The sequence below is a fragment of the Spirosoma knui genome (genome assembly GCF_054780635.1).
This window is the reverse complement of sequence record NZ_BAAGVY010000005.1, coordinates 229,480-344,822: the sequence shown is the minus strand read 5'-3', so window position 1 is coordinate 344,822 and position 115,343 is coordinate 229,480. Positions and strand designations below refer to the sequence as shown.

Here is a 115,343-nt window from a genome sequence, read left to right as displayed (position 1 = left end):
ATGTCGGGGAAGCCCAACTGAAGCCGAAACATAACCGACAAACTAATGCCAATAACCGACCAGATAATACCAGAGATCAGGTATTGCTTAGCAATAGTCTTGTGATCTTCCGAAAAAATGTATTTGCGCCAAAAACTTTGCGGCTCATGATGCTCATGCTCAGCGTCATGAGCTATGGTTGCCGTGTTAGCTGCTGCAATCGCCATAGTTTTGGTTTGTTGTAAGTTTATTAATTAGCGGATGGTAGCTTTCGCCACGGACACCCCTCCTTGTTGATTTAACGCTGTTGCACTATCAGCTGGAGCAGCGGTTTCTTCTACTGGAAGATACTTGGCTGCTTTGGCTTTTAAATTGGCAGGAATACGAGCAGCTAATTCAGGTGTTGAAGACAATAAAGGCTTCTGCTCTTTACACCATGCTTGCCAGGACGCTTCATCTTCAACAATTAAACGGATACGCATTGAGAAGTGTCCACGACCACAAACCTCTGTACAGGCAATTTCGTACCCAAAGTCCTGATTCCCCGTTAAGTTGCGCATCTCATCAGTTGTTTTATCAGCAACGAACCAGAAGCGTGTAGGCATACCAGGGACGGCATCCATCTTCACCCGTAAGTGTGGTATAAATACACTGTGTAATACATCACGAGCGCGGATTTTCAACAATACAGGCTTATTTACAGGAATATGTAATTCCGTTGTAGATGTGAAATCATCAAACGAAGCTTCGTCTGTATAATCGATACCTGTATCATTGCTATTATCAATCAACTTGTAATTGTAAGCGCCCAGTTTATTGTTATCTACACCAGGATAACGAACGATCCAGTTGAACTGCTTACCGACAATCTCAAATACCTGAGCATCTGCCGGAGCTTCAGACATAATATCCCGCCATGCACGCCAGCCGGTAAATACCAGCAAAGCCATAACAATGGCTGGAATCACCGTCCAGATCAACTCTAACTTGTGATTTTCTGGATAATACGATGCTTTTCTGCCTTCTTTATACTGATAGCGCCAAGCGAAGATGAACAACAACGCATTGGTGACGAAAAAAGCAGCCACGATGATTGCCATTGATAACCAGAACAAGAAATCTGTCCGACGGCCGTGTGGGGAGGAAGCTTCAGGCAAGAAATAATGAGAAGCATGCAGGTAAGACCAAACCGCTCCAACCACCCCTAAGATAAAGAACACCATAAATAACGCGCCATTGATGCGGTTACTTATCCCTATTCGATCTTCATCACCTACTGTACCACTTGCGTTCTTTATAACAGCGGCCATTCTTGAGACGACTAGAATCGCCAGTCCCAAAAATATTACCGATAACAGAGCGACTATATAAACCATGTTGTAATCGGATTATTAATTAAATGTCGTGGTGCAATGTCTCTTCTAACATTGGATGATTCTTTGCAATCAGATTCGCTTTTGATAATTGAGCCGAAATCGACCACATGAACCCACAGGCAAATATCAGAATCATGCCAAACTCAATCGGACCGAAGCCAGCATGTTCACCAACGGTGCCTGGCATGATATTAACGTAGAAGTCAAAGTAGTGGCCGATGATAATTCCCCAGGCAGCTAGCTTCAGGAATATGTACGTGCGCTTCGCATCTCTTGTCATCAGAACAAGGAATGGAAAGACAAAGTTTAGGAAAATGTTAATGAAAAATGGCGCTTTATAGATACCACCATATCCGCTAAAACGCTCTCTGTAGTAGATGGTTTCTTCGGGTAAGTTGGCGTAATAAATCAGCATGAATTGAGCAAACCATACGTAGGTCCAGAAGATACTGAAGGCGAACATAAATTTGCCTAGGTCGTGCAGATGGCTCTCATTAACAACCTGTAAGTAACCCCGTTCTTTTAACGTAACAACGGTAAGTGTTATAATCGCCAGACCTGTTACGTGCCAGCTCGCTAACGTATACCAACCAAACATCGTACTGAACCAGTGCGTGTCAATAGACATTACAAAGTCCCAGGCCGACGTAGAAGACGTAACAGCGAAAACAACCAAGAAAGCGGTCCCAAACTTTATACTTTTTTCGTAATACTCCGTTCCTCCGTGTAAATCTTCTTGTAAAGAGAAGTTACGCAGCATACGCCATAGTACATACCATAACGTAAAATATAATACTACCCGGATCAAGTAAAACGGAGTATTCAGGAATCCCTGCTTCCCAGCAATAATAGGATCATAATCTACACTTGTCTTATCATATAAGCCAGGATTCGTCCAATGGAACAAATCATGCCCTGCGAGGAAGAACACAGCAAGGACTACGACACCCATATAAGGCAGATATGCAGGCATTGCTTCGGGAATACGTTTGAATGCTGACGACCAGCCTGCCTGAGCCAAATAGTTATAGGAGATAAAGAACATTCCTATAACTGATGCTCCTGTGAAGTAGATGGCATTTAACCAAATGTTCGCCCATAACCGGTTTGTCCATTTATAAGCGTGGTGGCCGCCATCATGCCCTTCACTAGCACCTACACCATGGACAACCTCATGAGTTTCGTGACTGCCAACCCCCGACGCCAACAGAAATGCGCCGATAGCCACCAGCGCAACTCCGGCTCCAATGCCGATAATTAGTCGACGTTTAGATTCCGAAGTAAATTCAAATTGCTCGTCTAAGGACGGAATTGCGTGAGCCGATGCCATTCTTGTTTATTTATCAAATACAGAATTTACCAAATTTCTTGAACCAAGACACCTCACACTACTATATGTGAAGGCTAAGCTTATAAAACGTTACCCTTGTTGCAGCTTGTGAACGTATTGTACGATTTTCCAGCGCTCTTCCGGCGTCATCTGTGAACCATGAGGCCACATACGACCTTTGCCATGTGTGATTACGTGAAAAATATGACCGTCGTTCATCGACTTATAGGCATCGGCAGAATAACTAGGAACCCCCTTGTATTCTTTGCCAACTAACCCATCGCCTTTGCCACCTTCACCATGACAGTGTATGCAGTACCGGCTATACAGCAGTTTGCCTTCTTCTAAAGACTTATCTGTTTGAGGAATTGGGTTGGTCAATACACGTTCAGCCAATCCAATGCTATCCTTAGGAATGTTGTAGATCATCAGATCAGTACTAGCACTATCGCCTGTTCCAAACGTTGTATGATAGTTTGGACGAGCCACCGTACCACGAGCCGGAGCTCGCATGTTTAAACCTTCCGGATTAATCGAGTTCGCTCTTATTTGCTTATAAGGCTCATAAGGAACCGGATCGTACATCTGTGGCGCAAATTCTGTCCCTGTATCATTGTGGTCATCCTGGCATGAGGTCCCCATGACAATAATACCAACGATAGCCAGCAGAGCGACGCCTGTATGTTTAGTTATCATTTTCATCTCGCGCGTTAGAACTGCTTTACGTTTACTTCGGCAGCTCCCGAATTTTTCAAGATTTGTTCAATATCGCCTTCTGCTAACGTATTCTTGCTCATGTCGATAGCCATAGCAAACTTGTTATCAGTTGTGCGCAAGTCAAACATCAACGGCTTCACAGTTGGCCCAAGGCCATTTGAAATTAAAAACGTACCGACCATGCCCAAGGCACTTATTAGTACGGTTAATTCAAAAAAGATTGGCACGTAAATGACCGGCGAGTATGAATCCTTCCCGCCTACAATCATAGGCCAGTCTATGCCTTCAGTATAAGCAGTCAAAAGACCGGCTAGAGTTGTTCCGGTTAAGCCAAATAAGAAAGCGGCAATACCTAAACGAGTGCGGGGATGACCAAGCGCTACATCCAGACCGTGAATTGGAAATGGGCAATATACTTCATGAATCCGAACGCCGGCTCCTTTTACGTCTTTAACGGCTTTCAACACTACGTCGTCATCGTCATAGATGCCAACCAGGAATTTGCCATTACCATTTACATCTGACATATTCAGTAATTATTGGTTGAGGTGTTAGTTTGCAGCCTACAGATGAGAGATCTATAGACTGCAAACCTCTTGTTCTTTATTCAGCGTCTTTGTTAAAGGTCGGGTTAGTAACGCGTTCACCTTTAGCTACGCCCGATACAGAGACTGGTAGTTTTTCTGACGACGACTTGATAATTGCTTTTACTTCAGCCATGTTCACTACTGGTAAAAACTTCGAGAACAGCAGGAACAAGGTAAAGAATAAACCGAACGAGAAAATGTAATCACTGATGTCAAATAAAGTTGGGTGGAACATTGCCCAGCTAGATGGCAAGTAGTCACGATGCAGCGACGTAACGATAATTACAAAGCGCTCAAACCACATACCAATATTCACGACTACAGAAAGCGTAAATGTCCAAACGACGCTCCGGCGAATAGCACGCGACCAGAATAGCTGCGGAGAGATTACGTTACAAGTCATCATGGCCCAGTAAGCCCACCAATATGGACCAGTTGCCCGGTTGATAAACGCGTAACTCTCAAATTCAACACCCGAATACCAAGCGATAAAGAACTCAGTTAGATAAGCTACCCCTACAATAGAGCCTGTAAGCGTAATAACTTTGTTCATCGACTCAATGTGCTCAACTGTAATGTAATCTTCGAGTTTGAAAACGACCCGAATAATCAGCATCAGGTTTTGCACCATGGCAAAGCCAGAGAAGATAGCACCCGCCACGAAGTAAGGAGGGAAAATAGTAGTATGCCAGCCCGGAATAACCGACGTAGCAAAGTCCATACTTACAATAGTGTGTACGGATAGTACCAGCGGAGTAGATAGACCAGCCAGAATCAAGCTTATATACTCATAACGAGCCCAAGTCTTAGCCGAACCGTTCCAGCCTAGTGAGAACGCGCCATAGATGTAACGAGATACTTTGCTACGAGCCCGGTCACGAATAGTAGCCAAGTCAGGTAGTAAACCCATGTACCAGAACACCAGCGATACAGTGAAGTACGTACTGATGGCAAATACGTCCCAAACGAGTGGAGACTTGAAGTTAACCCAAAGCGACCCCCATGTATTTGGCAGCGGCAACGCCCAATATGCTAACCAGGGGCGGCCCATGTGCATCAAGATGAAGCTGGCTGCGCAAATGACGGCGAAAATCGTCATAGCTTCAGCAGCCCGGTTAACCGCTGTCCGCCACTTTTGACGGAACAACAAAAGGATGGCCGAGATGAGGGTACCAGCGTGACCGATACCTACCCACCAAACGAAGTTGGTGATGTCCCACGCCCAGCCGACAGTTTTATTTAAGCCCCACACGCCCAAGCCTTCCCACCAGGTCCAGAACACGCAGGCGGTTCCGTAGAGTAGCACAACCACCGAGATAGTGAAAGCAATCGTCCACTCTCGCGTGGGTCGGCCTTCAACCTGTCTGCTGATATCCTCTGTCACGTCGGCATAGGTCTTGCCACCGGTGACGAGGGGAGTTCTTACGGCTGATGTTACATGCGACATATCCTTACTAAATTTTATTTTCTTTTTGCGATAAACGATTTACGAACTGTGGTACTACGTTGTTTTTTGGTACCGTAACTAAACTGCACAAGCAGCTCTATCGCAAACCATCATTTATGTTATACTTGCGATTCCTGACGTGTTTTCTGCTGTGGTTCTTCGTCTTTGTTCCGAATCTTGGTCAGATACGAAATCTGAGGACGCACATTGATCTCTTCCAACACATGGAATGCCCGACCTTTTATTTCCGTCTCCATAACTTTAGAAACAGTGCTTTCAGGATTGTTTAAGTCGCCAAAAATGATAGCATTTGTTGGGCAGGCCTGTGCGCAGGCAGTTTGAATTTCGTCAGGCATTGGCCGACGACGTTCTTTCTTCGCTGTAAGCTTACCTTCCTGAATCCGCTGAACACAGAATGAGCATTTTTCAATAACCCCCCGTGAACGTACCGTTACGTCTGGGTTCAACACCATTTTACCAAGATCGTTGTTAAAATGATAGTCGAAGTTATCGTTATCGAAATACTTGAACCAGTTGAAACGACGTACTTTATAGGGGCAGTTGTTCGCGCAGTAACGCGTTCCAATGCACCGGTTGTAGGTCATTTGGTTCAGTCCTTCAGTGCTGTGCGTGGTCGCCAATACCGGACACACAGTTTCGCAAGGTGCATTGCTGCAATGCTGGCAAAGCATTGGCTGGAACGTTACTTCCGGATTAGCCGAAGCAACCTCCAGTTCTTTCACATCCTCCGGATCAGCATCACTGCTATAATAACGGTCAATCCGGATCCAGTGCATCTCACGACGCATGATCACTTCATCACGTCCAACAACCTGAATGTTATTTTCTGATTGACAACCGATCACGCAGGCATTACAACCGATACATGAGTTCAGGTCAATGACCATCCCCCACGAGTGGTTAGGCTTACCGTAGCCATGCCAGAGCGTAATGTTGGTGGAAGCAGTTGGGCCCTCAGACGTTTCAACTTTAGGCGTATACCGACCCGCCATTGGGTTCTTCTGATAATCGGCAAGTTTTGCTTCCTGCAAAACCGCGCGACGTCCCATAACGGTCTCGTGTGTTTGCGTCTGTGCAATTTCACGAGTACCGCTTGCCTTTTCAACTTTAGCGTTAACTGCAGCAAAAGATACGTAGCCGTTTACCAACGTAGCGAACGGGAACGCATTTTTACCAACACCATTTGCTGATTTACCTGCTTTCTCACGGCCATAACCAACGGCTACTGAAACCGTATTATCAGCTTGACCCGGTTGAACTAGAACTGGCAATTCTATTGACTTACCGCCAACCGATACAGTAACAAGATCGTTTTGGGCTAAACCTAAATCATTTGCTGTTTTCTGAGAAAGAGCAGCATAGTTGTCCCAGCAAGCTTTGGAAACCGGATCAGGCATTTCCTGTAACCAGGGATTATTTGCCATGGAGCCAACCCCAATACTTACCTTCTCATACAGAGCCAACTCCATACCCGATGTCGGTTTGTACCGTTGGGTAATGCCGCTTGCTGCCTGTGCTACGTTGCCTGTAAATGCGGCACCAGCTCCTGCAGCAGCTTGGCCCTTATTCGGTTCAAACACACCATCGTGCAAACATTTGATCCAGAAAGCATCAAACGAGTTAAACCCAGACGCTAGAGGATAATAAGTAGTCCGCCAGAAGTTCTTCAGGTAGTTCTGATAGTCGTTCGGTTTTCCAGCCCACGTTAGCAAACTCGATTGAAACTGGCGAGTTTTGAAAATATGCGTAATGGCAGGTTGCATCAGGCTGTAAAAGCCTTGCTTTGGCTCAGCATCATTCCAGCATTCCAGGAAGTGAGGAGCAGGCGTAATGTATTTTGCCAGGGAAGCCGTTTCATCGGCACGCTCCGCAAACGAGACAGAAAGAGCAATCTTTGGTAAAGCCTCTGCTAACTCTGCCCCCCGGGGATGATCATAAACAGGGTTTGCAGCAAAAAACAGAACTGCACCTACACGACCTGATTTCGCTTCATCGATAAAGGCATTCATCTGCTGATCATTGCCCTGACGATAGTTGACCGGTGTGTTTATATCGATCGTTGTTCCGTAGCTACCCAGTAAATTGTTCAGCGCGTTTACAACGATCTGAATATTTGGGTCATTTGAACCTGATACAACCAGCGCCCGACCACGCGAACGAGCCAGATCAGTAGCCGCTTTATCAAGATACTGTACATCAACGGAAGCCGAGCCAGCAGGAGCACTACCTAATTTCTGCGCCACTTTGTTGTAAAGCGCCAGTGCAACCAGTCCTTCCTGAGATGGCTTATATGTCCCCCGATAATCTGCATTGGCACCAGTCATCGACATGTTTGTCTCAAACTGATAGTGCCGCGACATCGTTTTTTTACCGCCACCAACAGCACCGATCTTACGACCTGATGCATAAGGCTTAGCGTATTCCAAAGGAGCAACCCACGTACCGAGGAAGTCAGCACCGAGACTAACAACTGTCTGCGCTTTGCTGAAATCATACGAGGGAACTACTGCTTTACCAAACGACGCCTGGTTTGCCTGCGTAATACCAAATACCGAGTTAGCATCGTACATGATGTGACGTGCCGTCGGATATTTCGTAACAAAGTCAGCTATAACTGCTTTAGTAGCCGGGCTAAGAATAGTAGATGTTACAATCCGAATCGCTCCGTTACGTGATGCTACTGTATTTAATTGGTTTACAATTTCGCGGTCAGCGGTAGACCAGTCAATGGCGGTTTCCCCACGACGTGGACCGTTCAACTTGTCTATATCATATAAGGAAAGAACAGAAGCCTGAACACGGGCGGTTGTGCCTCCTTTAGAAACGCTTGACAGCGGGTTACCTTCAATTTTAATTGGTCGACCTTCGCGGGTTTCAACTAAGATGGCAGCGTAGTCACCGCCGTCTATATAAGTTGATGCGTAATAATCAGAAATTGTCGGGAATGTAAACTCCGGCTTATTGAGATACGGGACAGCTTTGCGGACCGGAGTTTCACAGGCAGCAAGTGATACAGCTGCCATACCAAAGCCCATTACTTTTAAAAAATCACGGCGTTGGGTATTCGAACCGCCCAGCAGACCATCTAGGCCATCCGACGATTCGCTCGAATCAGGATTAGCAAACTCACTCTCGGCGTTCTTTACGAACGTCGCGTCATTGCGCAGCTCCTCAACCCCTTTCCAATACCGTTTAGTTGTATTTTCCATGCGTGTTGTATGCGGTATGATACCCTATTGGTTAAGCCGACCTAACGAGGCCTGGTGGATTAATAGTGACACTTTGAACACTCTAAACCGCCGATATTGGCCACTTTAAGCGGCTCTTTGCTCTCTTTCCGATGAAGAGCTACGAGCTTGTCGTAGTAAGCGTTGTCTTTGGTATTAACCTCTGTTTTGCGGTGGCAATCAATACACCAGCCCATAGTTAATGATGAACGGTGTTCCACTACCTCCATCTTCTCAATCTCGCCATGGCACGTCTGGCACTGTACGTTACCGACATTTACGTGCTGAGCGTGGTTGAAATACGCAAAGTCAGGAAGGTTGTGTACCCGTACCCATTCGATGGGCCGGTTTTGCTCAATCGCTGCGTATATTTTCTGAATTTCGGGCGATTCTTTCTTAATCACTCCGTGGCAATTCATACAAATGTTAGCGGCTGGAATCGTAGCTGATTTTCCTTTATTAACACCAGTGTGGCAGTAATTACAATCGATCTTGTATTGACCAGCATGCAACTTGTGGGAATAAGCAATAGGCTGTTTAGGAGCATACCCTTGCTGAATACCGACGCTGTATAAGCCATCAAAAGACTCTTTTACCACTACAAAGAGGAAAAGCCAGATAACTATCGAACGTAGTGTAGAATTCCCAAATGCAGCAGACAAACCCTCTCTGAGCCGTTGTCCAAATGGAGCCGCGGTTTGGGTGCCATCTGTTGCCGTTACTGGGGTTACCGCACGAGACAGGATGGTCACGATAACCAGCAGAACACCTAGTACCAACAGCATCACTACTAAAAGAGCGACTAGTACAAAAGTGAATAATTCAGATGGTCCGGAAATTGACGAACCAGATCCATTCTGATCGCCACCGGCACCTCCACCGCCCCGCGCTTGCTGAGACCCTTCACCACCTACAGTAGCTTGAGCCGGTGCACTTGCCTGTTCAACATAAGCCAGAATTCCATCGATGTCAGCATCCGTTAGGTTCGGGAAGCTTGACATCTGAATTTTGTTGAATTTGTTGAAAACTTGGACAGCGTATGGGTCGCCACTGGCAATAACAGCCGATGAGTTGCGAATCCATTTGTGCAACCATTCTTTACCTGGAGTCCGGGACATGATTCCTTTCAAACCAGGGCCTACTACAACCTCTTCTGTCACAGCATGACACTGTGCACAGTTGTTGGTGAATAAGACTTTTCCTTTTTCGGCATCACCACCGCCGGACGGAGCTGGCGTAGCAGCGGCCGGTCCACCGTTAGCAGCCGCAACCGAGTCCTGCGCCTTCACCTGAGCGCTGTTTACAAACAACGTCAGAGATAGTGCTACGGCCCCGCAAAGCTTGGATAAGCTACTCATTTTATGAACTATATTTATTGAGTTAATCAACATAATTACCACTGACTTTTCACTGGCCCACAAAAGTACGACACGATTGCTGGATAGGCAAAAATTGCTGTTTAGTTATTTTTTACTCTCATTTTTATTTATATCGTTTCTAAGTAAGCACGCAAAAAGCGGTCATAATTGCCCTGACAACGATTTGTTTAGAACTATGTTCAACAAAAAGAGCCAACCTTAAAAGCTGGCTAGCTCTCAAGGTTGGCTCTTAAATTATTTTGAAGAGGTTCCGAGCGGATTCGAACCGCTGTACGAGGTTTTGCAGACCTCTGCCTAGCCACTCGGCCACGGAACCTTACGTTTATTTACCAAATCCTATTAAGAATGAATTTGGGAGTGCAAACCTACGCTTTTATCCGGTAAGAGGAAAGCATAGCCCTAAAAAAAAGTCCTCACTACCCGAAAACAGTGAGGACTTTTCAAAATCAACAAACCTGGTAGCTTAGTTGCGGCCTTCCATTTGCTCTTTCAACGCAGCAAGTGCATCGAGGTCGCCTAAAGTAGCACCACGCTCTGGCTGGCTGGCAGTCGGAGTTGCTTTAGGTGCTTTAGGCGCTTTAGCTTCTTTGGCAGGCTCGTTCTTCTCTTGCCAGGTTTTCGTATGCGAAAGCATAATACGCTTCTCTTCTTTCGAGAACTCAGTTACTTTGAAGTCCAACGTTTCACCGGCTTCAGCAAACGTACCATCTTCTTTAGCTAAGTTTTTCAGCGAAGAGAAACCTTCGATACCGTATGGCAACTCAAGCGTGGCCATCTTATCGTTCTTGCTGAGGATCGTGCAACGGTGCACAGTGCCTACTGCAAATACGCCTTCGAACGTATCCCACGGATTTTCTTCCAGTTGCTTATGGCCAAGAGCAAGGCGACGGTTGTCAACGTCTAACTCCAGAACAACTACTTCAAGCTCTTCACCAACTTTGATGAAGTCCGAAGGATGTTTTACTTTCTTGGTCCACGACAGATCCGATACGTGCACTAATCCATCAATGCCTTCTTCCAGTTCCAGGAAGAGACCAAAGTTGGTCAGGTTACGAACCGTACCTTTGTGTTTAGTACCAATAGCGTACTTTGTACGTAGTTCTGGACGAGTCCAGGGGTCTTCAGCCAGTTGTTTGATACCAAGCGACATCTTCCGGTCGTTCCGGTCGAGCGTCAGCACTTGAGCTTCTACTTCGTCGCCTACTTTCAGGAACTCCTGTGGGTTACGCAAGTGCTGCGACCACGACATCTCAGAAACGTGGATCAGTCCTTCTACACCTGGCATGATTTCAAGGAAAGCACCGTAATCAGCTACATTTACGATTTTACCTTTCACTTTCGAACCAACCTGAACATCTTCCGCCAGTGCATCCCATGGGTGGGCCTGCAGCTGTTTCATACCTAACGAAATCCGCTTTTTGTCTTCGTCGAAGTCAAGTACCACTACGTTGACCTTCTGATCAAGATGCAATACTTCTGACGGATGGTTGATACGGCCCCACGAAATATCCGTGATGTGCAGCAGACCATCGACACCACCTAGATCGATGAATACACCGAAATTGGTCATATTCTTGATCACGCCTTCCAATACCTGACCTTTTTCGAGGTTGTTCAGGATTTGAGCACGTTGTGCTTCGAGGTCTTTCTCGATCAGGACTTTGTGCGAAACGACTACGTTATCGTTTGCATAGTTGATCTTAACAACCTTAACTTCCATTTTCTTGCCAACGAAAATATCGAAGTCGCGAATCGGCTTAACGTCGATTTGCGAACCTGGCAAGAACGCTTCAATGCTGAAAATATCGACAATCAGACCACCTTTCGTCCGGCGCTTCACGAAACCATCAATCACGAGGTCTTCGTCCAGAGCCTTCTGAATTTTCTGCCAAGCCGTAATTACTTTCGCTTTTTTGCGCGAAAGCACAAGCTGACCATTCGGGTCTTCCTGGTTTTCTACGTAAACTTCAATTTCATCACCCATCTTCAGGTCCGGCATATCCCGGAATTCAGAAGCTGGAACCAACCCGTCCGACTTGAACCCAATGTTTAGCAACACCTCACGGTCTGTAATGCCAACCACGGTTCCCATCACCACTTCTTTCTCCTTAACCTCCGACAGGGTGTTGTCGTAGAGTTCCAACATCCGGTTGCGTTCTGCATCCGAATAGCCACTTCCGAATCCTTTGTTGTCTGCCCGGTCCCAATCAAATGCCGGCAGTTCGCGTTGCTGCGTTTTGCTCATAAAAAACGATTTCCTGACCCACTCGGTACATCAGCCCGTGGGTCAATGGCGGGCTGACTTTTGGTTTATAAAGTTGTCCTCAAAAAAGGACTGCAAAGATAGCAATTGCTTTCAGAAAAAAGTTTCGAATCAAACAAAACTGTTTGAAAAAGAGGAGAAAAGAGAAGAGGGGACGAAAAGAAGACCGGGCAGCTTTACAACTATCCGGTCTTCTTTTCGTCCCCTCTTCTCTTTCTATTACTTCTTTACTGAAACGCTTTTTCTTTCTTACTTAAAAAAGGCATCCAGCTCTGCTCCAGCGATCCGGAGAACTCGCGCAAGAAAACCAGAAAAGTAGGTTTGAATGGTTTCTGCCGCAGCTTGAGGTTTGCCTCTTCCGGTGTGTAGTCACCTTTTCTTGAATTGCAGCGCTTACAGGCTGTTGCCAGATTGTCCCAGCTTGTTTTACCTCCTCTTGATTTTGGTAAAACGTGATCGAGGGTAAGGTCCTCGGTTGTTCCGCAGTACTGGCAGCGGTGGCCGTCGCGCTTGAAGATATTCTGCCGGGTCAGCATAACGCCTTTGTAGGGCAGACTTACGTATCGATGAAGCCGAATAACCGACGGCATCGGAAACTCGGCTGAAACGGTTCGGAGCGTGAACTGCTCGGATTCGGCAACGAGTTCGGCTTTGTCTAAATAAACCAGCAAAAATGCTTTGGGAACGGAGCAGATGCTGAGTGCACTGTAATCTTGATTTAAGACTAATACTTTCCTGCCCATATCGCGTTTAGATGCCTCTGTACGGTAGCAAGTTACAGAGTTATCCACATATCGACAAGTAATGTGGAAAATTTAGTAGCGTTCTCGTTGCATATCCCGTTTCACCTCACGCTCCTTGATACTGTCACGCTTATCATAAAGTTTTTTACCTTTTGCCAATGCTATTTCAAGCTTAGCAAAACCCCGGTCGCTGGTGAAGAGCCGAATGGGTACGATTGTCAAACCCTGATCCTTTAACCGCTCGGTAAGGCGTTTAATCTCACGCTTGGTCAACAGCAGTTTACGATCACGTAAAGGCTCGTGATTATAATGAGTCCCCTCTGTGTAGAGAGAAATGTTCATTTGCCGAATAAACAATTCATTTCCTAACAGAAGGCAGTACGCATCCTGTAGATTGACTTTGCCTTGCCGAATGGATTTTATTTCCGTTCCGGTAAGAATAATACCCGCTGTGTACTTGTCTAAAAATGAGTATTCAAACGAAGCCCGGCGGTTACGGATATCAACTTGTTTAGTGATGGAAGCAGAAGCCATAGAAATAGGTCAACAAGGCTACAAATGTAGCTAAGTAAGACCAACAACATTTGAAATCACGTAGTGGTTTACCAGGCTGTTGGAAAGAACAGCTTTGTAGTAGGATGAGGACGCCCGGCGGGCCAGTGTTTTCGTTCAAAGAACGGTATCGAAGTCACAGCCTCAAGACTCGGTACAGCACCAGCCCAACCAGACGATATTGAGCGTATTATCGGGAAAGGCAACTTGAACTAGTTACTTGATCCGAGGCAAATAAAACACGTAATTATATAACTATCAAAGAAATTAACTATTAAAACCTTTTTTTATCCATATCTATACGTATTGCAGGAATACGTATCTCAAATTATCAATAGGTAAATAGTTACATGTAGTAGATTACGGTAAAACAACACGGGGTGCAGAACAAACTCTTGTTCTGCACCCCGTATCGATGAAAAAGACTTTATATCTGCTTACTTCTTAGCTGGCGTCTGCTTAGCCTGATATTCTTTATTCAATCCATCCAGTATCGCTTTCGTTTGATCGGCCGCTGGGTTGGCGAATAAGATACCTCCTCCTTTTGTGTAGCCAAGTACAAACTCATACTTGTTTTGCGCGTTAATCTTTTTCAGATAGTCATAAATCTGATCGTACAACTCTCTGTTTTTAGACTGCTCTTCATTGGCCAGATTTTGAGCGGCCCGCTCCCGATAAGCCAGAATGTCCTGCTGTTCTTTTTGCAGAGAGGCCTCAGTAGCGCGCCCCTGTTCCTGGGTCATTGTTGCAGCCCGCTGCTGAAAGAAGGCTACTTTATTTTGAAGATTACGTCCTTTAGCCGCTAAATCGTTTTCTAATTGAAAGCGCTTGCTTTCGAGGACTTTTTGGGTGTCTTTAAAATACTCGTATTTCGTTAACAGCGAATCAACATTCACGTATACTATTGACTTACCTTTTGCCTCAACAGGAGCGACTGGTGCGGCTTCGGGTTGGCGATCTTTGAAGTGTAAATAGTACAGGACAGCTACGGCAATCGTCAGGATGACGTTCAGAATCAACGAGGCATTCTTCACGGGAAATGAATTAGTTAGTTACAAATTTATCCTACAAATGTAGGAGATTTAAGATTCAGGATGTACGATTTACGAGTTGATTTCCGGTAGCTTGTCGAACAAAGTAGCCAGATACACCAGCCAATCCTCCAACTAAGCCACCCAGAATAGCGGTCACCAATGCAGGGAGTACCGTTGTATTGGTTTGAAACAGCAGTTGGCTGATACGTCCTACGTACGCGCCATCTGTCTGCCATTGGATGATAAGAGCATAGATGAGCCAAACTAGCGCAATTCCGACAAAGCCAGCTAAGAACGACTTAGTGGCCGTGTTGCTACGCCAGAAACAAACCAGGAATGCAACCAGAGCCAGGCTCCACCAGGGCAGAAAAAGCTGGGCCACCAAACTTAAAAGAGCAATTAGAATTAATTGAATCATGGGGTCATTAGTTGATAGTTACCCGCCGTTTGATACGTGGGTGTTTGTCCTGAGCCGATTGCAAATAAAGCAGTTCGTTTAGCTGACCTGTCCGCCACGTATCGATCATATTCATGTAATAAGGGCTGCCCGGATTACCTGACTGACCGCCCGGATAAACACCGTAGGCCTTAAGCTGTGGCCCAACGGCGACTACCATCCGCCATGAGGGGCCGTTACGTTCGCTGGTCGCGTTTACGATGCCATTGCCGCCACCAATCTGCACATTTACTGCGCTCAACGCATCCAGACGGGCTAAATGACTGATTTTTGTAGCTTTATGTTGTCCCCAATGCCAGGTCGGACCAATCGCGCCGTGCTGTTTACTGAGTGTATCAACGGCTGCCTGAAAGCTTTGCGTTGTGATCTGAGTGATGGTTTCCCGAGCGGGCGTTTTGACGTTATCAAACCAAGGCGCGTTGGGTTCTTTCTGAGCGAGCTGGAGCGTCCGGTCGAAGCTGGGATAACGCATCGTAATGGTGTCATTGCTCCCGAACTCATCGCCCCAGAGTGCATCCATAAGCTGACGAGACCATTCGGCAAACACGGTTGGCCCCACCTCCATTACGTCGTTGTTATACTGCCAGGATTTGATAACCGCTAACGCCTTGCGCTGCTCAGCCGTCAATTTCTGTTCCTCCACGTACGGCAGGAAAACCGGCAATACGTTTGCGGCACGCAGGTTATAATTATCATTCTGAAGTTGACGAAGACTATCGGGCGTTACTTGCTGCATAACGCTCAGACGTTGATTAATTCGAGTCCCGCGCTCCGAAGGGGCAAATTGCCAGTTTATATAGTACGGATACGTTAGGTCGGTAGACGATTGATTGGCCGAGCTGACAAAGCCCCGCGCCGGATTTTTTACGTGTGGGTTCTGGTCCATAGGAATCCAGCCATGCCAGTCGTGAGCCGGATCGGTACCATCGAGAAGGTATTTGCCCTGCTCTTTCCACTTAAGCGGAAAACGTCCGTTTGGTGTGATCGCAATGTCTTTCGCTACGTCGGCAAACACAAAATTCTGCGCCGGAGCAGCGTAATAACTCAACGCGTTCCGGTAGTCATCGTAGTTCTTCGCTCGATCGAGTAAATAATACGTCAAAAAATCATTGGATTCCTCGTGGGCGATCCAGCGGGCGGCATACCCAACCGGAACGTTTTTGGCAAACGGCTTCTCTCCTACTGTGTACATAACCGGACCATGATGCGTATACAGCACCGTATCCACTACGTCGGGCTTTCCTTTTACTTTAATCACCTCGATTCTGCGCTTAACGGGTTTCCACTGGCCGCCGTGCCAGTATTCCCGTCGGGAAGCATCTTTGAATTTGATCTGATAAAAGTCGAGCACGTCAGCACCGACGTTTGTAACACCCCAGGCGACTTGCTTATTAAAACCAATGATGACGCCCGGAGCACCCGGCATGGAAGCTCCATATACGTTCAAGGTCGGGGTAACCAACTGAATTTGGTACCAGATCGACGGCAGGTTCAACGCCAGGTGCGGGTCGTTGGCCAGGATGGGATAGCCAGTTGCTGACTTTTGGGCCCCGACAGCCCAGTTATTACTTCCAATCGTTGGGTCATGCTCAGGCCAGCGCATGGCTAGTGGAGCCGAGTTCGGGAGCGCATTTTTAGGGGTCGTTGGCACTGGCACCGGTTTGAAGTCCCACTTTGTGCCCGCTGGAACAATTGGATCTTCCTGAGAAGGATAATCGGGAAACAGATCGTTCGTTACCACGGCTCCGTACTTCTTTAGTACATTGCTCATATTCAAGTCATCGGCTCCTAACGCCAGTACGCCCGACATGTATTTTAAAAAATACGCACACTTGATCGGTTGCCAGGGTTCTGGTGCGTACCCAAGAAGTTTGTATTCCAGAGGGAACTGGGCGGGTTTCAACTGCTTGATGTAGGCGTTGATTCCAGCAGTATACGCTTCAATCGACTCCCGGGAACGCGGATCGGCCAGCATTGCTTTTACGGCCTTTTCGGCGCCGAACCCCATTCCTAATCGTCGATTATACCGATCTAACTCTAAAGCTCGATCACCGACAATTTCAGCGACACGACCAGCCGCAGCATGCGTCTGAAACTCCATTTGCCACAACCGGTCCCAAGCGGTAAGATAACCTTGGGCAAAATATGCATCATGGTCGTTCTGGGCGAATACGTGCGGAATAGCCAGATCATCGAATACGACCGTTACCGGTGCTTTGGTACCGTTTAGCTTAATCGCTTCGTCGGTATTTGAGTTGATTGTTTCCGCATTTTGCCAGAATCCAGCAAAAGGGCTAAGTAGAGGGCCGAAGGCGGGAACGCTTCCCCAGGGGCGATTTAATGCCCAAATAAGCGCTATGGAAATGATTGAAAAAAGAACAGCTTTTATGTATTGCATGAACGGTTAAACTACCAAAGATAATCCAGCCACAAGTTTACTATTGCACCCTACAAATAAAAAGTATTCCTTTCCTAATTAGGTTATTTCTTTTTTATATTTGTCTACAGCGAATGTCAGAAGCCAGGTTAGCTCCCGCCGTTCGAAATGCATTAAGCCTATGTATGCGGAACTGACAGATCTGGAATTAACGCTGCGCCTGGCGCAAAACGATAAAACAGCGTTTGAGACTCTGTTTTATCGGCATTATCGGTATTTGTATACCATAGCCAGCCAATATCTGAAAGATCCCGTATTAGCAAAAGAGGCTTTACAGGATGTTTTCCTGAAGCTATGGAACCAGCGAACTTATCTGGACTCCTCACAACCCATAAAAGTATACCTGGCAACCGTTATGCGTCGCCATGTTCTTAACCGTATTCGTAACGATCGCCAGATCATTCTTCGCCATATTGAACATCAGCACGGCGTAACGCTTATTGATACAAATGCGGACGAACAGCTCGTTTTTGACGACTATAATACAGTTGTTCGGCAGGGTCTGGACAAACTACCAGCCCAACGGCAATTGGTGTTTATTCTTCGCTCGGTCGATGGCCTGACTAACGAAGAAGTGGCTTCTAAATTAGAAATCCCCATCCATACCGCCAAAGCTCATTATCAACAGGCCTGTCTTTTTTTGCGCGACTACCTTCGGCAGCATACTGGTGTTGAAATGCTGTCCTTCTTGGCAATCACGTTCGCTAATCTATTGCAGCCTATCCTCCTCTTCGAATAATTCGGTATACTACATTCTGTACTGCCTTTACCTATGACCGAACAATTACTGCAGCGCTATTTTACGAATCAAGTATCGGCTGACGAAGCCCGGTATGTATTAGATTGGTTTGCCACACACGCTGGTAAAACGTATTTGACGCGTCGGCTTACAACTCAATTGAACGACGTCGATTGGCACGTACCGTCGGCCGGTAACGTACCCGATGCGGATCAGCTATTCAACCGGATTCGCCAGCAAACAGAAGCGCCTAAGCAATTGCCTATTTTCACTCAGAAGCGCAGCTGGTTTGATCAGCCAATACGCTGGGTTACCATGCTGGTTGACGCTACCCGAGTTCACTAATACCTGTTACGTTGCTGCACGACGTGAAGATGCTTTTCAGCAATCCTGATTTAGAGCGCAATCGAATTGCTACCAAGCTCATCACTACGTATCAGCATTGCGAAAAGATAATTGACTAACTACGCTTCAAAACACTACGTATCGTTTTATACCTGACTGATCTAAAGTAAGATGATTGTCAGTTATGGCTCCAGAACAGGAGCCGCGAATTTTGCTTACCTTTCACCCATGCGAGCTTTTTCTATTCTGACCGGATTCCTCTTCCTTGCCCTGGTCAGCTGTACCCATCCCTCCTCCCGATTTGAACGATTACCAGCTAGTCAAACCGGAATTGCCTTTGCGAACGAAATCACCGAGAGCGACACGCTGAACGTAATGGATTTTGAATATCTCTACAACGGTGGGGGCGTCGGCGTCGGGGACTTCAATGGAGACGGCCAAAGCGATTTGTTTTTCGCGGGTAATCAGGTATCGAGCCGGTTATACCTGAATAAGGGAAAGTTCAAATTTGAAGACGTAACGGAATCGGCAAACGTAGCTACGCGCAGTTGGTGCACAGGCGTAGCGGTTGCCGATATTAATCAGGACGGTCGACAGGATATTTACGTCTCCACGATTCACCCCAAGCGTGATAAGTCGGTTCCTAATCTGCTCTTCCTCAATCAGGGAAATGATGCCAATGGTGTTCCGAAATTTAAAGAGGTGGCCTATACCGCTGGACTGGCCGATTCGAGTTATACGACCCAGGCTACATTCTTGGATTACGATCGCGACGGCGATCTGGACGTTTTCCTGTTAACAAATGCCCTGGAGTCCTTCAATCGCAATAACGTAATCGGCCCCAGGAACGACGGCTCCGCTCGAAGTGTGGATAAGCTGTACCGAAACGACGGCCTCTCAGCCGACAACATTCCCCACTACACAGATGTGTCGAAGCAAGCCGGGTTGATTCACGAAGGATGGGGGCTGGGTGTGCTTGTTAATGATATTAACCAGGATGGCTGGTCAGACATTTATGTAGCCAATGATTTCCAATCGAACGATGTCTGGCTGATCAACAATCACGACGGAACGTTCACCAACCGGATAAACGAAGCCCTCAAGCATCAGAGTCACAACAGCATGGGCGTTGATATAGCGGATATCAACAACGACGGCTTGAATGACATGATGGTGGTAGACATGCTGCCCGACGACAATCTGCGCCAGAAAACCATGTTCTCCAACGTGCCCTACGACCGCTTTCAGTTGGGCCGTCGGCTGGGTTATCAACAGCAGTACATCCGCAATGTGCTTCAGCTCAACCGGGGCTTCCGTCCGCAAACGCTACGTTCAGCAAGGAGCGTTACGTCCCCCGACGCGCCAAATGATGTGCCTTTGTTCAGTGATATCGCTTATCTGACCGGAACTGCGGCTACCGACTGGAGCTGGAGCGCTCTTTTTGCTGACCTTGACAACGATGGCCTCCGCGATTTGCTGATTACGAATGGGTACCGCAAAGATATCACCGACCTTGATTTCACCACGTACAATCGCGAGGCTAACGTCTTCGGATCGGATGCAGATCGGCGCGCCGGTTTATTGAAGCGCATTAACGATTTAGAACCTGTTTATAAACCGAATTTTCTGTTTCATAACGACGACAGTCTTCGCTTCTCGAACGTAGCCGACAGTTGGGGGCTGGCAGATCCTTCGTTTACGAACGGAACGGCTTATGCGGACTTCGACAATGATGGTGATCTGGATCTGGTCATGAACAACATCAACGATCCAGCTTTCATTTACCAGAACCACACGATTGATGCCGATACCGAATCGCCCCGGCCCCATTACCTAAATCTGAAGCTCATTGGCAAACAAGGGAACCTGGAAGGCTTAGGCGCGCAAATAGTCCTCTGGACCGGTCAGAACATGCATTATGCCGAATACACCCGGCAGCGTGGTTACCAATCGACGATGGAAGCTGGCGTGCACTTCGGGCTGGGCAGCGCGGCTAAAATTGATTCGCTGAAAATTCGCTGGCCGAGTGGAGTTGGTCAGGTGCTTCGTAACATTCTCGCCGATCAAACGCTAACGTTAAATGAACGTCAGGCGACTGTTCAGCCAAACCTGTTTATGCAGCGCCAGCAACCGGCCAGCACCTTACTCACCGACGTATCATCTTTAGCTGGCTTGGCTTTTCAGCATCAGGAAGATGACTTTGTCGACTATAAAGCGCAGCAAACTTTACTGTTTCATAAGCATTCTCAGATTGGTCCGGGAATGGCAGTGGGCGATGTCGATAACAATGGTTTTGATGATATATATGTCGCGGGTTCGGCAAACAAAGGCGGAACATTCTTTCTACAGCGTCCGAACGGTACGTTCCAGCGGAAAGATCGGCTTGCCAAACGTGCCGAGGAAACGGGCGTGCTTCTGCTCGACGTTGATCAGGACAATGACCTTGATCTATACGCCGTGCATGGAAGTACTGAGTTTGGCAAGAATCCGGCTCTTTATCAGGACAGTCTTTATCTAAACGATGGCAAAGGCAATTTCAAGGTTGCACCGGGCGCATTACCCCGTACCGAAGCCAGTGGCTCGTGCGTGATTGCCGCCGACTTCGACCAGGACGGCGATCTGGATTTGTTTGTAGGCGGCCGGGTTGTACCTCAGCGCTATCCCGAACCGGCCCGAAGTTATTTGCTACGTAACGACAGCCGCCAGGGCCAGGCTCGCTTCACCGACGTTACCGATCAGCTGGCACCCGGTTTAAGCCAGGCAGGTTTGGTCTGTGCTGCGCTCTGGACGGATGTTGACAACGATAATTGGCCCGATCTCATGCTGGCCGGGGAATTTATGCCGATTACGGTTTTCAAAAATCAGAAAGGTCGTCGGCTTTCGCGGCTGGCCATGCCCTCTCTGGCGAATACCGTCGGTTTTTGGAACAGTCTTACCGCCGGAGATTTCGACAACGACGGTGATATGGATTACATCGCCGGTAACCTCGGACACAATAATCGGTTTCAGGCTTCTCCGGATCACCCGGTATCCGTGTACGCGGCCGATTATGATAAAAACGGAACGCTGGACCCCATCCTGAGTTTTTACAATGGTAATAAGGAGTACCCCGTTCATCCGCGTGATGTGTTAACCGATCAGATACCGTCGTTCAAGAAAAATATGACGTCCTATGCTGCCTATGGGAAACTCACGCTGGATGAATTGCTTTCGGAGGATCAACGAAAGGAAGCGATCACAAAACGAGTAACCTATGTATCGTCGGCGTATATTGAGAACCGCACAGGTACGTTTGTCATCCATGAACTTCCGTTAGAAGCGCAGTATTCACCCGTGTTCGGAACAGTGGCTACTGACGTTAACCAGGATGGCAACCTGGATATACTGCTAACCGGAAATGATCACGCTACCGAGGTCTTATCGGGCTGGCAGGACGCTGGCTTAGGCCTGTGTTTGCTGGGCGATGGCAAAGGGAATTTCAAACCCTTACCCCCTGAGCAATCTGGTTTTGTGGTGGATGGCGATGCCAAAGCGTTTACGTCGGTTCTGATGGCCAACGGGCGCATTTGTTACGTAGCAGCGCAGAATAACGGTCCACTCAAAGCCTTTGGAATCACTAACGACCGATTCATTTATAAGCGCATTAGCGGACCCGAATCAGGTGGTGACAAGAAGCGCCAATCCAAGGTCGGATGGGGCGGTGGCTATCTTTCCCAGTCATCGCGGTTTATAGCGGTTACCCCTTAACTACCAAAAGAAATTGTACTTTTGAGCCGACCGTTCGTTCATCTGCATGCGCTTCATTGGGCTTTTTGTCTGCATGATAACCAGTGTTCTTGTCTCGCCAACTCCGCCCCAATTTGATTTACAGGGTCACCGAGGGTGCCGGGGCCTTATGCCCGAAAATACGATTCCGGCGTTTCTGAAAGCGCTGGATCTAGGGGTTATAACGCTCGAACTAGACGTAGTTATCAGTAAAGATCGGCAGGTGGTGGTATCGCACGAACCGTATTTCAACGCTGCATTCAGCCAGAAACCTAATGGTCATCCTGTCAGCAAGAAAGAGCAGAAAAATCTCGTGCTCTACCAAATGGATTATGCCGACATACGCCAATACGATGTAGGCTCGGCCGGAAATCCGGCGTATCCTGAACAGCAAAAGTTAAAGACGTTCAAGCCCTTGCTTAGCGAAGTAATTGAGCAGGCAGAAGCGTATCGAAACGCGAAGAACTTGCCCATCTTCTCGTATAATATTGAAATTAAAAGCGAACCGTCGGAGTATAACAAAAGCCAGCCGGAACCAGCCCTTTTCTGCGACCTTGTGCAGGCCGTTATCGGCAAACGTCTACCACCCGAACGGGTTGTAATTCAAAGCTTCGATTTTGCCATGCTCAGGCATTGGAAGCAACGGACGGAACGTATCGACGGACCGGCAGATAAATATCCTCCTGTCCGGCTTTCTGCTTTAGTAGAAAATCTGCGCAGCCCCGAGAAGAATTTAGAAGAACTTGGCTTTACACCCGATATATACAGTCCACACTACCGCCTGCTTAGTCAGGGTAGGATTCGTAAACTGCATGAACGGGGAGTTAAAGTCATCCCGTGGACAGTAAACGGGCGTGCGGATATGAACCGGCTAAAAAATTGGGGCGTTGACGGCCTTATTACCGACTACCCCGACCGGGCACGTGGTTTGTAAACCAAGCCATACTTTTGTAAGTTTCTATGACTAACCGACGTTGGCAGGCCGGTTACCAATTATGTTGACAAGACTATGACCTTTTTAAACACTACACTTAAATGGCTTCTGCAACGGCGCTTGCCGCGCATTGAAACCATGATGACTCAACCCGGTGTAGTGCAACAAAAGGTGTTTAATCAACTGATTCGGGCGGGCCGCCGTACTGAGTGGGGTTGGAAATATGATTACAAATCCATTCGCAGCGTACAGGATTTTCAGCGTCAGGTTCCTATTTCCAGCTACGAAGACCTGTACCCGTATATCGAACGGGTTATGAAAGGCGAGAGCAAAGTGTTGTGGCCGTCGCCGGTACGCTGGTTTGCTAAATCGTCGGGTACCACCAACGCCCGCAGCAAATTCATTCCCGTTACGCCCGAGTCGCTGGACGAAAGTCATTTTAAGGGCGGCAAGGACATGATGGCCCTGTATATAGCCAACAACCCGGACAGTCGAACGTTTGAGGGCAAAGGTCTATCCATAGGGGGTAGTCTACACCAGAATCCGTTCGGCTCGAACAGTGCTACGGGGGATGTCTCGGCCGTAGTCATGAAAAACTTACCCAGTTGGGCTCAATTTATACGTACTCCATCCATTGAGGTTGCCTTGATGGATGAGTGGGAATCCAAGTTGGACCGGATGGCCGAAATAACTGCCCAGGAGAACGTAACGAGCATCCTGGGAACACCGACCTGGGGGCTAGTGCTCATCGACAAAATTCTGGCAAAAACTGGTAAGACAAATATCCTGGAGGTATGGCCGAATTTTGAGCTGCTGGTACACGGAGCCGTTAATTTCCAACCTTATCGCGATCTGTTTCAGCAACAGGTATTTCCCTCGAAAACGGTTCGATACCAAGAAGTTTACAACGCATCCGAAGGTTTCTTCGCCATTCAGGATGATCTGAATCGCGTTGGTGAAATGCTGCTGATGCTTGACTATGGCATCTTCTACGAGTTTGTGCCTATCCACGAAGCGGATCAGCCTTTCCCGAAAGCGTTGACGATTGAAGAGGTTGAAGTCGATAAGAACTACGCGCTTATTGTCTCAACCAACGGAGGACTCTGGCGGTACCGGGTCGGTGATACGGTACGGTTTACGTCACTTTACCCCCACCGCCTGAAAGTTAGCGGCCGCACGAAACATTATATTAACGCCTTTGGCGAGGAGGTTATAGTGGAGAATGCGGAGGCCGCTATCACACGGGCCTGCGAACTGACGGGCGCCATCATCACCGACTATACAGCGGGTCCTATTTACATGGGCAACGGTACCAACGGCTGCCATGAGTGGGTGATCGAGTTTGCTCAGAACCCCGAGAACCAGCAGCGGTTCAACCAGATCCTCGACGAAACACTCCGCCAGGTCAATTCCGATTACGATGCCAAACGCTATAACGATATGGTGTTAAAGCGTCCCCGTGTGCATGTGGTGCCGCGTGGTACGTTCTACGCCTGGATGAAGCAGCGGGGCAAACTGGGCGGGCAGCACAAAGTACCCCGCCTGGCCAACACGCGCGAGTATCTGGACGATATTCTTGGGCGAGTGCTTGAGCTTTAACTCCGGGATTAGCGATTGGATTCTGACAACCAGTGAAACTGCCGTTCGGCAAGCTGGAAGTGCCGCTTCTGCCGTTTTAGCGCAATCGAAATTGTATCATTTCGGATCAGCCCCCGCAAGAGTAAATGGTTAGTGTCAGGCATGGTATAGTTCAGCGTGAACAGTGAACTCGTATCCGAACTAAACCTTTTAAACGCAATGGTATTTTTGACTGAATCCAGCGCATACGAGAAATACCCCCGACGATAGCGTTGCCGCAGCAGCGTATCCGCCGTCAGAATACTACCCGATGTGTTCTGTTCGAAGATCACGTCTTTCCAGCGGAGGCTATCAGCTACGTTTCCCTGAAAGCGTTCGACCTCAAAATAGCCAGTAGTTAACCTGCCCTTAGCCCCAGAATCTGTATACCTCGTCATGTTGTAGTACATACCCCAGAAAGGAAGAACCAAAAACAGCACGACAAACGCCATTTTTAGACCAGTCTGCGTCATTCGTAACCGCCGGTTTTGTATAGTTATTCGGAGCGCCGGTTGAGTCGGCTTGTTTAGAACAAAAAAGTTTATCAGCCGCTGGGCATCTCCCAACAGCAGGAAGTTACTCATCATAAACAGATGAATCGAAAACAGCTTTACCGGAATGTCGTAGCACAGATTCATCATCATCACATTCAGGAAAACGCCCGCTGCCACAAACGCTCCTAGTGTGCTCGTTCGCCGGAATAGCAGCAAGACGCCCGCCAGCACTTCGATAGCGCCCGAGAAAAACTGGTATGGAGTCGAATACCCGATAAAAAACCAGGAGAAACGCATGGGTAATAAATCCCCTAGCGGAGTAGCCAAAGCACTTAACGACGGAAAGATCATTTGCTGCCCGAACAGTTTGATAATGCCGTAACGTAGTGCAACCATAGCTACGTAATACCGTACCCCGACCAGCAGCCAATAGTATCCAACATCGTAGTTCTTGCGCTTGTCCAGAACCGTCCAGATTACGGATCCAACCACAGCCAGTAGCGTGAACAAACATAACTGCGCGTACCCATAGGACGTATCGCCACTACCGTTGAGCGGCACCAGTACGTCTTTGACATGAAACAGGTATGCATTTCCCAGGTTAACCAGCCAGTTTTCAGCTTGTGAAAACAACTCAGCTACTACGTTTAACAAGGGCAGATCGCCTAGCCAGCTCCAGGGCGACATATACAGCAGCAGGTAGATGCATGAGAACCGAAATAGTACCTTACGCCACCAGGGCCAAGGGTCAGCTAAATGAACTGTTGCACTGCTTTCGGTAGTCAAAGACGAAGTCATAAAGGAAAAAGATTCAGGAAGGACTTCGTCAAATATAAGTAAAACAACTATGCACGTATTAGCTTCTTTTCCTTCAAAAACGAATAGGTCATTACGTCCTTATCGGGATTAAGCACGATTTGTTTTACTACTTCACACACGAACAGTTCATGATCACCAGCGTCGGTGCTGTGCAGAACGCGACATTGCACGTAACCAACGGCTTCGGTTAAATACGAGCATCCCCGATCATCGAGCGCATGGGGTAGGTTCTTAAATTTATCCGTTGTTCGGCCCGATTGCCGCCCAAGTTTCCGGATCAAGCGAGTTTGGTCTGTGCTCAGGAGATTAATGTTCAGGATACCGCTTTCCCGCACCAGTTCAATTGTGTAATCAACTTTATACAGCGCTACGGCGATCACCTTACCACCCATAGCCGTTTGCACGATCCACGTAACGATGTTTGCATTCCTGCGGTCACCAGCTACCGTTGTAACACTTTGTACGTCATAGTCTTTGTAGGACAACAGTCGTTTGGGCATATCGCTAAATCGGTTGGTGATTCATGTACACAGGTATGCTAGAAAGGGTTAGTTTTGTAGCGAACAAAGCGTGAAAAGCATTTGTTGAAATTTAGTAAAGGTCAACCTTACAGCGCCATTACCAGCGGCCGGATACGGCACAGATAACCAGCTACCGACAATGAAATCGTTCGATATACCCGAGTATTACCGGAGCAGCCTGATCACCCCGTTGAAGGAGTTTCGGCGGAAACGCGACAAACTCAAGCGTGATTTTACGCCGACCCTGCTCGACTTTGGTCCGATTCGGTTTCTGATTGCCCGTCACTTCGGCTTTTGCTATGGGGTCGAAAACGCCGTAGAGATTGCCTACAAAGCCATCGCCGAGAATCCGGATAAGCGCATTTTTCTGCTCAGCGAAATGATTCATAACCCCGATGTGAATGCCGACTTGCAGGATCGTGGGGTGCAGTTCATTATGGATACGAGCGGAAAGCAGCTGACGCCCTGGTCGGCGCTGACGGCCGATGATGTTGTTATTATTCCTGCGTTCGGTACAACGCTCGAAACCCAGCAACAGTTAGCCTCCGTTGGGCTCGATGTTGAAAAGTACGACACGACCTGTCCTTTTGTGGAGAAGGTCTGGAATAAGGCCGGGCAGATCGGTAAGAAGGATTATACCGTTATTGTGCATGGTAAACCAAGTCACGAAGAAACGCGGGCTACATTTTCGCACAGTAAAGAAGCCGCCCCAACGGTCGTTGTTAAAGACTTAAACCAGGCTCAGCAACTGGCCAAATACATTACCCGCGAACTACCGGCCGAACAATTCTATCGGGATTTTGCGGGTCAGTTCTCGGAAGGGTTTGACCCAACTCGTCACCTGGAACGTATTGGTGTGGTCAACCAAACGACGATGCTGGCCTCCGACACGCAGGGCATTGCCGACTACCTGAAAAAGGTGATGATGAATACGTATAATCTGACATCCGATCAGGTTGAAGCCCGATTTGCCAACACACGCGATACACTTTGCTACGCTACGAACGACAATCAGGATGCTACGTATGCTTTGCTAACGTACCCCGCTGATTTTGCCATCGTAGCGGGCGGGTACAACTCGTCCAATACGTCGCATATCGTTGAACTCTGCGAGGAAAAGCTTCCTACGTATTTCATTGAATCGGAGCAGAAGATCCTTTCTAAGTCATTAATCCGTCACTACAACGGGCATACCAAGCAAGAGGTTGTTACGGAGAACTTTATCCCTCAACACGACGAAGCCAATCCGGTTACGGTTTTGTTAACCTGTGGCGCTTCGTGCCCGGATGCGGTTGTCGAAGGGATTCTGCTCAAACTGGTTAGCTTCTTCCCCGACGCCAAGTCGGCTGGGGAAGCTTTGCAAACCTATATGAACTGACGTTACGGTACTTTGACTACGACTTCTTTACTTTCGTTGTGGAGTCGATCCAAAGCAGTTATTACGTAAGTATACTTCTTTTTAAGATCGGCCGTCTTGTCGACAAACCGCGTTGTTTCTTCGCCCATGCACCGGGCGATAATGCATCGGGGGTCTTCTAAGCGCATACGTGGGCGTCGGCCTTCAAATCGGTAGATAACGTATTGATTCGCGCCATCGCCATCCTGAGCTTCGGCTGGTTGATGCCAGAACAACTCGATACCTTCGGGCGTCATAGCAGCTTTTACATCGCGGGGCGGTAGAGGTGGAATACTATCCAGCCAGGGCATTGTTGGTACCAACGCTGTATGCCGATAGAAGTTTGTTTGCAAAGAATCCCGAATGCCAAGTGGATTGTCTCTCAAGCTTTTGGCGCTGAAGAACACACTGCCTGCTACGGTTGGCTGCTGGCGGTTATACCGCATCTGATCCGGAAATTCCGTAGCCCTCCACCAGCCCGGATCGCGTTCGGAACCCCGTCCCACCCGATAAGCGCCCTGTCCAATGTAAAGGTGACAGTTTCCAGCGTTACGGGTCCACCACTCCACCAGGGTTTTGTAGGGCACCCGCCCAAATGCAGAGCTGAAATATACCTGTGGAACAATGTAATCGATCAATCCTTCTCGCACCCACTTGCGCGTATCAGCATACTGGTCGTAGTAAGACTGACCGCCGTTTGTTGGAGAGCCGTCGGGATCGCTGCTTTGATTTTTCCAGATGCCAAACGGGCTTACCCCAAATTTCACCCAGGGTTTATTAGCCCGTATGGAGTCCCGAAGTTCAACGATTAGCTTGTTGACATTGTCGCGTCGCCAGTCATTCTTCTTCATGCCATTGTAATTGGCCTGGTACGCTCCGTCGTCATTCAACGTTTGGCCAGCAACTACGTAGGGATAAAAATAATCGTCAAAATGAATGCCGTCTACATCGTATTCGCGAACCACATTCGCCACAATACCGGCAATGTAGGAACGTACTGCGGGTAGGCCTAAGTTAAAGAGTTTACGCCCCCCGTAGCTCAGTATCCACTCCGGCTTGCGGTAGATAATATTCGTGGGGGCCAGGCTGGCGTTTTTACTAAACATGGCCCGGTCCAGGTTGAACCAGGCGTGAAATTCCATACCGCGCTGGTGGGCCTGTTCAATCATAAACTCCAGGGGGTCATAAAACGGCGCAGGAGGCAGGCCTTGCTGCCCCGTTAGCCATTCTGACCAAGGCTCCGAACTTTTCGCATAGAACGCATCAGCCGCTGAACGAACCTGCACAACCACGGCATTTAACCCCATTTGCTGTTGTTGATCAAACATCGCTACGATCTCGCGCTGCTGATCGGCAACGGGCAGGCCTTTTTTAGTTGGCCAGTCGATGTTATCCACTGTGGCAATCCAGACCGCCCGGAATTCACGTTTTGGGGGCGGGGGAGTCAGGTCGACTACCTCCTCAAACTCAACCGTGTCTTCAGGCGCAACAACTACCGCCGTTGTTGGTTTGGAAGTCGTCGTCTTCGGCGCAGGAGGCTTAGCGGCCACCGGCTTTTGCGGAACGGGTCGGGCCGGAAGTGGTTTCTTCGTAGCAACTGGTTTAGACTGGCGACAACTACCCCACACTATAAAACTCAGAAACAGACAAACGTAAACAAGCGAGCGCATGGGCAATAGGTTAATCGTCAAAATTAACGATAGTTCGCGGACCTACGTCGTTTGGGGCGTTTTTTGCTGTTTACTGACGGTACGACAGGCATCGCTACAATATAGGACGTTCTCCCAATCACGCTCCCACTTTTTGCGCCAGCTAAAGGGCCGATTACACACCGGGCAAATTTTTGTAGGCAAATCGGACTTCTTACGCATTTTCATCGGCAAAATATGTTATTAACTTATACAATCTGTTTGACCGTTATGAAGCAACCCGAACCAATCCGCCTGACGAACCTGGATATTGACCGTATTGTTGAAATGGCCTGGGAAGATCGAACTCCCTTCGACGCGATTACGGCCCAGTTTGGCTTGTCAGAGCAGCAGGTGATTACGCTGATGCGTCGCGAGATGAAACCCTCCTCCTGGCGCTTATGGCGGGCCCGCGTGCAGGGCCGATCCACAAAACATCTTGGTCTTTCGCAGACAGATACGCTTCGATTCAAAGCAGATCGGCAACGGGCAATCACGCACAATAAGGTATCCAAACGATAACTCCCCAATTTGGCGACCCAATGATTTCGCTTAATTTTGTGCCGCTAAAGTCTCGAAAAGGCTATACTTCTTCTGTTTTTTGCAAAAAACCAATATAGTTTAAGACGATTTTAACGTATAGATAGTAGCTTTGCGCAGTTCTGCAACAAAGTTTCAAAAAGATCACCTCGTTTATGAACCACAAATTAGATCATATAGATCGCAACGTATTGGAAATTCTTCAGGCCAATGCGAAAATCACTAACGCTCAACTTTCTAAAGAAATTGGTCTTTCTCCGGCTCCAACTCTGGAACGCGTTAAGAAGCTGGAAACATCGGGCATCATTCAAAGCTATCACGCTCAGCTTAACCGCGAAAAGGTAGGTTTGGGCGTAACGACCTTCGTGACAGTAACCCTAGTTAGCCACAAAAAAGATACAACCATGTTGTTTGTGGATAAGGTGAATAAAATACCTGAAATCATTGAGTGCCACCACATTACAGGCTCGGGCGATTTCATGTTAAAAGTTATCTCAAAAAATATCGCGTCCTATCAGGCGTTAATGCTTGACGTAATCAATGAGATTGAAGAAGTAGCCAGTACGCAAACCAGCGTTATCATGTCGACGTTCAAGGAAAGCAAAGTGCTGCCTATCCCTTGATTGGTCAGCACTGAAAAAGGAGGAGAATAATGAGCTTTCATTATTCTCCTCCTTTTTTTAGTATAAATAATTCATTACTCTCTACGTTTCCGACGCTCGTCCCTTCTTGACTTCTTCGCGTCTTCCAGCGCTTTTTTGGCTTCCTTGTATTGATTCGATTTGCGCTCGGCTTTGTCCATTACCTCCTTGAAATACGTCTGCGCTAAATCGTAATTCTTTTCTTCCGTAGCAATCTTGGCCAAACCTAATACCGACGACCAGTAATAGCCAGCGTTCATAGCATTGGTCTGCTTCGCAAAATCAATAGATTGCTGGTAGTACTTCTTGGCTTCGGGTAGGTTCCTGTAGAACAGATGATTGACGTAAGCCAGAATATAGGCTGCGGTTCGTCCGCTCACCCCTTCATAGCCTGACTGGGTACGCGACACCTTTTCCAGAATATCTTTAGAAATACGTTCCGCTTCGTTCAGCCGCCCCTGCACAAAGGCAGAACGGGCGTAATAGCGCTCAAAAAATGGATTGTCAGGGTACTGTTCAGCCATATACTTCGCCATCTCATAGGCTTTGTCATACTGATTCTCCATGCTGTAAATCTGGAGCAGGAAGTACCGTGCCTCAACACGCGTATAAAACGCCGTATTCGCCGTTTTTTCCAACTGCTTTATACCGCTCTGCTTATTCCCTTTCGGGAAGAACACCAGAATCGGCTTTAGTAAAGGGTAATTCTCAGGTATCCACTGAGCGTAGTAATTGTACATACCATCGCCGAACAGCAGCTCTGGACTGAAATCAGCGTTGCCTTTGCACTTTTCAAAATACTTCAGCGCACTTTTACCCGCCAACGTAGCCTTCGCCCATTTTTTCCGCTCGGAGTATAGGCGACCTTTAAAGGCGTAGGCAGCGGCTAGAAAGAAGGAAGGTTCGAGTTTATTTTCGCTCTCTTCGTACAGATTTTCCGCTAACGTAATGGTGGAGTCCATATACATCAGGCACTTTTCATCGTAATCGGTTACGTCGGTATTGGGCACAATTTTCCACCACTCAGCCAGGCCCATCAGGAAATAGGGCATCGGATGCTTCGGGTAGCGTACGCGCAACCACCGAAACTCTTTGTCAGCTTCGTAAAATTTATAATTATACATCTGGTTGATAGCTTCCGCCGATTCGATCTGAACCCCTGGATGCTTCAACAAGCCATCATATTTCTTATCAAACGCCGACGGATCGTACAGTTGGGCCTGCGCAAACGCAGCCAATCCTGTCAGCCATACCGTCAACAATAGCTTTTTCATTCGTTTTTAGTTGCTTACCGCTTATATCAACGTAATCAGTCGACGGTACGTTTGCATTCGCTTATTTTTCGACGAAATTTTGTCGGCTAGCCGACGCCTGCCGTATCTTTGGCGCTTGCCGACGCTGCTATGCTAACAATCAAGGACAAAACGTTCGTCCCCTTCATTGCCGCCGATACCATTCAATTGCGAATACAGGAATTGGCCGGACAAATCAACCAGGAATATGCAGACAAGCAGCCGCTCATTGTGGTGGTCTTAAACGGAGCGTTTCTGTTTGCCGCCGACCTGATGAAGCACCTGACGATTCCGTGCGAGATTACGTTCATACGGGTAGCTTCCTATACCGCTACGGAATCGACGGGGCAGCTTAAACAGATCCTGGGCCTGAGCGAACCGGTAACTAATCGTGACCTGATTGTTATTGAAGATATTGTCGATACCGGCTTAACGATCTCCGACGTTTGTAATCAACTGCTTGGTCACAACCCCGCATCGCTTACAATTGCTACGTTACTATTTAAACCAGCCGCCTTAAAGAATCCCATTGATTTGCACTATGTCGGCTTCGAAATAGAAAACCGTTTCGTCCTTGGCTACGGTCTCGACTACGATGGTCTGGGACGTAATACGCGGGATATTCTGGTGTTAGAAGACAGGAGGTAGAAGCGCGAACGGGGCCGCCCCTTTCTACCGATCCACTTCCCCCATCACAACGTCAATTGACCCGATGATCGCAACCAGATCAGCCAGCATAGCTCCCTTGGAAATTTCGCTGATAACGGATAAGTTGTGGTAGCAGCACGAGCGGCAGCGGCACCGTACGGGAATATCGGCCCGGCCGTCAGTTCGGAAAAAGAACCCTAACTCCCCTTTCGCGCTTTCACCCCGAGCATAAAAATCCATCGCCTTCGGCCGAATCTTCTTTGGCACAACGGCCTGCGGATCATACTCACGGGTGCGTTTATGTTCGCCGGTTAACTTGTCCAGACATTGCTCCACGATACGTAATGACTCCCAGCACTCCAGCACCCGGACATTGTTCCGGTCCCAGCAGTCGCCTACGGTTCCCACTTCCCCTGTGCCAATCGGAACATCGAATTCCAGTTCTGGATACACCGAATACCCATCGACCCGACGCAGGTCATACCGGAGGCCAGAACCCCGCAGCATTGGCCCCGTACAGCCGTAGTTAATTGCTACTGGTAAAGGCAGAACGCCCACGTTGGCCGTACGTTTGATGAAAATTTCGTTTTCAATCACCAACTGCTGCAACTCAACTAACTTAGGCTTTAGATACGTAACGAACTCACGGCAGCGCTCTTCGAAACCCACGGGCAGGTCGTAAAAAAGGCCACCGATCCAGATGTAATTATACAACATCCGGGCTCCACTTACCCATTCGAGTAGACGCTGAATGTGCTCCCGATCGCGCATAAGCCACAGAAAAGGCGTATAGGCGCCGATATCCAGTGCATACGTACCGATGGCAACAAAGTGAGCAGCTATCCGATTAAGTTCGGCGACTAGCACGCGGATGTATTCCGTTCGTTTTGGAATATCGTTCTCGATTCCGAGCATTCGCTCCACGCCCATGACAAAGGCGTGTTCCGAATTCATGGCCGCCAGGTAATCGAGCCGGTCAACAAACGGAATTGTCTGGTTAAACGGCAGCGATTGAGCATGCTTTTCGAAGCAGCGGTGCAGGTAGCCCAGATGCGGCACTACGTCGACAATAATCTCGCCGTCCGTAACAACTTCAAAGCGTAACACACCGTGCGTAGACGGGTGCTGAGGCCCCATATTTAAGATCATCTCCCCTTCCCTGAGCATGTCAGGCCGATACAGGCTCGGCTCTGACGCCCGAAAGTGACCGGGAGCGTATTCGTATTGGATCGATTGCGTAGTCATTTCCTATCTCGCCAATAGCCGTTAGCTATCCGCGCCATTATAAACTCAAAGGTCGACAGTGCTCATCCTAAAATCAACGCGTGTTGAGAATTTATCGGGTAACCAGCTACAAATCATTACTTTTTATTGACAACCTGTTTGCCAAATGTCAGATATTTCGTACCTTTGCGCTCCTTATCGAGAAAACGAACTTTAGCAATGGCAAAGAAAGGCGCCAATAGAATCCAGGTTATTCTGGAATGCACCGAGCAGAAAGACAGCGGTGTACCCGGCATGTCCCGGTACATCACCACGAAAAACCGGAAGAATACGCCGGCCCGTATTGAGCGGAAGAAATACAATCCGTTCCTGAAGAAAGTAACGCTGCACAAAGAAATTAAATAATAGTCGATCAGTTAGTGAGTCGGCCAGTGGGCCAGTATTTAATAACTAATCAACTGACAAACGAATTAACTGACAACTAAGTCATGGCAAAAAAGGTAGTTGCAACCCTGAAAACGAAGGACAACGGCAAATCATTCGCCAAGATTATTAAAGCCGTTAAGTCGCCTAAAACCGGCGCATATACCTTCAAAGAAGAAATGGTTCCGGTTGACGAAGTGCAGGCTGCTCTGAAAAGCTAGTTTTCACGAATCGCTACGGCGAACGAGTACCGCATAGAAACACAGGAAGTCCCACAGCCAGCATGGCCTTGTGGGACTTTTTTTGCTAAAAAAACAGTTAGTTCGTTAGTGAGTCAGGTAGTATCTGAGTAATTATGCATAGGTAACTGCCCGGCAAAACGACTGAACAACTCACTGCCTATCAATTCATATGGCTTTATTCGGCTTATTTTCAAAAGAAAAGAAAGAAACGCTCGACAAAGGACTGGAGAAAACAAAAGACAGTTTTTTTTCTAAGTTAGGTCGGGCGGTCGTCGGTAAATCGACTGTCGACGAAGAAGTGCTCGATGAGCTGGAAAACGTCCTAATTTCATCAGATGTCGGCGTTGAAACGACGGTGAAGATCATCCGCCGAATCGAAGAGCGGGTGGCTCGGGATAAATACATGGGCACTGATGAGTTAGACCGGATTCTGCGCGAAGAGATTGCAGCACTGCTCTCGACTAATAATGCAGCAACAACCACTCGCGACGGTTCCGATGATTTTGCTCTGCCAACCGACAAGAAGCCGTACGTGATCATGGTCGTTGGGGTTAATGGCGTCGGTAAAACGACAACCATCGGCAAGCTGGCCGCTCAGTTCCATAAACGGGGTAAGCAAGTTGTGTTAGGAGCCGGTGATACGTTCCGGGCGGCCGCTGTCGACCAACTTAAGCTTTGGGGCGATCGCGTGGGCGTACCGGTTATTTCACACGGCATGAACACCGACCCATCGGCCGTAGCGTTCGATGCGGTGAAGAAAGCAACCGACATGAACGCTGATGTTGTCATTATCGACACGGCGGGCCGTTTGCATACAAAGGTTAACCTGATGAACGAGCTGACCAAGATCAAGCGCGTTATGCAGAAGGTTACGCCCGACGCACCGCATGAAGTACTTCTGGTACTCGATGGTTCTACGGGTCAGAACGCGTTCATCCAGGCTACCGAGTTTACAAAAGCAACCGAAGTAACGGCTCTGGCCATTACCAAGCTGGACGGAACTGCCAAAGGTGGGGTTGTCATTGGTATCTCCGATCAGTTCAAAATTCCGGTCAAATACATCGGTGTCGGTGAAAAGATTGAAGACTTACAAACGTTCAACAAAATGGAGTTTGTGGATTCATTCTTCAAAAAATAAGCTAAATGTCGTATCAGCTTTCCTTCTCTGATCGGGCATTGAAAAGCCTTAAGAAGATACCTAAATCTGACGCACAGCGAATAGTTGACGCCTTAGAGGAGCTAGCACAGAACCCTGATACTAAATCGAACGTTAAACGGTTAACTAATCATCCGGACGCTATTTTCAGATTACGAGTAGGAGATTATCGCGTTTTGTACGACAAACACGACATAGTGTGCATTATTGCAGTTATCGACGTTGGACATCGAAAAGATATTTACGAATGACGCTTAACGCCCAAATTATTCAATCTGAAGGAAAGCCGAAATTTGCGGTTATTACGTATGAAGAATACCAGGCGCTGGAGAAAAGCCTGGCTTCATTTGATAGCCTTGAAGACTTCTTCGACTACGTTCATGCGTTGAACGTAAAGAATGAGACTACAACCTGGCATTCGTTAGAGGAAGTGAAAAAAGAAATAGGGTTATGACGGGCCTAAACTTCTTGTTTCGTAGTCAATCGCGTTCTTTTTTGAATCAAATAGTACTAATTAGCTTAATCTCACTAGTAGCTCATACCACTTTCGCACAGAAACGTATTTCTCGAAAAACTACAAAAGAAATAATCAATCAAGGAGTCTGCGGAACTGTCGTCGAGAAACGTGGCAACTACATGCCAAGCCCCGACTCACCTCAGCCAGCCCCAAACGGAACGCCCGCCGAGCGGGACGTATTGATTTTTCAGTTGCTGAACTTGGGCCAGATAGACGCGGGCGATAATGGCTTCATCAACTCGGTTCGCGGGGTGAAGCCAATTAAAATCATAAAATCGAAGAAAGACGGTACGTATTGCGTGAGCTTACCCGTTGGGCGCTACTCGATTGTAGTGCGAGAGCCAAAGGGCTTATATGCAAACCTGTTCGACAGCCAGAGCAACGTCAATCCGGTTACCGTTACCCGAAACCGCCTGTCCCGAAACCGACTGGAGATCACCCATCAGGCCGTATTTTAGATTTTGGGGATGCTTCTTTATCTGCTGACAATTCTTTTGGCTACCCATCAATCCTAGTTAGCGCTCACTTACTGACCCGGTTTAACGAACTTTGCGCATAAAACTGCCGTTCTTCCAATCACGGCATTGTCCAATTACTGTTTTGAAAACAAAAGGCTTACGTACCAATAAAATCAACATAGTCACGCTGGGTTGTTCGAAGAATCTGGTCGATTCGGAGGTGCTGTTCACGCAGCTCAGAGGCAACGGAATGAACGTGACCCATGAGTCGAAGAAGGATGATGCAAACATCGTTGTCATTAACACCTGCGGCTTCATCGACAACGCTAAAGAAGAGTCTATCAACACGATTTTGCGTTACGTAGATGCCAAAGACGCGGGCGTCGTCGACAAGGTATACGTAACGGGTTGCCTCTCGCACCGCTATAAAGATGAGTTGGAAGTCGAAATGCCAACGGTTGACGCCTGGTTCGGCACCAACGAACTGCCCCGGCTTCTAAAGACCCTAAAAGCCGATTATAAACACGAATTGGTTGGTGAGCGCCTGCTGACAACACCGGCTCATTTTGGCTACCTTAAAATTGCTGAAGGCTGTGATCGTCCCTGTTCGTTCTGTGCAATCCCGTTAATGCGCGGTGGCCATATTTCTCGATCCATTGACGAATTGGTGACCGAAGCCAAGTCGTTGGCTCGCCGGGGTACCAAGGAGCTTATTCTCATTGCTCAGGATCTGACGTACTACGGTCTAGATCTGTACAAAAAACGGAACCTCGCTGACCTGATCAATCGGTTAGCCGATGTGGAAGGGATTGAGTGGATTCGGCTACAGTACGCATACCCGTCAGGTTTTCCGATGGATGTGCTCGACGTAATGCGTAACCGACCGAATGTCTGCAATTACCTCGATATGCCGTTGCAGACGGGCTCAACCGAGTTACTGAAGCTCATGCGCCGGGGGATTACCCGCGAAAAAACCGAAGCGCTCATCCAAACGATTCGCGATCGAGTGCCTGACATTACGCTGCGGACAACGCTTATCGTGGGGCACCCTGGCGAAACTGAAGCCATGTTCGCCGAAACCTACGACTTTGTCGAACGCATGCGTTTTGACCGGATGGGCGTATTTACGTATTCGCACGAAGAGAACACGCATTCGTTCTCGATGCCCGATGACATTCCGGCTGATATTAAACAGGAACGCGCCGATGAGTTGATGGACCTTCAACAAGGTATTTCACAGGAGTTGAACCAGCGCAAAGTAGGCCGGACGTATAAAGTGCTCTTCGACCGCAAAGAAGGCGGCTACTTCATCGGCCGAACCGAAGCCGATTCGCCCGAAGTTGACAACGAAGTGCTCGTACCGGCCAATCAGTACGTACGGCTGGGCGGGTTTGCCAACGTTCAGATCAACCGCGCCGAAGAATTTGATCTATACGGAGAGGTTGTTCTCTAAGTAATTTAAAACCCGCAAGGCAGGCAATATTGACCGAACCTTGCGGGTTTTCTCATTGTTGAGCCGAATAAATCCTAACCTTCAATGGACTGTCAGTACCTACCGCTTGCATCTACCGGCCAGTTTTCTCAGTTATTCCTTGATTATCTCGACAAGAAAGACAGTCTTAGCCCATTCTATAGCCGTTTTCCTAAGTTAGCCGCTTTTAGAGAGCAGTTACAGGACAAGACCTTTGACGAGTCGAAACGGCGGGTCTTGATAGAAAGCCTGGAACGACAGTATCAGAACATCCCCAATAAGCCCGATTTTTCGGTATTGTTGCAACCCAATACCTTTACGGTAACCACAGGGCACCAGCTCAATATTTTTACCGGGCCGCTGTACATCGTTTATAAACTGATTACAACGATTAATCTGGCCCGGCAACTCAAGGAAGCGTATCCCGAACACACCTTTGTTCCGGTGTACTGGATGGCAACCGAAGACCACGATTTCGCCGAAATCAACCACTTCTCTTTGTTTGGCAGAAATTACGCCTGGCAAACCGAACAACGGGGTGCCGTCGGTCGAATGAACCCGCAGGAGCTGAAAACACTGTTCAATCAGATTCCCGAAAAGCTGACGTTATTTGAAGAAGCGTATCTGAAACAGCAGACGCTGGCGGATGCCGTCCGGTATTACGTTCATGAATTGTTTGGTGCGGAAGGACTTATCTGCCTGGATGCGGACGATGCGGCTTTGAAACGCGTTTTCGCACCCGTTATGCGCGATGAACTAGTCTATCAGCATTCGGGTCAGCTTGTTCAGGAGCAAACCGAGCTGTTAGCCAACATGGGCTACAAAACAGTTATCGCTCCTCGCGATATTAACCTCTTCTACCTCGACGATCAGCTTCGCGAACGAATCGAGCGCCAGGAGGATGGTATGTATAAGGTAGTACATACTAAAATTCGGTTTACTGAAACTGAGCTGCTGACCTTGCTGGAGGAGCACCCTGAACGGTTTAGTCCGAACGTAGTGCTACGTCCCTTATACCAGGAAACGATCCTACCCAATCTGGCGTACGTCGGTGGGCCGTCGGAGGTACCGTACTGGTTACAGTTAAAGAAGGTGTTTGACCATTTTCAAACGCCCTTCCCAATGCTGATGCCGCGTAACTTCGCCATGTACGTACCAGCCGTTTGTGCAAAACGCATTCGCAAACTTGGCTTAACGCCCGAGGAGCTGTTTAAAGACACGCTGACGCTAAAGCACGAATACGTCGATACGCACACCCGGCATAGTTTGAAGTTTGACAAAGAGAACAAAACGGTGAATCAGGCGCTTGACGCGATTCTGCACAAAGCCCAGATGGTCGATCCAACGCTCGAAAAAGCGGTTTTGGCGGAAACGAAGCGGTTTGCCAATGCCGTTGTTCGGCTGGAGAAGAAGTTGCGCCGGGCTGAAGAACGTAATCAGGAAACCGGACTGCGGCAGCTGTTGACCGTCAAAAATGAGCTTTTCCCAAACGGTGGCTTGCAGGAACGTAGCGAAAACTTTCTGACTTTTTACCTGAACGATCGGGCGTTTCTGAAAAAGATGCTGGCTGCGTTCGACCCCTTCGATTACCGGATGCAGCTTTGCTTAGAGTAGGGTGCTATGGCGACCAAAGCTGAACTGAGAACGCAATTTTTGGCTCTACGGCGTTCTTTATCCGCCAATGATGTCGATACGTCCAGTCAGTTAATTACTTCTCTTTTTTTCGATATGATGGCGCTTAACGGAGGATTTAGATCCTCTGCTAAGGCATTTGTTTTACATACTTTTTTGCCCATTAAACGGCAGAACGAGGTGGATACCTGGCCCATCATCCATCAGATCTGGCGAGACTATCCCCATGTTCAGCTTGCCGTGTCCGTGACCAATACTCAGGCCAGCCAGTTGACGCATTACGTACTCACGCCCACAACGAAGCTAGCCGTAAATCGATGGGGTATTCCAGAACCCGTTGGTGAAGACCGACAAGAGATCAGCGCCGACAGTATTGATATGGTAGTCGTTCCGTTGCTGGCCTTTGACAACACGGGCCACCGCGTTGGGTATGGTAGAGGTTACTACGACCGCTTTCTCGCTGAATGTCGCCCGGATTGCCTAAAGGTAGGTTTATCGCTTTTCGAACCCATCGAACAAATTGACGATGTTGAGCCGACCGACATACCAATGAATTATTGTATATCACCCCAGACGCTTTTCAACTTCGGTGTATAAGCTAAATCACTATTAATTAACCGCTTTCTGTTAACTCTTATAAAAATAAGTACATTTTTTTGTTTGACAAGCTACTTGGTCTGCCTACAAGACTACTTTTGCACCGATATCCGCAATATCATTCACTTTAATTTTCCGTTTTTATGACAAAAAGATTTACGCTTGTAGTCGCTACATTATTAGTAAGTAGCCTGGCATCCTTTGCTCAAGTTCGGGTAGGCGTAACAGGAGCCGTTCAGTTCGCCAACCAAACACTTAACTTTGGAGGTCTATCCTTGAAAGGCACCAATAAGATTGGCTTCCAGGCAGGTTTACTGCTCGACGCTCCCCTGAGTGAAAGCTTTTCGATTCGGCCCCAACTGCTGTATTCGGCAAAGGGTACTAAACTGGCCAATCTTAATTTTGGGTTAGGTACGGGTGACCTTACCACGACGTTTAATTACCTGGAAGTTCCTATTCAGTTGATATATAGCATTGAGGCTGGACCGGGTTTTGTTACGTTAGGCGCTGGCCCTTACGTAGCCTATGCATTAAACGGCAAAACAACCGGCGACGCGTTAGGGCAATCAGACAGTCAGTCTATTGAGTTTGGTTCGGGTGAAGACCAGACTAAACGGCTCGACTATGGCCTCCGGTTGTCAGCAGGTTATGAATTATCCTCTGGAATCAGCCTCAGCGGTTACTACGCACCTGGCTTAGGCAATCTGAGTAACACTTCTGGAGGGAAGGCGACTAACACTGCATTTGGTTTTTCACTCGGTTTCCTGTTTGGTGGCAAGTAGTTAACGGTTACCTTACACTACATAAAAGAAGAGCGATCAGGCGTTACGCCTGATCGCTCTTCTTTTATGTCTACTTTTTCATGATATTTAACTAATATGATTTTAGAATTAGTTAACTTGATATACATTTCCAACAAACCCCAACGGTCATGAAAACAGCACTATTCCTCTTGTTCTTCAGCCCGATCTGGCTTTTAGCTCAGCCTTCTGTAGTGCCCAGCCTTATACAGACAGATACGCTTAAGCTCATTGAAAGTGAACTACAACCTGGCTATTACAATCGATATGGTCAGACGGTCCGGTCGCAGTATATGTATGATGGCCTGGATATAAAAGCGAAAAACTTGAAGCCGTATATAATGGCCTCGGGCGACCCTATGGCAATCCGCGAATTTCAGTCGTATCTGAACGGTCGTCACGCGGGAGGCTGGCTGATTGCGGGGGGTATCACGACTGCGATTATAGGCGCTATCATTATGGGCTCGAACGGACCGAACTCCGATGGTAAGTTCATCGTACAGCAACCCATAGTTTGCCCACCGGGATATGCCTGTGGCAGTTCGACAACGGGCGGAGGTATGGTATATGGTGGCCAGATAGCCGGTTATCAGGACGTAATAGATACGAAACGTCAGAATACGTATGCGGGCGGTGGCATTACCCTCATAAGTGGAGCTATACTAGCGGGAATTGGCTGGGGTATGCAGATTCCCGGTCAGCACGTACGCCGGGCAGTTCAGTACTACAATCGCACGCTGAAACAACGGGGCGTATCTTGGCAGGTAAAGCCTTATTCATCGATCAGCAATTCAGGCATCGGCCTGGTGGGGCGATTTTAGATTTTTTCGGTTTCTATCAGCTATCCGTCAACGTTTTACCGTACCTTTGCGCTCAATTTCACAAAAATTAGCGTAAATAAATATGAAAATCGCAGTCGTAGGGGCTACCGGCCTAGTCGGTGGCGAAATCCTGAAGGTATTGGAAGAACGTAACTTCCCCGTGTCCGAACTCATTCCCGTTGCTTCCGAGCGGTCGGTTGGCAAACAGGTTGAGTTTAAGGGTAAGCCATACACGGTCGTTAGCTTCGAGGATGCCATTGCCGCCAAACCGGCCGTTGCGATTTTTTCGGCGGGTGGCAGCACATCACTGGCGCTGGCTCCTAAATTCGCCGAAGCGGGTATTACCGTAGTCGACAATTCGTCGGCCTGGCGTATGGATCCGACCAAAAAACTGGTCGTTCCCGAAATCAACGCCGATACGTTAACTCCCGACGATAAAATCATTGCCAACCCAAACTGCTCGACCATACAGATGGTCGTTGCCCTAAAGCCGCTGCACGATCGCTACAAAGTGAAACGGGTAGTTGTATCGACGTATCAGTCGGTGACAGGTACGGGTAAAGCCGCCGTCGATCAGCTTTTCGCCGAGCGGGAAGGCAAGTCGGATGTGCAAAAAGTATATCCGCACCCGATCGATCTCAACGTATTACCCCACATCGACGTATTCCTCGACAATGGTTACACGAAAGAGGAAATGAAAATGGTCAACGAGACCAAGAAGATCATGGGTGATGACTCGATTCAGGTGACGGCCACAACGGTACGTATCCCGACGATCGGTGGTCACTCCGAAGCAGTGAACATCGAATTTGAAAACGAGTTTGAGGTTGCTGATGTCATCGAGCTGCTGAGCAATGCCGAAGGCGTGATTGTGCAGGATGATCCAGCCAATAAAGTATATCCGATGCCACTGACCGCCCACGGCCGCGACGAAGTATTCGTTGGACGTATCCGTCGGGATGAAAGCCAGCCGAAAACGCTGAACATGTGGATCGTTGCCGACAACCTCCGGAAAGGAGCCGCAACCAACGCCGTTCAGATTGCCGAGTACCTCATGAAGCATGAATTGGTGGCTGCTACGGAGAGCGTAGCCCAGTAACCGATTATCCGAATAAATAACCTGGAGTCCCGTTTGGCTTGCTGCCGAGCGGGACTTTTTCGTTATCTTTCAGAGATGTTGTCTCCTCCAAACGGCGCAACAACTAGCGACATGAACTCCATTATCCAACTCCAGGACGTTTATAAATCATACAACTCAACGCCCGTTCTGAAAGGCATAAACCTGAGCGTCGAAGCCGGTCAGGTTGTGGGCTATATTGGTCCGAACGGGGCCGGGAAGTCCACAACCATTAAGATTTTGATTGGGATGCTGCCCGACTTTTCGGGGGAAGCGAACGTGCTGGGCATGAACGTTAAGAGTCAGTCGATCGAGATCAAACGCCGGATTGGTTACGTTCCCGAAAATGCCGCGCTTTACGATACGTTGACGCCCCTTGAGTACCTGCAATTTATTGGGCAGTTGTACGAACTGGACACCACCCACATCGACCGGAAATCGCTCGAACTGCTCCGGCTGTTTCAGCTTAGCGACCACGCGAGCGCCCGCATGACTACGTTCTCGAAAGGGATGCGGCAAAAAGTGCTGCTCATATCGGGCCTGCTGCATAATCCGGACGTGATATTCCTGGATGAGCCGCTGTCGGGGCTCGACGCTAACGCCGTTGTGCTGGTAAAAGAAATTATCCGGCAGCTGGCCAATAGCGGAAAAACGATCTTTTACAGCTCCCACATCATGGATGTCGTTGAGAAGATTTCGGATCGGATTATTATTATCAATCAGGGGCAAATCATCGCCGACGGTACCTTCGCGGAATTACAGCATCAGCGCCCCGAATCGCTGGAGCAATTATTTGCAGAGCTAACCGGTAGCGATGGTCAGAGCAGCGTAGCCGAAGAGTTTATTCACACGCTGAACAACTAGCCCAATGACCAACGTAATACTTTGGGTGCTCGACCGGCTCCAGCCGCTGATTCGGGCAGCGGGGGCCGATTTCGGTCAGCTACGTGCCATCGTACAGGTGAAGCTCACGATGGACAATCGACGTAGTATGGGAACTTTGGGCAATTTCGGGAAGCAGTCGGCGGAGAGCAACAGCAGTTTCACCCGCATTTTGGCGGTTTATCTATTCGTAGGTGGCCTGATCAGCGCCGGTATGCTGGCGATACCGCCGAAAGACACCTTGTTTTTTCCGCTCACACTTCAGTTCTCCTACGTAATGGCTCTTTGCGCCATGACGCTGATCTCCGATTTTTCGTCCGTTATTCTCGACTCGTCCGATAACCAGATCATCTTGCCCCGACCCGTCAGTAATCGAACCTTGTGGCTGGCTCGGGTCATTCACATTACCAGTTATCTGTTCGCCATTGCCTTGTCGCTGTCGGTCATTGGCGTGCTAATTATCGCGTACCGCTTTGGCGCGCTGGCCGGGTTGTTGTTTCTGCTTATGAGCCTGCTATCAGCGGTGCTGATGGTGTTCCTGACGAATCTGGTATACTTGGCCCTGATGCGGTTCGTCAGCGAAGAGAAACTCCGGGAGGTCATCAACTATTTCCAGATTGGTATGGCGGTGCTGTTTTACGGCGGCTACCAACTGTTACCCCGGTTAATGGACTCCAGCGTACTCGAACAGACATTGGCGCATAAATCCTGGCACTATGTTGTTCCGCCGATGTGGATGGCCGGTGCCCTTGAGCTTGTCATTGGCCCCATGCTGGATTCAACGCATCTGGTGTTTCTGGGCCTGGCGCTGATCATGCCCTTCGCCGGACTGTGGTCCATGAATCGCTTCCTGACGGCCAATTTCAGCCAAAGCTTAAGCAACATCGATCAGGAAAGCCGCTCGGTCTCGGCAGTGGACGTATCGTCGGGAAGTCATCAATCCGGTATGGGCTGGATAGACCGGCTCTCCGCCTGGTTTACCACCAATACGTTGGAACGGGCCTCCTTTGCCTTTACCTGGCGCGTCACCAGCCGCGACCGTAAGTTTAAACTCAAAACGTACCCCCAGTTAGGATTTGGACTCGCCTACGTAGTAGCGATGTCTTTTCAGAACCGAAGCTTGGGCGGTAGTAATTTTTTCTATCTCTTCGCGCTTTATTTCGCTGGCATCTACGTAATGGTGGCTCAATATCAGTTGAGCGTTTCGGACAACTACCGCGCTTCGTGGATTTACGGAAGCGCCCCTATCCGCGAGCCCGGCGACGTCCTTTCCGGCTCCCTGAAAGCCATCATCCTGAAGCTGCTGACGCCCTTCTACGTGATGCTGGCCGGATATATTCTTTACCGATATGGCGTTGATAAGATTGCTGACGTATTGTTAGGGTACAGTAACTCCCTGGTTATGCTGATCGGCGCGGCTTTGCTATCGACCCGACATATGCCGTTTTCCGTGGCCCAGGATGCTCTCAAGCAAAACAATACTGCCCGGGGCCTGATGGTCAGCGTAGTCCTGGGTGTTGTCGGCTTCTCCCATTACGGCCTGACCTACCTCCCCTACGGTGTCTGGGCTGCCATTCCCCTATCTATTGCGCTCTTCTGGCTACTGTTCCGGCTGTACCGACAAACGAGCTGGACGCAGATCGAAATGACGTAACGAAAAAAGCCCAACTGTATCGGGGACAGTTGGGCTTTAAGTACTATGCCAAGTTATAATACAGCCCATACGCCATTTCTTACCTCAGGGTTGCGTACTACGCTAATTATTTACTCGTCTTTGCAGGTAATGAATAACGCTGTACCTGTAAAATGATCATTTTGCGATTGTATTATCAATAAGCTGGACAGTATTGAGAAAACTTCAGTCAGTTCATGGCGATGATTTAGGATAAACCAGAGGAAAATATGGCAAGGAATATTAATCCATAGAAAATGACCGGCACTGTCCTAGGGGTTGATTCGGTTTTGCTAAAGAGTCTATCAAGGCAAGACTTTCAGGAGATTTACTAGCCTGTTCCAATAAAGCTAAACTTACCCCCTCCCAAGTACACATGGGTCCACTAGATATGTCTCCCTCAAAAGCTAATCGAGATTCGGTTTTGTTGTACCAAATAGCGTTTTCCCGTTGCATAGTGGGGGGCGCATTAGGGACGGAATATTTTACTTTATAGTATCTGCCCACAGGTAGCGATATATGGCTTTGAACAATTTTCTTGATGACAGTAGTTTGCGCTTGAAGCCTACTACTATATTGACCTGCATCATCGTACTCACCCTTGATAAGAGAAGAGTCGCATCCGAGCAAAACACCTATGATTATAATATAACCTTGTTTGAGAACTTTCATAATAAAACATGATTAGAATAAGCGTCGATTAAAGAGTTTTTAGACGTATGCTAATCTTTAAATTTATTATCGACTAATACGTAGTACAGCGTTACTATTCACGCCTAGTGTCACTTCAGAATGAATCAAAAAGAAAACGGTCTGTAAGATATCTTACAGACCGTTGGTGCCGAAGGCGAGACTCGAACACGATTAATTCTTATATTATTCTGTTTAATAGAAAATGCTTAAAATACGCCTTTAGTTAATCGCATAGGCACATTTATTAGTTATGTGCAATTAAGTAGGATTAGTACCGATTAATATAAATTAAGCTATTCCGTCCCCCATTCCGTCCCCCGTTTGTATATTCGTGTCCTACCAGTATTTCTAGCAGGTAAATGGCACGTACCGCGAATAGCCCAGTCAGTTATGTTCTCCGCGACCCGAATGGGAAAACTCCTACGCCCATCATTGGGCTGGTCCGCTTTAATAACGAGCGTATTAAAATCGCCACGGGATTTAAAGTCAAACCAGCTCATTGGAATGACGATAAAGGACGTGTCAAGAACGTTGTTGATGCGGTTGATAAGGACGAGATTAATGGTTACCTGGAGCGGCTGGAGAAGGCCGTTGGCAAGATTGTTACGGACTTAAAAGCCAATTTCACTCCGTTAACGAAGGAGATACTAAAGCAGCGAATCGAGGAGTTTCTGAACCCAGTCGTAGAGGTCGAGAAACCTAAAACGCTAATTGATTTCGTTCAATGGTATATTGATACCTGCCCGACACGGTTAGTGCGCGGTTCGAAAGCCCGAGCAGGTCGTTTTATTTCACCTGATACCATACGGCGATATAAAACGACGCTGAACGGCCTTAAAGCCTTCTCTCAGACATACCCGCGCACCTTGGACTTTGACAACATTGATGCTGGGTTTTATAAAGCATTCATAGCTTGGCTTACGGCGCGGGACTACGCAACCAACAACGTCAGCAAATACGTTGAAAACGTTAAGGGCTTTATGAGTGCAGCCGTTGATGAAGGCTTTACTACGAATATGGCTTACCGCAAGTTCACCAACCTGCGAGAGGATGCTGAAAACATCTATCTCACGGAAGCGGAACTACAACGCATTTACGAGCTTGACCTAAGTGGGAACGTTCGGTTAGACCGAGTACGTGATCTGTTCATATTCGCTTCCTGGACTGGTTTACGCTTTTCCGACTTTTCAACCCTGCAACCGGAACATATCAAAACCGATGAGGCCGGAAACCAGTACCTCGATCTGCGCCAGCGCAAAACTGGTGGCCGGGTACAAATCCCCATCGTTCACGAAGCGATTACAGAACTGCTCGCAAAGTATTCGGGCAGTTTACCGGCTGGCATCTCTAATCAGAAGACCAATGATTATCTCAAGGAGTTGTGCCAGTCAGCCGAAATCAACGAGCGCATTTTAAAGCACATTACCAAGGGAGGGAAGGCTGTGGTGAAAACTACGGAAGGCTGGAGTAAGATGTCGTCTGGTGTCGAGAAGTGGACGCTGGTAACAACGCACACAGCTCGGAGGTCATTTGCTACCAATATGTTTAAGCGGGGTATGCCAACGGTGTTAATCATGAAGCTGACCGGCCACAAGAAGGAAAGCGAGTTCTTAAAATATATCAAGATTGATGCGGCCGAAACGCTTGATCTAATGCGCCAATATCTTGGACAGAAGCAGTCAACGTTCAAAATAGCTTAACAAAGTAGAATATTGAGTGGACCAAAAAACAAAAAGATAAAATGGAAAAGAAGAAGGTCCAATTTGACCATCTCAAAACGTTAAATGATGAGATGCGAAATCTCAGCGAAGCATTCAATAACATTACAAGCAATTTACCTTGGACAGAAATTGACCAGCTTGATAACTTAACCAAATGGCATTATGTCATCCCCTTCCCAGACATAGAGCCGTCAGATTTTGAACTTACGCTTCGTAATTGTATGCCGCACTTGGCGAGCAGTGATCAATCGCTTAGAAGTCGAGACGAAAATGTGTGGAAAGATAAAGCCATATCTTGGTTAGGTAACGCTACAGAAGAAATAAGGAGAAAGAAGCGACGAGTACGTAAGATCATTAAAGATAACCTGCCACACCTTAACGCACTGCATAAAACAACTTTAACTACAGACGAGATATATGACAAATGGTTAAATACAATTAAACATCTCACTTGGGGAGAGTTTCATTCGATGGTGATGTCAGAGAGAACAGTAGGTCCTTACATAGCTCAAATATTAAATGAATGGAAAAAGAATCATACCCTAGCCAGCCAGTCCCATAAAGCTCCCTTATATCTAACTTTTGAGGACTTATTTATTCTTCCAGCTAATGTTGATATATGTGTAGACGTTCTACGCAAGTATCGATTAGATGCTCCTTTACTCGGAGAGAAAAATAACTGGATCGGCAGCTTTAAAGACAGAGGTGTAATTGTTGCTTGGATTGACCAGCTAGAAGCAAAGGGTAAGATTCGCAGGATAGACCGGAAGCAATTGGTAGGGTTACTTAACAATTTTTTCAGCGACCTCAATATGGGCAAAGATGCTAGAGTTTTCAATAATATTACCAAGAGAGATGTAAAAGACTACTTTGCGTCTCAACTACCCCAATAAGTAGATTATGCGTATCGTGCATAAATGCACGATACGCACTTGCAAGACCTGTTGTTGAAACAACTTGCCCCCATGTTTAACGCTTAATGACGCGACAACATGGATATGGTATTGATGCCCGCCGATCAACTGCGGACAATGATGATCGAAGCGGCCAGTATTGCCGTAAAGCATAATCTACCTCAAAGTCGGCTAGCCGTGCCGCCAGATGAACTTTTAACTCCTGAAGAGGCTGCTCAATTTCTTAAGATCAGCAAAGTTTCTCTTTGGTCCTGGGAGAAAAGAGGAATTGTTAAAGGTCGACACATCGGCAATCTTAAACGCTACAGTCGGAATGCACTTCTTGCCTTAGGCGCCGAGAAAGGAGGTCAGTCGGCATGACCGCTTTACAAATCCTCAACCGGCTGGCTGATCAGCACAAAGCGGCTAAGTACCCTAACGTTCCGAGTCATGCACGGGTTAAGTCCCATTATTCGGATAAGTCGGCTAACGAGCTAACCACGGCCATTGTTGATTTTATAAATCTTTCAGGTGGCTTTGCCACACGGCTTGCTAGCACAGGTACGTTTCGCGCCGACCTGCAGATGTTCGTTCCTTCCAAGCAACTCTGTGGGCTGCCCGATGTGATGGTCATCATCCAAGGCCACTCCGCTTTCGTCGAAGTTAAATTCGGTCGTGACCGATTGAGCGACGATCAGCGCGAGGCTATAGCCTTATTGAACAAGGCAGGAGCCCGCTGCTTCATTGCGTCGGATTTTCAAGGCTTCTACGACTGGCTTATGGCTCAGTTTGGTTCACTCTTGCTTGTCTAACTTAGGCTAACAAACGGGCCACTACTCGCTACAGCAGTGGCCCAGAAAATCTTAAACCCAATGCAAGATACAGAAAATCTGTCGCTCCACGATCTATTTCGTAGCCTGGCCGACCCTCAGACTGGACGGCCATCTTTACTAGCCATCGAAGCCTTGCCCGATGAGCAGAAGCAATGGGTCGTCCAGGAGTCAATTCGAAAAAAACGACCAGTTTTAGCCGCTTTCGTTACGCTCCCATCCCATGCTGCTTTGCGAGACGCTAATTACTCGGCTGGCTGGACCAATGAATTTTTCCCTCACTGGATTCAACCTCAACATCAATCCCAATTCACTAAGGACGTCAATGTCGGCAGTAACCTTCGGTCAGTAGCTGAGAATAGACCTATCGACAGAGGCCATACTAGCTCCTCGCGGTTTACGGAAGAATTAACCAACCATCTAGGCGAAAAAGCCAAGGAATTAAGCCAGATACCTTCATGGAGTAATGAAGCAAACTCACCGTCAGGACCACTCGGAGACGAAGCATTTTATGCTAGGTATACCTCTTTACTGGAAGACGCTGAAATAAAACGGACCGACCAAGTTGAGGAGCCCTTACCCTGTCTGGAAATTTTAGCTGACAATCACTTCACCACCCTAGGAACCATGGGCAATTTCTCGGTGATCATTGGTAAGCCTAAAAGTCGTAAAACCTTTTTGCTTAGTGCTTTGGTTGCGGCTTTGGTTAAGAATGACGTGGTTATGGATTGTGTTCGGGGCCAACTACCCACCAATAAGCGAGCCATACTCTATTTTGATACCGAGCAGATCAGAGGTCACGTACAACGAGTACTCAACCGCATTGCTAGCCTAACCGGTGATGTATCGCCATCGTCCATCCGCTACTTCGGACTTCGACGTTATGCTACTATCGACCGACTGAACGCCATTCAGGTTGCCATTGAGCAAACGCTAAATTTGGGAGCCATCATTATTGACGGTATTCGGGATACGGTCTTTGACATCAATGATCCCAAAGAAGCAACCCAGCGGGCTACGGATCTTCTCAGATGGACTGAAGAACGGGATGCCCATTTGATTACCGTGATTCACGAAAACAAGGGCAACGCCAGCGCACGTGGGCACTTGGGGAGCGAGTTGGTCAACAAAGCCGAAACCGTTGTTTCGGTTACTCGCGATGAGGCCGATACGAGACAGTCCATCGTCAAGGCTGAATTTTGTCGAGACAAAGAGTTTAACCCGTTTGCTTTCATCATCGACGAGCAAGGTTTACCTCAACGCATGAATGGGATTCCCAACCAGGTAGAGCTAAAACGATCGAGCAAGGTTATAGCAAGTAATTTGACAAGGGAACAGATGGAAAACCTAATTCGGCGGGCGTATGCCAATGAAGAACAGATAGGCTACAGCCAGCTTCGCACCAATCTTATCGAGGCATCTGAATATCTCGGCTTCGCACTAGCCAAGTCAAAAGCGGAAAGTTTAATCCGACGAATGGAAACCGAAAACTATTTGGTGAAGACCAAAACGGCCAAACAACAATACCCAGTTTACCAAATCAACCTTGAAAAGCTTTCCGTTCAAGCCTCCTGACTTAACCGTCCCAACGCCCTATATATATAGGGGCGTTAGGACGGTTAGGACAGTTGAAATTTAAGACGCTTAGGATGATTAAGACACTTAAGACACTCAGGACGCTTAGGATGATTGAGACACTTAAGACGATTAACAATACCCTATGACAGCTTCCAACTTACGCTATCAATTACCCAAGAAGGCTATCAAGTCCGATTGCCCGCAGTGCAGCCCTAAATTCCGAAGAACGTTGAGTCGATACGTCGATATTCGAACCGGTGAAGCTTTGCACGAGGCCTTCGGTCGGTGTGATCGGGAGTCAAATTGTGCATACCATTTTAGCCCGTACCAAAAAGGAGCTTCTGGCTTGAGCTATGCCGATGAATGCTACATCGAAACTAAAGTCAATTATCAGTCTAGTCAGGAATTATCAGTAAATGGATATAAGCGGTCTACGGGTCGAGCATACTCCAGCAGTTTTTCAACCCAAGAACAACGGCCGTCAACCCGTCGTCAGACGCCGTCGACACTCGATACAATTGCGACCATCCCGGAAGCAGTATTCGAACCTTCGATGGGCCACTATGCGCAAAACCAATTTGCCAATTTATTGCGAACGCATCTTGGAAACGACCGCGCCGATCAGCTCTTGCACCGCTTTCACATCGGCACCTCCGCCCGCTGGCCAGGAGCTTGCGTATTCTGGTTGATCGACGAACAAGGGCGCAAGCGAGGGGGTCAAATAAAACTATTCGGTTCGGATTGGCATACCGTTAAATACCAGGACGCAACGGGTCGTACACGAGCCAAAGTAGATTGGGTACACACCGCCTTAAAGCGACGCTATCAGCAACGGCAAACGCCGATTCCTGATTGGTTAAACACTTACGTCCTTCAGAGCGATTACTCACCTTGTCTGTTTGGCGTACATCAGTTAGCCAGCGCCCCCGGTGACCAGCCCATAGCCATTGTTGAAGCTCCTAAAACGGCGGTGTTATGTTCGGGTTACTTTCCCCAGTTCATATGGCTGGCCACGATGGCTCGTTCTTACCTACAACCCAATCGGCTCAATCCGCTTCGAGGTCGTAACATTTTGCTATTTCCTGACTTGTCACAAAATGGGAAAGATTATGCGTTCTGGCAGGAAAAAGCTAAGCTATTCCAGCAAGAGGGCTTCAATGTCCATGTATCTGATTTTCTAGAACGACGAGCCACCGACGAGGACCGGATAAGCGGGTTGGATCTGGCTGACTTTCTGCTCCGCCAGCCAGTTGTCGTCTCAACGCTCACTGATTATTTGGCCCAACCGAGTAGTATCTTACGACCTGATCAGTCGGCACTTGTTCCACTTGCCGTTACACCTTGCGCCGACTATCCCGCTGCATGGGACGTGCCCGATCCCGTACAGGCCACTCCAACCCTCAAAGCGCTCAGCTTTCATCAATGGCAGCAGAGAAACCAATGGTTTAGCCAGCTGGGCCTCACCTCATGAAGCAACAACACGCTGGGATTCCTTCAATATCAATCGTTTACTTCTCAACTTAACGAATCACGATGGCAACTCCTTTAGTAAATACGTACACCGGCTCAACTGCCACGATAGCTTTATTGCAACCTACGGTCAGCTGGGCTCAGGTACGAGCCGACAAAGACCGTTTACTTCATTTTCAGGCACTACTTACCCAGAATGCCGAGCTGAAACAAACCCAGGCTGAGCAGGCGACTGCCGCTACGCAGCAGGCAATAGGCGCTTTACGAGAAGTCGAATTCTTAGACCAGGATAAAAACCGCTGGCAGGATTTCGTGGACGGTATGTTAAGCGAAAACCAAAAGCGGATTGACAAAGAATACGGTAACGACCTGGAACGCTACGGCCGCGAGCGCTACAAACAGGATACGCAGAATCTAATTTTAAAAGCCACTAAAAGCCCGTTGTTCCGTGAGTCGCTGGAACGCCGTTCTAATTACATCAGGCTTGTTGCCGATCAGTCGAAAGGTTTGATCGATCGACCCGTAACGTATCGAATGACGGACGGTATGATCAAAACAGCCTCTGCCACGCATAACTTTTTGGATTTTCAGGTGGGCAAAACAATTGATTTCAAATACAACGGTGGCTATGCGGATCCGCAGAAATAGCGCGACTTCTTCTCCAAAAACTACCATCCAAACGCGACTAGTGCCCCCAACGGTAAGTTTAAAGCCTATCAGGCAGGCGGTGCCGAAATCTTGGAGGCCATGCTCAGTAGAGACGGCATGAATCTGGAAGATGCTATCAATTACCTGACCCGTTTTGGTAACCGCCTGCCCGCTACCTTCTACAAATTTGACGGACGAGACCCATATAAGAAGGAGGTTGGTATCAAACAGCGCGATCAGGCATTAAGCCAGCGGGATAGACAAATCAAAATTGCAGCCCGCAACTCGGACATTGCGGCCCGTAATTCAGACATTAATGCGGCTAAGTTAATACTGACGCAACAGGCCATGCAAGGCTTCAATGCGTATGGTGCCTCGAAACATCGTCACGACCGACGCCAGTGGTACGCCCACGGCCGTACCCGCTACGGTTTACGCTGAAGGCAAACCGCAGGGCAGTCCATGGGCGTTGGTATGCTACGACTTCCAATTGATTCAATCCCAGATTTTAACGCAACTAGGTATCAAGCCGCAGAAAGTGAAAGACGGTGGTCGTTGGGTAACCTGGGGAAACCTACGTCATGGCTGGCAACAATGCCAATGGGCTAGATTTACGTAAAACGGACCTGTCGGGACTGCGCTACCAGGTCGTAGGGGCTGGGCTGGTAACATATACCGTCGAGGGCTGGCCGAAGGCGAGAAAACGGCCTATCAGCGGGCTGGTGAACCTAAGACCCTGTATCAGGAGCTTAAGATTCTGCTGACGAAGCCTTGAAAGCCCAAAAGGTAGATTATTTAATAACGTTTATTACTTTCTGGGTGCATCGGGCGGAGCTGGTAACGTCGACTCGGTTACGGGCGTGGGCGCGTACACCGTGGCTAAGGATAAAGAGGGTAATACAATCGGTTACGACTACACTATTATTAAACCGGTAACCCCCACGGCCGCAACCCGGGCACTGATGGAAAGTACGTCTGTCGGGAAATGGATGGACAGTAAAGCCAGTGGTAGTTCGCTCGGTGATTTTAACAATAAATCCGCTAGCAATGGGATGGACTTCGATTTCTTCGATGGTATAGATAATGAATAATTTACAAGTATGCCGATCCCCCTCTTTAGCTTTGATTGAAGTGCAACATTTTAACCGGCGCAGCCATGGACATCGTAGTAATTTCCAAACAGGAATGGGAAGTGATTGAATCGCAAACGAAAGCTGTAGAGCAGTTAATCCATTTAACTGAGCAGCTACTCAACAATCAAGTAGCGATACAGGCAGGAATTCAATGTTACACGCTCGACGAGGTAGCCGGTTTCTTTCGGTGCTCGATCGATACGGTTCAACGCTGGGCCAAACCAGGTCCCAACGGTGAGCCGCCTAAGCTGGTGCCCCTGCGTATTTCGGGCAAAATATTATATCGGGGTTCTGATCTGCTGGCGCTGACCGAACGGGTTGTTGCCCCCGCCCTAGCCCAGCAAAGCAAAGAAGATATTCTGGCAGCCTCTCTACCCAAACGTCATAGATATCGCAAACTATGATTAATACTACTTACTTAGAAACAAAGAGAGTGTCGATCAGCCTACTAATGGATACTTAAAATCAAGACTTTACCCTTCTATTTAAAGTCGACACTGACGATCAGCCGGTTATACTAATCAAGTGTTTAAAGTAAAGCTCTCCGAACTGCTGGTAAGCACGGCGGGCTGCTATAGACCATTCTACTAGAAAATCGCCAAGCTCCTCGTTTTAAGCCTATTTATTTCATTGTAACTATGTACCTTCTCCACTTGTAGTCTTTTATAACTCATATCTGACTTCCATTCAAAATCTCATATCAAATTGATTCTATTTATTCTATTTCAATATTGTATCGCCTGTTTTGTTATATTAAATTCAATAGAAGAACTTGTTTAACGATATATTATAAGCGCGTTGTGTTATAAACTTAAATAATCGATAAGTACAGGAAGCGATCGAGGATTTATTGAGAGAACCTACAATTACAAGGCTTGTTTTTTTGTAGCCCCTACCTCGCGCTATTGCCCTTGAGATTAACTCACTGACTGCCTGTGCATTACATAATAGGTTATATACAGTGTTATCATTTTGCGCAACATTGTGTCAACATTCTGCGCAACTTCTCACATGGTAAAGAGCAGTATTGAGCAAAGGACAATTAGGCTTAAATCGCGTCTGTCAATCACTAATAAGTCATCACAGCGAGACTATACCCCCGTTGCAGACCAAACTCCCATCTTTTTTGGCTACCCCCGCCATGCCCGTAATTTTCCCAAAAAGGAGTGTCATAGTTAGATCAACTAAATGTTAAACCAACTCGTTTTTAGTAGCCTCAAGCTATACTTTCTTCCAGTAAGTACATGTACCTTCTAGATGTCGGTCCGAGATATACCATATACCTATGCTTAATGCTTATTACGTTAAGTGACTTGTACTTCAGTCAATTGTGGATAATGTTATTTAATCGTAATTTGCTATATATCATTTTTGATATTGTAATTGTGTAGCCAATTAAAACTGACGGCAACAGTATAATACGACAATTAGTAGCATGACACAATCAAATCAATCAAACCCGTACTGACTCGTATCTGAGTCAGTACGGGTTTGATTCCCCATCAGCGAGGTAATGGATTTTCCACCGCAATTGTCTGCCTAATGGGCTTGAATAATCCAGAAGACGTACCATAAATTCAGGAGTATTACGGCCGCGATCAGGACGGCTGGATTAAGCGATTATATGCCTAGTTAGGCGAATGAGGTTACGAATGACTTCCTTTTGAGGGAAACAGTCAGATGACCATCCTTACTTAGTTCACGGTGCCGCTAGCCATCAGGTTATCCACGTATGTATCTACCAAAAAGGCCAACTTCTTCATGATCCTCATCCCAGCAGGGCGGGCTTGTTTACCGAAGAGTCCTTTGAAGTTATCCAGTCACTTAGCCCTTAGTCAAGCTCCGACTCCTAAATAAGTAGAAGTAGAGCAGTTTATTGCATTTAACCGCTTATGGCAGAAAACGAAAAAGAACTATCGATAGAACAAAGCCGACTTGTTTGTCAAGCTTTGGGTCGACTAGCGGCTGATCACAACGTTACCCAAGTGAGTATTCCTGATAAAACAAGATATCAGCAAGGTATTATTTCCCGCCTGTTTAGTGGCCACTACTCTCCCCGACTTGAGATATTCTTTACTGTATTGACAGCCATCAATGAGTTGTCAGGGCAGCCGTTCACGTTAAAAGACATTAATTTGCCTTCGACTAACGCATAACCCGCTGATTAACAGATTTTAGCGTTTAAGTGCTTTCAGATTATTGATTTTGCTCGGTCAAAACGCAGCCGATTTGAAGGCTACAGCCAAAGTCATTTGTACCGCGTACGACTAACGGCACTTATGGCAGCGAATACTGCGGAGCCGCCCGTGCGGCCGAACTTGTTAACAGATCAGCCGTTATCTCAAGCCCCTAACTCGATCTGGGTCAGCGACATAGATTATTTACCGCTGAACAACGGCGAACGGGTTTACCTAGCTACCTGGCTGTATCTATACTCGCGTAAAGTGATGGGTTAGCAAGTAGCCGAAACCATGGCAGATGAGTTGGTTCATACATTTGTTACATCGTGCATTGCAGTCGCGTCAACCTGCTACAGACTTGATTACCCATTCTGACCGAGGTGATCAATATGAGTCTGCCGAGTTAAAGTAGTTAGTGCCCTTGTGTCGTATGAAGCCTAGTATGAGCCGTACCGACGATACCTGCGACAATGCCTTTGCTTAGTCGATGTAGATCGGACCACCGAAGCAGCCATCTATAGGTGGAATGACTAGAGAAGAACCTTTTCGTGTGTGGAAGATGCACACACGAAACTCTTCTACTATGTTGATCTCTTTTTAATAGGGAGATAAAGTACTGCGCAGACAGCCCGGTCATCGCTGGGCTACCAAAGCCCTGAACAATTAGAACAAGAGTGCTTTGCAAATCTGACAAATTTAGTGTGCCGCTAAACCGGACCACCTCAACCTGTTAGCATGCCGCCCCATTTTAGAACTTTATACAATTCGTTGTAACGTATTAATTCGTTCAATACGATTATTACATCATTAGCTTACAAAGCAAATAGAGTCACACATTCGTCAACCATTTTTTTTGTTCTAGCTTGAATGTCTACCACAGTCCATTCGTCTTTCTGAGCTAACTCTTGGTTCAAATATAACCCATTCTTATAGCCGACATAATGGCCCTTATTATCTTTTCGATCACGCTTTTGGCCAAACGACAAATTACCAAGAGTACTGTTGTAACCAGATATTGTAAGATTTCCTAAAGTATGTACATACTGATCCTGTATTTCTTTGGCCAGTTGATTATTTCCATTGGCAATCTCTTCTACCCATTCAACAGGTATGTTCTTGCCCTGGGGAAATATGTGCTCAATCGTCCACACATACTGACCACTTTGGTAACGCTTCCACAAATCGGTGTGTGTTTCGTGCGTTTGGTGCTGTAATTCAATACTGCACAATATAAATCGAGCAGCATCTGTATTTTCATAATATATGTTGCCTTCTAGCTTTGCTTGAAATATTTCGTTAGGTACGTACCAGTCAGGCTTTTTTAGGAATACTCTTACTGTTTCCAATGTAGGCATTTCATCCCCCTGCTGACAGTACTCAATTAGGTCTATGAAAAGCTTATCCAAATCTCGGGTTGGCGGTGTATCTGTAATGTTCCTTCGTGCCATAAATACAACTAAGAGCCGGATAATACTCGTCAGTTCTGAGCTGCTCATACCCGGATGTTCGGCCAACAGATACAAAAGGAAACCAAGTGATGTTACTCCACCAATTCGATCCAAGTCGAGCAAGGCATTTGTTACTGCAGCGATGTTTTCGTCATTCTCAGGCTTAACCAATCGACCGTATAGTTTCGATTTACCATATAGATCATTAAATATCCATTTAACATCGCGGTCTATCAGCTTTCCATAAATGTCAATTAGATTAGAACGAGTTGCCTTAGAAATGCTCTGAACACGAACCTCTTGTTTATATTTGAATGAGTTATAATAATGACGAAGATATCGCTGTTGCGTACGAGGGTCATCAGTAAGGTTATCAAGGAGCTTAGTCCATATTTCAAAGTTCTGCTCGATACTCTTAATTTGCTTCTGATCAAGTACGTCCAAGAATTTATTTTTAATTAGATCGAGCGCCGATAATGGTTCGCCCCGGTTGTTGAGAGTTTCAAATAAGGTAAAAGCGTCTGAGTGACTATTTACAGTGATTTGTACCATAGAGGCACTATTCAGCTTATCAAGAAAATCTAATACTTTGGCGGTAGTAAACAGTAATTGTCCGTCACCATCTCTCTGATTTAAACGTTCCGAAAAATATTCATACGCACGTAAAAGTCGACGTTTACCCGCATTTGCTGGCCTGTAAACTTCTTTATCGAGAATACCAGCATTCATCATTATCCATTGATAATCATCGTAATTACTTCCTTGTCTTGACGGTTCAAGCCGCAATGTTGTATATTCTGGCTGATGAACAAGCTTATGCCGAGTATTAGCCATTTGAACTAGTACACTAATATTGTTCTTATCTGCATTCTTACTCAACCAAGTATAAATTGCCCCATAAAGTAGTGATGTTGTTGTCATACGTTGTTGACCATCCACTAAATCAAGGCATAGGGTTTGATGGACGTCAACGCTTTGATTGATACATATAATGGAACCGAAAAAGTGGCCTTTATCATTCTCTAAGACGTCGTCAAATAGAGCTTCCCAATTCCGCTGTTGCCATACATATTCTCGTTGATATTTGGGAATTGTGTATTTAAGATCTTGGTCCGGATTAAATAGTACAGATAATGGATAATTGTTAGCGGATTGGATCATGAATTCGAATTGATTTTAAGGAGTTCAAACTAAGGTCGAATGCCCCGAATCCGGCCGTCGTAAAGTGAGTTAAACCACACGCGCTTCATGGTTGCGTTGGCTTTATCCTCAGACAGTTTGTTGTATAGCTCCAGCTTCGTATCAATAAAATCAACTAACGCCTGGTCCAATACGTCGTTAAACTTGTCACGAATGTTTTCTTTGGAGTTGCGGTCGTTAAAGATGCTCATCAGCTCTGGATCGGCTTCGATACGCTGACGAATCAGGTCAAAGTCCACCTTGTCATCGTCGGTTAGATCAAGGCCGTATGTGTCGTTGAGCGTTTTGATGATGTTGGATAGTAATTCGTACGCTTCATCCTGACCACCAGAGGCTCCTCCCCGGCTTAATCCGTACATCTCGGCTCCGCCCGCTTCCAACGCTAAAGACAGCGCTCCCTGACTTTGTACCTTGTAGCTATCCAGTTGAATCTCGTTCAACACCTCGCGGGGCATAGTGCTTCCTGGTGTCGGAAGCTTCTGGAGTAGCGCGCTCAGTAATACATACTGTTTCTCCAGCTCTACATCATGGAACGTAATAATTTGACTCATAAACCGGTAGACCCGCACAAATTCAGTGGCGCAGGCCTTAAATGCTGCCTGCTCGTCTTCGTCTAAGTCGTTTGTAAAGCGCTGGGCGCATCGGTTTAGAATGGGTTGCAGCAACTGCATGTTATCACCCTTCCGGAAGAAGACTTCGGCAAACTCGGTTACGTCGTCGGGTTGCACGACTGGCCATTGGCTTAACTCCGTCAATGCATCGTAAAGAGTATTCGGATCGGTTTGCTTGCCCTCAGGCATGAAATTCGCGTCGTAGTACTCTTGAAAATCAGCTTGTATCTGCTCCGGGTCATTGACGAAATCAAGTACCATGGTGTTGGTCTTGCCTTGTGCGGTACGATTTAGGCGGCTCAATGTCTGCACGGTGTTGACCCCGCCTAACTTCTTGTCGACGTACATGGTGTGAAGTAACGGCTCATCAAATCCAGTCTGGTACTTATTAGCTACGATCAGAATGCGGTATTGCGGTAGCTTCAACGCCATCGGGATATCTAGCTGCCCCCCGAGGTTGTTCATATTAGTTTCGGTGAAGTCAGCATCAACGTCTGCATCGTACACCGTACCCGAAAAAGCCACTAATGCGGTATAGGGCAGATTCATATCCCGCATCAACTCATCAAACTTGCGCTTGTATCGTACTGCATGTAAGCGTGAACGGGTGACGAGCATCGCCCGCGCCTTACCGTTGATCTGCTTAACCGTGTGTGCCGCAAAGTGCTCCAGCATGATGCGCGACTTGAGTTCAATGGCATGGTCCGTAAGGTCGACGTAGCTGGTGAGCAATCGGACCGTTTTGGCCGTTTCGTACTCCTTGTCCTCCGCATTAGCGCGACTGGCTAATTTATAAAACCGGCGGAAGGAGGTGTAGTTGTCGAGTACATTTAGGATAAACCCTTCGGCAATGGCTTGTCGCATGGTATATTCATCGAACGGCTCTTTGTTGCCATCCTTTGACGTACCGAACAGTTCGAGTGTCTTATTCTTGGGCGTTGCCGTAAAGGCGAAAAACGATACGTTCGGTTGGTTGCCCCGACTTCTTAGATCAGCCAACACAAGATCATCTATGTCTTCTGGCTGGTTTTCGTTGTCTTCCTTCTCGGCTTCGTTCAGGCTTAGCGACTTGCGTAAATGCCGGGCTGCTTCGCCCGACTGCGAGCTGTGGGCTTCGTCGATAATAACGGCATAACGCCTGTCTTTGAAGCGGGCTACGGTTTCTGAGATAACCGGAAACTTTTGTAACGTAGTAATAACAATTCGCTTCCCAGACTCGATGGCGGCTTTCAGGTCCTGCGACGTCTTTTTCTCATCAATAGCCGCGACGGTACCGGCTACCTGACCGAAATCCTGAACGTTCTTTTGCAATTGCTTATCAAGCACCCGCCGATCAGTAACGACAATGACACTGTCGAACAGCGGCCGTTCGTCAGCCAACGTTTGGTAGAAACCTGAGAGCCGGTGCGCTAACCACGAAATGGTATTCGACTTGCCTGATCCGGCCGAGTGTTTGATAAGGTACTTCTGACCCACGCCTTCCGTACGTACGGCTTCTAGCAGCCGATATACCGCCCGGCGTTGGTGGAAACGCGGGAAGATGAGTTTTTCGGATGTACGTTCGGTTAGCTGATGCTTCTGCTCGTCGTAATACGTCTCGGTGTCGGTCTGGAAGCTGACAAAGTTCTGTACCAGATCAAGCAGCGAGTCGCGCGACCATACGTCGGTCCAGAGGTATTCGGTGGCGAACCCGTTCTCATTCTCGTTATCAATACCCTGGTTGAACGGCAGGAAGAACGTCTTTTCGCCTGCCAGTTTGGTGGTCATGGCTACCTTCTCAGTGCTGACAGCAAAGTGAACCAGGCAACGTTTGTACTCCAGCAGCGGCTCTTTAGGGTCGCGGTCTTCGCGGTATTGTTTGATGGCGTCGATGAGGTACTGACCGGTCAGAGCGTTCTTCAACTCGGCCGTCAGCAGGGGAATACCATTCAAAAACAGCACCATATCCAGTTCCCGCGTGTCTTTCGGATTCTTGGCATAGCGCACTTGCCGCACGACGGCGAAGCGATTGGCCATGTACCAACGTGCATGGTCGGGATTCATACCACTGGCGGGCTTGAACCAGGCCCAAGTCATGGCAACGCCCCGGTCTTTGTAGCCCTTACGTAGCACATGCAGTGTACCGTGGGTTTTGATCTGCCGGGCCAACTCCTGCACAATTCGCTCGTCGGTCTGTGGACCGTATTGATCTTGTAATGCTTTGTACCGCTCTGGCCGACTCTCACGCACGAAGGCCACGGCCTCCTCAGGCAGCAACGCCAACTCGCGGTTGTATAACGTAGGTGATACGGCCCGATACCCACCTGTAGGACTGGTCAGGTAGTCTTCGATATGCTGCTCAAAATGAATTTCCTTAGTTCCCGTTGCCATATCGTTACGCTGAGTACCGGTTTATACGTCCGCCGTTGCTTTTGCTCGCACGTCAATCTTGCCTGTGACAACTTCTGAGATTAGCGACTGGCGGTAGGTTTTGAGGTGGGCGAGTTGGGTTTTAATATCCGTTACAGCTTGACTTATTTTTTCTCCTTTTGTCAAAATAAATTTGACAATGGCACTTTGTTCCTTAAAGGGTGGCACGGGAATGTGTAAGTTTTGAATACGTTCTGCCGAAATACCCGGCTGCGCTGAAGATTGTGAGTACTGGTTTAGATTCATTGCTCTAAGTAGTTCACCTAGCCAAATCGTTTCGTATTCACCTAGATGAGCTACAACTAATGCATGTTCAGAAGCCCAGAATTTGCCCTTTGCATAGTTAATATTGCCACAAAGAGCACCTTGACGACCAATTAAAGCGTAATGCCCTTCGTGTGTATAAGCTGATGTATAACCTCTAAATCCGCCACCCCCATAAACCGGATACTCGCCTTCATCTTCAATAGTCTCAGATGTAATAGTGTCTCCGCTTTTTAGACTGGCGACATACTTTAACTTTTTCACCTCCCAATGCGCTGGAATTTCACCAAGCCACTCAATACCTGAATCCTTCCTGGGAGCGTTGGTATCCAGACCGCGTGTAACGGTCTCGTTGATGATGGCCTGGCGTTTCTTCTGTAATAAGTTAAGCAATTGCTCCTTTTGAGCAACTAACTGATCAATCTGCGCAGTTTTGCGGTCGAGGTAAGCAGCAATAGCACGTTGTTCGGCGAGGGAAGTAAATATGATTGGGAAATTGTTAATCTTTTCTTGCGAAATAGTAGGAGTGGTACTTCCCGTTTGCTCTACGAGAAATGATAATTTGAAGTACTCACAGACTGTTTGATAATACAAGTATTTAGGATCGAGCTGGATTTGCTTGAGTACAATTAGTTGTGGATTAATTGTCATTTCAGGCATTCCTGCCGGTATTATAGCCGTTTTACCTATTGTCGATCCAGTTTTAACAAGAACAATATCATTTGGGAAAATCATGATTTCAGGCGACTCATAGTACTTATCATATGAGATGTAAGTCGAGTTTTCTAGAGTAAAGACGTCATTCTTTATATTACTTGGACTGATAGTCACCACTCCTTCATTCTCTGCTACTATGTCGTCAACAGTATAACCTCTGTAGCCGATGCGTCCAAAAATCGACGCTATATGCTTCAATTTTTTCACCTCCCAATGACTGGGAATAGCGTCAAGCCAGTCAATGCCGGAGGGTTTATATTGTTCGTAGGATTGATTCATGGCGTTCGTTAGTCCTTGTTGGATTCGTTAGTTACGGTTTTGTATGCCTGCTCAGGATGCCGGGGCATATCGGGTATCGTAAAAGCCAGTTTACCAGCTTCGCGAAGTGGTGTAATGTACTGATGCAGTAAATGTTTCTCGCTACGATTCAATAGTCCCATCAATTGCACCAGTGTTAACGGCCGCCAGGCACACAAAGCCAGAATCAAACCTTCCAGCATTTCCCGGTCACCGCTACGTCGGCCATGTTGTTGCAACGCATCCTGTAGCGTCTCGGGTAGCTGGTTCGATAAGGCAATAAGAGCAGGTTCGATAAGACTCGTACCAGGTTTGATAAGACTTGCACCAGGTTCGGTAAGGCTCGTACCAGGTTCGATAAGACTTGCACCAGGTTCGGTAAGCACATTATTAGGTGCACTAAGACTAGCAGCAACAGGCGCTTGGTTCTCCTTACTACACAGTAACTGCAAAAAATCAGACGCTACATAATATGTAGCGCGTCCTTTGCCTTTTAGTTCGAGCAGCTTACTATCGCGCAGTTGGCGCAGTTCCATGCTGGCCCGCGTCAGGTCAACACCGGTTAATTGCCGGTATGTTGAGTTGTCAATAGCACCGGTTTCCCGGACAAAAATCAGGGCTATCTTTTGCCCATTCGTCAATGAGTCGTGCCCCAGTAAGGCCAGCCAATCGAGGTCATCTTCGCTTAAGAAGTGGTGCAGCAGCAACAGGGCCGTAAATTGATTCGCCGTGTGGTTTGATTCGAACGTCGGCTGCGACAACCCAGCATCGGCCAACAACCGGCGCATCGTTCGGATACCGCTACCTTTGGTTTCGGCCAGATTCGTCTCGTGAAATACCGTAGCGATATACGTATTACGGGGCAGAGAACCAGGTTCACCAAGCAGTTCTTCAGCTTTCAAAGAATAGCCTGGATTCCTGATCTCAATGCGGTTACCATAACGAATCACCTGAACCGGCTGCGGCACTCGAAAAGAGCGGTGCATCAGCGCGTTAACAAGTGCCTCACGAAGCGCCCGGCCGGGCAAGCCCGTCGATTTTGCCTGAATCTCACCTTCCGGCAGCAAAAAGCCTTTAGGTAGATCGTCGGCAATGAGCGCATATAACCGTTGAAGAATCAGCAACAGTGATCCGCGCATATCAACGGATTGAAAGCGATTGTCGGGGTCGGCGATCCATTCGTTGCCCGGTACCCGAATGTAATCCACGCGCATCATTGGCATCAGTCGCCGTTGTGCCATTTTACTACCAAACAGCACCAGCCCCGCTACAGTCAGCTTCCATTCACCTGATTGCTTAACGACGCACCCCAGGGCTTGAAGCAGTTCATTATCGGAAAAGGTCAACTCCTCAGCTTGCGCGTTGACCAGGGTCCGCAGACGACGGTAATAGTTGATCGCTTCCTCGTCGACATCCGCCAAAGACGAACCCGATATCAAACTGGCATCGAAGGTATCGGCGTGTTGATAAAACACCGGCAGGTCTTCCTCAGTACAGTGTAAATCAGCCGCTCCGATTCGCCGAAACGCACCACGTGGCAGGCCAAGGTTTTTGAAGAACAATGGCTTCTGCGCTTGGGGCAGTTCCGGCACAAACACTTTCAGCACCGGTACACCGTTGATAGTTTCCGCTGCTATATCCGGCCGAATGGGTTGATTAAAATCCGTAGCACAACGGGTGACTAAATCGTTTTGTAGTTTGTCGATGTTACGGACAGCTATTGGCTCATACGTTGGAAACAGCATTTGCTCTTTCTGCCGGACGCCAAGCAAAATAAAGCCACCGCATAGGCCTGGTTCATTTGCAAAAGCGCACACTGTTTCCATGATAGACTTATCTATCTCCGAACCAGTTTTGGCTTCGATACTTACCGACTCATCTAACTGGTTTAGCTGTTGAAAAAGCTGTTGTGCTGTTAAGGAGGTATCAATCATTCAACTAAGTAATCAGCGCAAAACATGTACACGTAAAGTTGCTTTTCCGTACATGTCTCAATCAATATACATAGAAAATAGGAACGCCTAACCAGGCAACTATCTATGCATGTCAGTCATTCAAAATCTCATCCAACAGGCCAACAATGGATCTTTCCAAATCAACAATTTGCTGCTTAATCACGGCCGACTCAACCGGCTTCTTGTATTGGTAGAAGTACTTAGTAAAGTTAATTTCGTAGCCGATGCGTGTTTTGCTGTAATCAATCCAGGCATCCGGCACGTGCGGGGCAATCTCGCGCTGAAAGTATTCTTCTAAGTCTTCCGAAAGCGGAATGTTCTCGGTATCGCGCTTCTTGCTATCAGGCTTTGGTTTGCCTTTACTGTCCTTCACGATACGTCCATCCTTCCGCTCGGGTTGTTCAACCGTTACCTGGAAATAGCCGAAGAACTCATTGTCGAAAATTTTCACGCTCGGCCCTTCTTCAAAAGCTGTGTAAAGCCGCGTAATCTCGGTAATGTGCGCGTCAGAGATAAGCTTTCGCTTGTTATTAAGGCTCTTCTTCATTGGCACAAACGCATCGGTTGCGTTAATGAGTTGCACCTTACCGCGCCGGTGGGCTTCTTTCTTGTTGGTGATGATCCAGATGTAAGTGAAGATGCCGGTATTATAGAAAATATCGGATGGGAGGGCGATGATCGCATCCAGCCAGTCGTTCGATATAATCCACTTACGGATTTCGCTTTCCCCCGATCCGGCGTCACCCGTGAACAGCGGAGAACCGTTTGTTACAATACCAATGCGGCTCCCCTGTGGGTCCATCTTCGAGACCATGTGTTGAATGAACAGGAACTGTCCATCTGACGTACGAGGCAATCCAGCAGTAAAACGACCAAGCGGGTTTAATGCTTCGTTTTTAATGAAGATTTCGTCTTTCTTCCAGCTAACGCCATAGGGCGGGTTAGCCAGCATATAATTGAACTTCCGGTTATGAAAACGATCTTCGGAGAATGAGTTACCATGCCGGATGTTATCTGGGTTTTCGCCCGTAATCAGCAGGTCAGACTTCGCAATAGCGTATGACTGCTCATTAATCTCCTGCCCAAAGATGTTGATCGTCGCACTTGAATTGATGTTATTTAGGATGTAATTCTTAGAGATTGTCAACATCCCTCCCGTACCACAGGCGAGGTCATAAATGGTACGGATAACGCCCGGCTGCTTCAGCTCTTCGTGCTCAGTACTGAACAGTACACTGGCCATTAGCCGAATCACCTCGCGTGGCGTAAAATGCTCACCCGCCGTTTCGTTAGACTGTTCGTTCGAGATGCGTATCAACTCTTCAAAGACATAGCCCATATCATGATTAGTGACCGCGCTGAGGTGTAGGTCAACCTCACTGATAGCGCTAACCATCTGGTATAGCAAGCCATTCCGCACGAGCCGAGCCACAACTTTATCAATCTGGTAATTATCCAGGATCTCCTGTACGTTCGGACTAAAGCCGTTGATGTATGTCTGGAAGTTGATCTCGACGTTTTGCGGGTCCTGCGTCAGCGTCAGCAGATCATAAGGTGACGTATTATAAAACTTCAATTTGCCAGCCGCCCGTTCGAGAACGGGTCCGAGCTTATCAGGCATCACCTTATCCTTAAAGTTCAGATAAGCCTCACGAACAGCCTGTTTGTGAGGTTCTAATACGCAGTCTAATCGACGTAACACCACAAAAGGAAGCATCACTTCGCCAATCTCATTCTTTTTAAAAGTATTCCACAATACGTCGTTTGTAATGCGGTACAGGAAATCTATGTTTGGTCGTTTGTCAGTCGAAGTCATCATGAAGCAAAGGTACGGCGAGGAAGTGCAGCGTTTCTGCACCTGAAAAACTTTGTTAATTAATTAACCGATTACGGCAATCACCAGCCAAGATGTTTGTGCTCATTAACAATGTATGAGCAGAGTTTGTATTAACCTGATCTTTAGTGTCTCTTAGGATTTCAGCCATCCACCTAACTTCACATTGCCCAACTGGATCACACACGGACGCAAAAGACCAGTAATACTTTAGATCATTATTCTCAAATGAGACGAGTCCATCGGTCTTAAAAGAATTATACCCATGGTGGCTCTCAAAGAAATGATAATTTGTAATAACGGCTCTTTGATGAAATACATCAGGACGGTTATGGGTAATGATTCCTACGGTTACAGTATATGTAAACATATCTGACAAGCGCTCACTTATATTTTTAGCTGTTGTCTCTAATGTAGCAGCGCTATAAGCAACTTTTTCAGCAATGACAATTAGTATATTAAAAGGAACACCTAGTTTTCTAGGCATTATTCCCTTGAAAAGGGAGAGAGCATTATTCATTCCTTGCTCTCGGTCTTTATCAAATAAGTAGTTATCAACCAATACTAATGAATTTATGGGAGCTAACTTGATTGATGACACGATTGCCTCCCAACCAAGTTTAGTATTTGCTATATTATACCGCTCGTTCTTTCGTAGATGCCATTTCGCCTGCTTCGGCGATGGTATAATGTTATTAAGTTCTTCTTTAGAGAAAACTGCTACTCCAAAGTGTTCTCTAGCGTCTGCACAATCTTCAACTGGCAGATCTAAAACAAACCAATCTTTAGCGTTATTATCAAGGTCAAAATCTAAGATATCGTCAAAAAAGGCTCTTAAACAGTCTGTCTTACAATCCACCCGTTTATGTAGAAACTTAAGAAACATATCTGTTTCTAAGCGATCGTTGAACTCATCCTGATGAAGATCTACCATTACATTTGAATATTCGTCAAGAATTTTATACAATTCTGGATAATGCTCTGGAAATAAGAAAATCTCTTCTAATGCAGAGTATGTGATGTAAAAAGTCTGTTCAATCATTTCCGGCCAAGCTCTTTTCGTTTTTGAATACGATACAACTCCATTGCTTTCTCATCGGCTTCATCTAAGAATCCTTTTCCAAACCTACCAGAAAGGCCACCGTCAGATAAAATTTCTAACCTCTTCACGTCTTGTTGATCTAAGTAATAGATGATTGCATCCGACGTATCACATAAGTCTGACGCGACCATAAGTTGTAATCTTCTAATTAAGTATTCGGAATGAGTTTCCAATACGAAGCGCAAACGGAAGTTTTTGGAAGCATCTATAAACATATCGGCCAACTTAGACTGTAATCGAGGGTGCAAATTTGCCTCTGGCTCTTCAACTAACACAATCGGAGAGCGTGGTCGCCTTATGGGTAATGCTTGACTCTGTTCCGCGATGACTGAAGCTATCTTAAGTAGAATTGTAAGTACTTGACCTGCACCAAATCCTAAGTTAACCAAATTTACCCACCGTCCATTCTGTCTAATTGTGACTTTGGTAGCCACCCCTTCCACGAGTTCAACGTTTATCTGTTCACCAATTTCAAACTCTTGTAACCACTTGTTTATGAAGGTTGTATTAGTATCACCTGGCCTTGCTTTTGCTAATGCATAGTGAGTCAATATTTCATTAATTTCGTTATCAGTCTGCTGTTTCGTATACAGTCTTGCTTGGTAAGTCCTGTTTGGACTAAGATGATAAACAAAAACGGCCATTCGGCGGGAGAACTGATCATAGAAACGATACAATGAACGGTCTTCATCCATTCTAGCTCTAAACCGACCTTCTTTGTTTTCATCAAAGTAGCGCATTAATGCACGTCGGATGATACCTGCCAATGATATTGTAGAAAAATCTTCGTCTTCTAAAGACAGCTGAGTGTTATAAACGAGACCTTGCACCTTATCCGATTCATAAGCATAGCGAATACGCTGCTCATTAAGCAAGCGTAGTTTATTTTCTAACTCCTGTTGTCTCTGAATGAAATATGTGAGTTCAGCTTTTGAATCAATCTGTTTTAGCTGCTGGCGTACACTATTCAATTCAGAATTAGCCATTTCCAACTGAATCAATATCTGGTCCAACGCGACATTAGGGCTACTCGTCTGAAGCAATATATCGCTGGATCGTCGAGCAGCCATATATTCAATAAATTGTTGTGATACTCTCAACTCAAAGATATACTCACTATTACGACGCAAAAGAAGATTATCCTTTATAGCATTATTAGTAACAACAAATTCAGACAAACGAGCAAATGTCTCCTCATTTTGCCCTATAAACTTCAAAAAATAACTGTACTCATCAATATCATATCGAAAGTGAACTTCTTTGCTATCACTCTCCCAATGCTTAACGTTATAGAATTTATTGATTTTATGCTTGTGCGCTTGCTTACCGTTTAAATCCAGAATTAACTGGTTGCTATCAGGTTCCATGTAGTCTGATAGCAGAACGAATGACTTCATTAGGGAGGACTTACCCGAATTATTCTTCCCGGTTAAAATTGTAATCGGTGCTAGGTCAAGGGCAGTAGCCTCTTTAAACACTCTAAAATTTGTTAGTTCTATACGGTTCATGTACAAAAGGTATCAGGCTAGAATGCAGCATTTCTGCATACAATATCGTTTTTTTGCCACAAATGGCGAATAAAAATAAGTTAGTTCGGCTTAAGGTACTAGACCAGTGTCTACGCAACCGATACCATGCCTACACACTGGATGACTTAGCCGAAGCTTGCTCAGAAGGTTTATATGAATATGAAGGGGTAAGCAAAGGGATTAGCAGGCGGAGTATACAAGAAGACATCAAAGACATGCGCAGTGGCAAGTTTGGTTACGAAGCCCCCATTGTCTGTGAAAATGGCGTATATCGTTATGAAGATAATACTTTCTCTATCTTCAACAACCCACTGCTGGCTGATGACGTTGAAGCTATTCGTAGTACGCTGAGCATCCTCAGCCAATTCAGTGAGTTTGGCCAAACAGATGCCCTCCGACAGGTGGAAGCAAAGCTACGCAATCTACTTGCTTCGTACGATGAGGACGACCGGCTACTGATTCAGTTTGAAAAAGTCATGTATCCTGCTGCTGAACAATGGTTAAAAACGCTGTATGGTTACGTTAAGCGAAAGACCGGCTTAGCCATAATGTACCAACCGTTTACTTATGATGCACCAGCCATTTTTCGGACTTTCCCACTACTGCTGAAAGAGTATAATGATCGCTGGTTTTTAATCGGCTTCAATCCTGATGCTGAATTTGTTCAGAACTTCGCCCTTGACCGAATTGTCAGCGTTGACGAAGACGAGACTATAGGTGAACCAGAATTGTCATTTGATCCGGCTATATACTTTCGATATCTTATCGGCGTTAGTACCGCTGAGCACGGAATAGAGGAGATTATATTTAAGACCAATCCTACCCTGAAACGATACTTAGAAACAAAGCCACTGCATACCTCCCAGGAGCTTATTGATGAAAATGAGGCCGTATTCAAAATGACACTGGGCATCAATTTTGAATTGAAGGCTAAGTTGATGAGTTATGGGCCAGCTTTAGTCATCCTCAGCCCACCCCATTTGCGTGAGGACCTGGCTGCTCAATACAGAGCAGCGGCAGATCGATATATGAATAACTTGAGCTAGTGAGTATCGATTTACGAGAAAATTTACATCTTATGATAGCAAATGCAGAAACGCTGCACTTGTCACTTCTACTTTTGCCAAAACGATTCAATTACAAATACCTGCTAATAGAGATTTCATCCACATCTTATGACTAAATTTTCTACGCAAACAGCTAAATATAGACTTACGGCTTCTGTTATCGCATCGCATTTCAAACACCGCTGTGATCGGCTGTTTCGTTACAATACCGTTCCAGGAGCACTTCGGGAGCGGCCAGGAATTGGCTGGCGAGTACCCAAAAAAGCGCGTCAGCAAACCCGTCCAGGGGCAGCATTGCTTATGCAGGGTGGTGATATTTTCGAAATTGGTCAGATAAACAGACTCATCGACTTGCATGGAGCCGCTGCAGTCCATCACGCAGGCGTTGATACGGCAACTAACAAAGTCCTCGCAACCTCGTTCGCGGACTTCTTAGCCGCTCTAGACAGCGGTACTACAGCCCGCTTCTTTGCGCAAATTGACCTTGACTTTGAAGAAGGTTTTACAACCGACATTCAACTAACTTTCTTGCAACAGTTTGGGCTGAATCCTGACCAAATTCAACTGACTAAAGCCCTGCCCGATCTAATTGAGATTCTGCCTGCTCAGTCAGAACGCCAACCAACACGGCTTCGCATTTGGGATTTCAAAGCAAGTCGCAAACCCCGCCATGAACACTACATTCAAGTAGCATTCTATTCATTATTGCTAGAGCATGTTTTACGTTACGCGAACCGCCATGACATTGTTGTCGATACTGAAACAGCGATAATTCAGTCGAAACAAAAGCAAGATGAGTTTAAGTTAAAACCGTACCGAACGGCCGTAAGCAATTTTCTGCGCGACACCGTTCCTACTTTACTAGCAACTCCTGCTTCTGATGCTCACTACCATTACTGCGAAAGCTGTATGTTATGTGAGTATGCCGAGACGTGCCGGGCTGAGGCCGACGCGGGCAACGACCTGTCGCGAGTACCCTATATGAGTTCGGTATCAAAGCGTCGGTTAAGACGAGCAGGCATACCTACGCATCGCGAACTGGCGGCCCTGCATATGGATCTGCCCCGGATTACTACGCTTCGATCGGAGAGTCACGACCTATCGTCAAACCTGCACCGGTACGTAAAAGCGGCTCAAACACTCGAAGATGGAGAAATTCGGTCGTTGGAGACGAAAAATCTTCTGATGCCACGCTATGAAGACGTACGGGTAATAATATCGGCCGAGCAAGACGCTGTGTCAGCTACCTGCTTCGCGATAGGAATAAAAACATACGAAGGTTGGGATTCGGAGACGAATAAGGTCTTAGGCAGTGAGGCTGTATTTATATCTGATGGACCAGAACAGGAAAGCGATATGTTACTTGGCTTTCTTCAAACACTCAATAACCTGCTGGCGACTACTGATAGGGAAAACAGATTGATTAATGACCAGCCAATAGATGAAGATCAAGCTGTAATCAATGCTGAAGCTGCTCAGACAAATGCTGAGCAGGCATTAGCTGACTTCAAGGCTATATATCCGCGTTTGTACAAGAAACGGCCTGAGCATGAGCCGTTATTAGAGCAACGTACAGCATTGGAACAGATCGTTGAGGCCAGTAAGATTGAACTGAAAGACGCTAAACGGGAAGCAAGTTCGCAACGCTGGCGACTGTTCAAACGACTTCATATTTACGTTTACGATAGCTTAGACCTATTGGTGCTGAAGGAGTGTTTAGAGCGTCATTTGCTGGCCGATGAACCCGTTGGCTTGTTAGACGAAGTACGACGGCTAATCCGAATCTTTCCACCAGAATCCGTTCTGCCCGACGCGGGTACGTATCGTACTGTGCCAGGGACCGTAGTAAGTCAGGTTCTACGCCAATCACTAACCTTACCTATTGCTTACGGTTTTGACTTGGCTAGTGTTTCCCAATACTTGCAACCAGTCAAGGCCGATGGCGAACCAAGTGGTTATGAATACAGGCCTAAATTTGGCTTCGGTTGGCCATATTCTAATCAAGTAGCCTTCGAGCGGATTCATGATGTTTGGAACGATGGAGTATTCAAACCAGACCCTGCTAAGCCGGAGCGGAATATGGATTCGTCAGCTATTCGGGAAGCCATCGAATCAACGGTCCTCAACAAACTGCGGGCTACTGATTCGGTTGTTCGAGCCATTAAACAACAGCTCGGCAATGACCTCCTCTTAACAAAGGAGCCGTTTTACCTCAACGAAACGTTTGACCCGAGTGGCCCAATCGTTGACGTCGATGCCCAACGTGTGCTGGACGTAATGGAAGTATTTACGGTATTAGAAGAATCATTCTCTGAGCTAAAAACCAAACACGGGCATACACTACCAGTAGCTGAGCGAGTAGCCAAATTTAACTGCATTAATGGTTTGCGGTACATTGGTACTCGAAATGATCTGCTTGAGTTCACATTCGATCCGGAGTGCCGTGATACAAAAATATCAGTTGGTGATTTCAACTTAGTACTCACATCGGAGTCGAACCCTAATGAATTAATTATGGATGTTGACGGGAAGCTATTCCGAGCAGCAGGTTGGCAGGGGGCAAAGAACAAGGTGACTTTAGTAGACATAGATCATCAGGCTACACCGCCCGTATTGCGTATCCAATCCAAACAGGTAGCTCATTGGCAATCCATTTTTGTCGCCAATCCCAATGACACATACGTTCTGGACCCGATGTATGTTGATTACAACTCTGAACGCATACTCACTACAATCCAACATTTAAAGGTAGAGCCAGGCGCAGATCATGTCCGTCAGTTAGTAGCATCTGGAACCATCACTCAATGGTCTCCTTTCATAGCACAACCAGCAGCCGTTGAATCAGAATTAATTCATCATGCCGCCGTTGCCAGAAATCAACTCCTTAACGAGGCTCAATGGCGGGCTGTGTCAGGTGTCATGCAGGAGCCCGTTTCGTTGATATGGGGTCCACCCGGTACTGGTAAGACCTATACAGTCGCTCACATGCTTTTATGTTATACCCTTGCGGCAAAACAGCAAGAGCGTCCGTTGCGTATTTTGGTAACGGCTTTTACTCACCACGCCATTGTTAACGTGCTCACCAAAACCATTGAGCTGGCCGCCAAGTATGGCATCGGCTCTGATGTACTTGATATTTTTAAAGTTGAGGCTAGCGGGGAGAATGTTGCTGATGATGAACTACCAATCGATGCGCTAATTAATGAAAAAGGGATTACTACACAATTACAAGCTCCAACACCCTGCGTACTGATTGGGTCTACCGTATGGGGAGTTTGTAAAGCCATGAAGGATCATAGCATTCCGCAGCATTGGTTCGACGTTATTTTGGTTGATGAAGCCTCACAAATGAAGCTAGCCGAGGCACTGCTGGCGATGGCGGCTCTAAAGCCATCCGGGAGTGTGATTCTGGCCGGTGATGACAAGCAACTGCCACCTATCTTACATGGCACCTATGCTGATGAGCATAAACCGGTCCTTTCATCGATATTCGTTTTCATGAGGCATAGGTTCGAGCAGCAACTTACTCAAGGAGGATTAGCAGGACCCCATCGGGCTTTGTTTCAGTTAGAAGAAAACTTCAGAATGAACGAACCACTGACTGCCTACCCACGTCAGTTAATTTATGGAAATTACGTCTCAACCAAGCCGACAATTCAAATTAGCCTCAATTACTCAAAGGAACCGCAGACAACAGATCCGCTATTAAGCTTACTGATGGACCCGAGTAAACCGGTTTTACTGATTCGATATACGCCTGAGCAGTCCTACACGGCCAAAAATCCTATTGAAGTAGCACTCACTGCTCAAGCTGTTAGCTATTTAGCTGGACGGTTGACAGTAAATGACACAAATGATCTTCACACACCGGAGACTTTCGCTAATAAAGGAGTGGCAGTACTGGCCCCTCATCGGGCGCAAAATGCAGCTATTCGCAACGCACTTGCCGAAGTTGGTTTTGGTACGTTCACTCAGCCAATGCCCTTAGTTGATACGGTTGAGAAACTACAAGGTAAAGAGCGGACTGTCGTTTTTGTGTCATACGGTGTAGCCGATGAGGAATATGCCGAAGCAGAAGCTACGTTTTTGCTATCAGAGAACAGGTTTAACGTGGCAACAACTCGTGCTGAACGCAAATTAGTCGTATTTTGCGCAGACCCAATCATCAACGTTGTCCCGTCTGATCGGCAAACTTTACTGGATGCTACTATGCTGAAAGAATTTAAAAACTATTGCATTGACGGTCAGCAAACACTAAACGTTACGATTCCAGAAGTAGGTAACGTTTCCTTAACCGTTCATTGGAAGAGTTTCTAACACCATGTCCGTAAGCACCACACCCTTATCACGTTATAACGCATCAATCTTATCTCCTCTACGTTACCCCGGCGGCAAAAAACGTTTAGTCGGATATTTAGCCGCTTTACTTCGGTTAAATAATCGACGGCCACGCTTGTTTGTTGAGCCCTTCGCAGGCGGAGCCAGTGTTGGTTTGCAGTTGCTTAATGATGGTTTGGTCGAACGAATTGCCTTGGGTGACAAAGACGAATTAGTATCCGCTTTTTGGAAAACCGTCTTTTTTGATGCAGACTGGCTAATTAAACGCGTTGAAGAAGTGGAGCCTAATCTTCAGCTTTGGGAGTACTATCGGGCTAAGATTCCCACATCGCGACGTGAGCGTGCTTTCGCCTGCCTGTTTCTTAACCGCACTAGCTTTTCAGGAATTTTAAGTGGTACAGCCGGACCAATTGGCGGCCGTGCTCAACAATCAGCATATGCTATCGGCTGCCGCTTTCCTAAGCAACGATTAATTAATCGCATTCGTCAAGCTGAGGCCCTGGCAGCAAAAGTCACGTTCGTTAGATCAGGCTCCTGGCAAACTACCATCAGGGCTGCTAGATCAATTGGTATTTCACCGGCCGATATGTTATACTACTTTGATCCACCTTTCTTTACGAAAGCCGACCGATTGTATCGACACTTCTTTATTGGAAAGCACCACAAGCAATTAGCAAAAGCGATTGCAACCCTTCAAGCGGACTATGTTTTGTCTTACGATGTAGCTGATCCTATTATTAAGCTTTACGCAGACTTAGGTATGACTCCCACTCAGGTGCAACTACTTTATTCGACAAGTTCCCGTGAGAAGCTCATGTCGACTAATGAGCTAATCGTAACAAATCTGATTAATTTGCCTACACATAGTCGCTTGTGGTTCTCCAAAGAAGATAAAGCGATGTCATTAGCCAAAGTATCAACAGCCTCCCTCCATTCTCATAGTCAGGAACCAACTCATACACTGCATTAAGACAATTGCCTTAAGTTGCCGAATATGATTTGTAAACTTGCCTAAAGAGCTAAGTGTACGTCGTCAAATGAAAGTGGACAAAAGGGGTGAAAATGGGAAGAGACAATTCAGTAAATTGTTTCACTTAAATCACCTTGGTTATGTCCAATTCAGCCAAAAAGCCCCCGCCTAACCGTTCCAAAACCGCCCAATCTGCTTCAACTGCATCTGAGCGCAAGCCGGCCTTATCCATTATCAAAGACATCTAACGGCAGACCCGACGCCAGTATACTGCTGAAGAAAAGATTCGTATTGTGCAGGAAGGCTTGCAATGCGAACAGTCAGTAGCCGAGATTTGTCGACGCGAAGGCCTTAATACCAACATTTATTATCGGTGGATCGGACTGCCGAAGCAGTAAAGAATTCCTGGAAGCGGGGAAGAAGCGATGAGCAGGCGATACCACCCGGGAAGCTACCGCTCCCGAAGTACAATAAGTCAGTAATTGTGTCCTCGCCCAAATCAAATAGTAGGGAACTGGCAGCTAGTTTCTTTTAGGCATTGTAACTACACCAGACCTTGAAACACGTTCTCCTTTTAGCACTGTTGCCGGTGGCCACCGTCTTTGGTCAGGGCACTGCTACTCGTCCCCATCACCACAAGCATACTCGTGTACGCCAAGAAGCCGCAACCGTTCTGATATGCGGCAGCCGGTCAGCTTATGCTTACCATAAACATGAGTGTCATGGTCTGGCTCGGTGTCGATCGGGAGTAAGCCGGGTTGCGGTCAGTGAGGCACGAAACATGGGTTATGTACCGTGTAAGATTTGCTATTGAAACACTAGCTCCACGAATCAAATGAAGGCTTGCTTACTGATAATACTTGTACTTTTTAACTCAACCGCTATTGGCCAAACTTCAGTCAAAATGAAGCCATACGGCGGTGTCTATGCAATACCCTGTAAGATTAACGGACTTGCTTTAGAATTTATATTCGATACTGGAGCGTCTGGCGTATCCATTTCTTTAACGGAGGCAAGATTCATGCTCAAAAATGGATACTTGTCAAAAGCAGATTTGTTAGTAGCAGAAAAATACAGTTTAGCAAATGGAGATGACGTTGATGGAACGCAGGTCTTGCTTAGAAATATAGAGATTGGAGGAATAAAACTAACGAACGTTAAGGCAAGTATCTTACATACGTTAAATGCTCCTCTCTTACTTGGCCAAAGTGCCTTACAGAAGCTGGGCAATATCTTTATTGACTATACAACTAATACCCTGATTATTAACCCAAAAGTTACTAGTGAAACGGTCGTTAGCACGGTAGCCAAGGATGAAAATCAGGATGACCTATTTAAAAAAAGCAGTTCAAGTAGTGCCTTCGATATATCAGGTTGGATGTTGGCCAGCCGTCCGAATGTAAATGACGACTCGAATGCCACAGGCAAGATTGTCTTTCGCATAACTGTAGATAGCGACGGCGAGATTGTCCGAGTTCAACAGATGCACTCAACAATCAGCCCGCCCGTTGCAGAGCTGTATCGAAAAGCTGTAGAGCGACTTAGGCTTAGGCCAAAAGGTGGCCAGTTGCCTCCTCCTGAGTCAACAGGTACTATTACGTTTATTATTAAGCAAAAAGAATAAGCATTACTACAAAGTAATCAGCGCGTATCTAAATAGCTGTTATATCCACCTTCGCTTCTAGACTCTGCTGCACACCATTTGGCACATTCGGCAGTAGGTCATACCCCGTCTGCTTCTCCACCTCATCTACACTCACCCGGTAGTTGTCCCAAGGCTGCTCACCCACGGCATTCGTGTTCGGCATCCAAACCGCAATAACCCGTGTCTGAGCGTTGATCCGGTTTACATCGTCCGATCCCACCGGCAACACTACAATCACTTTCCAAAGCGCAGCAGGCACCGCTAGTTTACCACCAGCAATACTGCTTGCTTTGCCGTCGTCTCCCTCGCCACCTTTGCCGGACGTTCCAGCAATGATGTAAAGCTCATTACCTTGACTAACCAGATTACGACAGTACTCCTCCAGCAGTCGCCAGGCTTGTCTATTATGCTGAGGAGCTTGCGGTACAATGTTGGTCAGGATAAACGTTGTCCGGTTTTCTTCGGCTGTGCTGTCTCGGTCGTCAGAGGGGCACAAGTGGCCACGGTCAAAGCCAGTGTTTGTATAATCAGCATGACGAGCTTGGTACCAGCCAGAAGGCAAGGACTGATCCGGAATGAAGTTACCAGCGTAGCGGCTAGCCGATCCTTTCCAGGCGGCTGACAGGTGCCAACTGCACCAGTTTGCTATGCCCGCGGACTGATTGTAGGACAGGATATAGGTTGGCTGTGTGATAAGGTAATTGTTTGGAGTGAACGGTGAGGGCTCAGCTCCGCTAGGATTACTTAGTGCTAGGTTATTATCGCGGCTTGGAACGGTCGACTGCGAAGCGGGTGCATCGCCCTGCTTACACTGGCTGACAGCTACGATCAAACATACCCATAACCAAGTTCGGAAAAGTCGTTTCATACACTTATAAAAGCAATCGGATGTATCCGTCCCCGATTCCGTCCCCGCACTAAAAACTAAAAGCCGCAACCAACTGATTTACAATTGATTGCGGCTGGTACTTGTGCCGAAGGCGAGACTCGAACTCGCATGTCCGTAAAGACACACGCCCCTGAAACGTGCGTGTCTACCAATTTCACCACTTCGGCAGCACTTTGATTCCCGTGTTGGGATTGCAAAGATACGGTGCCCAGTTTGGCTTATGCAAGCATTTTCAGCAAAAAATTAGTCTCTTTATCGGGCAAAGGTGAGTCGTTCGCCCGCACGGTCGGTGCGGAAGCTACCGTTCTGGTAAACCAGCTCGCCCGAAACAATGGTGTGGGTGACCGCATTCCCGAACGTATGACCTTCTATCGGCGACCACCCGCACTGGTACAGGATGTTTTCTTTAGATACATGAGTCGGCGCGTTTGCATCGACCAGGACCAGGTCGGCCCAGTACCCTTCCCGAACGTAACCCCGGCGGTCTATCTGAAAACAGTCGGCGGGGGCGTGACTCATCTTCCGGACAACCGTTTCGATGGAGAGTTTACCCTGCTTCACGAAGTCGAGCATCATCAGCAAGGGGTGCTGCACCAGCGGTAAGCCCGAAGGAGCCTGCCAGTACGATTGCTGCTTTTCATCCCAGGTGTGCGGAGCGTGGTCGGTGGCGATAATGTCTAACCGATCATCGAGCAAAGCAGCCAGCAACGCGTCTTTGTGGTGCGGAGCCTTAATGGCCGGGTTACATTTAATCAGATTGCCAAGCCGGTCGTAGTCGCGGCTGTCGAACCACAGGTGATGCACGCACACTTCGGACGTAATGCGCTTTTCGGTCAGCGGCTTGTCATTGCTGAACAACGGTAACTCATCCGCCGTGGAAATATGCAGAATATGCAGGCGCGTATTGTGCCGGCGAGCCAGCTCTACTGCCATCGACGACGATAGCAGGCAAGCTTCTTCATTCCGGATGATCGGGTGCAGATTGGCACTGGCCTTCTCTCCATATTCCGCCTTGTACCGCTCGGTATTTGCCCGGATGGTCGCTTCATCTTCACAGTGCGTGGCAATAAGCATGGGCGCTTCCCGGAATAGCTCGGCGAGTACGTGTTCATCATCAACCAGCATGTTCCCCGTAGACGAGCCCATAAACACCTTGATGCCGCATACTGTACGTGGGTCGGTACGTAGCACCTCATCAAGATTGTTGTTCGATGCGCCCATGAAAAACGAGTAGTTCGCCAGCGACGTTTGAGCCGCAATGGCGTACTTGTCGGCCAGAAGCGCCTGCGTTAAGGCGTTCGGGACCGTATTAGGCATCTCCATGAACGTAGTGACGCCCCCGGCTACACCCGCCCGCGATTCGGAATGGATAGTAGCTTTATGCGTCAGACCCGGCTCCCGAAAATGCACCTGATCGTCAATAACGCCGGGCAGCAGGTATTGCCCATCCGCGTCGATCACTACGTCCGTGTTCTGGTCAGACAAACCCGTACCGATTTGGGCAATGAAGCCCCCGTCGGTTAATACGTCGGTTTCGACAATACGTCCTTCGTTGACCAGCCGGGCGTTACGTATTAAAAGTCTGCTCATAGCATTCGGGCGGCTTCCTTGGCAAAATAGGTTAGAATGACTTTGGCACCAGCCCGTTTGATGCTCATCAGGGCTTCCATCATGGCGCGTTCGCCGTCCAGCCAGCCCATTTTAGCGGCAGCTTTAATCATGGCGTACTCTCCGCTAACATTATAGGCGGCAATGGGCAGGTCGAAATTGTCGTTCAGCAGTTTGATAATATCCAGATAGGCCAGCGCTGGTTTTACCATCAGAAAGTCGGCTCCTTCGGCGAAGTCGAGTTGCGCTTCGATCAGCGCTTCGCGGCTGTTGGCCGGATTCATCTGGTACGTTTTCTTATCCCCAAATTTTGGAGCCGAATCGAGCGCATCGCGGAACGGTCCATAGAAAGCACTGGCGTATTTAGCCGTGTAAGCCATGATAGCTACGTCGTGAAAACCGCCTTCATCAAGCACCTGCCGAATGTAGCCCACGCGGCCGTCCATCATATCGGAAGGCCCGACGATGTTAGCGCCGGCCTGCGCCTGCGCCAGGGCCATTTTACCGAGCACTTCCAGCGTTGGATCGTTCAGAATCTTACCATCTTCAACAATACCGTCGTGCCCATCGGAGCTGTACGGGTCCATGGCTACGTCGGTCATGATCACAGCTTCCGGGAACCGGTCTTTAATAGCCCGAACGGTTTGCAGGTACAGGCCATCGGGATTATAGCTCTCGGTGGCGTACTTATCTTTTTTCGACTCGGCAATATTTGGAAACAAATCGAATGTGCGAATCCCCAGATCCAGGCATTCCTGCACTTCGTCCAGCAGCAAATCTGTTGACAGCCGATAGATACCGGGCATGGAAGCTACTTCGGAGCGGACATTCTGACCTTCCATGACAAATAGGGGAAGGATAAAATCGCTAGGTAACAGGCGCGTTTCCTGCACCATATCGCGGATGGCGGCCGATTGGCGATTCCGGCGCGGACGGCGAATGAGATTCATCGTAAGACAATTAAGCGTTCTGCAATTGAGTGATGAGTAACGTATACTGAAGTGGTTATTCAGGATAAGAATAGAGCCTTGTTGACATCCCGAGCTTGCAAGGGATGACAAAGTAAAGTCCTAAACAGTCTTATTCTACGTTACCCAGTAATCAAGCTAACGCCCGATACGGATTGTCTGTTCCTAGACGATGAGTTTAAATCCTTCGCCATGCACATTCACCAATTGCACCGTTTCGTCGGGCTTGAGGTATTTACGCAGCTTCGTTACGTATACGTCCATGCTGCGGGCGTTGAAATAGGAGTCGTCCCCCCAGACCATTTTTAAGGCAAAGCTGCGGCTAACGGGTTGATTCAGATTTTGCGCCAGCAGCTTCAGCAATTCCGATTCTTTACTGGTCAGCTTCTGCGACTGAGATTCGCCGGTATCATTCTGGTGAACGAGTAACTGATGGGGATAATCGAAGGCAAACGAGCCAATCTGATACGTAGTGGGCTCAGAGGCATCGTTCGTACGCTGATAACGACGGAGTATGGCCTGAATTCGGAGCAGCAACTCTTCCATGCTGAACGGCTTCGTGATGTAGTCGTCAGCGCCGACTTTGAAGCCCTGAATAGTATCTTCCTGCATGGATTTGGCCGTCAGAAAAATGATGGGCACATCACGACCGGCCATACGTACCTCTTTCGCCAGGGTAAATCCGTCCTTCTTCGGCATCATTACGTCGAAGATGCAAAGGTCATACGGGTTCACCATAAACTGCTGCAACCCCTGATTCCCATCGGTAGCCCGATCGGTGTCGTAACCCTTCATGGTCAGGTATTCCTGCACGAGCTGTCCGAGGTTCGGGTCGTCTTCAACAAGTAAGATTTTAGGCATAATGCGATTGAGTGAATGAGTGAATGAGCGATTGAGTGAATAAAGTTGACGCTATCAAAACATTCACTCAATCGCTCATTCACTCATTCACAATTTTATAAGGTAAGATTATCTCGAACGAACTGCCTTTGCCGGGCTGGCTTTCAACCTGAATCTGTCCGTGGTGCTCGTCAACCATTTTCTTTACGTAGCTCAGCCCTAACCCGAAGCCTTTGACATCGTGCCGATTACCGGTCGGTACGCGGTAAAACTTCTCAAAGATGCGGATGACCTGCTCTTTGGTCATTCCCAAGCCCTGATCCGCAACGGTGATGCTGATGCCGTCGGGCAAACTCCGCGTTTGAATGGTAATGTGCGGATGCTCCGGCGAATACTTGATGGCGTTGTCGAGCAGATTATAGAGGATGTTGGTCAGGTGAATCTCGTCGGCTTCTACCACCTCATTATCGGCCTCAAAATCCAGATCGACCTCCCCTTCGCGCTGTTCAACCTGGATACCAATGTTATTCAAGACCTTTTCGATGACCGTATGAACGTTTACGGGCGATAATTTCAGTTTTATCTCACCCCGATCGAGCAGGGCCATCTGCAACACTTTCTCTACGTGCGAACCCAGCCGCCGGGTCTCGTCACGGATAATGCCCATGTATCGGGTCAGGCGAGCGGGTTCGGGAGATGTAGCCGCCGTAGGTGACCGCAGTTGTTCCTGCGCCATTTCAACCGCCAGCGAGATGGTCGAAATCGGCGTCTTGAACTCGTGCGTCATGTTATTGATGAAGTCGTTCTTGATGTCAGCCAGCTTTTTCTGTCGGAGAATGGTACTGATGGCAATGTAAAAACAAGCCAGAATGACCAGAATCAGCACAACCGAAGCCCCCGACATAAAGCCAAGCCGACTCAGAATAAACTCCTGCTGTGTAGGGAAGTAAACGTACATGTAATTACCGGTCTCAAGCAGATTATTCGGAAATAAGGCGGCTTTGTAGCCTTTGTCCTCAAACTGCCGGAACTCCGACCCCATCGACGTAAACAAAAACTGGGGACGAAGCCGCGTACGAACGCCGTAGGCAAACGGAATGGTAATGCCTCGCTCGACCAGCGCTTGCCGAAGTAACGTATCGAGCGCCACCCGGTTCACCCGGTCTTCGATGGGCCGGTCCGACAACAGCAACCCTTTCAACACGTCTTTGATCAGGTGCGACTGTTCTTCGGCCCGATGCTGGCTAAGCGCGGCCGTGTGGTTGACTGGTGCCGACTCGGCGGGTTTGTCGACCTCGGCCTGCTGCACTTTCTGCTGCTGAACAAACCGACGTAGCTTACTCTTCGCCATGCGCATCGTTGAATCTTTCCGACGCGCCGACTGCGCCACCTGATTGTTGATGTGGTTCAACTCGCTCGTCATCACCCGCTCCACCCACTGATCGAATTCCTGCTGCTGCAGCAGTTGCGTTTGCCAGTCACCAACGGCCATCAACTCTTCCTGCTGCCGGAAAAACTCCTCCACCACCATCATCTGCTCAGGCGATAATGGTTTCACCACCGGATGCAGAACGTCGGATTGAACCACAACCGCTCCAGCTGGAGCGGTACCCGGCACCATCACCTGCCGGGCTGAGGTCAGCGCATCGACTGGCTGGCTTGGTTTGGGCTGAGCGACCGGGGGGCGTTGAACTGGCTTTTGGGTCGATTTGGTTTCCTTTTTGGCAATAGCCATCAATCGGTTCTGCTGTTCGCGCGCCTGCACCCGCTGCTTGGTCAGGTAAACGATTTCCTGGCGCTCGAGCGTCCGGACAACCTCCTGCAAGGCATCTGTCACTTTGTAGGCGAACTGCTCTTTCTGCAATTGCAGCGCACTGCTAATCCAATACAGTTGTAAGCCTACTAAACCCAGCAGGCCAACCGCCATAAGCGCCACAATCCATTGTATACGTTGTTTTGACATTTTTTACCCGCTCATGCAACCTTCACCTATTTTCTCTACTCTATTGTGAAAACGGCTTAGGTCGTCAGTAAAAGTACGAACCACGGCGGCCACTCATTGGTCGTTTAACAAACTTTAACAACCCTGACGCTAACCGTTTTACCAACTTGTCGTTCCTTCGTCTGATAACGTTTTGTACCATGAAAAAAACAGTTTTCGTATGGCACCGGTTCGTTCCGGCTCTGTTACTTACGGGTGCGCTGAGCGGATTAGCCGTCGCGCAAAAGGCCGGATCTGCCTCGCCCAAAGCATCGGGAAAAGAAGTAAACGTTCACATTATTGAACGTAACGGCGATGAAGTTCGCGAAATTGAACGCACGTATCGCGTTGACGGCATGACCGATTCGGAGCGCGACAAACTGGTGACGAAACTGGTCGACTCGTTAAAGGCAACTCGTAAAGATACCCGTAAGCAGCAGATGACCATCATCATTGACGATAACAATGGCGATCGGGTCGTGACACGGGAGCGTCTTAATCCGGGCAAACGGCGGTTGCCTGCCGATGTATACGTTCACCGTGGTCCACTGCCGGGCTGGAACAATCAGAACTGGAGTTATGAATTTCGCCGGGGAACCGATTCATTGGCCGACCGGCTCAACCGGTTTCAGTTTCAAGTGCCCAGAGACTTGGACCGGCAGTTAGCCCGCCCGTTCGAGGACTGGTCCCGCAATTTTAACGCAAAGCCCTCCACGATCCGGGGTCTGGACGCTTACCCGAATAATCCGGATCAAAACCAACTCAACATTCGGTTCACGGCCCCTGCTAAAGGTGATATATCGATTGTTGTCACGAACACCAAAGGCAAAGAAGTGGCCCGGCGCGACATCAAAGACTTCTCGGGTGAGTTTGTTGGCCAGATTGATCTGGGCAAGAAGTCGCAGGGTACTTACTTCATTACCGTAACGCAAAACGAAGACGGAGCGGTAAGACGAGTCGTGGTCGACTAAAATCAACGCATCGTATAGGGGGCAAGTGGCATTCGGTTGTCATTACACTGAAAAATCCACTTGTCCCCACTTAGTACCAATAAATTTTAAGAAATTTTAGTACTATGTATTGCAAGATACCAAACAAAACATATAACTTTGCGTTGTAAGTTTAAAAGCAAGGTCATGAAAACATCCTTAATCATCGGAATTTTAGCGCTGGGACTGAGCGGCCAGGCAATGAGTATGGGACACCCCCACAACGTGTTCGCAGCTCGCAAACAGATGAAAGCCAAAGCGTCGATGGCCATTACCAAAACCAGATCGATGGCTGCGGTATGCTGGCAACCGACGGTTGAGCTTAGTAAAAGTACGCTGAGCAAACGCTTCGTGCAGGCCCTGGTACGGGTGCGCTCAACACAAGCGTACTAAAGTAACTGTTACCTTTGAGTTAAGTGACCCCAACTTTTGGGCTATACGAGCGTATGGTATTCACCTGTTGCTCTCTTCAAATTCTCCTTTTTTGAGTTAGGTACCGTGCTCCGGCTATACTCACTCCTCTAGATTTCTCGTACCTATCTGCTTCCGACTTTTCAGTCAAGTCCCCTTCCGTCTTTTAACGTAGTGTATTACGCTGCATTTCCTGCGTACTACGTGCATTAAGCACTGATTTTGCTTAGTTTCGGTGCCCTCCCGAATACTATTTCTCCCGGCTTTACTGCCTGCTTTCCCTCTTAATACTACGCAGCATAAGATTGCTACGTTAGCTCACGCCCAACTCATTAGCAACCGCTAGTTCAGCTTGTAACAACCCACGGGCAGCCCATTCCCATTATGCCACTAAACTTATAGACTTAATTTATATCTAACAATCAGCTTTTAGTCAGGTTTTTAAGGCGTCAAACGAGCCGATCCATTTCTTTTAAGGAATAGTTAATCAGTTTTTAGCACAAACGAACTTTATTTTTTCGTTAAAAACTTTGACTATTCCAGTACAGATTATGGATTTAAACAGGCAATGGCTACTTTTATGGTTTGTCGAAAACCACCGATAGCTGACTGTACCTTTTTTTACCTATTAAGTACCCATGCGTAGTAATGTAGTAAGGCCATTCCTATTAATTGGCTGCTTATCTGTCAGTTTATTAACTGCGTTTGGCTTAACAGAACCGGGTCGCTCCATCTGGGCGCGTATTTCTCATTCGGCCTCAAAGGCTGCCGCTAAACGTCCTGCTGAGCGCCCCGCACGGGTAGAAGTGCCCACATACGTACCAGGAGCCGCAGCTCGTCCCGTCGAAGTGTTTACCCTGCCCGATAGTGGTCGGCAGTGGGTGGACAGTGTTTTTAATACGTTAACGCCCGAGCAGAAAGTTGGCCAATTTTTTATGGTGGCCACCTTCTCCAATCGCCACGAAAATCACTATCAGTACATCGATCACCTCATTCAAACCAATCACATTGGTGGTCTTATCTTTTTCCAGGGTGGCCCCTATCGGCAGGCGATCCTGACAAACCGGTACCAGGCTGCCTCTAAAATTCCGCTGCTGATCGGCATCGACGGCGAATGGGGATTGGGCATGCGGCTCGACAGTGCAATGGACTTTCCGAAGCAGATGGCGCTCGGTGCCATTCGTGATAATGAGCTGATCTATCGCATGGGAGCCGAAATTGGCCGCCAGTGCCAGCGGTTGGGTATTCACATCAACTTCGCTCCAGTTTCCGATATCAATAGTAACCCCGCCAACCCCGTCATTGGCGTGCGCTCGTTTGGCGAATCGAAAGAGAACGTAGCGCTGAAAGCTTCGGCCTACATGCGCGGTTTGCAGCAGACTCACGTTATTGCCACGGCAAAACACTTTCCGGGTCACGGCGATACCAATGCCGATTCGCATCATACACTGCCTACCGTTAGCCGCTCGCCGGAGCAGATGCGGGAGATCGACCTATATCCATTCCGCAAGCTGATTGCCGACAGTTTGATGGGCATCGTTACCGGTCACCTGCACGTACCGGTTATCGACAACACGCCCGCCCTGGCCGCTACGTTGTCCGAGAAAATTGTAACCGAGTTACTCAAAAAAGAGCTTGGCTTCCGTGGACTGGTCTTTACCGATGCGCTCAACATGGGCGGTATTAGCCGGTCGCAGAAAGCGATGGATGTTAACCTCCGCGCCCTGATGGCCGGTAACGACATTCTGTTGTATCCCGAAAACGTTCGGGAGGCAACCGTTAACATTCTCAATGCCATTCAGCAAGGGGTAATTTCGCAGGAGTTTGTCGATGAAAAAGTCAAGAAGATCCTGCGCGCCAAGTACTGGGCGGGGCTGAACAAGTATAAACCAATAAACCTCAGCGGTCTGGCTGCGGATCTGAATTCGCCCGAAGCTCAGTTACTCAAGCAGGAGTTGTGCGAACAGTCGGTAACGGTAGCCAGCAACGCAAATAACCTGTTACCTTTCAAACGGCTCGATACGTTGCGACTGGCTTCTGTGGCCATCGGGGCTGAGCCGGGCAACGTATTTCAGAAAACGCTGAATCAGTACGCTCCTTTCCAGACGCTGGCCTATCCGGAGAAGCCGGTCTCAGAAGTCGATCTGAACAACATGCTCGCTCAAATTGGTGATGCCAATACGGTGGTGATGAGCTTTCACCGCATGAGCGAATCCGCTTCGCGCAAATACGGCATTACCAAAGCATCTATTGATCTGATCAACCGGCTGAAGCAGCGGGGCACGAAAGTTATCGTTGCGGCTTTCGGATCGCCTTACAGCCTGCCGCAGTTTTCGTCGGCGGATGCTTTAATCTGCGCGTACCAGGAGCTTGACGATATGCAGCGGGTGGTGCCACAAGTCTTATTTGGGGGCCTGGGTGCGCGAGGTATGCTGCCTGTGTCGACTGGTGATTTGAAAATTGGCCTTGGTCTGAATATCTCTCCCGAAGGGCGGCTATCGATAGGTTCACCAGAAAGCGTCGGTATGAAGTCAGCGGTTTTGGCTAAAATCGACGGTATCGTTCAGAGTGCTGTAAAAGACCGCGTCGTACCGGGCTGTCAGGTGCTGGTAGCGCGTAAAGGGAAAGTGGTATACAGCAAAAACTTTGGAGCCTTAACCTATTCGCCGGGAGCGACCAAAGTAACCGACGAAACCCTGTATGACCTGGCTTCACTCACAAAAGTGCTGGCGACCCTGCAGTCGGTCATGGTCTTATACGACAATAAGCAGATTGACCTCAGTCAGAAAGCATCTTCTTACCTCCCCGAACTGCGGGGTACGAACAAACAAAATATTGTTATTCAGGACCTGCTCTGGCACCAGTCAGGCATGGTTTCGTTTTATCCCACCACCTGGGACCGCACCCGGACGTCGGGTGGAGGCTTAAAAGCAGAATACTATAATCCAACGCCGGACAGCCTGCATACGCTTCAGATAGCGCCGACTCTTTGGGCTGTTCCCGCGCTGAAAGATTCGGTCTGGAAATGGGTTGTGCAGTCGCCAATGTCGCGCAAAACCGACGAATCAGGAAAACCAGCGTATGTGTATAGTGACCTGAACTTTCTGATGCTCCAGAAGATTGTGGAGCGTGTCAGCAAAAAGCCTCTGGACAAGTTTGTAACCGAGCACGTTTACAAGCCCCTCGGTCTGCATCAGCTTGGCTTTACTCCGCTTCAACGGCTGGCAAACCCGCAGTGCGCACCAACCGAGCAGGACACGTATTACCGCAACCAACTCCTGGTTGGTACGGTTCATGATCAGATGGCGGCCGTGCAGGGCGGCATTTCAGGCCATGCGGGTTTATTTGGCAACGCCCGGGAGATTGCTACGCTACTGCAAATGAATCTTCAGAAAGGCGAATACGGTGAACAGCGTATCCTTCATCCTATGACGGTGCCTTATTTTACGCAAACGCTGAGCAACCGGAGCCACCGGGCCTTAGGCTGGGACAAGCCGAACCCCGAAAGTCCGAGCAGCGTCTACATGGCACCGCAGGTATCGCCCCGTTCGTTTGGTCACACCGGTTTCACTGGTAACGTCGTTTGGGTTGACCCCGACCAGGAGCTGATCTTTGTGTTTCTCTCGAACCGTATTTACCCAACAGCCGGTAACAATACGATCAATACGACTAAACTTCGTCGACGCATCCACGAGGTTATCTACAGCTCTGTTCAGTAAAGAGATTCAGTGGCCATTCGGCCAGATTATAAATTTCCAGTTACTTATTAACGGATTTGGTGCCACGGCGAAACCGTAGTGGCACCGTTATTGTGGTATCGCTTCACCGCAATCGGTAACTTCCTTAGCTTAAATCGGCAATTATTATATCATACTTACTGTCAAGCTTTTGTGCGGAGAGAAGGCATTAGCCCATGCGTTCGAGATGGCTTGTATATGAAATAATAGCCTGTGTTTTTCACAAATACGTTAACTTTAATCCCCTTAACTGCTCATATTTTTATGAAAGGACGTAATGTTTACGCCTATCTATTTTGCTGGCTGTTTTTTGCGGGAGTATCGCTTACGCAAAGCTTCGGCCAGACGATAACAACGGGTGCCGTTGCGCCTACTTCGGTTTGTCGAGAAGGAACCATCACCGTTACGTTTACCCCGAGTGGCGTCTTTTCTGCCGGAAATGTCTTTTCTGCTCAACTCTCAGACGTAACCGGTGCATTTCCTACAAACCCCACAGTTATTGGAACGACGTCAGCCGGACTTGTCATCAATGCGAAGATACCGGCCAATGTTGATCCTGGCTCCGCCTATCGAATTCGGGTTGTATCAAGTGCTCCGGCCCGCGTCGGCTCAACTGCTTTGTCAGTAGTAACCATTAACGTACCCGCTGCGCCGAACGCTACGCCCCCCCCTCCATATTGCGAAGGTGATGCAGCTACGGCGCTGACGGCTACTCCATCGGCAGGCGGAACGCTGAACTGGTATGGTACCAGTGCAACCGGGGGGACTCGATCAGGTACAGCTACTTTGCCAAGCACCAATATTATTGGGAATACGCTCTATTACGTCAGCCAAACCGTTGGAGGCTGCGAAAGCCCCAGAATACCCATCAGCGTAACAGTTAAAGATAAGCCGAATGCGCCGGTAACGAACCCCGTTACGTTGTGTTTAAATCAGGCAGCTACGGCGCTAACCGCTACGCCAGTCGCTGGCGGAACGCTGAACTGGTATGGCACCAGTGCAACCGGGGGGACACGCGCTTCGGCAGCACCCATTCCGGGTACAACAACGGCAGGCAGCACCACGTATTACGTTAGCCAGACACTCAATGGCTGCGAAGGACCCAGAGCGGGCATCGTTGTTACAATCAGCAGTCCGCCACCGGCACCAACGGCTACTGCCCCCGCCCCCTACTGCGAAGGCGCTCCAGTAGCCGCACTTGCGGCAGTTGGCCAAAACTTAAGATGGTATGGTACCAGTGCAACCGGTGGCACCGCTTCAACTCAGGCTACGATACCGAGCACCAGCCTGGCCGGTACATTTACGTATTACGTTAGCCAAACTGTCAACGGATGTGAGAGCGCCCGTACACCCATTGTCGTTCAGGTGAAAGATGCTCCACCTGCCCCAGCAACGGCCGCTGCGCCCGCCTACTGTCTAAGCCAGCCAGCAACCGCGCTGTCCGCAACGCCCACTACCGGAGCAACGCTGAACTGGTATGGCACTAACGCAACTGGAGGTACCGCTTCGCCAACGCCAAGCGTTCCAATAACCACACAGGTTGGAACCAGTATGTACTACGTTAGTCAGACCCAGGGCGGCTGCGAAGGGCCGCGAGCCCCTATTACCGTTACAGTTAAGGCAACGCCCTCAGTACCGGCCGTTATGAGTCCCACGATAATTTGTCAGAGCCGAACCGCTACTCCCCTCGCTGCCACCCCTTCTACAGGTGGAACCCTGAACTGGTATGGTACCAACCAAACCGGTGGCACCGCTTCGCCAACGGCACCTGTCCCTTCCACATCCGCCACAGGAACTACGGTTTATTACGTTAGTCAGACCGTAAATGGCTGTGAAAGTACACGTACTCCCTTAACCGTTACGGTTAACGCTGTACCAGCAGCCCCGACGACTATCCCGCCCAGCGCCTACTGCGAAGGAGAAACGGCACAACCCTTAACGGCTACCGGACAAAACTTAAAGTGGTACGGAACAAATTCAACAGGAGGTATAGGGTCTACTACACCAACCATCCCCACGACAACGGCTGCCGTTGTCGGTACTACGCTTTACTTCGTAACACAAACCGTCAGTAGCTGCGAAAGTGACCGAGCGTCTATTGCAGTACAAGTAAAAGATAGACCGGGGGCTCCTGGTACATCGGCAATCGAACTGTGTCAGGGCGCACCACCACAGCCATTGAACGCCACTTTAGTCGCTAATGCCACGCCAAACTGGTACGGCACCAGCGCCACGGGAGGAACCGCATCTGTAAACGCGCCACTTCTTAGCACTAGCAATGTTGGTACAGTCACGTATTACATCAGTCAGTCACTGAACGATTGTGAGAGCCCACGTGTTGGGTTGAATGTTCGCATTAAAGCGTTGCCAGGCGCGCCGAGTGTAAGCTCCGTTAGCTTATGTAATAAACAGGATCCCAGCCCTTTAACCGCAGGTGGTCAAAACCTGAAATGGTATACCGGAAACGATGCTCCGCTGGGTAGCGCTCCAAGACCAAATACAGATAACGTAGGTACGCAAACGTTCAAAGTGTCTCAAACCTCGAATGAAAACTGCGAAGGGCCTAAAGCGACGATAACCGTTGTCGTTAATGCCCTGCCCGCTCCGCCGAGTGTGTCGAACCTTACGTATTGTCAAGCTGTACCCGATCAGCCCGCTCAAAACGTATCGCCTTTAACCGCTAATGGAGCGAATCTGAAATGGTATAATCCAGATGGAAATGCATTTCCGAATGCGCCCACTCCTTCTATCAGCCGAACAGGCACCTTTAATTACGACGTTTCTCAAACCGTCAATAACTGCGAGGGGGGTAAGGCAACGATACAGGTGACCGTCAATAGTACAGCCGCGCCGACAGTTGCCAAGTCAGTCGTTTCCTACTGCATCAACGACAAAGCGGCTCCACTGGAAGCGTCTGCCGAATCAGGTGGGCGGCTACGCTGGATTGATCCGTACGAGCGCACCACGGACAACGCGCCGACGCCCTCAACGATAAACACGAATGTTGATCCACAGGGAGACGCTTTTTATGTCTATCAGATTGGAGCAAATGGCTGTTATAGCCCACGCGCAACCATTCGGGTAGTGGTCAACACAACCCCTACGCTATCGTTACAGGCTCCTTCAAACGCTTCGGTTAATTTAGGTCAGAGAACATCATTGCAGTTAAAATTTACCGGCTCTGCACCCTACAGCTATACCATTTCGGACGGTTACTCGGGCCGATCGCTGCGATCCGACACGACCATCATGGTGTTACCCCGCGGCAATACAACGTATCAGGTAATCGCCGTTACAAATGGATGCGGCATTGGCTTGCCAGGTAACCCGGCTACGGCTGGCGTTGTGGTTCGCGTACCAACCGTATCGACTACGGCCTTCAATACGTCGACGCTCTGCGCGGGTACGGCGCTGACGGTTCCATTTATCACAACCGGCGAATTCAATCCGGGGAATAGCTTCAGTATTGAGTTAGCCAGTTTGGCCGACACCACCAAGAAATACGCGGTACCCGCTACCGCCGTCGGCTCTCCGGTAACCGGTACATTGCCGCTGGCATTACCCAGCGGTCAGTATTACGTGCGCGTCAAAGCAGCGAACCCGGAGATAGGCATTACCGGCACCAACAGTCCGACGTTACTGACCGTACGCTCGCTGCCAACAGCAACGCTGACCGGTACGCAGGATATTTACGAGGGATCACCCGCTAACCTGACCATTGCGTTAGGTGGCGACGGCCCCTGGACTGTAATGTATGCCGACAGCGCTCGGAGCTATTCCGCAACAGCAACGACAAGCCCGTACGTAGCGGAAGTTCGACTTGCCCGCACCACAACGTACCGGCTAACAACCGTAACTAACAATTGCGGTACTGGATCGATTTCGGGTACGGCTACGGTTTCGGTGCTGCCCCTGCTGGGTATCGAAAACAACTCGCTCGACCCCCTGGTGAAAGCCTATCCGGTGCCCACGACTTCGGTGCTGACCGTGGAGCTAGACCTTCCGCTGACGCACGATCCGGCAAACTTTGAAGTGACTGATCTGCGCGGTCGAACGGTCCTGCAATCGACATCTCGTAGCCGACGTAACGAACTGGATTTGAGTAGTCAACCGAACGGACTATACATCTTACGAATTCAGGTCGGTGATCGACATACGATTCGAAAATTGGTAAAACAGTAAGCCAACTTCGCAAACAGCCATCCATATACCTGATGGCTGTTTGCGTGTAAAGCTCATACCTTCAGGCCACGTAATTTCGCTGTATTATGTTTTCGGATGATTACTTCATGGAAATAGCGCTCAGTCTGGCCGAAGAGGCCGCTGAGGCTGGTGAAATTCCGGTCGGGGCTGTTGTAGTAAGTCGCAACCGAATCATTGGCAAAGGACGCAACCAAACGGAACAGCTCAACGACGTAACGGCCCATGCCGAAATCCTTGCTATCACCGCTGCGGCTCAGCACTTGGGCGGTAAATACCTCCCCGACTGCACCTTATACGTAACCTTAGAACCTTGTGTCATGTGCGCCGGGGCTTTGTTCTGGTCGCAGATTGGTCGGCTTGTCATCGGGGCTGATGATCCCAAACGAGGCTTTTCCCGCTTCAATCAACCCCTGCTTCATCCGAAAACCCGAATCGAAACTGGCGTGATGGCCGACGAAAGCAAAGCCTTACTTGAGAAGTTTTTTAGGCACTTAAGAACATAATTGAAAATGGGGTTGTTAACAAAACCGAATAATCTTCCATCAAACTCATAGTAAAATGGCTTTTGTATTAGATCCCCTGCCCTACCCCAGCGATTCGCTTGAACCAAACATTGACAAGCAAACCATGGAAATTCACCACGATAAGCACCACAATGCTTACGTGACCAACCTGAACAATGCTATTGCTGGCACTGATTTAGAAAATAAATCCATTGAAGAGCTGTTGACCAATGTGAGTCAGTCACCGGTAGCCGTTCGGAACAACGGCGGAGGTCATTACAACCATACCTTGTTCTGGAATACCATTTCGGGCAGCGGTGGCGGTCAACCAACGGGTGAGTTAGCCGACGCTATCACGCAGAAATTTGGCTCATTTGATGCCTTTAAAGAAGAATTTACCAAAGCGGCTACTACTCGGTTCGGCTCAGGCTGGGCCTGGCTGGTGGTAACTCCAAGCGGGGAACTGGCTGTGACCTCTACCCCGAATCAGGACAATCCGCTGATGGACGTAGCGGATGTGAAAGGTTTCCCGGTTATTGGCCTCGACGTGTGGGAACATGCCTACTACCTGAAGTATCAGAACCGTCGTCCCGATTACATTGCGGCTTACTTCAACGTAGTTGACTGGAATGCTGCCGAAAAGCGGTATCAGCAAGGTAAACAGGCATAAGGTATACTCTGGATAATGTACGCTGAATAATTCGCTAAAAAAGTGATTACTCATTGTACATTATCCATTATTTGTTATTTTTGCAGTCCAAAACGGTGATTGTAGCTCAGTTGGTTAGAGCGTCGGATTGTGGTTCCGAAGGTCGCGGGTTCGAGCCCCGTCTTTCACCCTGGTAAAAAGCCCTGATTCTGTCGGGGCTTTTTCGTTTATATAGGCTAACCTTCTGCTCACACGCGCAGTTACTGATGCATGCCTATCAGTATTCCAATAGCTCCCCGTTATCACCCCACCGTTCTCACGGTATTGACTGTAGCCTATCTGGCTGGCATCATAGGCCTCCAGCTCCCCGTGCTGGCGGATTATTTCCGACCGCTCAGTCCGCTCACCTTAATCAGTTCCCTGGTTGTTCTGCTGCTGTATCATACCGACTGGCGACCTGCTTTCTACGTCTATGCAGCGCTGGCTGTGCTGACGGGCTATTTTATCGAGGTGATCGGCGTCCATACCGGATCAATCTTTGGGCATTACGCGTATGGTTGGGGACTGGGCGCTCGGGTTTGGGAAGTTCCGCCTGTTATTGGCATCAATTGGCTTACACTCTCATACTGCTGCGGATCAGTATGCGACCGGCTTGCCTTGCCAGTATATGGGAAAACGCTGGTAGCAGCCACGTTGATGGTTACACTGGATTTTTTCATTGAACCAGTAGCCGTTGAGCTAGATTTCTGGACCTGGTTTGGCCAGCCCGTTCCTATTCAGAATTACGTTGGCTGGTGGCTGGTCTCCTGCGTCTTGTTTGCAATTTGGTACGCCTTACCATTCCGGAAGGGCAACCGGTTGGCGAAATGGCTGCTCGCCCTTCAGTTCCTGTTCTTCATATCTCATAATTTGTTGATGTTTTTTAAAAAATAATTAAACAAAATATAAGTACTTTTGTTGATTGTAGTAAATTTGTTCAAGCTGAGAGCGATCAGTACGCCTGCGTTCGATATATGTATTCGATTGGTTTTTAGCCAATTCGAAGGCAAGCCAGTTAGTAAATGTGCGTACTAATGTTCGCTGTTGTTCACATCTAGCAATCTTATCTCATGAGTAATTATTCGATAAAAGATTTAGAACAGCTATCCGGCATTAAAGCGCATACGCTACGTATCTGGGAACAGCGCTACAACATCATCACGCCCAAACGTACAGATACAAACATCCGCACGTACGACGATCAGGATCTTAAGCTGGTACTCAACATTTCGTTGCTGAAAGACCACGGTTATAAAATTTCAGAAATATCGAAATTGTCGGTAGAAGAGATGTACCGGGAGGTAATCAAGATATCCGACAGGCAGCTCAATTATCCCGATCAGATTCATGCGCTCACAATTTCGATGATCGATTTGGACGAAGAGCGTTTTGAAAAAATAATCAGTACGAATATCCTGCAATTTGGCTTCGAGAACACGATGATTCACATCATCTATCCGTTTTTAAGCCGGATCGGTACGTTGTGGGTTACTGGCTCAATTGGTCCGGCGCAGGAACACTTTATTTCCAATCTGATCCGTCAGAAAATCATTGTGGCCATTGATGGTCAGGTCAGTAAACAGCGCCCGAACGGCAAGAAGTATATGCTGTTTTTACCAGAGGGCGAGTTGCACGAAATCAGTTTGTTGTTTGCCAACTACATCATTCGCGCCCGATACAACAAAGTAATTTATCTGGGGCAGAGCCTGCCGTTCAATGAACTGGTGTTTGCCTACAACGTGCACAAGCCTGACTATGTGTTTACCGCCATTACGTCCGTACCTTCCAACCACGAAGTACAGCCCTTTGTTGATCGGTTGGTTAAAGCTTTTCCGGATGCGCACCTGTTATTTACGGGCTACCAGATCGTTGGGCAGGATATTAACATGCCGGAAAACGCTACGATTATCAACCAGATTGAAGACCTGATCCAAATTGCAGGCACTTAAGCCACAACGTTTTGCGGATTGCCGTTCAGAAAATCCTGAATATTGTCGGCAACCAGACCCAACAACCGCTTCCGTGCTTCAAAACTCGCCCAGGCGATGTGCGGTGTAACCAGGCTGTTTTTTGCGGTGAGCAACGGATTATCTTCTTTAGGAGGCTCAACTGACAACACATCCAAACCCGCTCCGGCAATTTTTCCTTCATTTAAGGCAGCAGCGACGTCCTGTTCGTTCAACAGCGTTCCCCGACTGGTATTCAGCAGATACGCGGTTGGCTTCATTACGTTCAGCAGGTCACGATTCACAAAGCCAACGGTATCGGGCGTAGCCGGGCAATGCAGCGACACCACATCGCTCTCCGCAAACAGCGTAGTTCGGTCAACAAACGTAACGTCGGGTACTTCTTGCCGGGAAGCGCTTCGGCGATTCACCAGAATACGCATCCCAAACGCTTTCCCAATTTCGGCCACTTTTTGACCGATATCTCCATAGCCGACCAGACCCAGTGTTTTACCGGCCAGTTCAACCAAAGGTGACTTGGCATAGCAAAAGTCGGCGGAACGTACCCAGTCTCCGTTGTGAACGCTTTGGCTGTGCCGACCGACATGATGCGTTAATTCAAGTAATAAAGCGAACGTGAGTTGAGCCACCGAATCGGTGCTGTATCCCTTTACGTTGGTGACGGTAATTCCCTGTTCGCGAGCCGCTGCTACGTCGATTATATCGTAGCCGGTGGCAGTTACGCCAATGTATCGCAATTTGGGTAACTGGCTCAGTACGTCCCGGTTCAGTTTAACTTTATTGACGAGTACGATCTCGGCATCGCTGATCCGCTCCAGCAGTTGATCAGGCGAGGTTCGGTCATAGAACGTAACATTCCCCAGCGATTGAATCGGCTCCCAGTCCAGATCACCTGGATTGAGTGTATAAGCGTCGGTATAAACAATATTGATCACGATCGAATCAGTTTAAATCAGGTTCTTTGCAAACGCTAGTGCACGGCGTTCAGCATACGTGTATGTATCGCGGGAAACCGCAAAGCCAACGTGACCACCCCGTGCGGGCGTTTCCAAAAATACATAAGGATGCTCTTTCGCTAACCAAGCTGGCGAACACTCAACCGTCAGGAGTGGATCGTTTTGGGCGTTCAGCAGCAAAGTCGGCACCGTTATCCCCGGCATAAAATTAACGGCCGACGCCTGGGTGTAAAAATCGTCAGCATCCCGGTAGTTATTCACTGGGGCCGAGAAAAACTCGTCAAAATCACGCCATTGTTTCACAAAGCGCAGTCTGGTCATATCCAGTCGCCCTGGAAATCGATCGGCTTTTTGGGTCAGCTTAATAATCAGCTTTTTCATAAACCGGTTTCTGTAGAATCGATTAGCGGGCTGGTCAAGCATACGGGCACTGGCTCCCAAATCGGTAGGTGCCGAAATCGCAATACCCCGTTTGACAGCGCCCGGCAGATTGGGCCCATGCACACCCAGGTATTTCAACGTAATGTTTCCGCCCATGCTATACCCGACCAACACGATTTCGTCGTACGTACCAGTCCGCAAAGCGTGGTCGATTACCTCGCCTAAATCGCCAATCTCGCCATGATTATACAACCGAAACGCCCGGTTCATCTCGCCACTACAGGAGCGGCAGTTCCAGGCCAGCACATCAAAGCCGTTTGTGGCAAACAGTTTAGCGGTTCCCCGCATATACTGGCGATTGCTGTCACCTTCCAGTCCGTGCGTTAGAATAATCAGTCGGCAGTTACCTCCTTTAATCCAGTCCAGGTCGACAAAATCGTCGTCGGAGAGAGTGAGCCGCTGACGAGTATACGTAACGCCGGTTACGGTACGCGTAAGGCTGGGGAGGATCGTTTGCAGGTGGCCATTGTACTGATAAGCAGGCGGCCCCGGATAAGCTGAGTCTAGTAACGGCATTGTACTAAACAACGCGTATTTTTAGCGTGTTGTTCTCATAGAAAAGCCTCGTTATGCAAGTTGCCAAGTACGTATCGGTTATTGTTGCCAGCACCATCAAATTTGTTGGCGGGCCCTTGTCAGGAGTGGCCCTGGGGCTGAACTGGCTAGAAACAGCGATCTGTACAACGCTGGGAATGATGGTAAGCGTACTGGTTGTTACGTATGCCGGTGCGGCTTTGCAGGCCCTGATGCAGCGTTACCGCCCCCGGCAGCCCAAACGATTCACCAATCGAACCCGCATGGCGGTACGTGTCTGGAAGCGGTCTGGTTTAATGGGCATCGCGCTATTAACGCCGTTGATTCTGACACCCATCGGCGGCACCATACTTGCCGTATCCTTTCGGGCCAAGCGAAGTCAGCTGCTGCTGTATATGCTAATGAGCGGAATTTTCTGGGCCGTTATTCAATCGCTGGCCATCTATCAGATTCCAGGTCTGAAAGGACTCATAAGCCAATAACTGATTACCGGCTTACGGTCTGCGCTACAGGCGTGGCTGGTTTCTTTCTGAAGTCGCCCTGTGAGAAGTATTTCTCGATCAGGCAGTACATCAGAATAAAGAAATAGCGACTACCCATTTCCTTGATCTTCAACTTCGATTCACCATACTTTCGGTTTGTCCAGCTATTGGGTACTACTGCGTAGGTGTATCCACGAACAATTGCCTTGAGTGGCAACTCGACGGTCAGGTTAAAATGGGGAGCCAGAAAAGGCTTTATGCCTTCTATTGTCTCGCGTTTGTAGAGTTTAAACGCGTTTGTTGTATCGTTGTATTTGATGCCCATCACCAGCTTGACGATGAAGTTGGCAATGCGGTTAATGAATTTTTTGAGGGGTGGATAATCGATCACTTTCCCGTCTTTACCCCATCTCGATCCAAACACAGCATCGACATCGGTTTCAACCATCTTGTTGTAGAACTTAACCAGATCTTCTGGATCGTCCGACAAATCAGCCATAAACACCGCTACGCAGTCGCCCGAAAACCGTTCCAGTCCGTACCGCACCGCATAGCCGAACCCATTCGGTCCGGGATTGGTATAATACACCAACGTCGGAATTTCCGTTGCGGCTAACTGTTGCAGTACCTGAAGCGTGCCATCTTTAGAGTTATCGTTGGTAACGCATATCTCGTGCGGAATCCCGTGCTTGGCCAGTGTCTGATACAGCGCACGTAGCGTAGGGGGTAACGATTCTTCCTCGTTGTAGGCGGGTATAACAACGCTTAATTTCATATCCATTCTGGTTTGTCGACCCTGGCAAGTACCATCATCTACCGGGCACGCTACAAATTACAAGCTTGCTGGCTTAATTCCGATGCGGCAGAAGCCGGATACTACTGTATAACTTAGTAACAGGCTTGGGCAGGACGTAGTCACGAATGACAAATTTCGTTTTTTCCCAATCAGGGCGGCCTAGATGTAAATATTTCAGGGCGTAGAATACCCGTCGGAAATAGCGATTTTTGTATTGCTTCGAGTCCAGCAGCATCCGATAGTACCGGGCGATATTCCGGCGGAGTACCCGATCGTATTTATAATCGAGTTCGCGGTTAATATCGCGGTACATCTGAATCCGATTTCGCAAAAACGATTCCTCGTAATAATTATCGGCGTAGCTGGCTCCGCCCCGATTTTTCCGGTACACCGACATTACGTCCGGAATGTACCCGATCTTACCTAGCTTGGCTTTGAGGATAAGCCTTGGGATATCGCCACTCGACGACTCCCGAAACCAGGTTGGATACTCTTTGATTGAATTGCGGTACATGGTGCTGGACGTAGCCATGAACCAGATTTCATCTTCGCCGATCAGGTCGTCGACCGTATAGAACGGCTTCATGTCCGGACCATTGAGCAAATGCGAAGGCGTCCCGTCCTCGTACGTAATCAAGGCATTATGGAACACCGTTGAATAGTCGGGGTGCGCATCCAGCAGATCAGCCTGCTTCTGGAGTTTAAGCGAATCGGTCCAGTAGTCATCCCCATCCATCAGGGCATAATATTCGCCCTGGGCTAGTTTCAGCGTTTCCAGAAAATTTATCCCCCCGTTTTTACCCATGTTACGTGGGTGCAGTACGCCTTTCACCAGGCCAGGGTGCAGGCGCTCGTAGTCCTGGATGATGTCGCGGGTGCCATCGCTCGAAAAATCATCACCAACCAGAATCTCAATCGTGAACGTCGTTTTTTGCGCAAGGGCACTATCGATCGCCTTACGAATAAACTTCTGCTGGTTGTACGTGATAATCAGGACGCTTACTTTAATCATAATACGAAAAATAAACCCGGTCCGAACGCAACCTGGCGGGCGTTAAAGACCGGGCTTTCGTTTCACCGACAAAGATAGGAACGAATACTCCGTTCACCGTCACTCGGTAATGAGTATTTCTTGATTAAACGGCGGCCTCCGACGTAGCGGTTTTAGCCGACTGAATTTGGGTTTTCCAGCCTTGCGGCTCATCTTTATCCGCTGGTTTCCCCCACGGATCGTAGAACGGCAGAATGGCGACCCAGCGGCCGGCGGGGTCGTCCCAGCTAAAGCGATCGGCAAAGCTTGAGGGGCTTACCCAGTGCGGCAAATCGTAACGGAACAAAATCATATCGCCCATATCCTGGAAACCTTCGGTCTCAACGATATGGTCGTTAATGACGTAGCCCGTACCACCGGACGTATAATCTTTCCCATATTGATTGAGGGCAAGAATCGTACCGACTTTCTGCGGATTAAGCGGGTGCCAGTGGCGACCAAAAAAACTACCGCCCATCGGGTAATGCGTAACCTGCGGGTGAAAATACGGCTGCCCTTTCCGAACGCCATATTCTTCGTTGTTGCCCGTCAGACTGTTCCAGAACCGGCGCATCGGATCGAAAACCTGCAACAGCGATTGCTTGGTTGGTTCATCAAGCTCCAGAAGGGCATCGAACGTATGGTCGTGAAACAACTGCGGGGCCTGCTGTATTTTAGCAATATGAAGCCGGTGCTTATGCTGGTTATTATCGAATGTATCGGGGGCCTCTGCCAAAGGGGTTTTAGCCGCCCAGCTACGGGTCGTGTCGATAATGGTACGTAGCGTTTCTTCCGGAATACCCGTTTTGACGATAACAATGTTCGGCTCATTGACGAGCTTCATTACGTCTTCGTAAGGAATCTCGGGAACGATCTGGCCGTCTTTGAACTCAGCGTTGACCTGTATGAGGTATTTCGATAACTCTTTCATTCTGCTTACTGTTTTAGACAAAATAGAGCGGTAGCTATGAATAATACAAACGTAATCTATCGAAGGGCACAATTCTATGATTTTTGTGCAAGAAAGAGCTGATAAATGTCAGCCGCTTCGGTGCCTGTCGTGGGCTACCGCTCGATGGCGTAGCCAAATCCGGACGCACCAAAACCATTCCCGTTGTACAGCATGATGCGCTGACCGTTGTACTCAAAAATATGACAGTAATCCATCATCATCGAATCCCATCCTTCAGCGGAGCGTTCAACACCGGCCAGATCATCGTTTCGCTCCCAGTTTAGGCCATCTTTCGACTCGGCATATCCGATCCGGTAGCTTTTCTGAACGTCGGTGCGGTAATTGGTTGCATTCCGGTATGAAAAATACATTTTATACAGCTCACCGTCCTTGTAAACGGTTGGTCGACCAATGGCATCTGTGAATTCATCATATCCGACGCAGACGTGACCGGTACGTTGCCAGTTAATTCCATCCGTTGACTCCGCGTATTTCACGTTATAGAAGGGTTCGGGATGGCCGTTAATGACTTCGATTTTGGTGCAGGACAGATACCACATCCGCCAGGTATCGCCCTCACGAATAACGCACGGCTGGGCCACCCAAACCTGATCGTAGATCGAACGGTCGAGTAAAGGACCGGTATATTTCCGCTCGAAGGTGAGGCCACCGTCCCGGCTAATGGCCAAGCCAATACCCAGGCGATAACTGGCAGTTTCGCTCTTGTTCCAGCCGGTATAATACAGCCAGATTTCGTCACCGACGGGTACGAACCACGACGGCATAGCCCCCGTTTCGTCGAACATTCCGACGGCTCCTTTCGTCAGACATGGTTTATCATGAACGTAGGTTACCTTCGATAAATCTTGTGGATCAAGCTCTACGAACGAGGTAGCTGATGCGATGTTTTCGTCGCGGGTCGAGAAATAGACACGCAGCTTATTTTCCAACGGAAAGCCAAATGGCACCTGCGCGTGCGTGCGGCTGAATGGCTGCGATCCGTCAGGTTTATAAATCAGTCCTTTTTTTGTCCACATAACTCTTCTTAATCAGTCAATCGTGTTTGGTTCTTTTACCGGTTACTTTTTGGCCAAAGGATGCTCGGTGTTTAGTGGCGAAGGGCGAATACGATCCCGACGTACGTATAAACGGGTATCGTCGACCAGGCCTACGTAGCGGTAATGAGCGGCAATAAATTTGCCAAGCGGTTTTATTATTTCGTGTCCCTGCGTTTTCCGATCGGTCATCCACAGATTCCGGCTACCCACCGCATCGACAAAGACGGGCGGAAACGAACGGACGAAATCGCGTACGTACCGTTTTTGGTAGATTGCCTGCATTGGATGTTTAAACCCACTCCGAATGGTATGGTTCTCCGCTACGCCCTGCGGCATCTGCGTCTGCACGTAATAATCGCAGCGCCAACCCCAAACTACCAGTTTTTCGCCCGGTTGTGCGTAGTTGGCAATCGCTTTCGAAACGGGTGACGGCTGAACGGCCCAACCGTTTTGCCACTCCGACGGGTAACGGTTCAGGGGAATAGCCTGCCGGTGTCTGACCACTACCTGAACGGCGAACAGAATCAGAAAAGCCCCCAGGATACCAGCTCCAACCCAACGCCCGCTGAGCACGGATTGTGGCAACTGACTCCAACCGTAGGCGGCTCCAAACACCAGTGGGCCCGTCAGAAAAAACAGGTAATGAATGTACTCCGATCCCGTTCGGGTAATCGCGAAAATCGTGGCCATCAGCAACGTAACGCAGAACCCGATCCGCTGCCATCCACCAGCTCTGTTACGTTCAGCCTTGCTACGTCCGTTTGCGTGCCGTAAGGCGTACACTGCGCCTACAATCCAAACCAGCAGCGACAATTTAATGAACCAGTCAAACGACTCACCGTTGCGAAAGAATTCGGGCAGGCGCAGTATGCTTTGTAGCTGGTTGGTGTCACTGGCGTAGCGTAGGTTTCCGACCAGGTAGAACGTAACGAAATCGTCATAGACCTTATTGAGCCAGGTCAGGCCGGTAAATATTGCTGGAAACAGCAGGCTACTTCCAATTAAAATAGCGGCCCGGCCAAGTTTTTCGGATGTGTGCAGGCGGGTTGCCCTAAAAACCGTTAACAGCGTAAATAAGCCAATGACGGCGGCCATAGGTGCGGCCTGTAACTTTCCGAATGGAACCATGCCCAGCAACAAGCCGATCAAAGTAATACGCCAGATGCTGAACGGCCGTTCGCTTTTCAGCCGTGCGTATAGGTAGTAACTCGCGCTAAGCAGGGCGAGCGGCACCAGTTCGCTATTGTAATGAAGGAAATCACCGGCCTGGGTTAGCCCAAGGACGAACACCAGGGGCAGCAAGGCCAGTCGGGCAGCCTCTTCGCCGAACCAGAGCGTTGCGGTTCTAAAGAGCAGATACAAGCAGACGGCAATGAGTCCGAAGGCGGTTAAATGTGCCGTGATGTAATCGAAGGGAAGCCCCAGCAGTGAAGGAAGAATCAGAAAGTAGCTGTCCAGCGGGCCGCCCGTGGTACCATCTACAGCTCTGAAATACACCGGATCGTGACGGAGCGTAAGGGCCTGGGTAATGATCTGACTCTCGTCCGGATTGATCTCGTAATTGTATACAATGCTGGGTAACCGCAGCAAAAACAACAAGCCCAGCGCGGAAGCAATGAATAGTCGGCTACTAATCCGTAGTCTACTGCTTACCCACACTACCCCCCAGCACAGACCGTACGTAATTAGCCAATAGATAACCGGATATGTATCAAAACGAGGCATAAAATAGCCCGGACGCGCGAGCGTCCGGGTGCTGACCTATGAATGTATAGCTCGTAAAGTAGCGCTACAGATGCTTATTTTACAACCGCCAACCGAGCAGCCATGCTGTCGTGGATCTGGATCATCGTTTCTTTCAGATCGTAGGTCCAGTTCCAATCCGGGTAGTGTTGTTTGAACTTGGTCAGATCGGAAATATACCAGATATGGTCACCACTCCGGTTTGTTTCGGAGTACTGATAATTCATCTTGTTACCCGAAATTTCTTCGCAAAGCGCAATGGCTTCCAGCATGGAGCAGTTTGCGTACCGGCCACCACCTGCGTTATAGACTTCGCCCGGCCGCGGATTCTGGTAGAAATGCCAGAACATATTCACCAGGTCCCAGCTGTGGATGTTGTCGCGGACCTGCTTGCCTTTATAACCGAAAATGGTGTACTGATTGCCGGTGATCGCGCACTTCATCAGGTATGACAAGAACCCATGCAATTGGGCACCCGAGTGATTAGGGCCGGTTAAGCAGCCCCCCCGGAAAACGCCAGTATTCATGCCAAAATAGCGGCCATATTCCTGCACCATAATATCCGCTGCAACCTTAGATGCGCCGAAGACAGAGTGCTTCGTATGGTCGAGGCTCATGTGCTCATCAATCCCGTTTTCGAAGTAGGGGTGATTTTGATCGATTTCCCAGCGGGTTTCGGTTTCAATCAGCGGCAGGAAATTTGGATTGTCGCCGTATACTTTATTCGTCGACGTAAAGATGAACACCGCTTCGGGGCTATGCAGCCGGGTCATCTCCAGCATGTTCAGCGTACCAACGGCGTTAACGCCGAAATCGGTAAACGGCTCCCGAGCGGCCCAGTCATGGCTTGGCTGAGCGGCTGTATGCAGGACAAGTTTAATATCAGACCCGAACTCCTTAAAAATTGTCTCCAGTTGCGAGACCTCCCGGATATCGGCAGCACGATGCTCATAATTTGAGTACGTTTCGGCCAGCCGGTTGCGGTTCCATTCCGTCGAGCCATCAGCCCCGAAGAAATACTGTCGCATATTGTTATCAATACCAACGACCAAGTCAAATTTATCAGCAAAAAAAGCAACGGCTTCGCTACCAATTAAGCCAGCTGACCCAGTAACCAATGCAATTTTCATAGCGTATTTCAGGCCTAATTAAATTTTATCAACAGAAAAATACTATTAATCAATTCGTTTTACCGACAAAGTAACACAAAAAATTATATTCGTAGGTAGATAAACTTAGTGTTAGGTAATGGCAAAATAAAAGCGACAAGCCAGCGTCGAAACGCTCACTCATCGCTTTCAGGATCTATTAAAATTACTTAAGCTCCTTCGCCGATTGTACCTGCGCCGAACAGTTTTTCACGAATTTTCTGCGTACGGCCTTCCAGTTCTGGATTAGGCGTGTACTTATATTTCGTCTGCACAGCCGCCGAATCTTTGCCGGTTCCGTACACTTCAGCATCACCAGCCCGGTAGTCAGCTCTAAAGTCATTAGCCCGGACGTCTCTCTGGCGAACAGTATTGTATTTTTGATAGTCGCAGGATGCGAGCGACAATACTGCCGCGACCAACAAACCTGCACTGAATACGCGTTTCATAGCCACTTGATTACGAATTGATTCGGCAAAATTAATGAATAGTCACTAGTCGTCAGCCGTAAACGAAGAGTTTTTTTGGTTTATCTCTCCTTCCGGCCTATCCCTCTACCCGGTTAACGCTGGCCTAAGGATTTAATCTCGTCATTTACAAAGTCCATCAGTTCGCGGATGTAGGCCTGCGAAAAGTCGAACGGTACGTCGGCCGCAGCGTAAATTTCCCGGATGGGTGCCTTGTAGCCTAAGCTCAACGCTCGTTTGTAGCCCGCTAACCCAGCTTCCGGGTCACGCCGGTAATTGCGCCATACGCCAATTGCCCCCAGTTGCGCTATACCATACTCGATGTAATAGAACGGCACTTCGTACAGGTGCAGTTGGCGCTGCCAGATATACTCCTTGTAATAGGCAAAGCCGCTCCAATCTGTTACGTTATCGGCAAACTGTTCGTAGATACGTACCCAATTCTCGCGTCGTTCGCTGACGGTGTGAGTCGGGTTCTCGTAGATCCAGTGCTGAAATTTATCAATGGTCGCCACCCACGGTAACGTTTCAATAATTGATTCGAGATGCTGAAGCTTCGCGCGACGTAGTTCTTCAGGATTCTCAAAAAATACGTCCCAATGATCCATAGACAGCAGTTCCATGCTCATGGAAGCCAGTTCAGCAACTTCCATGGGTGGATTCCGGAAGGCTTTCAAAGTCAGGTTGCGCGTCAGAAACGAGTGTACCGCATGGCCACCTTCGTGAACCATCGTAACCAGATCGCGCAGGCTGGACGTAGCGTTCATAAAAATGAACGGCACCCCAATTTCTTCCAGCGGATAGTTATAGCCACCCGGTGCCTTGCCTTTTCGAGATTCCAGATCGAGGTGGCCCATCGCCCGCATGATCCGTAAATCGTCGCCTAACTCCTGGTCGAGCCGATCGAAGCAGGCAATGGTTTTTTCGACCAGTTCCTCGCCCGTAGCGAAAGGCTTGAGGGGCAGACGGCCTTCTACATCGACTTTAGCGTCCCACGGACGTAACGGCTCTACGCCCAACTTCTCTTTACGCTCTTTCGCCAACGTATTCAGGAGGGGCACAACGGCATCGGCAACCGAATCATGAAAGTTAAAACAATCCTGGGGCGTATAATCGAACCGGCCCAACGCGGCAAACGAATAATCCCGGAAGTTGGCAAAGCCTGCATTTACCGCCATCAGATGGCGCAGATCGCGTAACCGGTCGAAGAGCTGGTCGAGAGCCTCATGGTCTTTGTAGCGCCGTTCCCAGATTTTGCGCCAGGCGTCTTCCCGCACGGCCCGATCAGTCGACTGGAGGAGATCGCTGGCTTCCGGCAACGTCATTTCTCGACCGTTAATTACAACGGTCATAGCCCCCGAAATGGCGCCGTATTTCCGTTCTTCGGTCTGGAGTTCGGTTTGTATCGGTATGTTTTCCTCCCGAAATATCTCAATCGCCTTTTTCATGCCCCGCACCATTACGTCGTACCCTTCGTCGGTGAGTTGGCTCAGAAATGGGCTATTCACCGCTTTCAGGTCAAGGTCATTCCCATAGGCGGTCATCGGGGGCTGAATCTCGGAAATAAAGAAATTGAGCTGATTAACCAGTTCTTCGCTGGCCGTGTCGCACGTCATTCGGATGTAGCGCCAGGCAAAATTTTCGGATAGGTACGATTCCAACTCGCTCCGATCCAGTAGCCACTGACGCAGATCTGTTGCGTCCTGTATCGGCCGATTCAGTAAATCATCGTAGAGTGGCTTGACATCGTCCCAACTCGTTAGGGTTAATTCATCACCAATAAAACGTCGGTCCGGACGGGTAGGAAGTGGAAGGGTCTCGTTTGAATGCATACTGGTCTCTTAATAAACTATTGAAAACGTATAGCCGCTATAATAAGCCATTGTAAAAGTTTTTTGTTCGCCTGCTTGCATCTACGAAAAACTTCGTATATGTTTACTACGAAATTATTCGTAGATCAACTATGAAGCCAACCGACTCTGAGTTAGAGATTCTGCATGTGCTCTGGGCTAGTGGTCCCAGCACCGTACGGCAAGTTCACGAAAAGCTAAGCGAAAGCCGCGACATTGGTTATACAACGGCCCTTAAGTTGATGCAGATTATGCACGAAAAGGGGCTAGTAACGCGTGACGCCGAAGCGAAATCACATACGTACTCAGCCGCCGTGAGCGAAGAAGACACCCAACGCAATCTGGTCGATCGCTTTGTTGAAACGGCCTTTCGCGGATCGGCGTCGAAACTGGTTATGCAGGTGTTAGGCCAGCATAAAACATCGCGCGAAGAGTTAGACGAAATCAAAAACCTTTTAAACCAGATCAATTCAGCCAATGAACGCCATTGATTTTCTGACCAGTCCAGTTGCTCATGCGCTAGGCTGGTCGCTGCTACACGCCATCTGGCAGGGCTTCGCGCTCGTTCTGTCTGCCGCGCTGGCTTTATATATCTTACGCAATCGGTCAAGTGCATTTCGGTACCGGATTGGCGTAGTGACGCTGTTTTTGCAGGTACTAACCTCGGTCATTACGTTCATTTGGTACTATAGACCGGTTCCAGCTGCGAATGAATTCGTTTTATCCAAAAGCGCAATTCAACCTGCGGTTTCTGTTCATTGGCAAACGGTAACTCAAACCGTAACCTGGCCGCAGTACGTTCAGCAATTTCTGGAAAATCACCTCGCCGAGTTTGTTCTGGCTTACCTGATCGGTGTTGCCGCCTTCGGGTTGCGCCTAATTGGTGGCTGGGTGTATCTGCAACGGTTGAGCCGCGTATCGGGCCGATCCGTAACGGCCTGGATCGAGCTGAGCGACCGCCTACGGGCTTCGCTTGGTATTCGTATGGCCGTACAAGTGAAAGAGTCGGCGCAAATTACCATTCCTATGGTTATTGGTGTTCTTAAGCCGGTCGTTTTGCTGCCGGTTAGTTTAGCAACGAATCTGTCATTACATGAACTGGAGGCTGTTTTGGCGCATGAACTGGCCCACGTTAAGCGGTTCGACTACGCGGTTAATTTGCTGCAATCGGTGGTTGAGGTATTATACTTTTTTCACCCGGCCCTGTGGTGGCTCTCCGCGCGGGTACGGGAAGAACGGGAACATTGCTGCGATGATTTAGCGGTACAAGCCTGCGGGGGCGATGGTCGGATTTTAGCCCAGGCGTTGGCCCGCGTTGAAGAATTACGACTCGCCCAAGTGTATCAGACCCCTACCCTAGCGATGGCTTTTGTCTCTAAACGGAAGCAGTTGCTGCACCGGGTCCGGCGTATGCTCGGTGTTCCGACGCCCCCTTTTGTATCGAACAGTCGGCTGGCAGGTCTTACACTGGCTACGTTACTGCTGTTAAGTGCATCGGTGTATGCCATTCAGAAGCAGGACCCGCCAAAAGTTAAGGCTACCCAGCCTAAGCCAACCCGTCGCCATTCGGTCGGTAACGGGACGGAATACGGTATGGTCGACAAACGGAAGATCGCGTATATAATCTGGAAAGGGCAAAAATTACCAGCCGCGCGGGTCAATCGTTTGCAGCGCCAGCTCGATCAGGTCATGGCGGGAAAGCTATCGCTGGATACGATTGGGCAGGCCGACCGCGACATTTTGCTGACTATTATCGAAAAGAACGTAGCGTTTGACGCCGGTATGGATGCCTTATCAGAAGGTATGGCCCACATCAACTATAACAACATTATTGCCTCCGTTTCAAATAGCGTTCCCGTCAGCCTCAACGAGACAGTAGAAGAGCTAGCCAAGGTAGACTACAGTACTATTGTCCATGATGCGCTGGCTTCGGCAGAGACGTTGGCTGCTTTATCGCCTTTATCGCCCGCTTCTTCTGACTCGCTGAACCGACTCCGTTCGTTGCGCCAGCATCAGGTAGATAGTTTGAGTCAGCTTATCGAGAAAACCGCTCAGCAGGCCGAAGCGATACGTCTCCAGATGGAGAAACTTCGGTTTCCGGTAGAAGCGTCGGAACGAAACCGGGACGTACTGGAATGGCGGAAAAATAAACTGGCCGAGAAACGAAGCAGTTTGCTCGATAAACACCGTCAGCTTCTGTACACGGACAGCAAGCAGAAGCTTAGTCAGGCCGAAATCGAGAAGCAGTTAGAAGCCCTCGAACCAGAAATCAAGAACCAGGAAGAAGGCATTGAAGAGCTAAACAAGCAAATAGAGGGTATCGAGCAGAAGATCAACGAAACGCAGCAGCCGCTCGAAAAGCTGGAACGCCAGGCGGAAGAGCTGGCGAACCAGATGAATCAGTACGCGACCCAGCTAAGCGCTCAACATGAAGGGTTGGCTGGCCTGAATATCGCCATGCCAGCCGTACCCAGGCTTCCGGCGCGGGCTCGTCGCGCACCCCGACCCGCTTTGGCCCCGGCTGCTATACCGCCGGTGCCACGAGTTGCTCCCGCTCCGGACCATGCTCTACCAGCAGCACCCGCGCTGGCCCCAACGCCACCCACACCACGTCACAGCCCGGCTCCGGCCTTAGCCCCAGCTCCCAAAACGAAAAAGCAGCGTTAAAGCCGACTAGCAAAGAGAAAGGGTCGAATTGCTTCGACCCTTTCTCTTTGCTAGTCAATCTCAATGATTACATCTCGCCCGACAGGATGAGCTACGCAGGTCAAGACGTAACCCGCTTTAAGCTCCGAGTCAGACAGCCCGTCCTCCTCGTCCAGTTTGACCTTGCCCGAAGTGCATCGGCCCATGCAGGCAGTACACATACCCGCCTGACACGAATAAGGCAAGTCAATATCCAGATCTAACGCAGCCTCCAGAATGGTTTGATGCGGAGCCACAGCGAACTTATACTCACTGCCTTCGTAAATAACCGTTACCTCCGGTGATCCCTCATCATCGGCCGTTAGCGGCTCTTCAACGACATCGCCCGCCAGTACGGGAGCCGTGACATAACTTTCTTTGAAAACCCGTTCGGTAGGAACGCCAACCAGGGCCAGCGCCGAACGCGCTTCAGCCATCATACCGTCGGGACCGCACAGATAAAAGCTGGCGTTCTGCCGATCAGCCGCAGGCATTTGGTCCAACAGCTTCGTGAGTGTATGTTGATTCAAACGACCTTCCAGCTCGCTCCACCCGGCATCGGGCTGACTCAATACGTGCGTAACCTGAAAGCGCGACCGCCCGTAGGCCTGTTCCATCGCATCGAGGTGCGCTTTGTAGATGATGGATGTTTGATTCCGGTTGCCGTAAATAAGCCAGACCCGGCTATTGGGTTCGACATGCAGGGCCGACTTCGCCATCGAAAACAAAGGCGTAATACCGCTACCGGCTCCGATTAATACCAGCGTCCGACGGTTCTGCGGATCGAGCTTCGGGGTGAATGTCCCCATCGGATCAAGCGTTTCGACAATGTCTCCGGTTTTGATCCGATCACAGAGGTAATTCGATGCCAGGCCACCCGGCACCCGCTTCACCGAAACCGCCAGTGATACGTCGACATGCGGAGATGACGCCATGGAATAGGAGCGCCGAATTTTCTGACCGTTTATGGTGAGCAGGAATGTTAGAAACTGACCGGGTTGATAACGCACCTCTTCGTTGATAGGATGCCAGAATGTTATCGTTACGGCGTCGGCTGTTTCGCGAACAACCTCTTTTACTTTTAAAAAATACCGATTTGCCATTATACTATTCTCAGGTTGTCAATGGTCGTTTGAAGCCCCGCGTAATCCGTTTAACCAAATCATCTGCTTCAACCTACGGGCATAACGCGCCGACCATAGTGCAAAAGTACGGCAAGTAAGCCGCTTGATTAACAACCGACTGTGTAAAGTCAGTGTTTTTGGTGGAACACAACTAATTGGTCGGCCGGAGCTTTCAGAATACGGCCCATACTTAAACCGGTCTGAGCCAAGGCTATACGTAATGGTTCTGAAAAGTAGTAACCAATCGATCCGACCACATGAACTGGCCACTCACCTGCTTCCGGAAAGCGGCTTACGTACGTAGTGAAAAACTGGACAAAGGCATCCGTCACCAGCCGAGTTATGTACGGATGGGCTAGATGCTCAGACAAAAACGGGGTAAACGACGCAAAATACCGGTTTGGATAGGGTTTCTGATAAGCGTTTTCCAATAACGTCGCCCGATCAAGCGCGTATCGTTCGTTAAACATGTCGCGCAGGTTGGACGGTAATCGTTCCTGAAAAAAGTCCCGAACCAGCGTTTTTCCCAGGTACCCTCCGCTGCCTTCATCGCCGAGCCAGAACCCCAACGACTGAATACCGCGAATGATTTGCTGACCATCGTAACAACAGGCATTGGACCCCGTTCCGAGGATACAGACTATACCCGGCTCATGCCCAGCCGCCCCTCTGGCTGCGCCCAGCATGTCGCTGTTCACGGCTACAGTTTGCAGATTCGGCAGCACCGCTCGCAACGCCCTGGCAACAATGTCATTAGCAGATGGCCCACTACATCCGGCCCCGTAAAAGAAAACCTGCGTTACGTCGTTACCAGTAATAGACGGCAAAAGTTGCGCCCGGAGAGCGGCTTCTATTTGCTGGCTGGTTTGATAGTATGGATTAAAGCCGTCGGTATGGATGGCCCGAGTCGAACCATCAGCGGCAACGATCCGCCAATCCGTTTTTGTTGAGCCGCTATCGGCAATGAGCATAAGGATGTTAGATTATGTTGGTTGTTACAGCAGCCGCCCAACGACCGGAAACCGATCGAAAACCCATTCGGCATGGGGCGCATCGACAAGTTCGGCGGTCAGGTCCTGCCCGGCCCAGTGTTCGTAGTGCTTACCCCGTCGCCAAAGGCGTGATGCTGATACGTCATAGATGATACCGGCGTAGGCGCACCAGATCTCGTCGCGATCCTGACCGTTACGTAAGGCAAGCTGCGAACGACTGTATGGCGTTAGCAAATCAGGGTTGGTAGGCATCCTCTGGCCGTTTAGTCAAACAGATGAATAAATAGGCATCGTTTTTGACGGTGACAACAAAATTAGCGTAACTTTAGCCACTTTAGTTTACACGCATCGATTGACCATGAGAAAGATTCCATTTCTTGCTTTCCTTTCGGTACTAACCCTTTTTAGTTTACTGACAAGCTGCAATGGCGATAAAACCCCACCGGTTTCTGAACGGATTGCCAAAGTATGGACCGCCCGAGCTGTAGATGAGAATAGCCAGACGGTTTACACGCGGGGAGGTACGGCTAATGTTCGTAACTACGCTAATTATAAGCTTGATTTGAGCGCGGCTCCCACGGTTAAGTATACCGCATTTGACGGTAATACATTTACCGGCCAATATTCTGTTCCCTCGGATGATCGCCTTGTACTGACTAACCTAACCCCTGCCCCAACCGGTACGAATGGTACTATCGAATTTACCATCAACAGTATCAGCGATACCGAACTAAAACTGACCGCAAAAGAAATCAGTCAGAAAACCGGCGGCACAACGAACGTCTATACCCTGTCGAATCCGTAAGGGCCGGTAAACCAATTTTATTTCTGAGCCGTTCCGTAACCAAGCGGAACGGCTTTGTTATTTATAAAGTATACCAACTGGTACTGCAGCTTGACCTTATAACTTACTCATGACTGACCTCAACAACCTTGGAGAAATTGGTTTAATCGACCGGATTCGGCAGGCAACCCCCTCGCCTGCACACCCAGAAACCGTGCGTGGTATCGGCGACGATGCAGCCGTATTTGATTGGGGTGATGACTATGGACTGCTGGCTACGGATTTACTCATCGAGGGCATTCATTTTGACCTGACCTACGTTCCTCTTAAACACCTCGGCTACAAAGCCGTTACGTTCGCCGTTTCGGATATTGCGGCCATGAATGGACTTCCGTTGCAGGTAACGATCGGAGTTGGCCTGAGCAGCCGCTTTCCGGTTGAGGCCGTCGACGAACTGTACGAAGGCATACGGGCGGCCTGCGAGTCGTATAAGATTGATCTGGTAGGGGGCGACACCACATCTTCGCGGTCCGGGCTTATTATTTCCGTTTCGGTTTTAGGTAAGGTCCCGAAGGATCTGATTACCTACCGCAACACCGCCCAGGCCAATGATGTCGTCTGCGTAACCGGCGATCTAGGGGCCGCTTATCTGGGACTTCAGTTGCTGGAACGCGAGAAACAGGTGTATCTGGCCGATCCGAACATGCAGCCGAATCTTTCAGAAGAGCGAGCCTATTTAGTCCAGCGGCAGCTACGTCCGGATGCCCGCACGGACATTGTTCATGAACTGCGCGACCTGGGTATTCGACCTACGGCGATGATTGATGTTTCGGATGGGCTGGCCTCGGAACTGCTTCACCTGTGCCGCCAATCGGGCACCGGCGCTGTAATTTTCGACGAAAACCTTCCCATCGACGATCAGACGCACCTGGCCGCTGAGGAGTTTAAAATCAGCCCCATTACGTGTGCCCTGAACGGCGGAGAA

98 protein-coding genes, 3 tRNA genes and 1 pseudogene (2 of these 102 only partly in view) are annotated in these 115,343 nt (G+C 48.4%); 54 read left to right on the top strand and 48 right to left on the bottom strand.

Annotation, left to right across the window (positions count from 1 at the left end):
• From ACYVIY_RS13840 to ACYVIY_RS13770, 15 genes are all read right to left on the bottom strand, one after another.
• On the bottom strand, positions 1 to 206 hold the 5' end (the start) of the coding sequence (locus ACYVIY_RS13840; RefSeq protein WP_460976941.1) for a cytochrome c oxidase subunit I. 1,678 nt of this gene lie to the left of the window's left edge; the window shows 206 of its 1,884 coding nt (coding positions 1–206); its start codon is at positions 204 to 206; the stop codon falls past the left edge of the window.
• A gap of 27 nt (positions 207 to 233) precedes the next feature.
• A complete protein-coding gene (locus ACYVIY_RS13835) occupies positions 234 to 1,355 on the bottom strand; it encodes a cytochrome c oxidase subunit II (protein ID WP_460976940.1) in 1,122 nt (373 codons plus the stop codon).
• Positions 1,356 to 1,374: 19 nt separating this feature from the next.
• Positions 1,375 to 2,685 (bottom strand): quinol:cytochrome C oxidoreductase, encoded by a 1,311-nt coding sequence (locus tag ACYVIY_RS13830; RefSeq protein WP_460976939.1) that lies wholly within the window; start codon positions 2,683 to 2,685, stop codon positions 1,375 to 1,377.
• A gap of 90 nt (positions 2,686 to 2,775) precedes the next feature.
• Positions 2,776 to 3,381, bottom strand: a complete 606-nt coding sequence (locus tag ACYVIY_RS13825; protein WP_460976938.1) for a c-type cytochrome — start codon at positions 3,379 to 3,381, stop codon at positions 2,776 to 2,778.
• 14 nt (positions 3,382 to 3,395) lie between these two features.
• Positions 3,396 to 3,929 carry a DUF3341 domain-containing protein gene (locus ACYVIY_RS13820; protein WP_460976937.1) on the bottom strand — a complete coding sequence of 178 codons (534 nt, stop codon included), beginning with the start codon at positions 3,927 to 3,929 and terminating at the stop codon, positions 3,396 to 3,398.
• 76 nt (positions 3,930 to 4,005) lie between these two features.
• Entirely contained in the window at positions 4,006 to 5,436 is a 1,431-nt protein-coding gene (gene nrfD, locus ACYVIY_RS13815; RefSeq protein ID WP_460976936.1) for an NrfD/PsrC family molybdoenzyme membrane anchor subunit, read from the bottom strand.
• Positions 5,437 to 5,555: 119 nt separating this feature from the next.
• Positions 5,556 to 8,666, bottom strand: coding sequence for a TAT-variant-translocated molybdopterin oxidoreductase (locus tag ACYVIY_RS13810; protein ID WP_460976935.1), 3,111 nt, complete (start codon positions 8,664 to 8,666; stop codon positions 5,556 to 5,558).
• Positions 8,667 to 8,725: 59 nt separating this feature from the next.
• Positions 8,726 to 10,042, bottom strand: coding sequence for a c-type cytochrome (locus ACYVIY_RS13805; RefSeq protein WP_460976934.1), 1,317 nt, complete (start codon positions 10,040 to 10,042; stop codon positions 8,726 to 8,728).
• A 266-nt stretch (positions 10,043 to 10,308) separates the two neighbouring features.
• Positions 10,309 to 10,379, bottom strand: a tRNA-Cys gene (locus ACYVIY_RS13800).
• A 147-nt stretch (positions 10,380 to 10,526) separates the two neighbouring features.
• Positions 10,527 to 12,308 (bottom strand): 30S ribosomal protein S1, encoded by a 1,782-nt coding sequence (rpsA, locus tag ACYVIY_RS13795; protein ID WP_460976933.1) that lies wholly within the window; start codon positions 12,306 to 12,308, stop codon positions 10,527 to 10,529.
• Between the two features lie 245 nt (positions 12,309 to 12,553).
• A complete protein-coding gene (locus ACYVIY_RS13790) occupies positions 12,554 to 13,069 on the bottom strand; it encodes an HNH endonuclease (RefSeq protein WP_460976932.1) in 516 nt (171 codons plus the stop codon).
• Positions 13,070 to 13,141: 72 nt separating this feature from the next.
• The gene (smpB, locus tag ACYVIY_RS13785) at positions 13,142 to 13,603 is read right to left on the bottom strand and encodes an SsrA-binding protein SmpB (protein ID WP_460976931.1); all 462 of its coding nucleotides are present in this window, start codon (positions 13,601 to 13,603) and stop codon (positions 13,142 to 13,144) included.
• A gap of 455 nt (positions 13,604 to 14,058) precedes the next feature.
• On the bottom strand, positions 14,059 to 14,655 hold the full coding sequence (locus ACYVIY_RS13780; protein ID WP_460976930.1) for an OmpH/Skp family outer membrane protein: 597 nt from the start codon (positions 14,653 to 14,655) through the stop codon (positions 14,059 to 14,061).
• A 55-nt stretch (positions 14,656 to 14,710) separates the two neighbouring features.
• Complete coding sequence (locus ACYVIY_RS13775) at positions 14,711 to 15,073, bottom strand: hypothetical protein (RefSeq protein WP_460976929.1); 363 nt, start codon at positions 15,071 to 15,073, stop codon at positions 14,711 to 14,713.
• A gap of 7 nt (positions 15,074 to 15,080) precedes the next feature.
• Entirely contained in the window at positions 15,081 to 17,510 is a 2,430-nt protein-coding gene (locus ACYVIY_RS13770) for a penicillin acylase family protein (protein ID WP_460976928.1), read from the bottom strand.
• 160 nt (positions 17,511 to 17,670) lie between these two features.
• On the opposite strand from ACYVIY_RS13770, the gene ACYVIY_RS13765 reads away from it, so the two are divergent.
• The 5 genes from ACYVIY_RS13765 (at position 17,671) to ACYVIY_RS13745 (ending at position 24,931) form a co-directional block, all read left to right on the top strand.
• Complete coding sequence (locus ACYVIY_RS13765) at positions 17,671 to 18,288, top strand: RNA polymerase sigma factor (protein WP_460976927.1); 618 nt, start codon at positions 17,671 to 17,673, stop codon at positions 18,286 to 18,288.
• A gap of 33 nt (positions 18,289 to 18,321) precedes the next feature.
• Entirely contained in the window at positions 18,322 to 18,633 is a 312-nt protein-coding gene (locus ACYVIY_RS13760) for a hypothetical protein (protein ID WP_460976926.1), read from the top strand.
• Positions 18,634 to 18,861: 228 nt separating this feature from the next.
• Complete coding sequence (locus ACYVIY_RS13755) at positions 18,862 to 22,380, top strand: VCBS repeat-containing protein (protein WP_460976924.1); 3,519 nt, start codon at positions 18,862 to 18,864, stop codon at positions 22,378 to 22,380.
• Between the two features lie 73 nt (positions 22,381 to 22,453).
• A complete protein-coding gene (locus ACYVIY_RS13750; RefSeq protein ID WP_460976923.1) occupies positions 22,454 to 23,332 on the top strand; it encodes a glycerophosphodiester phosphodiesterase family protein in 879 nt (292 codons plus the stop codon).
• Between the two features lie 75 nt (positions 23,333 to 23,407).
• Positions 23,408 to 24,931, top strand: coding sequence for a GH3 auxin-responsive promoter family protein (locus tag ACYVIY_RS13745; RefSeq protein ID WP_460976922.1), 1,524 nt, complete (start codon positions 23,408 to 23,410; stop codon positions 24,929 to 24,931).
• Between the two features lie 8 nt (positions 24,932 to 24,939).
• On the opposite strand, the gene ACYVIY_RS13740 is transcribed toward ACYVIY_RS13745, so the two are convergent.
• Both ACYVIY_RS13740 and ACYVIY_RS13735 read right to left on the bottom strand, forming a co-directional pair.
• Complete coding sequence (locus ACYVIY_RS13740) at positions 24,940 to 26,241, bottom strand: hypothetical protein (protein WP_460976921.1); 1,302 nt, start codon at positions 26,239 to 26,241, stop codon at positions 24,940 to 24,942.
• Positions 26,242 to 26,288: 47 nt separating this feature from the next.
• Positions 26,289 to 26,762: a flavin reductase family protein gene (locus tag ACYVIY_RS13735; protein ID WP_460976920.1), complete on the bottom strand. Its 474-nt coding sequence runs from the start codon at positions 26,760 to 26,762 to the stop codon at positions 26,289 to 26,291.
• Positions 26,763 to 26,922: 160 nt separating this feature from the next.
• Here ACYVIY_RS13735 and ACYVIY_RS13730 point away from each other — a divergent pair, with 160 nt between their 5' ends.
• Positions 26,923 to 28,161, top strand: coding sequence for a 4-hydroxy-3-methylbut-2-enyl diphosphate reductase (locus tag ACYVIY_RS13730; protein ID WP_460976919.1), 1,239 nt, complete (start codon positions 26,923 to 26,925; stop codon positions 28,159 to 28,161).
• A gap of 2 nt (positions 28,162 to 28,163) precedes the next feature.
• Here the strand turns inward: ACYVIY_RS13730 and ACYVIY_RS13725 are convergent, their stop codons facing one another.
• Positions 28,164 to 29,849, bottom strand: coding sequence for a glycoside hydrolase family 10 protein (locus ACYVIY_RS13725; RefSeq protein WP_460976918.1), 1,686 nt, complete (start codon positions 29,847 to 29,849; stop codon positions 28,164 to 28,166).
• 42 nt (positions 29,850 to 29,891) lie between these two features.
• Positions 29,892 to 30,050, bottom strand: a complete 159-nt coding sequence (locus ACYVIY_RS13720; protein WP_460976917.1) for a DUF2256 domain-containing protein — start codon at positions 30,048 to 30,050, stop codon at positions 29,892 to 29,894.
• Positions 30,051 to 30,098: 48 nt separating this feature from the next.
• Between ACYVIY_RS13720 and ACYVIY_RS13715 the strand changes: the two genes are divergently transcribed.
• Both ACYVIY_RS13715 and ACYVIY_RS13710 read left to right on the top strand, forming a co-directional pair.
• The gene (locus ACYVIY_RS13715; RefSeq protein ID WP_460976916.1) at positions 30,099 to 30,389 is read left to right on the top strand and encodes a TIGR03643 family protein; all 291 of its coding nucleotides are present in this window, start codon (positions 30,099 to 30,101) and stop codon (positions 30,387 to 30,389) included.
• Positions 30,390 to 30,562: 173 nt separating this feature from the next.
• Complete coding sequence (locus tag ACYVIY_RS13710; protein WP_460976915.1) at positions 30,563 to 31,030, top strand: Lrp/AsnC family transcriptional regulator; 468 nt, start codon at positions 30,563 to 30,565, stop codon at positions 31,028 to 31,030.
• 74 nt (positions 31,031 to 31,104) lie between these two features.
• Here ACYVIY_RS13710 and ACYVIY_RS13705 read toward each other — a convergent pair whose 3' ends face one another.
• On the bottom strand, positions 31,105 to 32,322 hold the full coding sequence (locus ACYVIY_RS13705) for a tetratricopeptide repeat protein (protein WP_460976914.1): 1,218 nt from the start codon (positions 32,320 to 32,322) through the stop codon (positions 31,105 to 31,107).
• 129 nt (positions 32,323 to 32,451) lie between these two features.
• Here ACYVIY_RS13705 and hpt point away from each other — a divergent pair, with 129 nt between their 5' ends.
• Complete coding sequence (gene hpt, locus ACYVIY_RS13700; protein ID WP_460976913.1) at positions 32,452 to 32,988, top strand: hypoxanthine phosphoribosyltransferase; 537 nt, start codon at positions 32,452 to 32,454, stop codon at positions 32,986 to 32,988.
• 24 nt (positions 32,989 to 33,012) lie between these two features.
• Here the strand turns inward: hpt and ACYVIY_RS13695 are convergent, their stop codons facing one another.
• Positions 33,013 to 34,233, bottom strand: coding sequence for an NADH-quinone oxidoreductase subunit D (locus tag ACYVIY_RS13695; RefSeq protein WP_460976912.1), 1,221 nt, complete (start codon positions 34,231 to 34,233; stop codon positions 33,013 to 33,015).
• Between the two features lie 198 nt (positions 34,234 to 34,431).
• Here ACYVIY_RS13695 and rpmG point away from each other — a divergent pair, with 198 nt between their 5' ends.
• The 14 genes from rpmG (at position 34,432) to ACYVIY_RS13625 (ending at position 45,982) form a co-directional block, all read left to right on the top strand.
• Complete coding sequence (rpmG, locus tag ACYVIY_RS13690) at positions 34,432 to 34,617, top strand: 50S ribosomal protein L33 (RefSeq protein WP_012929817.1); 186 nt, start codon at positions 34,432 to 34,434, stop codon at positions 34,615 to 34,617.
• Positions 34,618 to 34,700: 83 nt separating this feature from the next.
• Positions 34,701 to 34,856 carry a DUF4295 domain-containing protein gene (locus ACYVIY_RS13685; protein ID WP_460976911.1) on the top strand — a complete coding sequence of 52 codons (156 nt, stop codon included), beginning with the start codon at positions 34,701 to 34,703 and terminating at the stop codon, positions 34,854 to 34,856.
• Between the two features lie 190 nt (positions 34,857 to 35,046).
• Entirely contained in the window at positions 35,047 to 36,015 is a 969-nt protein-coding gene (gene ftsY / locus ACYVIY_RS13680; protein ID WP_460976910.1) for a signal recognition particle-docking protein FtsY, read from the top strand.
• Positions 36,016 to 36,020: 5 nt separating this feature from the next.
• Positions 36,021 to 36,284, top strand: coding sequence for a type II toxin-antitoxin system RelE family toxin (locus ACYVIY_RS13675; RefSeq protein ID WP_460976909.1), 264 nt, complete (start codon positions 36,021 to 36,023; stop codon positions 36,282 to 36,284).
• Positions 36,281 to 36,487, top strand: coding sequence for a prevent-host-death family protein (locus ACYVIY_RS13670; RefSeq protein WP_460976908.1), 207 nt, complete (start codon positions 36,281 to 36,283; stop codon positions 36,485 to 36,487). Before ACYVIY_RS13675 ends, ACYVIY_RS13670 begins: the two co-directional genes overlap by 4 nt.
• A gap of 182 nt (positions 36,488 to 36,669) precedes the next feature.
• A complete protein-coding gene (locus ACYVIY_RS13665) occupies positions 36,670 to 37,008 on the top strand; it encodes a carboxypeptidase regulatory-like domain-containing protein (protein ID WP_460976907.1) in 339 nt (112 codons plus the stop codon).
• A 142-nt stretch (positions 37,009 to 37,150) separates the two neighbouring features.
• Positions 37,151 to 38,461 carry a 30S ribosomal protein S12 methylthiotransferase RimO gene (rimO, locus tag ACYVIY_RS13660; RefSeq protein ID WP_460976906.1) on the top strand — a complete coding sequence of 437 codons (1,311 nt, stop codon included), beginning with the start codon at positions 37,151 to 37,153 and terminating at the stop codon, positions 38,459 to 38,461.
• 84 nt (positions 38,462 to 38,545) lie between these two features.
• A complete protein-coding gene (bshC, locus tag ACYVIY_RS13655; protein ID WP_460976905.1) occupies positions 38,546 to 40,093 on the top strand; it encodes a bacillithiol biosynthesis cysteine-adding enzyme BshC in 1,548 nt (515 codons plus the stop codon).
• 6 nt (positions 40,094 to 40,099) lie between these two features.
• Positions 40,100 to 40,708 carry a 5-formyltetrahydrofolate cyclo-ligase gene (locus ACYVIY_RS13650; protein ID WP_460976904.1) on the top strand — a complete coding sequence of 203 codons (609 nt, stop codon included), beginning with the start codon at positions 40,100 to 40,102 and terminating at the stop codon, positions 40,706 to 40,708.
• A 143-nt stretch (positions 40,709 to 40,851) separates the two neighbouring features.
• On the top strand, positions 40,852 to 41,490 hold the full coding sequence (locus tag ACYVIY_RS13645; protein WP_460976903.1) for a porin family protein: 639 nt from the start codon (positions 40,852 to 40,854) through the stop codon (positions 41,488 to 41,490).
• Positions 41,491 to 41,639: 149 nt separating this feature from the next.
• Positions 41,640 to 42,329, top strand: a complete 690-nt coding sequence (locus ACYVIY_RS13640; protein ID WP_460976902.1) for a hypothetical protein — start codon at positions 41,640 to 41,642, stop codon at positions 42,327 to 42,329.
• 82 nt (positions 42,330 to 42,411) lie between these two features.
• Entirely contained in the window at positions 42,412 to 43,428 is a 1,017-nt protein-coding gene (locus tag ACYVIY_RS13635) for an aspartate-semialdehyde dehydrogenase (protein ID WP_460976901.1), read from the top strand.
• Positions 43,429 to 43,539: 111 nt separating this feature from the next.
• Positions 43,540 to 44,310, top strand: coding sequence for an ABC transporter ATP-binding protein (locus ACYVIY_RS13630; RefSeq protein WP_460976900.1), 771 nt, complete (start codon positions 43,540 to 43,542; stop codon positions 44,308 to 44,310).
• A gap of 4 nt (positions 44,311 to 44,314) precedes the next feature.
• On the top strand, positions 44,315 to 45,982 hold the full coding sequence (locus tag ACYVIY_RS13625; protein WP_460976899.1) for a hypothetical protein: 1,668 nt from the start codon (positions 44,315 to 44,317) through the stop codon (positions 45,980 to 45,982).
• 261 nt (positions 45,983 to 46,243) lie between these two features.
• Here ACYVIY_RS13625 and ACYVIY_RS13620 read toward each other — a convergent pair whose 3' ends face one another.
• Positions 46,244 to 46,672: a hypothetical protein gene (locus tag ACYVIY_RS13620; protein WP_460976898.1), complete on the bottom strand. Its 429-nt coding sequence runs from the start codon at positions 46,670 to 46,672 to the stop codon at positions 46,244 to 46,246.
• A gap of 380 nt (positions 46,673 to 47,052) precedes the next feature.
• On the opposite strand from ACYVIY_RS13620, the gene ACYVIY_RS13615 reads away from it, so the two are divergent.
• The 12 genes from ACYVIY_RS13615 (at position 47,053) to ACYVIY_RS13560 (ending at position 57,422) form a co-directional block, all read left to right on the top strand.
• Positions 47,053 to 48,393 carry a tyrosine-type recombinase/integrase gene (locus tag ACYVIY_RS13615; RefSeq protein WP_460976897.1) on the top strand — a complete coding sequence of 447 codons (1,341 nt, stop codon included), beginning with the start codon at positions 47,053 to 47,055 and terminating at the stop codon, positions 48,391 to 48,393.
• Between the two features lie 41 nt (positions 48,394 to 48,434).
• The gene (locus tag ACYVIY_RS13610; protein WP_460976896.1) at positions 48,435 to 49,307 is read left to right on the top strand and encodes a hypothetical protein; all 873 of its coding nucleotides are present in this window, start codon (positions 48,435 to 48,437) and stop codon (positions 49,305 to 49,307) included.
• Between the two features lie 99 nt (positions 49,308 to 49,406).
• The gene (locus tag ACYVIY_RS13605; protein ID WP_460976895.1) at positions 49,407 to 49,688 is read left to right on the top strand and encodes a helix-turn-helix domain-containing protein; all 282 of its coding nucleotides are present in this window, start codon (positions 49,407 to 49,409) and stop codon (positions 49,686 to 49,688) included.
• Positions 49,685 to 50,119: a VRR-NUC domain-containing protein gene (locus ACYVIY_RS13600; RefSeq protein WP_460976894.1), complete on the top strand. Its 435-nt coding sequence runs from the start codon at positions 49,685 to 49,687 to the stop codon at positions 50,117 to 50,119. Before ACYVIY_RS13605 ends, ACYVIY_RS13600 begins: the two co-directional genes overlap by 4 nt.
• 60 nt (positions 50,120 to 50,179) lie before the next feature.
• Complete coding sequence (locus ACYVIY_RS13595) at positions 50,180 to 51,712, top strand: AAA family ATPase (protein WP_460976893.1); 1,533 nt, start codon at positions 50,180 to 50,182, stop codon at positions 51,710 to 51,712.
• A 145-nt stretch (positions 51,713 to 51,857) separates the two neighbouring features.
• Positions 51,858 to 53,186, top strand: a complete 1,329-nt coding sequence (locus tag ACYVIY_RS13590; RefSeq protein WP_460976892.1) for a DUF6371 domain-containing protein — start codon at positions 51,858 to 51,860, stop codon at positions 53,184 to 53,186.
• Positions 53,187 to 53,248: 62 nt separating this feature from the next.
• The gene (locus tag ACYVIY_RS13585) at positions 53,249 to 53,833 is read left to right on the top strand and encodes a hypothetical protein (RefSeq protein ID WP_460976891.1); all 585 of its coding nucleotides are present in this window, start codon (positions 53,249 to 53,251) and stop codon (positions 53,831 to 53,833) included.
• A gap of 99 nt (positions 53,834 to 53,932) precedes the next feature.
• Positions 53,933 to 54,274, top strand: coding sequence for a hypothetical protein (locus ACYVIY_RS13580; RefSeq protein WP_460976890.1), 342 nt, complete (start codon positions 53,933 to 53,935; stop codon positions 54,272 to 54,274).
• A gap of 434 nt (positions 54,275 to 54,708) precedes the next feature.
• Complete coding sequence (locus ACYVIY_RS13575) at positions 54,709 to 54,924, top strand: hypothetical protein (RefSeq protein ID WP_460976889.1); 216 nt, start codon at positions 54,709 to 54,711, stop codon at positions 54,922 to 54,924.
• A 65-nt stretch (positions 54,925 to 54,989) separates the two neighbouring features.
• Positions 54,990 to 55,370, top strand: coding sequence for a helix-turn-helix domain-containing protein (locus ACYVIY_RS13570; RefSeq protein ID WP_460976888.1), 381 nt, complete (start codon positions 54,990 to 54,992; stop codon positions 55,368 to 55,370).
• Between the two features lie 1,488 nt (positions 55,371 to 56,858).
• The gene (locus ACYVIY_RS13565) at positions 56,859 to 57,122 is read left to right on the top strand and encodes a helix-turn-helix domain-containing protein (protein WP_460976887.1); all 264 of its coding nucleotides are present in this window, start codon (positions 56,859 to 56,861) and stop codon (positions 57,120 to 57,122) included.
• Positions 57,123 to 57,245: 123 nt separating this feature from the next.
• The gene (locus tag ACYVIY_RS13560; RefSeq protein ID WP_460976886.1) at positions 57,246 to 57,422 is read left to right on the top strand and encodes a hypothetical protein; all 177 of its coding nucleotides are present in this window, start codon (positions 57,246 to 57,248) and stop codon (positions 57,420 to 57,422) included.
• Positions 57,423 to 57,958: 536 nt separating this feature from the next.
• Here ACYVIY_RS13560 and ACYVIY_RS13555 read toward each other — a convergent pair.
• The 7 genes from ACYVIY_RS13555 to ACYVIY_RS13525 form a co-directional block, all read right to left on the bottom strand.
• Entirely contained in the window at positions 57,959 to 59,755 is a 1,797-nt protein-coding gene (locus tag ACYVIY_RS13555) for a DUF262 domain-containing protein (protein WP_460976885.1), read from the bottom strand.
• Between the two features lie 29 nt (positions 59,756 to 59,784).
• A complete protein-coding gene (locus ACYVIY_RS13550; RefSeq protein ID WP_460976884.1) occupies positions 59,785 to 62,775 on the bottom strand; it encodes a type I restriction endonuclease subunit R in 2,991 nt (996 codons plus the stop codon).
• A gap of 21 nt (positions 62,776 to 62,796) precedes the next feature.
• Positions 62,797 to 64,074 carry a restriction endonuclease subunit S gene (locus tag ACYVIY_RS13545; RefSeq protein ID WP_460976883.1) on the bottom strand — a complete coding sequence of 426 codons (1,278 nt, stop codon included), beginning with the start codon at positions 64,072 to 64,074 and terminating at the stop codon, positions 62,797 to 62,799.
• An 8-nt stretch (positions 64,075 to 64,082) separates the two neighbouring features.
• A complete protein-coding gene (locus ACYVIY_RS13540) occupies positions 64,083 to 66,026 on the bottom strand; it encodes an ATP-binding protein (RefSeq protein ID WP_460976882.1) in 1,944 nt (647 codons plus the stop codon).
• A 112-nt stretch (positions 66,027 to 66,138) separates the two neighbouring features.
• Entirely contained in the window at positions 66,139 to 67,866 is a 1,728-nt protein-coding gene (locus ACYVIY_RS13535) for a type I restriction-modification system subunit M (protein ID WP_460976881.1), read from the bottom strand.
• 52 nt (positions 67,867 to 67,918) lie between these two features.
• Entirely contained in the window at positions 67,919 to 68,923 is a 1,005-nt protein-coding gene (locus tag ACYVIY_RS13530; protein WP_460976880.1) for a hypothetical protein, read from the bottom strand.
• A complete protein-coding gene (locus ACYVIY_RS13525) occupies positions 68,920 to 70,491 on the bottom strand; it encodes an AAA family ATPase (RefSeq protein ID WP_460976879.1) in 1,572 nt (523 codons plus the stop codon). Before ACYVIY_RS13525 ends, ACYVIY_RS13530 begins: the two co-directional genes overlap by 4 nt.
• A gap of 62 nt (positions 70,492 to 70,553) precedes the next feature.
• Here ACYVIY_RS13525 and ACYVIY_RS13520 point away from each other — a divergent pair, with 62 nt between their 5' ends.
• From ACYVIY_RS13520 to ACYVIY_RS13500, 5 genes and pseudogenes are all read left to right on the top strand, one after another.
• Positions 70,554 to 71,558: a helix-turn-helix transcriptional regulator gene (locus ACYVIY_RS13520; RefSeq protein ID WP_460976878.1), complete on the top strand. Its 1,005-nt coding sequence runs from the start codon at positions 70,554 to 70,556 to the stop codon at positions 71,556 to 71,558.
• A gap of 129 nt (positions 71,559 to 71,687) precedes the next feature.
• The gene (locus ACYVIY_RS13515) at positions 71,688 to 75,896 is read left to right on the top strand and encodes a bifunctional RecB family nuclease/DEAD/DEAH box helicase (protein WP_460976877.1); all 4,209 of its coding nucleotides are present in this window, start codon (positions 71,688 to 71,690) and stop codon (positions 75,894 to 75,896) included.
• Between the two features lie 4 nt (positions 75,897 to 75,900).
• The gene (locus ACYVIY_RS13510; RefSeq protein WP_460976876.1) at positions 75,901 to 76,887 is read left to right on the top strand and encodes a DNA adenine methylase; all 987 of its coding nucleotides are present in this window, start codon (positions 75,901 to 75,903) and stop codon (positions 76,885 to 76,887) included.
• Positions 76,888 to 77,117: 230 nt separating this feature from the next.
• Positions 77,118 to 77,313 (top strand): annotated as a pseudogene (locus ACYVIY_RS13505) (transposase); the annotation flags it as partial.
• Between the two features lie 478 nt (positions 77,314 to 77,791).
• On the top strand, positions 77,792 to 78,511 hold the full coding sequence (locus ACYVIY_RS13500; protein ID WP_460976875.1) for a retropepsin-like aspartic protease family protein: 720 nt from the start codon (positions 77,792 to 77,794) through the stop codon (positions 78,509 to 78,511).
• A 28-nt stretch (positions 78,512 to 78,539) separates the two neighbouring features.
• Here the strand turns inward: ACYVIY_RS13500 and ACYVIY_RS13495 are convergent, their stop codons facing one another.
• From ACYVIY_RS13495 to ACYVIY_RS13470, 6 genes are all read right to left on the bottom strand, one after another.
• The gene (locus ACYVIY_RS13495; RefSeq protein WP_460976874.1) at positions 78,540 to 79,400 is read right to left on the bottom strand and encodes a DNA/RNA non-specific endonuclease; all 861 of its coding nucleotides are present in this window, start codon (positions 79,398 to 79,400) and stop codon (positions 78,540 to 78,542) included.
• 104 nt (positions 79,401 to 79,504) lie between these two features.
• A tRNA-Leu gene (locus ACYVIY_RS13490) sits at positions 79,505 to 79,588 on the bottom strand.
• A gap of 85 nt (positions 79,589 to 79,673) precedes the next feature.
• Positions 79,674 to 81,011 carry a dihydroorotase gene (locus tag ACYVIY_RS13485; protein ID WP_460976873.1) on the bottom strand — a complete coding sequence of 446 codons (1,338 nt, stop codon included), beginning with the start codon at positions 81,009 to 81,011 and terminating at the stop codon, positions 79,674 to 79,676.
• A complete protein-coding gene (gene hemB / locus ACYVIY_RS13480) occupies positions 81,008 to 81,979 on the bottom strand; it encodes a porphobilinogen synthase (RefSeq protein ID WP_460976872.1) in 972 nt (323 codons plus the stop codon). Before hemB ends, ACYVIY_RS13485 begins: the two co-directional genes overlap by 4 nt.
• A 183-nt stretch (positions 81,980 to 82,162) precedes the next feature.
• Positions 82,163 to 82,858: a response regulator transcription factor gene (locus ACYVIY_RS13475; protein ID WP_460976871.1), complete on the bottom strand. Its 696-nt coding sequence runs from the start codon at positions 82,856 to 82,858 to the stop codon at positions 82,163 to 82,165.
• A gap of 79 nt (positions 82,859 to 82,937) precedes the next feature.
• A complete protein-coding gene (locus tag ACYVIY_RS13470) occupies positions 82,938 to 84,800 on the bottom strand; it encodes a sensor histidine kinase (protein WP_460976870.1) in 1,863 nt (620 codons plus the stop codon).
• Between the two features lie 179 nt (positions 84,801 to 84,979).
• On the opposite strand from ACYVIY_RS13470, the gene ACYVIY_RS13465 reads away from it, so the two are divergent.
• The 9 genes from ACYVIY_RS13465 (at position 84,980) to ACYVIY_RS13425 (ending at position 97,298) form a co-directional block, all read left to right on the top strand.
• Entirely contained in the window at positions 84,980 to 85,789 is an 810-nt protein-coding gene (locus ACYVIY_RS13465; RefSeq protein WP_460976869.1) for a T9SS type A sorting domain-containing protein, read from the top strand.
• Between the two features lie 165 nt (positions 85,790 to 85,954).
• Complete coding sequence (locus ACYVIY_RS13460) at positions 85,955 to 86,200, top strand: hypothetical protein (RefSeq protein ID WP_460976868.1); 246 nt, start codon at positions 85,955 to 85,957, stop codon at positions 86,198 to 86,200.
• 656 nt (positions 86,201 to 86,856) lie between these two features.
• Entirely contained in the window at positions 86,857 to 89,937 is a 3,081-nt protein-coding gene (locus tag ACYVIY_RS13455; protein ID WP_460976867.1) for a glycoside hydrolase family 3 N-terminal domain-containing protein, read from the top strand.
• Between the two features lie 282 nt (positions 89,938 to 90,219).
• The gene (locus ACYVIY_RS13450; protein WP_460976866.1) at positions 90,220 to 94,137 is read left to right on the top strand and encodes an Ig-like domain-containing protein; all 3,918 of its coding nucleotides are present in this window, start codon (positions 90,220 to 90,222) and stop codon (positions 94,135 to 94,137) included.
• Between the two features lie 86 nt (positions 94,138 to 94,223).
• Positions 94,224 to 94,661, top strand: a complete 438-nt coding sequence (locus ACYVIY_RS13445; RefSeq protein ID WP_460976865.1) for a nucleoside deaminase — start codon at positions 94,224 to 94,226, stop codon at positions 94,659 to 94,661.
• 55 nt (positions 94,662 to 94,716) lie between these two features.
• On the top strand, positions 94,717 to 95,331 hold the full coding sequence (locus tag ACYVIY_RS13440) for a superoxide dismutase (protein WP_460976864.1): 615 nt from the start codon (positions 94,717 to 94,719) through the stop codon (positions 95,329 to 95,331).
• A gap of 94 nt (positions 95,332 to 95,425) precedes the next feature.
• Positions 95,426 to 95,501 (top strand) — tRNA-His (locus ACYVIY_RS13435).
• Positions 95,502 to 95,580: 79 nt separating this feature from the next.
• A complete protein-coding gene (locus ACYVIY_RS13430; protein ID WP_460976863.1) occupies positions 95,581 to 96,243 on the top strand; it encodes a carotenoid biosynthesis protein in 663 nt (220 codons plus the stop codon).
• Positions 96,244 to 96,419: 176 nt separating this feature from the next.
• Positions 96,420 to 97,298 (top strand): MerR family transcriptional regulator, encoded by an 879-nt coding sequence (locus ACYVIY_RS13425; protein ID WP_460976862.1) that lies wholly within the window; start codon positions 96,420 to 96,422, stop codon positions 97,296 to 97,298.
• On the opposite strand, the gene ACYVIY_RS13420 is transcribed toward ACYVIY_RS13425, so the two are convergent.
• Positions 97,295 to 98,248 (bottom strand): D-2-hydroxyacid dehydrogenase, encoded by a 954-nt coding sequence (locus tag ACYVIY_RS13420; protein WP_460976992.1) that lies wholly within the window; start codon positions 98,246 to 98,248, stop codon positions 97,295 to 97,297. The two genes, ACYVIY_RS13425 and ACYVIY_RS13420, sit on opposite strands and share 4 nt — an antisense overlap.
• A 15-nt stretch (positions 98,249 to 98,263) precedes the next feature.
• Positions 98,264 to 99,229 carry a YheT family hydrolase gene (locus tag ACYVIY_RS13415; RefSeq protein WP_460976861.1) on the bottom strand — a complete coding sequence of 322 codons (966 nt, stop codon included), beginning with the start codon at positions 99,227 to 99,229 and terminating at the stop codon, positions 98,264 to 98,266.
• 53 nt (positions 99,230 to 99,282) lie between these two features.
• On the opposite strand from ACYVIY_RS13415, the gene ACYVIY_RS13410 reads away from it, so the two are divergent.
• A complete protein-coding gene (locus ACYVIY_RS13410) occupies positions 99,283 to 99,729 on the top strand; it encodes a hypothetical protein (protein WP_460976860.1) in 447 nt (148 codons plus the stop codon).
• Positions 99,730 to 99,733: 4 nt separating this feature from the next.
• Here the strand turns inward: ACYVIY_RS13410 and ACYVIY_RS13405 are convergent, their stop codons facing one another.
• From ACYVIY_RS13405 to ACYVIY_RS13370, 8 genes are all read right to left on the bottom strand, one after another.
• Positions 99,734 to 100,504 (bottom strand): glycosyltransferase family 2 protein, encoded by a 771-nt coding sequence (locus ACYVIY_RS13405; RefSeq protein WP_460976859.1) that lies wholly within the window; start codon positions 100,502 to 100,504, stop codon positions 99,734 to 99,736.
• A gap of 73 nt (positions 100,505 to 100,577) precedes the next feature.
• Positions 100,578 to 101,537 (bottom strand): glycosyltransferase family 2 protein, encoded by a 960-nt coding sequence (locus ACYVIY_RS13400; RefSeq protein ID WP_460976858.1) that lies wholly within the window; start codon positions 101,535 to 101,537, stop codon positions 100,578 to 100,580.
• A 124-nt stretch (positions 101,538 to 101,661) separates the two neighbouring features.
• On the bottom strand, positions 101,662 to 102,486 hold the full coding sequence (locus ACYVIY_RS13395) for a hypothetical protein (protein ID WP_460976857.1): 825 nt from the start codon (positions 102,484 to 102,486) through the stop codon (positions 101,662 to 101,664).
• A 134-nt stretch (positions 102,487 to 102,620) separates the two neighbouring features.
• Complete coding sequence (locus ACYVIY_RS13390; RefSeq protein ID WP_460976856.1) at positions 102,621 to 103,544, bottom strand: glycoside hydrolase family protein; 924 nt, start codon at positions 103,542 to 103,544, stop codon at positions 102,621 to 102,623.
• Between the two features lie 42 nt (positions 103,545 to 103,586).
• Positions 103,587 to 105,290: a hypothetical protein gene (locus tag ACYVIY_RS13385; protein WP_460976855.1), complete on the bottom strand. Its 1,704-nt coding sequence runs from the start codon at positions 105,288 to 105,290 to the stop codon at positions 103,587 to 103,589.
• 74 nt (positions 105,291 to 105,364) lie between these two features.
• Positions 105,365 to 106,438: an NAD-dependent epimerase/dehydratase family protein gene (locus ACYVIY_RS13380; protein ID WP_460976854.1), complete on the bottom strand. Its 1,074-nt coding sequence runs from the start codon at positions 106,436 to 106,438 to the stop codon at positions 105,365 to 105,367.
• Between the two features lie 188 nt (positions 106,439 to 106,626).
• Positions 106,627 to 106,905, bottom strand: coding sequence for a hypothetical protein (locus ACYVIY_RS13375; RefSeq protein ID WP_460976853.1), 279 nt, complete (start codon positions 106,903 to 106,905; stop codon positions 106,627 to 106,629).
• Positions 106,906 to 107,018: 113 nt separating this feature from the next.
• Positions 107,019 to 108,755, bottom strand: a complete 1,737-nt coding sequence (locus tag ACYVIY_RS13370; protein ID WP_460976852.1) for a M3 family oligoendopeptidase — start codon at positions 108,753 to 108,755, stop codon at positions 107,019 to 107,021.
• Between the two features lie 131 nt (positions 108,756 to 108,886).
• Between ACYVIY_RS13370 and ACYVIY_RS13365 the strand changes: the two genes are divergently transcribed.
• Together ACYVIY_RS13365 and ACYVIY_RS13360 are read left to right on the top strand one after the other, a co-directional pair.
• Positions 108,887 to 109,264 carry a BlaI/MecI/CopY family transcriptional regulator gene (locus ACYVIY_RS13365; RefSeq protein ID WP_460976851.1) on the top strand — a complete coding sequence of 126 codons (378 nt, stop codon included), beginning with the start codon at positions 108,887 to 108,889 and terminating at the stop codon, positions 109,262 to 109,264.
• A complete protein-coding gene (locus ACYVIY_RS13360; protein ID WP_460976850.1) occupies positions 109,251 to 111,440 on the top strand; it encodes a M56 family metallopeptidase in 2,190 nt (729 codons plus the stop codon). The genes ACYVIY_RS13365 and ACYVIY_RS13360 overlap by 14 nt, the downstream gene beginning before the upstream one ends.
• 50 nt (positions 111,441 to 111,490) lie before the next feature.
• Here ACYVIY_RS13360 and ACYVIY_RS13355 read toward each other — a convergent pair whose 3' ends face one another.
• The 3 genes from ACYVIY_RS13355 to ACYVIY_RS13345 form a co-directional block, all read right to left on the bottom strand.
• Positions 111,491 to 112,561, bottom strand: a complete 1,071-nt coding sequence (locus tag ACYVIY_RS13355) for a 2Fe-2S iron-sulfur cluster-binding protein (RefSeq protein ID WP_460976849.1) — start codon at positions 112,559 to 112,561, stop codon at positions 111,491 to 111,493.
• Positions 112,562 to 112,710: 149 nt separating this feature from the next.
• The gene (locus ACYVIY_RS13350) at positions 112,711 to 113,553 is read right to left on the bottom strand and encodes an N-acetylglucosamine kinase (RefSeq protein WP_460976848.1); all 843 of its coding nucleotides are present in this window, start codon (positions 113,551 to 113,553) and stop codon (positions 112,711 to 112,713) included.
• A 24-nt stretch (positions 113,554 to 113,577) separates the two neighbouring features.
• Positions 113,578 to 113,826: a cytochrome b5 domain-containing protein gene (locus ACYVIY_RS13345; protein ID WP_460976847.1), complete on the bottom strand. Its 249-nt coding sequence runs from the start codon at positions 113,824 to 113,826 to the stop codon at positions 113,578 to 113,580.
• A 106-nt stretch (positions 113,827 to 113,932) separates the two neighbouring features.
• On the opposite strand from ACYVIY_RS13345, the gene ACYVIY_RS13340 reads away from it, so the two are divergent.
• Both ACYVIY_RS13340 and thiL read left to right on the top strand, forming a co-directional pair.
• Positions 113,933 to 114,379 (top strand): hypothetical protein, encoded by a 447-nt coding sequence (locus ACYVIY_RS13340; protein ID WP_460976846.1) that lies wholly within the window; start codon positions 113,933 to 113,935, stop codon positions 114,377 to 114,379.
• A gap of 109 nt (positions 114,380 to 114,488) precedes the next feature.
• Positions 114,489 to 115,343: the 5' portion of a thiamine-phosphate kinase gene (gene thiL / locus ACYVIY_RS13335; RefSeq protein ID WP_460976845.1), read on the top strand. Its footprint extends 177 nt past the window's final position; the window shows 855 of its 1,032 coding nt (coding positions 1–855); its start codon is at positions 114,489 to 114,491; its stop codon lies off the right edge, out of view.

Bases quoted from the DNA above. Each gene is read 5' to 3' on its own strand.
- ACYVIY_RS13565 (WP_460976887.1), top strand. From the start codon at position 56,859: ATGGCAGAAAACGAAAAAGAACTATCGATAGAACAAAGCCGACTTGTT.
- ACYVIY_RS13630 (WP_460976900.1), top strand. From the start codon at position 43,540: ATGAACTCCATTATCCAACTCCAGGACGTTTATAAATCATACAACTCA.
- ACYVIY_RS13500 (WP_460976875.1), top strand. From the start codon at position 77,792: ATGAAGCCATACGGCGGTGTCTATGCAATACCCTGTAAGATTAACGGA.
- ACYVIY_RS13585 (WP_460976891.1), top strand. From the start codon at position 53,249: ATGGCAACTCCTTTAGTAAATACGTACACCGGCTCAACTGCCACGATA.
- hpt (WP_460976913.1), top strand. From the start codon at position 32,452: ATGCTAACAATCAAGGACAAAACGTTCGTCCCCTTCATTGCCGCCGAT.
- ACYVIY_RS13405 (WP_460976859.1), bottom strand. From the start codon at position 100,504: ATGAAATTAAGCGTTGTTATACCCGCCTACAACGAGGAAGAATCGTTA.
- ACYVIY_RS13825 (WP_460976938.1), bottom strand. From the start codon at position 3,381: ATGATAACTAAACATACAGGCGTCGCTCTGCTGGCTATCGTTGGTATT.
- ACYVIY_RS13430 (WP_460976863.1), top strand. From the start codon at position 95,581: ATGCCTATCAGTATTCCAATAGCTCCCCGTTATCACCCCACCGTTCTC.
- ftsY (WP_460976910.1), top strand. From the start codon at position 35,047: ATGGCTTTATTCGGCTTATTTTCAAAAGAAAAGAAAGAAACGCTCGAC.
- ACYVIY_RS13755 (WP_460976924.1), top strand. From the start codon at position 18,862: ATGCGAGCTTTTTCTATTCTGACCGGATTCCTCTTCCTTGCCCTGGTC.
- nrfD (WP_460976936.1), bottom strand. From the start codon at position 5,436: ATGTCGCATGTAACATCAGCCGTAAGAACTCCCCTCGTCACCGGTGGC.
- ACYVIY_RS13425 (WP_460976862.1), top strand. From the start codon at position 96,420: ATGAGTAATTATTCGATAAAAGATTTAGAACAGCTATCCGGCATTAAA.
- ACYVIY_RS13445 (WP_460976865.1), top strand. From the start codon at position 94,224: ATGTTTTCGGATGATTACTTCATGGAAATAGCGCTCAGTCTGGCCGAA.
- ACYVIY_RS13735 (WP_460976920.1), bottom strand. From the start codon at position 26,762: ATGCCCAAACGACTGTTGTCCTACAAAGACTATGACGTACAAAGTGTT.
- bshC (WP_460976905.1), top strand. From the start codon at position 38,546: ATGGACTGTCAGTACCTACCGCTTGCATCTACCGGCCAGTTTTCTCAG.
- ACYVIY_RS13545 (WP_460976883.1), bottom strand. From the start codon at position 64,074: ATGAATCAATCCTACGAACAATATAAACCCTCCGGCATTGACTGGCTT.
- ACYVIY_RS13730 (WP_460976919.1), top strand. From the start codon at position 26,923: ATGAAATCGTTCGATATACCCGAGTATTACCGGAGCAGCCTGATCACC.
- rpsA (WP_460976933.1), bottom strand. From the start codon at position 12,308: ATGAGCAAAACGCAGCAACGCGAACTGCCGGCATTTGATTGGGACCGG.
- ACYVIY_RS13375 (WP_460976853.1), bottom strand. From the start codon at position 106,905: ATGAAACGCGTATTCAGTGCAGGTTTGTTGGTCGCGGCAGTATTGTCG.
- ACYVIY_RS13450 (WP_460976866.1), top strand. From the start codon at position 90,220: ATGAAAGGACGTAATGTTTACGCCTATCTATTTTGCTGGCTGTTTTTT.
- ACYVIY_RS13720 (WP_460976917.1), bottom strand. From the start codon at position 30,050: ATGCGTAAGAAGTCCGATTTGCCTACAAAAATTTGCCCGGTGTGTAAT.
- ACYVIY_RS13380 (WP_460976854.1), bottom strand. From the start codon at position 106,438: ATGAAAATTGCATTGGTTACTGGGTCAGCTGGCTTAATTGGTAGCGAA.
- ACYVIY_RS13570 (WP_460976888.1), top strand. From the start codon at position 54,990: ATGGACATCGTAGTAATTTCCAAACAGGAATGGGAAGTGATTGAATCG.
- ACYVIY_RS13835 (WP_460976940.1), bottom strand. From the start codon at position 1,355: ATGGTTTATATAGTCGCTCTGTTATCGGTAATATTTTTGGGACTGGCG.
- ACYVIY_RS13685 (WP_460976911.1), top strand. From the start codon at position 34,701: ATGGCAAAAAAGGTAGTTGCAACCCTGAAAACGAAGGACAACGGCAAA.
- ACYVIY_RS13625 (WP_460976899.1), top strand. From the start codon at position 44,315: ATGACCAACGTAATACTTTGGGTGCTCGACCGGCTCCAGCCGCTGATT.
- ACYVIY_RS13515 (WP_460976877.1), top strand. From the start codon at position 71,688: ATGACTAAATTTTCTACGCAAACAGCTAAATATAGACTTACGGCTTCT.
- ACYVIY_RS13745 (WP_460976922.1), top strand. From the start codon at position 23,408: ATGACCTTTTTAAACACTACACTTAAATGGCTTCTGCAACGGCGCTTG.
- ACYVIY_RS13670 (WP_460976908.1), top strand. From the start codon at position 36,281: ATGACGCTTAACGCCCAAATTATTCAATCTGAAGGAAAGCCGAAATTT.
- ACYVIY_RS13770 (WP_460976928.1), bottom strand. From the start codon at position 17,510: ATGCAATACATAAAAGCTGTTCTTTTTTCAATCATTTCCATAGCGCTT.
- ACYVIY_RS13400 (WP_460976858.1), bottom strand. From the start codon at position 101,537: ATGATTAAAGTAAGCGTCCTGATTATCACGTACAACCAGCAGAAGTTT.
- ACYVIY_RS13605 (WP_460976895.1), top strand. From the start codon at position 49,407: ATGGATATGGTATTGATGCCCGCCGATCAACTGCGGACAATGATGATC.
- ACYVIY_RS13365 (WP_460976851.1), top strand. From the start codon at position 108,887: ATGAAGCCAACCGACTCTGAGTTAGAGATTCTGCATGTGCTCTGGGCT.
- ACYVIY_RS13355 (WP_460976849.1), bottom strand. From the start codon at position 112,561: ATGGCAAATCGGTATTTTTTAAAAGTAAAAGAGGTTGTTCGCGAAACA.
- ACYVIY_RS13665 (WP_460976907.1), top strand. From the start codon at position 36,670: ATGCCAAGCCCCGACTCACCTCAGCCAGCCCCAAACGGAACGCCCGCC.
- ACYVIY_RS13775 (WP_460976929.1), bottom strand. From the start codon at position 15,073: ATGATTCAATTAATTCTAATTGCTCTTTTAAGTTTGGTGGCCCAGCTT.
- ACYVIY_RS13340 (WP_460976846.1), top strand. From the start codon at position 113,933: ATGAGAAAGATTCCATTTCTTGCTTTCCTTTCGGTACTAACCCTTTTT.
- ACYVIY_RS13640 (WP_460976902.1), top strand. From the start codon at position 41,640: ATGAAAACAGCACTATTCCTCTTGTTCTTCAGCCCGATCTGGCTTTTA.
- ACYVIY_RS13715 (WP_460976916.1), top strand. From the start codon at position 30,099: ATGAAGCAACCCGAACCAATCCGCCTGACGAACCTGGATATTGACCGT.
- ACYVIY_RS13550 (WP_460976884.1), bottom strand. From the start codon at position 62,775: ATGGCAACGGGAACTAAGGAAATTCATTTTGAGCAGCATATCGAAGAC.
- ACYVIY_RS13345 (WP_460976847.1), bottom strand. From the start codon at position 113,826: ATGCCTACCAACCCTGATTTGCTAACGCCATACAGTCGTTCGCAGCTT.
- ACYVIY_RS13540 (WP_460976882.1), bottom strand. From the start codon at position 66,026: ATGATTGATACCTCCTTAACAGCACAACAGCTTTTTCAACAGCTAAAC.
- ACYVIY_RS13580 (WP_460976890.1), top strand. From the start codon at position 53,933: ATGCTCAGTAGAGACGGCATGAATCTGGAAGATGCTATCAATTACCTG.
- ACYVIY_RS13475 (WP_460976871.1), bottom strand. From the start codon at position 82,858: ATGCCTAAAATCTTACTTGTTGAAGACGACCCGAACCTCGGACAGCTC.
- ACYVIY_RS13520 (WP_460976878.1), top strand. From the start codon at position 70,554: ATGGCGAATAAAAATAAGTTAGTTCGGCTTAAGGTACTAGACCAGTGT.
- ACYVIY_RS13750 (WP_460976923.1), top strand. From the start codon at position 22,454: ATGATAACCAGTGTTCTTGTCTCGCCAACTCCGCCCCAATTTGATTTA.
- rpmG (WP_012929817.1), top strand. From the start codon at position 34,432: ATGGCAAAGAAAGGCGCCAATAGAATCCAGGTTATTCTGGAATGCACC.
- ACYVIY_RS13555 (WP_460976885.1), bottom strand. From the start codon at position 59,755: ATGATCCAATCCGCTAACAATTATCCATTATCTGTACTATTTAATCCG.
- ACYVIY_RS13530 (WP_460976880.1), bottom strand. From the start codon at position 68,923: ATGATTGAACAGACTTTTTACATCACATACTCTGCATTAGAAGAGATT.
- ACYVIY_RS13390 (WP_460976856.1), bottom strand. From the start codon at position 103,544: ATGTGGACAAAAAAAGGACTGATTTATAAACCTGACGGATCGCAGCCA.
- ACYVIY_RS13440 (WP_460976864.1), top strand. From the start codon at position 94,717: ATGGCTTTTGTATTAGATCCCCTGCCCTACCCCAGCGATTCGCTTGAA.
- ACYVIY_RS13385 (WP_460976855.1), bottom strand. From the start codon at position 105,290: ATGCCTCGTTTTGATACATATCCGGTTATCTATTGGCTAATTACGTAC.
- ACYVIY_RS13595 (WP_460976893.1), top strand. From the start codon at position 50,180: ATGCAAGATACAGAAAATCTGTCGCTCCACGATCTATTTCGTAGCCTG.
- ACYVIY_RS13590 (WP_460976892.1), top strand. From the start codon at position 51,858: ATGACAGCTTCCAACTTACGCTATCAATTACCCAAGAAGGCTATCAAG.
- ACYVIY_RS13635 (WP_460976901.1), top strand. From the start codon at position 42,412: ATGAAAATCGCAGTCGTAGGGGCTACCGGCCTAGTCGGTGGCGAAATC.
- ACYVIY_RS13740 (WP_460976921.1), bottom strand. From the start codon at position 26,241: ATGACTTCGTCTTTGACTACCGAAAGCAGTGCAACAGTTCATTTAGCT.
- ACYVIY_RS13705 (WP_460976914.1), bottom strand. From the start codon at position 32,322: ATGAAAAAGCTATTGTTGACGGTATGGCTGACAGGATTGGCTGCGTTT.
- ACYVIY_RS13600 (WP_460976894.1), top strand. From the start codon at position 49,685: ATGACCGCTTTACAAATCCTCAACCGGCTGGCTGATCAGCACAAAGCG.
- ACYVIY_RS13495 (WP_460976874.1), bottom strand. From the start codon at position 79,400: ATGAAACGACTTTTCCGAACTTGGTTATGGGTATGTTTGATCGTAGCT.
- ACYVIY_RS13360 (WP_460976850.1), top strand. From the start codon at position 109,251: ATGAACGCCATTGATTTTCTGACCAGTCCAGTTGCTCATGCGCTAGGC.
- ACYVIY_RS13460 (WP_460976868.1), top strand. From the start codon at position 85,955: ATGAAAACATCCTTAATCATCGGAATTTTAGCGCTGGGACTGAGCGGC.
- ACYVIY_RS13650 (WP_460976904.1), top strand. From the start codon at position 40,100: ATGGCGACCAAAGCTGAACTGAGAACGCAATTTTTGGCTCTACGGCGT.
- ACYVIY_RS13370 (WP_460976852.1), bottom strand. From the start codon at position 108,755: ATGCATTCAAACGAGACCCTTCCACTTCCTACCCGTCCGGACCGACGT.
- ACYVIY_RS13760 (WP_460976926.1), top strand. From the start codon at position 18,322: ATGACCGAACAATTACTGCAGCGCTATTTTACGAATCAAGTATCGGCT.
- ACYVIY_RS13710 (WP_460976915.1), top strand. From the start codon at position 30,563: ATGAACCACAAATTAGATCATATAGATCGCAACGTATTGGAAATTCTT.
- ACYVIY_RS13790 (WP_460976932.1), bottom strand. From the start codon at position 13,069: ATGGGCAGGAAAGTATTAGTCTTAAATCAAGATTACAGTGCACTCAGC.
- ACYVIY_RS13485 (WP_460976873.1), bottom strand. From the start codon at position 81,011: ATGAGCAGACTTTTAATACGTAACGCCCGGCTGGTCAACGAAGGACGT.
- ACYVIY_RS13525 (WP_460976879.1), bottom strand. From the start codon at position 70,491: ATGAACCGTATAGAACTAACAAATTTTAGAGTGTTTAAAGAGGCTACT.
- ACYVIY_RS13395 (WP_460976857.1), bottom strand. From the start codon at position 102,486: ATGAAAGAGTTATCGAAATACCTCATACAGGTCAACGCTGAGTTCAAA.
- ACYVIY_RS13645 (WP_460976903.1), top strand. From the start codon at position 40,852: ATGACAAAAAGATTTACGCTTGTAGTCGCTACATTATTAGTAAGTAGC.
- ACYVIY_RS13620 (WP_460976898.1), bottom strand. From the start codon at position 46,672: ATGAAAGTTCTCAAACAAGGTTATATTATAATCATAGGTGTTTTGCTC.
- ACYVIY_RS13610 (WP_460976896.1), top strand. From the start codon at position 48,435: ATGGAAAAGAAGAAGGTCCAATTTGACCATCTCAAAACGTTAAATGAT.
- ACYVIY_RS13415 (WP_460976861.1), bottom strand. From the start codon at position 99,229: ATGCCGTTACTAGACTCAGCTTATCCGGGGCCGCCTGCTTATCAGTAC.
- hemB (WP_460976872.1), bottom strand. From the start codon at position 81,979: ATGAATCTCATTCGCCGTCCGCGCCGGAATCGCCAATCGGCCGCCATC.
- ACYVIY_RS13830 (WP_460976939.1), bottom strand. From the start codon at position 2,685: ATGGCATCGGCTCACGCAATTCCGTCCTTAGACGAGCAATTTGAATTT.
- ACYVIY_RS13455 (WP_460976867.1), top strand. From the start codon at position 86,857: ATGCGTAGTAATGTAGTAAGGCCATTCCTATTAATTGGCTGCTTATCT.
- ACYVIY_RS13695 (WP_460976912.1), bottom strand. From the start codon at position 34,233: ATGACTACGCAATCGATCCAATACGAATACGCTCCCGGTCACTTTCGG.
- ACYVIY_RS13675 (WP_460976909.1), top strand. From the start codon at position 36,021: ATGTCGTATCAGCTTTCCTTCTCTGATCGGGCATTGAAAAGCCTTAAG.
- ACYVIY_RS13465 (WP_460976869.1), top strand. From the start codon at position 84,980: ATGAAAAAAACAGTTTTCGTATGGCACCGGTTCGTTCCGGCTCTGTTA.
- ACYVIY_RS13725 (WP_460976918.1), bottom strand. From the start codon at position 29,849: ATGCGCTCGCTTGTTTACGTTTGTCTGTTTCTGAGTTTTATAGTGTGG.
- smpB (WP_460976931.1), bottom strand. From the start codon at position 13,603: ATGGCTTCTGCTTCCATCACTAAACAAGTTGATATCCGTAACCGCCGG.
- ACYVIY_RS13805 (WP_460976934.1), bottom strand. From the start codon at position 10,042: ATGAGTAGCTTATCCAAGCTTTGCGGGGCCGTAGCACTATCTCTGACG.
- ACYVIY_RS13820 (WP_460976937.1), bottom strand. From the start codon at position 3,929: ATGTCAGATGTAAATGGTAATGGCAAATTCCTGGTTGGCATCTATGAC.
- ACYVIY_RS13560 (WP_460976886.1), top strand. From the start codon at position 57,246: ATGGCAGCGAATACTGCGGAGCCGCCCGTGCGGCCGAACTTGTTAACA.
- ACYVIY_RS13510 (WP_460976876.1), top strand. From the start codon at position 75,901: ATGTCCGTAAGCACCACACCCTTATCACGTTATAACGCATCAATCTTA.
- ACYVIY_RS13765 (WP_460976927.1), top strand. From the start codon at position 17,671: ATGTATGCGGAACTGACAGATCTGGAATTAACGCTGCGCCTGGCGCAA.
- ACYVIY_RS13410 (WP_460976860.1), top strand. From the start codon at position 99,283: ATGCAAGTTGCCAAGTACGTATCGGTTATTGTTGCCAGCACCATCAAA.
- ACYVIY_RS13535 (WP_460976881.1), bottom strand. From the start codon at position 67,866: ATGATGACTTCGACTGACAAACGACCAAACATAGATTTCCTGTACCGC.
- ACYVIY_RS13350 (WP_460976848.1), bottom strand. From the start codon at position 113,553: ATGCTCATTGCCGATAGCGGCTCAACAAAAACGGATTGGCGGATCGTT.
- ACYVIY_RS13470 (WP_460976870.1), bottom strand. From the start codon at position 84,800: ATGTCAAAACAACGTATACAATGGATTGTGGCGCTTATGGCGGTTGGC.
- ACYVIY_RS13615 (WP_460976897.1), top strand. From the start codon at position 47,053: ATGGCACGTACCGCGAATAGCCCAGTCAGTTATGTTCTCCGCGACCCG.
- ACYVIY_RS13810 (WP_460976935.1), bottom strand. From the start codon at position 8,666: ATGGAAAATACAACTAAACGGTATTGGAAAGGGGTTGAGGAGCTGCGC.